The 113212-nt window shown below is 72.5% G+C and carries 97 protein-coding genes (1 of these 97 cut by a window edge); 34 read left to right on the plus strand and 63 right to left on the minus strand.

What is annotated here, in order from left to right; translation table 11 throughout:
• The 6 genes from NQU55_RS07610 to NQU55_RS07635 all read right to left on the minus strand — a co-directional run.
• Positions 1–2721 (minus strand): alpha-mannosidase (locus tag NQU55_RS07610; protein WP_256790128.1); only part of this gene is annotated, 2721 nt, incomplete at its 3' end.
• A 13-nt stretch (positions 2722–2734) separates the two neighbouring features.
• Positions 2735–4837, minus strand: coding sequence for an endo-beta-N-acetylglucosaminidase (locus tag NQU55_RS07615; protein WP_168093950.1), 2103 nt, complete (start codon positions 4835–4837; stop codon positions 2735–2737).
• 82 nt (positions 4838–4919) lie between these two features.
• Positions 4920–6233 carry a glycoside hydrolase 5 family protein gene (locus NQU55_RS07620; RefSeq protein WP_168093951.1) on the minus strand — a complete coding sequence of 438 codons (1314 nt, stop codon included), beginning with the start codon at positions 6231–6233 and terminating at the stop codon, positions 4920–4922.
• A gap of 70 nt (positions 6234–6303) precedes the next feature.
• Positions 6304–7134: a carbohydrate ABC transporter permease gene (locus tag NQU55_RS07625; RefSeq protein WP_168093952.1), complete on the minus strand. Its 831-nt coding sequence runs from the start codon at positions 7132–7134 to the stop codon at positions 6304–6306.
• Positions 7131–8075: a carbohydrate ABC transporter permease gene (locus tag NQU55_RS07630; RefSeq protein WP_206329565.1), complete on the minus strand. Its 945-nt coding sequence runs from the start codon at positions 8073–8075 to the stop codon at positions 7131–7133. Before NQU55_RS07630 ends, NQU55_RS07625 begins: the two co-directional genes overlap by 4 nt.
• On the minus strand, positions 8072–9379 hold the full coding sequence (locus tag NQU55_RS07635; protein ID WP_168093953.1) for an ABC transporter substrate-binding protein: 1308 nt from the start codon (positions 9377–9379) through the stop codon (positions 8072–8074). Before NQU55_RS07635 ends, NQU55_RS07630 begins: the two co-directional genes overlap by 4 nt.
• 217 nt (positions 9380–9596) lie before the next feature.
• Here NQU55_RS07635 and NQU55_RS07640 point away from each other — a divergent pair, with 217 nt between their 5' ends.
• From NQU55_RS07640 to NQU55_RS07665, 6 genes are read left to right on the plus strand one after another with little or no spacing between them, the layout of a single operon-like run.
• On the plus strand, positions 9597–10661 hold the full coding sequence (locus NQU55_RS07640) for a LacI family DNA-binding transcriptional regulator (RefSeq protein WP_168093954.1): 1065 nt from the start codon (positions 9597–9599) through the stop codon (positions 10659–10661).
• A gap of 56 nt (positions 10662–10717) precedes the next feature.
• Positions 10718–12310 (plus strand): ABC transporter substrate-binding protein, encoded by a 1593-nt coding sequence (locus NQU55_RS07645; protein WP_256790129.1) that lies wholly within the window; start codon positions 10718–10720, stop codon positions 12308–12310.
• A 32-nt stretch (positions 12311–12342) separates the two neighbouring features.
• Positions 12343–13308 (plus strand): ABC transporter permease, encoded by a 966-nt coding sequence (locus tag NQU55_RS07650; protein ID WP_168092500.1) that lies wholly within the window; start codon positions 12343–12345, stop codon positions 13306–13308.
• Positions 13301–14128 carry an ABC transporter permease gene (locus NQU55_RS07655; protein ID WP_168092501.1) on the plus strand — a complete coding sequence of 276 codons (828 nt, stop codon included), beginning with the start codon at positions 13301–13303 and terminating at the stop codon, positions 14126–14128. The genes NQU55_RS07650 and NQU55_RS07655 overlap by 8 nt, the downstream gene beginning before the upstream one ends.
• 41 nt (positions 14129–14169) lie before the next feature.
• Entirely contained in the window at positions 14170–15075 is a 906-nt protein-coding gene (locus NQU55_RS07660; protein WP_168092512.1) for an ABC transporter ATP-binding protein, read from the plus strand.
• Positions 15063–15755, plus strand: coding sequence for an ABC transporter ATP-binding protein (locus NQU55_RS07665; protein WP_168092502.1), 693 nt, complete (start codon positions 15063–15065; stop codon positions 15753–15755). The genes NQU55_RS07660 and NQU55_RS07665 overlap by 13 nt, the downstream gene beginning before the upstream one ends.
• 57 nt (positions 15756–15812) lie before the next feature.
• On the opposite strand, the gene NQU55_RS07670 is transcribed toward NQU55_RS07665, so the two are convergent.
• Positions 15813–16757: a DMT family transporter gene (locus NQU55_RS07670; protein ID WP_240976302.1), complete on the minus strand. Its 945-nt coding sequence runs from the start codon at positions 16755–16757 to the stop codon at positions 15813–15815.
• Positions 16758–16857: 100 nt separating this feature from the next.
• The gene (gene lysX / locus NQU55_RS07675) at positions 16858–20217 is read right to left on the minus strand and encodes a bifunctional lysylphosphatidylglycerol synthetase/lysine--tRNA ligase LysX (protein WP_168092503.1); all 3360 of its coding nucleotides are present in this window, start codon (positions 20215–20217) and stop codon (positions 16858–16860) included.
• A 154-nt stretch (positions 20218–20371) separates the two neighbouring features.
• On the opposite strand from lysX, the gene NQU55_RS07680 reads away from it, so the two are divergent.
• Positions 20372–20566, plus strand: coding sequence for a hypothetical protein (locus NQU55_RS07680; protein ID WP_058042787.1), 195 nt, complete (start codon positions 20372–20374; stop codon positions 20564–20566).
• Positions 20567–20660: 94 nt separating this feature from the next.
• Here the strand turns inward: NQU55_RS07680 and NQU55_RS07685 are convergent, their stop codons facing one another.
• The 3 genes from NQU55_RS07685 to NQU55_RS07695 form a co-directional block, all read right to left on the minus strand.
• On the minus strand, positions 20661–22067 hold the full coding sequence (locus NQU55_RS07685) for a family 2B encapsulin nanocompartment shell protein (RefSeq protein WP_168092504.1): 1407 nt from the start codon (positions 22065–22067) through the stop codon (positions 20661–20663).
• A gap of 104 nt (positions 22068–22171) precedes the next feature.
• Entirely contained in the window at positions 22172–23584 is a 1413-nt protein-coding gene (locus tag NQU55_RS07690; RefSeq protein ID WP_168092505.1) for a family 2B encapsulin nanocompartment shell protein, read from the minus strand.
• Between the two features lie 134 nt (positions 23585–23718).
• Positions 23719–24915 carry a phosphodiester glycosidase family protein gene (locus NQU55_RS07695; RefSeq protein WP_256790136.1) on the minus strand — a complete coding sequence of 399 codons (1197 nt, stop codon included), beginning with the start codon at positions 24913–24915 and terminating at the stop codon, positions 23719–23721.
• Positions 24916–25182: 267 nt separating this feature from the next.
• On the opposite strand from NQU55_RS07695, the gene NQU55_RS07700 reads away from it, so the two are divergent.
• Together NQU55_RS07700 and NQU55_RS07705 are read left to right on the plus strand one after the other, a co-directional pair.
• Positions 25183–26079, plus strand: a complete 897-nt coding sequence (locus tag NQU55_RS07700; protein WP_168092507.1) for a phosphatidylinositol-specific phospholipase C/glycerophosphodiester phosphodiesterase family protein — start codon at positions 25183–25185, stop codon at positions 26077–26079.
• A 92-nt stretch (positions 26080–26171) separates the two neighbouring features.
• Positions 26172–26597 (plus strand): hypothetical protein, encoded by a 426-nt coding sequence (locus NQU55_RS07705; protein WP_168092508.1) that lies wholly within the window; start codon positions 26172–26174, stop codon positions 26595–26597.
• Positions 26598–26643: 46 nt separating this feature from the next.
• On the opposite strand, the gene NQU55_RS07710 is transcribed toward NQU55_RS07705, so the two are convergent.
• The 3 genes from NQU55_RS07710 to NQU55_RS07720 all read right to left on the minus strand — a co-directional run bounded on the left by NQU55_RS07710 (position 26644) and on the right by NQU55_RS07720 (position 31811).
• The gene (locus tag NQU55_RS07710; RefSeq protein ID WP_168092509.1) at positions 26644–27528 is read right to left on the minus strand and encodes a YceI family protein; all 885 of its coding nucleotides are present in this window, start codon (positions 27526–27528) and stop codon (positions 26644–26646) included.
• A gap of 123 nt (positions 27529–27651) precedes the next feature.
• Positions 27652–28932 carry an SWF or SNF family helicase gene (locus tag NQU55_RS07715; RefSeq protein ID WP_168092510.1) on the minus strand — a complete coding sequence of 427 codons (1281 nt, stop codon included), beginning with the start codon at positions 28930–28932 and terminating at the stop codon, positions 27652–27654.
• Positions 28929–31811, minus strand: a complete 2883-nt coding sequence (locus NQU55_RS07720; RefSeq protein ID WP_168092511.1) for an SCO1167/SCO6262 family helicase — start codon at positions 31809–31811, stop codon at positions 28929–28931. Before NQU55_RS07720 ends, NQU55_RS07715 begins: the two co-directional genes overlap by 4 nt.
• 240 nt (positions 31812–32051) lie before the next feature.
• On the opposite strand from NQU55_RS07720, the gene NQU55_RS07725 reads away from it, so the two are divergent.
• Entirely contained in the window at positions 32052–33086 is a 1035-nt protein-coding gene (locus NQU55_RS07725) for an acyl-CoA desaturase (protein ID WP_256790139.1), read from the plus strand.
• A 67-nt stretch (positions 33087–33153) separates the two neighbouring features.
• On the plus strand, positions 33154–33336 hold the full coding sequence (locus NQU55_RS07730; protein WP_168097070.1) for a tail-anchor membrane protein: 183 nt from the start codon (positions 33154–33156) through the stop codon (positions 33334–33336).
• Positions 33337–33352: 16 nt separating this feature from the next.
• On the opposite strand, the gene NQU55_RS07735 is transcribed toward NQU55_RS07730, so the two are convergent.
• The 4 genes from NQU55_RS07735 to NQU55_RS07750 form a co-directional block, all read right to left on the minus strand.
• On the minus strand, positions 33353–34369 hold the full coding sequence (locus NQU55_RS07735) for a TolB family protein (RefSeq protein ID WP_256790140.1): 1017 nt from the start codon (positions 34367–34369) through the stop codon (positions 33353–33355).
• An 18-nt stretch (positions 34370–34387) separates the two neighbouring features.
• A complete protein-coding gene (locus NQU55_RS07740) occupies positions 34388–35674 on the minus strand; it encodes an MFS transporter (RefSeq protein ID WP_256790142.1) in 1287 nt (428 codons plus the stop codon).
• Positions 35675–35676: 2 nt separating this feature from the next.
• On the minus strand, positions 35677–36510 hold the full coding sequence (locus NQU55_RS07745; protein WP_256790189.1) for an alkaline phosphatase family protein: 834 nt from the start codon (positions 36508–36510) through the stop codon (positions 35677–35679).
• 300 nt (positions 36511–36810) lie between these two features.
• A complete protein-coding gene (locus NQU55_RS07750; RefSeq protein WP_256790190.1) occupies positions 36811–37074 on the minus strand; it encodes a hypothetical protein in 264 nt (87 codons plus the stop codon).
• Positions 37075–37198: 124 nt separating this feature from the next.
• Between NQU55_RS07750 and NQU55_RS07755 the strand changes: the two genes are divergently transcribed.
• Positions 37199–38113, plus strand: coding sequence for an oxygenase MpaB family protein (locus NQU55_RS07755; protein WP_168095837.1), 915 nt, complete (start codon positions 37199–37201; stop codon positions 38111–38113).
• Here NQU55_RS07755 and NQU55_RS07760 read toward each other — a convergent pair.
• Complete coding sequence (locus NQU55_RS07760; protein WP_168095836.1) at positions 38096–38623, minus strand: PadR family transcriptional regulator; 528 nt, start codon at positions 38621–38623, stop codon at positions 38096–38098. The two genes, NQU55_RS07755 and NQU55_RS07760, sit on opposite strands and share 18 nt — an antisense overlap.
• Positions 38624–38724: 101 nt before the next feature.
• Here NQU55_RS07760 and NQU55_RS07765 point away from each other — a divergent pair, with 101 nt between their 5' ends.
• Entirely contained in the window at positions 38725–39495 is a 771-nt protein-coding gene (locus NQU55_RS07765; RefSeq protein WP_168095835.1) for an alpha/beta fold hydrolase, read from the plus strand.
• A gap of 51 nt (positions 39496–39546) precedes the next feature.
• Here the strand turns inward: NQU55_RS07765 and NQU55_RS07770 are convergent, their stop codons facing one another.
• Positions 39547–40200, minus strand: a complete 654-nt coding sequence (locus NQU55_RS07770; RefSeq protein ID WP_168095834.1) for a class I SAM-dependent methyltransferase — start codon at positions 40198–40200, stop codon at positions 39547–39549.
• A 125-nt stretch (positions 40201–40325) separates the two neighbouring features.
• Between NQU55_RS07770 and NQU55_RS07775 the strand changes: the two genes are divergently transcribed.
• Together NQU55_RS07775 and NQU55_RS07780 are read left to right on the plus strand one after the other, a co-directional pair.
• Positions 40326–40712: a roadblock/LC7 domain-containing protein gene (locus tag NQU55_RS07775; protein ID WP_168095833.1), complete on the plus strand. Its 387-nt coding sequence runs from the start codon at positions 40326–40328 to the stop codon at positions 40710–40712.
• 158 nt (positions 40713–40870) lie between these two features.
• Positions 40871–41902, plus strand: coding sequence for a DUF6397 family protein (locus NQU55_RS07780; RefSeq protein ID WP_256790144.1), 1032 nt, complete (start codon positions 40871–40873; stop codon positions 41900–41902).
• Between the two features lie 27 nt (positions 41903–41929).
• Here NQU55_RS07780 and NQU55_RS07785 read toward each other — a convergent pair whose 3' ends face one another.
• Together NQU55_RS07785 and NQU55_RS07790 are read right to left on the minus strand one after the other, a co-directional pair.
• A complete protein-coding gene (locus NQU55_RS07785) occupies positions 41930–42793 on the minus strand; it encodes an acyl-CoA thioesterase (RefSeq protein WP_168096528.1) in 864 nt (287 codons plus the stop codon).
• A 49-nt stretch (positions 42794–42842) separates the two neighbouring features.
• Positions 42843–45356, minus strand: coding sequence for a DEAD/DEAH box helicase (locus NQU55_RS07790; RefSeq protein ID WP_256790145.1), 2514 nt, complete (start codon positions 45354–45356; stop codon positions 42843–42845).
• Positions 45357–45489: 133 nt separating this feature from the next.
• Between NQU55_RS07790 and NQU55_RS07795 the strand changes: the two genes are divergently transcribed.
• Positions 45490–46281 (plus strand): metal-dependent hydrolase, encoded by a 792-nt coding sequence (locus NQU55_RS07795; RefSeq protein WP_168093958.1) that lies wholly within the window; start codon positions 45490–45492, stop codon positions 46279–46281.
• Positions 46282–46862: 581 nt separating this feature from the next.
• Here NQU55_RS07795 and NQU55_RS07800 read toward each other — a convergent pair.
• Positions 46863–48119, minus strand: coding sequence for a multidrug effflux MFS transporter (locus tag NQU55_RS07800; RefSeq protein WP_168093959.1), 1257 nt, complete (start codon positions 48117–48119; stop codon positions 46863–46865).
• Positions 48120–48167: 48 nt separating this feature from the next.
• Here NQU55_RS07800 and NQU55_RS07805 point away from each other — a divergent pair, with 48 nt between their 5' ends.
• Positions 48168–48680, plus strand: coding sequence for a MarR family winged helix-turn-helix transcriptional regulator (locus tag NQU55_RS07805; RefSeq protein ID WP_256790147.1), 513 nt, complete (start codon positions 48168–48170; stop codon positions 48678–48680).
• Positions 48681–48762: 82 nt separating this feature from the next.
• Here NQU55_RS07805 and NQU55_RS07810 read toward each other — a convergent pair whose 3' ends face one another.
• Complete coding sequence (locus NQU55_RS07810) at positions 48763–49707, minus strand: amidohydrolase family protein (RefSeq protein ID WP_206329567.1); 945 nt, start codon at positions 49705–49707, stop codon at positions 48763–48765.
• A 4-nt stretch (positions 49708–49711) separates the two neighbouring features.
• On the minus strand, positions 49712–50938 hold the full coding sequence (locus NQU55_RS07815) for an amidohydrolase family protein (protein ID WP_168093960.1): 1227 nt from the start codon (positions 50936–50938) through the stop codon (positions 49712–49714).
• Between the two features lie 83 nt (positions 50939–51021).
• On the opposite strand from NQU55_RS07815, the gene NQU55_RS07820 reads away from it, so the two are divergent.
• Positions 51022–51948, plus strand: a complete 927-nt coding sequence (locus NQU55_RS07820; protein WP_168093961.1) for a LysR family transcriptional regulator — start codon at positions 51022–51024, stop codon at positions 51946–51948.
• A 16-nt stretch (positions 51949–51964) separates the two neighbouring features.
• Here NQU55_RS07820 and NQU55_RS07825 read toward each other — a convergent pair whose 3' ends face one another.
• Positions 51965–52939, minus strand: a complete 975-nt coding sequence (locus NQU55_RS07825) for an aldo/keto reductase (protein ID WP_168093966.1) — start codon at positions 52937–52939, stop codon at positions 51965–51967.
• A 60-nt stretch (positions 52940–52999) separates the two neighbouring features.
• Complete coding sequence (locus tag NQU55_RS07830) at positions 53000–53932, minus strand: oxidoreductase (protein ID WP_168093962.1); 933 nt, start codon at positions 53930–53932, stop codon at positions 53000–53002.
• Positions 53933–54193: 261 nt separating this feature from the next.
• Here NQU55_RS07830 and NQU55_RS07835 point away from each other — a divergent pair, with 261 nt between their 5' ends.
• Together NQU55_RS07835 and NQU55_RS07840 are read left to right on the plus strand one after the other, a co-directional pair.
• Positions 54194–55036 (plus strand): helix-turn-helix transcriptional regulator, encoded by an 843-nt coding sequence (locus NQU55_RS07835; RefSeq protein ID WP_168093963.1) that lies wholly within the window; start codon positions 54194–54196, stop codon positions 55034–55036.
• A 169-nt stretch (positions 55037–55205) separates the two neighbouring features.
• Positions 55206–56006, plus strand: coding sequence for a DUF2236 domain-containing protein (locus NQU55_RS07840; protein WP_168093964.1), 801 nt, complete (start codon positions 55206–55208; stop codon positions 56004–56006).
• A 632-nt stretch (positions 56007–56638) separates the two neighbouring features.
• Here the strand turns inward: NQU55_RS07840 and NQU55_RS07845 are convergent.
• The 6 genes from NQU55_RS07845 to NQU55_RS07870 all read right to left on the minus strand — a co-directional run bounded on the left by NQU55_RS07845 (position 56639) and on the right by NQU55_RS07870 (position 67028).
• The gene (locus tag NQU55_RS07845) at positions 56639–59176 is read right to left on the minus strand and encodes a TniQ family protein (protein ID WP_168096027.1); all 2538 of its coding nucleotides are present in this window, start codon (positions 59174–59176) and stop codon (positions 56639–56641) included.
• Entirely contained in the window at positions 59173–60318 is a 1146-nt protein-coding gene (locus tag NQU55_RS07850; protein WP_168096026.1) for an AAA family ATPase, read from the minus strand. Before NQU55_RS07850 ends, NQU55_RS07845 begins: the two co-directional genes overlap by 4 nt.
• Positions 60315–62495 carry an integrase gene (locus NQU55_RS07855; protein ID WP_256790149.1) on the minus strand — a complete coding sequence of 727 codons (2181 nt, stop codon included), beginning with the start codon at positions 62493–62495 and terminating at the stop codon, positions 60315–60317. Before NQU55_RS07855 ends, NQU55_RS07850 begins: the two co-directional genes overlap by 4 nt.
• Entirely contained in the window at positions 62492–63247 is a 756-nt protein-coding gene (locus NQU55_RS07860; protein WP_168091044.1) for a TnsA-like heteromeric transposase endonuclease subunit, read from the minus strand. Before NQU55_RS07860 ends, NQU55_RS07855 begins: the two co-directional genes overlap by 4 nt.
• A 179-nt stretch (positions 63248–63426) precedes the next feature.
• Entirely contained in the window at positions 63427–65208 is a 1782-nt protein-coding gene (locus tag NQU55_RS07865; protein WP_168091043.1) for an ABC transporter ATP-binding protein, read from the minus strand.
• Positions 65205–67028 (minus strand): ABC transporter transmembrane domain-containing protein, encoded by a 1824-nt coding sequence (locus NQU55_RS07870; protein WP_168091042.1) that lies wholly within the window; start codon positions 67026–67028, stop codon positions 65205–65207. Before NQU55_RS07870 ends, NQU55_RS07865 begins: the two co-directional genes overlap by 4 nt.
• A gap of 149 nt (positions 67029–67177) precedes the next feature.
• Between NQU55_RS07870 and NQU55_RS07875 the strand changes: the two genes are divergently transcribed.
• Positions 67178–68794 (plus strand): peptide-N4-asparagine amidase, encoded by a 1617-nt coding sequence (locus NQU55_RS07875; RefSeq protein ID WP_168091041.1) that lies wholly within the window; start codon positions 67178–67180, stop codon positions 68792–68794.
• 32 nt (positions 68795–68826) lie between these two features.
• Here the strand turns inward: NQU55_RS07875 and NQU55_RS07880 are convergent, their stop codons facing one another.
• The gene (locus tag NQU55_RS07880) at positions 68827–69267 is read right to left on the minus strand and encodes a MarR family winged helix-turn-helix transcriptional regulator (protein WP_168091040.1); all 441 of its coding nucleotides are present in this window, start codon (positions 69265–69267) and stop codon (positions 68827–68829) included.
• A gap of 110 nt (positions 69268–69377) precedes the next feature.
• On the opposite strand from NQU55_RS07880, the gene NQU55_RS07885 reads away from it, so the two are divergent.
• Both NQU55_RS07885 and NQU55_RS07890 read left to right on the plus strand, forming a co-directional pair.
• Positions 69378–71204, plus strand: coding sequence for an ABC transporter ATP-binding protein (locus tag NQU55_RS07885; RefSeq protein WP_168091039.1), 1827 nt, complete (start codon positions 69378–69380; stop codon positions 71202–71204).
• A gap of 65 nt (positions 71205–71269) precedes the next feature.
• Entirely contained in the window at positions 71270–72637 is a 1368-nt protein-coding gene (locus NQU55_RS07890; RefSeq protein WP_168091038.1) for an MFS transporter, read from the plus strand.
• Here NQU55_RS07890 and NQU55_RS07895 read toward each other — a convergent pair.
• The 5 genes from NQU55_RS07895 to NQU55_RS07915 all read right to left on the minus strand — a co-directional run bounded on the left by NQU55_RS07895 (position 72619) and on the right by NQU55_RS07915 (position 78031).
• Positions 72619–73842 carry a CaiB/BaiF CoA transferase family protein gene (locus tag NQU55_RS07895; protein ID WP_168091037.1) on the minus strand — a complete coding sequence of 408 codons (1224 nt, stop codon included), beginning with the start codon at positions 73840–73842 and terminating at the stop codon, positions 72619–72621. The two genes, NQU55_RS07890 and NQU55_RS07895, sit on opposite strands and share 19 nt — an antisense overlap.
• Positions 73843–73915: 73 nt before the next feature.
• A complete protein-coding gene (locus NQU55_RS07900) occupies positions 73916–74608 on the minus strand; it encodes a LutC/YkgG family protein (protein WP_168091036.1) in 693 nt (230 codons plus the stop codon).
• Positions 74605–76092 carry a lactate utilization protein B gene (locus NQU55_RS07905; protein WP_168091035.1) on the minus strand — a complete coding sequence of 496 codons (1488 nt, stop codon included), beginning with the start codon at positions 76090–76092 and terminating at the stop codon, positions 74605–74607. The genes NQU55_RS07900 and NQU55_RS07905 overlap by 4 nt, the downstream gene beginning before the upstream one ends.
• Positions 76089–76901, minus strand: coding sequence for a (Fe-S)-binding protein (locus NQU55_RS07910; RefSeq protein ID WP_168091034.1), 813 nt, complete (start codon positions 76899–76901; stop codon positions 76089–76091). Before NQU55_RS07910 ends, NQU55_RS07905 begins: the two co-directional genes overlap by 4 nt.
• A gap of 35 nt (positions 76902–76936) precedes the next feature.
• Positions 76937–78031, minus strand: a complete 1095-nt coding sequence (locus NQU55_RS07915; protein ID WP_168091033.1) for an NAD(P)-binding domain-containing protein — start codon at positions 78029–78031, stop codon at positions 76937–76939.
• Positions 78032–78128: 97 nt separating this feature from the next.
• Between NQU55_RS07915 and NQU55_RS07920 the strand changes: the two genes are divergently transcribed.
• A complete protein-coding gene (locus NQU55_RS07920) occupies positions 78129–78560 on the plus strand; it encodes a secondary thiamine-phosphate synthase enzyme YjbQ (protein ID WP_168091032.1) in 432 nt (143 codons plus the stop codon).
• Positions 78561–78643: 83 nt separating this feature from the next.
• On the opposite strand, the gene NQU55_RS07925 is transcribed toward NQU55_RS07920, so the two are convergent.
• From NQU55_RS07925 to NQU55_RS07950, 6 genes are all read right to left on the minus strand, one after another.
• Positions 78644–79564, minus strand: a complete 921-nt coding sequence (locus NQU55_RS07925) for a D-alanyl-D-alanine carboxypeptidase family protein (RefSeq protein WP_168091031.1) — start codon at positions 79562–79564, stop codon at positions 78644–78646.
• Positions 79565–79702: 138 nt separating this feature from the next.
• A complete protein-coding gene (locus NQU55_RS07930) occupies positions 79703–80185 on the minus strand; it encodes an Lrp/AsnC family transcriptional regulator (RefSeq protein WP_168091030.1) in 483 nt (160 codons plus the stop codon).
• Between the two features lie 69 nt (positions 80186–80254).
• On the minus strand, positions 80255–81916 hold the full coding sequence (locus NQU55_RS07935) for an ABC transporter ATP-binding protein (protein ID WP_168091029.1): 1662 nt from the start codon (positions 81914–81916) through the stop codon (positions 80255–80257).
• Between the two features lie 100 nt (positions 81917–82016).
• A complete protein-coding gene (locus tag NQU55_RS07940; protein ID WP_168091028.1) occupies positions 82017–82868 on the minus strand; it encodes an ABC transporter permease in 852 nt (283 codons plus the stop codon).
• Entirely contained in the window at positions 82865–83872 is a 1008-nt protein-coding gene (locus NQU55_RS07945; RefSeq protein ID WP_372504651.1) for an ABC transporter permease, read from the minus strand. Before NQU55_RS07945 ends, NQU55_RS07940 begins: the two co-directional genes overlap by 4 nt.
• Positions 83869–85422, minus strand: a complete 1554-nt coding sequence (locus tag NQU55_RS07950; RefSeq protein ID WP_168091027.1) for an ABC transporter substrate-binding protein — start codon at positions 85420–85422, stop codon at positions 83869–83871. Before NQU55_RS07950 ends, NQU55_RS07945 begins: the two co-directional genes overlap by 4 nt.
• A gap of 353 nt (positions 85423–85775) precedes the next feature.
• Here NQU55_RS07950 and NQU55_RS07955 point away from each other — a divergent pair, with 353 nt between their 5' ends.
• From NQU55_RS07955 to NQU55_RS07975, 5 genes are all read left to right on the plus strand, one after another.
• Complete coding sequence (locus NQU55_RS07955) at positions 85776–86768, plus strand: TauD/TfdA family dioxygenase (protein ID WP_168091026.1); 993 nt, start codon at positions 85776–85778, stop codon at positions 86766–86768.
• A gap of 70 nt (positions 86769–86838) precedes the next feature.
• Entirely contained in the window at positions 86839–87864 is a 1026-nt protein-coding gene (locus NQU55_RS07960) for an ornithine cyclodeaminase family protein (protein ID WP_168091025.1), read from the plus strand.
• The gene (locus NQU55_RS07965) at positions 87855–89312 is read left to right on the plus strand and encodes an alanine racemase (protein WP_168091024.1); all 1458 of its coding nucleotides are present in this window, start codon (positions 87855–87857) and stop codon (positions 89310–89312) included. The genes NQU55_RS07960 and NQU55_RS07965 overlap by 10 nt, the downstream gene beginning before the upstream one ends.
• An 87-nt stretch (positions 89313–89399) precedes the next feature.
• Positions 89400–90425 carry a cysteine synthase family protein gene (locus tag NQU55_RS07970; protein ID WP_168091023.1) on the plus strand — a complete coding sequence of 342 codons (1026 nt, stop codon included), beginning with the start codon at positions 89400–89402 and terminating at the stop codon, positions 90423–90425.
• A gap of 7 nt (positions 90426–90432) precedes the next feature.
• On the plus strand, positions 90433–91893 hold the full coding sequence (locus NQU55_RS07975) for an MATE family efflux transporter (RefSeq protein WP_168091022.1): 1461 nt from the start codon (positions 90433–90435) through the stop codon (positions 91891–91893).
• Here NQU55_RS07975 and NQU55_RS07980 read toward each other — a convergent pair.
• From NQU55_RS07980 to NQU55_RS08025, 10 genes are all read right to left on the minus strand, one after another.
• On the minus strand, positions 91873–93363 hold the full coding sequence (locus NQU55_RS07980) for an FUSC family protein (RefSeq protein ID WP_240976099.1): 1491 nt from the start codon (positions 93361–93363) through the stop codon (positions 91873–91875). The genes NQU55_RS07975 and NQU55_RS07980 overlap by 21 nt on opposite strands.
• 321 nt (positions 93364–93684) lie before the next feature.
• Positions 93685–94836 (minus strand): MFS transporter, encoded by a 1152-nt coding sequence (locus NQU55_RS07985; RefSeq protein WP_168091020.1) that lies wholly within the window; start codon positions 94834–94836, stop codon positions 93685–93687.
• Between the two features lie 255 nt (positions 94837–95091).
• The gene (locus NQU55_RS07990) at positions 95092–95874 is read right to left on the minus strand and encodes an MBL fold metallo-hydrolase (protein WP_168091019.1); all 783 of its coding nucleotides are present in this window, start codon (positions 95872–95874) and stop codon (positions 95092–95094) included.
• Positions 95875–95902: 28 nt separating this feature from the next.
• Positions 95903–97360 (minus strand): catalase, encoded by a 1458-nt coding sequence (locus NQU55_RS07995; protein ID WP_168091018.1) that lies wholly within the window; start codon positions 97358–97360, stop codon positions 95903–95905.
• 127 nt (positions 97361–97487) lie between these two features.
• Positions 97488–98306 (minus strand): SAM-dependent methyltransferase, encoded by an 819-nt coding sequence (locus tag NQU55_RS08000; RefSeq protein ID WP_168091017.1) that lies wholly within the window; start codon positions 98304–98306, stop codon positions 97488–97490.
• A gap of 29 nt (positions 98307–98335) precedes the next feature.
• Entirely contained in the window at positions 98336–98806 is a 471-nt protein-coding gene (locus tag NQU55_RS08005) for a MaoC family dehydratase (protein WP_168091016.1), read from the minus strand.
• A complete protein-coding gene (locus tag NQU55_RS08010) occupies positions 98806–99045 on the minus strand; it encodes a holo (protein ID WP_058042833.1) in 240 nt (79 codons plus the stop codon). The genes NQU55_RS08005 and NQU55_RS08010 overlap by 1 nt, the downstream gene beginning before the upstream one ends.
• Positions 99017–99457 carry a holo-ACP synthase gene (locus NQU55_RS08015; RefSeq protein ID WP_168091015.1) on the minus strand — a complete coding sequence of 147 codons (441 nt, stop codon included), beginning with the start codon at positions 99455–99457 and terminating at the stop codon, positions 99017–99019. Before NQU55_RS08015 ends, NQU55_RS08010 begins: the two co-directional genes overlap by 29 nt.
• Positions 99454–100287: a class-II aminoacyl-tRNA synthetase family protein gene (locus NQU55_RS08020; protein ID WP_168091014.1), complete on the minus strand. Its 834-nt coding sequence runs from the start codon at positions 100285–100287 to the stop codon at positions 99454–99456. The genes NQU55_RS08015 and NQU55_RS08020 overlap by 4 nt, the downstream gene beginning before the upstream one ends.
• A complete protein-coding gene (locus tag NQU55_RS08025) occupies positions 100284–101204 on the minus strand; it encodes a diiron oxygenase (protein ID WP_256790152.1) in 921 nt (306 codons plus the stop codon). Before NQU55_RS08025 ends, NQU55_RS08020 begins: the two co-directional genes overlap by 4 nt.
• Before the next feature lie 396 nt (positions 101205–101600).
• Here NQU55_RS08025 and NQU55_RS08030 point away from each other — a divergent pair, with 396 nt between their 5' ends.
• The 3 genes from NQU55_RS08030 to NQU55_RS08040 all read left to right on the plus strand — a co-directional run bounded on the left by NQU55_RS08030 (position 101601) and on the right by NQU55_RS08040 (position 104094).
• Complete coding sequence (locus tag NQU55_RS08030) at positions 101601–102548, plus strand: LysR family transcriptional regulator (protein WP_256790154.1); 948 nt, start codon at positions 101601–101603, stop codon at positions 102546–102548.
• 56 nt (positions 102549–102604) lie between these two features.
• Complete coding sequence (locus NQU55_RS08035; RefSeq protein WP_168095424.1) at positions 102605–102913, plus strand: DUF2180 family protein; 309 nt, start codon at positions 102605–102607, stop codon at positions 102911–102913.
• Between the two features lie 62 nt (positions 102914–102975).
• Positions 102976–104094, plus strand: a complete 1119-nt coding sequence (locus NQU55_RS08040; RefSeq protein WP_168095423.1) for a lactonase family protein — start codon at positions 102976–102978, stop codon at positions 104092–104094.
• A 203-nt stretch (positions 104095–104297) separates the two neighbouring features.
• On the opposite strand, the gene NQU55_RS08045 is transcribed toward NQU55_RS08040, so the two are convergent.
• From NQU55_RS08045 to NQU55_RS08060, 4 genes are all read right to left on the minus strand, one after another.
• Positions 104298–105236 (minus strand): sirohydrochlorin chelatase family protein, encoded by a 939-nt coding sequence (locus NQU55_RS08045; RefSeq protein ID WP_168095422.1) that lies wholly within the window; start codon positions 105234–105236, stop codon positions 104298–104300.
• Positions 105237–105342: 106 nt separating this feature from the next.
• The gene (locus tag NQU55_RS08050) at positions 105343–106389 is read right to left on the minus strand and encodes an N-acetylglucosamine kinase (protein ID WP_168095421.1); all 1047 of its coding nucleotides are present in this window, start codon (positions 106387–106389) and stop codon (positions 105343–105345) included.
• Positions 106386–107063 (minus strand): uracil-DNA glycosylase, encoded by a 678-nt coding sequence (locus NQU55_RS08055; protein WP_168095420.1) that lies wholly within the window; start codon positions 107061–107063, stop codon positions 106386–106388. Before NQU55_RS08055 ends, NQU55_RS08050 begins: the two co-directional genes overlap by 4 nt.
• 213 nt (positions 107064–107276) lie before the next feature.
• Positions 107277–108371, minus strand: coding sequence for an NADH:flavin oxidoreductase/NADH oxidase (locus NQU55_RS08060; protein ID WP_168095419.1), 1095 nt, complete (start codon positions 108369–108371; stop codon positions 107277–107279).
• A gap of 174 nt (positions 108372–108545) precedes the next feature.
• On the opposite strand from NQU55_RS08060, the gene NQU55_RS08065 reads away from it, so the two are divergent.
• On the plus strand, positions 108546–108911 hold the full coding sequence (locus NQU55_RS08065) for an ArsR/SmtB family transcription factor (RefSeq protein WP_256790155.1): 366 nt from the start codon (positions 108546–108548) through the stop codon (positions 108909–108911).
• Between the two features lie 25 nt (positions 108912–108936).
• Here NQU55_RS08065 and NQU55_RS08070 read toward each other — a convergent pair whose 3' ends face one another.
• From NQU55_RS08070 to NQU55_RS08080, 3 genes are all read right to left on the minus strand, one after another.
• Entirely contained in the window at positions 108937–110298 is a 1362-nt protein-coding gene (locus NQU55_RS08070) for an FAD-dependent oxidoreductase (protein WP_168096238.1), read from the minus strand.
• 119 nt (positions 110299–110417) lie between these two features.
• Complete coding sequence (locus tag NQU55_RS08075; RefSeq protein ID WP_168096237.1) at positions 110418–111035, minus strand: TetR/AcrR family transcriptional regulator; 618 nt, start codon at positions 111033–111035, stop codon at positions 110418–110420.
• Positions 111036–111183: 148 nt separating this feature from the next.
• Complete coding sequence (locus tag NQU55_RS08080) at positions 111184–111879, minus strand: HAD family hydrolase (RefSeq protein ID WP_168096236.1); 696 nt, start codon at positions 111877–111879, stop codon at positions 111184–111186.
• Between the two features lie 279 nt (positions 111880–112158).
• On the opposite strand from NQU55_RS08080, the gene NQU55_RS08085 reads away from it, so the two are divergent.
• A complete protein-coding gene (locus tag NQU55_RS08085) occupies positions 112159–112824 on the plus strand; it encodes a hypothetical protein (protein ID WP_256790156.1) in 666 nt (221 codons plus the stop codon).
• Between the two features lie 21 nt (positions 112825–112845).
• Here NQU55_RS08085 and NQU55_RS08090 read toward each other — a convergent pair whose 3' ends face one another.
• Positions 112846–113212, minus strand: the 3' portion of a protein-coding gene (locus tag NQU55_RS08090; RefSeq protein ID WP_168094553.1) for a phosphatase PAP2 family protein. The gene runs 323 nt beyond the window's last position; only the last 367 of its 690 coding nucleotides appear in the window; its start codon lies off the right edge, out of view; it ends in the stop codon at positions 112846–112848.

Consider the following 113212-nt stretch of genomic DNA (forward strand, 5'->3'; position numbering starts at 1 on the left):
AAGGTTGATGCGGTGACCCTCGCGGACGGCGTCGCCGATCGACGCGTTCGGCACCAGCGCGTACCGGAAGCGGTGCACCCCCTGGTCGGTGCGCGGGTCCGGGAAGCGCGGGGCCCGCAGGAGGGACAGCCGGACCGTCGTGGTCGTGCCCGTGTCCTCCGGGCGGACCGTCCGCGTCACGTCGTAGCCGTACGTCGCGTCGTTGACGACCGCCACGCCCCAGCCCGGCTCCTCCAGGTGCACGAAGCGGTGCGCGCACGCCTCGAACTTGGCGGCGTCCCAGCTGGTGTTGGTGTGCGTGGGCCGGTACAGGTGCCCGAACTGGGTCTCCGCCGCCGTACGGTCGGCGTGCACGTCGAGCGGGAAGGCCGCCTTGAGGAACTTCTCCGTCTCGTGCCAGTCGACCTCGGTTTCGAGGTCCAGCCGCCGCGCGTCCGCCGGGAGGGCGATCCGCTGCTCGACGCGCGAGGAGCCGAAGGCGCGCACCACGCGCACCGTCGTCCCGCCGTCCGCGAGCCCCACCGACTCGGCGTCCGTCAGGTCGGTCACCGTGTTCCGGTAGAAGTGGTCCACGTCCCAGGCGTCCCACATGTTCGGGAAGTCCTGGTGCAGTTGCAGCAGATTGGCCGCCGCTCCCGGCGCGATCGTCTCCCGCTCCGCCTCGCGGTCGTACACCGACACCACGAGCCCGCGCGGGTCGACCTCGGCCCGCAGCCAGGTGTTCTCCAGGACGAAGCCGCCGCCCTCGCGCTGCCGGACCTCCGTGGGCGCGGGTGCGGAGGAACCGGCCCGTACGGCGGCCTGCGCGGGAACACCGCCCCGCCCGTGCGGCGCCGCGTTGAACACGACCGTCCCGCCGCCCGCGCCGTCGCCCGCCAGCGCCGCCGCCGCACCCGCGACGATCTGTTCCAGCTCCGCCGCCACCGCCGCGTACGTCGCCGCCGCCTCCCGGTGCACCCACGCGATGGACGTGCCCGGCAGGATGTCGTGGAACTGGTGCAGCAGCACCGTCTTCCAGATCCGGTCCAGCGCCTCGTACGGATACGGGAAGCCCGTGCGCACGGCCGCCGTGGCCGCCCACAGCTCCGCCTCGTACAGCAGGTGCTCGCTGCGCCGGTTGCCCTGCTTGGTGCGGGCCTGGCTGGTCAGGGTCGCCCGGTGCAGCTCCAGGTACAGCTCGCCCACCCACACCGGCGCGTCGCCGTACTCCGCGTGCGCCTTCTCGAAGAACGCCGAGGGCTTCTCGAAGACGACCCGAGCCGAGCCCTCCAGGTCCGCCAGCCGCTTCGCCCGCGCCAGCATCTCGCGCGTGGTGCCGCCGCCCCCGTCGCCCCACCCGGTCGGCGCGAGGGAGCGGGTGGCCCCGCCCTTCTCCTGGAAGTTGCGGACGGCGTGCGCGAGCTCCCGGCCCGAGAGCTGGGCGTTGTAGGTGTCGATCGGCGGGAAGTGGGTGAAGACGCGGGTGCCGTCCAGGCCCTCCCACCAGAACGTGTGGTGCGGGAACTTGTTGGCCTGGCTCCACGAGATCTTCTGCGTCAGGAACCACTTGGCCCCCGCCAGCCTCACCAGCTGCGGCAGTGCGGCGGAGTAGCCGAAGGAGTCCGGCAGCCACACCTCCTCGGTCTCGATCCCGAACTCCTCCAGGAAGAAGCGCTTGCCGTGCACGAACTGCCGGGCCAGCGCCTCCGATCCCGGCATGTTCGTGTCCGACTCCACCCACATGCCGCCCACCGGCACGAACCGGCCGTCCGCGACGGCCTTCTTCACGCGCGCGTACACCTCCGGCCGGTGCTCCTTGATCCACGCGAACTGCTGGGCCTGCGACATGGCGTAGACGAACTCCGGCTCGTCCTCCAGCAGCGCGGTCATGTTCGACGTCGTGCGGGCGACCTTGCGCACCGTCTCGCGGAGCGGCCACAGCCACGCCGAGTCGATGTGCGCGTGGCCCACCGCGCTGATCCGGTGCGCGGAGGCGTGCGCGGGTGAGGACAGGACGGCCGCGAGCCGCTCGCGCGCCGCGGCCGCCGTACCGCCGACGTCCTGCAGGTCGACCGCGTCCAGCGCGCGCTCGACCGCCCGCAGGAGCTCCCAGCGGCGCGGCGACTCCACCGGCAGCTCGGTCATCAGCCCCTCCAGCACCTCCAGGTCCTGGACCAGCTCCCACACCGTCCCGTCGAAGACCGCGAGGTCCATGCGCGCCAGCCGGTAGCGCGGCTCGGCGTCCGCCGTCTCCCGGTCGCCCAGCTCGGTCGGCACGAAGGGGTGGTAGTCGAGGATCACGGGGTTGGACGACGCCTCGACGTGCAGCAGCACCTCCTCGCCGCCCGCCGCCCGGTCGGCGATCCGGACCCACTGGTTGCGCGGGTTCAGGCCCTTCACGGGCGAGCCGTCCGGCCGGTAGACGAGCCCCTCGCACTGGAAGCCCGGCATGTTCTCGTCGAACCCCAGGTCGAGCAGCGCCTCGACCGTACGCCCCGCCCAGTGCCGCGGCACGCTGCCCGCGACGGTGAACCAGCTCGTGCCCCACGGCGGCCCCCACGCCGCGCCGGCCTCGACCGGCACGCCCCCGGCGGCGATCCCTTCGGCCACCGGGACGGGTTCGCCGGGCGCGTTCCACACGGTGACGGACAGCGGCACCGACTCGGGGTACACGGCCGGCCGGATGCGCTCGTCCAGCACGCGCTTCAGCCGGGCTTCGGTGATGGTGCGGTCGTTGTGCATCAGGTCGGATTCCTTACCAGCGAAAGGTGACGGGAGCGGGGGCGGAGGCGGTGTACAGCTCGTCCACGGCGCGCACCTCGATGCGCGTGGCCGCCTCGCCGTCCGTACGACGCAGCGCCGGGACGTAGTAGGCATGCCCGCAGGTGCCGCCGAGGAAGCGGAAGCGCCCGCCGGGCAGGGCCTGGCGCACCTCGTACTGGCGTACGGGGGCGGTGCGGCGGCCGCTTCCGGCGGGGGCTCCCCAGGCCAGGCGCAGCTCGGCCGTGCCGTCGGTGCCCACCCGCGCCGCGGTGATCGCGGGGTGCGCCGGCCGGGCGGGCGCCGCCGGGCCGGCGGCGCGCACCGCCAGCCCGCCCAGGCGCCAGCGCACCGCACTGCCGTCCGCCGCTGGGGGCACCTCCCAGCGGTAGCTGGGGGAGAGCCGGATGCCGAGCGAGCGGATCGTCCGCCCCTTGCGGCCGCGCAACTTCGCTCCGGCCCGCACGGTGACCGTGGTCCAGCCGTGGCCGCCCGCCCGGAGCGTGCCGGCCGGCAGGAAGGCGTACGGCTCCTCGTCCACGGCGACCGCCAGTTCGACGCGGACCGCCGCCGAGCCGGGGTCCGTGCGCTGGGCCAGCTCGATCACCGTGGAGTCCGGGAACGGCAACTGCGCCGCGTACAGCTCGACCGTCGCCGCCCCGGCGAGCCTGCCGTCGACGAGCAGGCTGCTGCCGCCCCGCCAGGCGTCGGCGAAGTCGAAGCCGACCTCCGGCCGTGTGCCCTCCGTGCGGACCGTCCAGCGCCGGCCGGGCAGCCGGTCCTGCAGCCCCAGGTGGTTCCAGGCGGAGTCGCCCGTCCGCCGCCCCTTCTCGTACCAGCCCAGGCCGTGCCCGGTGTTGAAGGTCGTGGCGAACGGGAGCGCCGTGAGGGTGGACCGGTCGGCGACCGACGCGGCCGGCGGCCGCCACGGGCCCGCCTCCGGCGCGGACGGGTCGAGGCCCTGCCCGGACCAGAAGCGGTCGTCGCGCGCGTGGAAGGCGGCCGGGCCGCGCCCTCCGGCGGGCAGGCTCTTCCACGTCCACTCGGGGCGGTAGAAGCCGTACGAGGCGACGTGCGGGCCCGCCGCCGGGACGACCGCGTCCCAGTCCACCGGCGTGTCCCAGCCACGGGCCTCCACGTCGATCCCCGCCCACAGGTCGTACGGACTGCGCCCCAGCCGGCGCGCGAGGGCGGCGGAGGAGACGAGCCCGGAGCGGTCCCAGTTGAAGTTCAGGAACATCGAACCGGCCGCCTGGAAGAAGGGGGCGTTGTGCTCGTTGAGCCGGTTCTGCCAGTCGATGCCGCCCGAGACGGCCATCGCGTCGTACCAGGTGACCCGCAGGCCCTCGCCCTTGCCGTGTCCCTGCCCCTGCAGGTACGCGATGAAGTCGCGCATGTCCGCGCCGAGCCGCGCATCGCCCCCGTCCGTCTCGGCGTTGACGAACCAGCCGTCGAAGCCGTACGCCCGGGCCACCCGGATCAGCCGGTCGGCCAGCGGGAAGCCGCCGTCCGGTCCGCGCCGCACCAGGTCCCGCGTCCACCGCAGCTGTCCTCCGTAGGCCGCGGGCGGCAGGAACACCGTGCCGAGGACGGGCACGCCGTTGCGGTGGGCGGCGTCCACGACCGGCGCGTTGGGCGCCAGGATCAGCCCCTCGCCCGACGAGCCGCCCCAGAAGACCAGTTCGTCGAGGTAGGCCCAGTTGGTGAGCGCGTAGGAGTCGGCGGTCGGCGCGCCCTGCGAGGGGTTGCCCGAGGTGGTGGCGAAGGCGGCGAGCGCGCAGACGCGGGCCCGGCCGGCGCGGGCGGTGCCGTTGGGCGGGGGCGGAGCGAAACGGGCGGCGAGCGGCACGGACGCGCGGTTGAACGGCAGGTCGGGGTCGTTCTCCGGCTCCCAGGAGGCGAGGCTCCGCCAGACCACCCCCGGCTCGGGCGAACCGGCCGGCAGGCTGTCGGGGAACCAGTAGGAGGCGTACGGCTGGAGGGCGGGGGGAACGGCGGGGCCAGGCGCAGGGGCCGCCGTCACGCGCCCGCCGGACAGGGCGACGGCCGCGAGACCGCCGGCGCCGGCGGCAAGGGCTCTCCGGCGAGTGACGTTCATGGTGACTCCTCCACATCATCAAGCCCGTCCGGGGGTTGTGGTCCGGGGGTCGGGGCGGAGCCCCGTTCATGTGCCGGGACGGTCAGGGCACCTGGTCGACAGTGATCACTTCCGTGATGCCGCGCGCGGCCAAATGCGTCACATCCCCCGTCCGTTGGGCCAGCACCACCGCCGGCCGCCCCCCGCCGGAGGCGACCCGCATCCACGCCTCGAAGAACGCCCCACCCGGCGCGCACACCGCCCGCCCCGGCGCGTCCTCGGCGTCCCCCGCGTCCAGCACCAGGGCGGTCCGCCGGGGTGCGGGCGGCCCGGGCAGGGCGAGGGCCCCGGGCAGGGCGGGAGACCCGGACGGTCCAAACAGCCCGGGCGGCCCGGGCGGCCCGGACGGCCCGCCGCTCCGGTGTTCCCGGGCGAGGCGGGCGAACGCCTCCCCGGCCGGCTTGACCTCGCGGTCGTTGGTGAGCAGCCCCAGCCCGTACTCCAGCTCGGGGAAGTCGGCCAGCGCCCGGTCGACGTCGTGGGAGCACCACCACGTCACCCCCCACACGCCGGGGCAGTCCAGGACGTGACGGACGGTCGCCTCGGTGAAGGCGGCGGCGCGGCCGGGCGGAACGTGCGGGGCGGGTGCCCCCACCTCCTGCAGCCATACGGGGCGCGCCGCGTCGTCCGCCCACGCCTTCGAGAGCTCGACGAGGTAGGCGGCGTGGCGCTCGGAGACGTCACCGGGCCCGTGCCGCTGCGCGGTGCCGTTGAACACCCAGGAGTGCACGGCGGTCATGGCGCCGAGCCGTGCCGAGTGCGCCGGGGTGAAGGGGTGCGCCCCGTCGTGGAAGGCGGCGTCGTACGAGGCGTGCAGATGCGTCTTGCCCGGGGCCCCCTCCTCGCACGCGGCGAGCATCCGCCGCAGCCAGCGGCCGGCGTCGCCGGGCCGGATCCGGTCGGGGTCGGGGTGGGGCGGCCCGGAGAACTGGTTGACCTCGTTGCCGACGGTCATGCCGAGGAAGTGGGGCCGGTCGGCGAGGGCGGCGGACAGTTCGGTGAGGAGGCGGGCCTGGGCGTCGACGACGTCGGGGTCGGTGAAGAGGTTGCGGCGGTGCCAGGTCGTGGTCCAGGAGGGGATGAAGTCGAAGCTGGACAGGTGCCCCTGGAGGCCGTCGACGTTGACGTCGAGCCCGCGCTCCCCGGCCGCGTCCACCAGCTGGACGAGCTGCTCGACGGCGCGCGGGCGGATCAGGGTGCGGTTGGGCTGGAAGAGGGGCCAGAGGGGGAAGACGCGGATGTGGTCGAGGCCGAGCGCGGCCACGGAGTCCAGGTCGGCGCGGACGTCGTCCAGGTCGAAGTCGAGCCAGTGGTGGAACCAGCCGCGGGCCGGGGTGTAGTTGACGCCGAAGCGCATGGGGCGCGGGTGTCCCTTCTGTGGGTGCCCCTTCGGGCGGTAGCGGCAGCGGGGGAGGCGGGGCGGGCGGTCAGCCCTTGACGGCGCCCTCTCCGACGCCGCGGAAGAAGTACCGCTGGAGGCAGACGAACATCACGACGAGCGGGGCGACGGCGATGACGGTGCCGGCGGCGACGAGCCTCGGGTCCTGCTGGAAGGTGCCGTGCAGGTAGTTCAGGCCGACGGTCAGGGTGAAGCGGTCGGGGTCGGACAGGACGATCAGCGGCCACAGGAAGTCGTCCCACGCCCCCATGAACGAGAAGATCGCGACGACGGCGAGCGTCCCCTTCACCGAGGGCAGCGCGACGCGGACGAAGCGCTGCCAGACGTTCGCCCCGTCGATGACGGCCGCCTCCTCGGTCTCGTAGGGCAGGGCGGCGAAGGCGTTGCGCATCAGCAGCACGTTGAGCGCGCCGACCGCCCCGGGCAGGACGACGGCGACGAGCGTGTTGTTGAGCTCCAGGTCGCGCATCATCGTGAACTGGGCAATGACGACGGACTCCAGGGGCACCAGCACGGCCGCGACGAAGGCCAGCCCGGCCGCCCGGCGGCCGCGGAACCGCAGCCGGGCCAGGGCGTAGCCGGCCATGGAGGCGCCGGCGAGGTTGGTGAGCACGTTCGCGGCGGCGACCTTGAGGGAGTTCAGGGCGTAGTCCCAGACGGGGACGATGTCCGCGACCTCGGCGTAGTTGCGGCCGGTCGGATGCGCCGGCAGGAAGCGCGGCGGGGAGGTGTAGATGTCCTCGGTGGTGCTCTTGAGGGAGGTCGAGAGCTGCCAGAGGAAGGGGCCGACGGTGAGGGCGAGGACGGCGAGGAGCAGTACGTAGCGCACGGCCTTCTCCCAGGACGTGGTGCGGTTCATGCTCGCCCGCCCTTCGGCTCCGGACCGCCTGGCCGGCTTTGGAGCTCTTGCCCGTCCTGCCCGTCCCTGCGGTCGGCGCGCAGGACGAGCAGCATCAGCACCAGGGCGACGGCGAAGACGATCAGGGAGATCGCGGAGGAGTAGCCCACGCGGCCGTTGAGCCCCGTGCCGGTGCGCTGGAGGAGCATGACGAGGGTGGTGTCCTGGCCGGCCGGGCCGCCGGTGGGTCCGGCCAGCAGGTAGACCTCGGAGAAGACCTTGAAGGCGGCGACCGACGACAGGGCGCCGACCAGCACCATTGTGGAGCGCACGGCGGGCACGGTGACGGCGGTGAAGCGGCGCAGGGAGCCGGCGCCGTCGACGGCGGCCGCCTCGTGGAGCTCGCGCGGCACGTTCGCCAGCGCCGCCAGATAGATGATCATGTAGTAGCCGAGACCCTTCCAGACCGTCAGCGCCATCGCGCTGAACAGCAGCAGCCACTCGTCGCCGAGGAAGGAGACCGGGCCGGCCCCGAGGACGCGCAGGACGGCGTTGACCAGGCCGCGGTCGTCCAGCATCCACTCCCAGATCAGGGCCACCACGACGACGGAGGCCACGACCGGGGTGTAGAAGGCGGACCGGAAGAACGCGACGCCCGGGATCCGCTTCCGCACCAGGAGCGCGAGCAGCAGCGGCAGGAGCACGGTGAAGGGCACGACGAGGACGACGTAGAGGCCGCTGTTGCGCAGGGCCACCCAGAACTGCTCGTCCTCCAGCAGCTCGCGGAAGTTGCGCAGCCCCACCCAGTGGCCGGGGGCCAGCGTGCGGGCGTCCGTGAACGCCTTGTGGAGCGTGGTGAGGAAGGGATAGAGGTTGAAGGCGGCGACGGTCCCGAGGCCGGGCAGCAGGAAGAGCCAGGGGCTGGCCGCCCGGTGCGTACGCACCCGCTTCACGCCCGTCAGCCCTGCTTGAGCAGCTTGTTGCTCTGCGCGACGGCGTCGTCCAGAGCCTGCCGGGGCGATTTCTTTCCCTGGAGGGCCTTGGCGACCTCGTTCTTGAGGACGGTCTTCATCTCCTCGCTGAGGACGACCGGCGTGTAATTCACCGCGCCCTTCAGCATCTTCGCGGAGGCCACCCGCACCCTTCCCTCGTCCGTGCCGTCGTCCTTCGTCCAGTACGGGTCGTCCAGCGAACCCTTGGTGCTGGGGAAGACGGCGACCTTGTGGGCGAAGGCCTCCTGGTTCTTCCTGCCGGTCACGAAGTGCGCGAAGGCGACGGCCGCGGCCTTGTGCTTGCTCCGGCTGTTGATGCCGAGGCCCATCACGTACATGTTGGGCTTTCCGGTGTTGTTGGGCGCGTCGGTGATGCCGAGGTTCCGGTAGAGGCCGGGTGCGCTCTTCTTGAAGTTCTCGAGGTCGTGGGCGCTGCCCGGATTCATGGCGACCTTCTGCTCCAGGAACTTCTGCCCCGTCTTGTCCGGAGTGTTGGTCAGCGCCTGCGGGTCGAGGCCGCCGCGCTCGTAGAGGTTCTTGTACGCGGTGAGCAGTTCCACGCCCCTGGGCTCGTTGTAGGTGAACCGGGTGGCGTCGTCGTTCATGAGCTTCACGCCGTAGCGGCCGAAGTCCTCGACGGCCGGGGTGCCCCCGAGCGTCGCGGTCTTCCCCCCGGAGCGCTCCGCGATGGTCCGTGCCGCCGCGAACAGCTCGTCGTACGTCTTCGGGGGCTTCTCGGGGTCGAGGCCGGACTGCCGGAAGAGGGTCTTGTTGTAGAACAGCGGGCCGGTGTTGAGGTACCAGGGGAAGGAGTACGAGCCGTCCAGCCCGGGCAGCACGTTTCCCTGCCACGCCTCCGGGGTGTACTCGCCCTTGAACTTCGCGGCGGCCGCCTCCTTGTCGAGGTTCATCAGCAGACCGGCCTTGGCCAGCGGGTACGACAGGTCGGGGGAGACGTTGACGACGTCCGGCAGGGTCCCGGCGGCGGCGTCCGCGCCGAGCTTGTCCGCGTAGTTGTCGGCCGGCTGGTCCAGCCATTTGACCCGGACACCCGGGTGCGCCTTCTCGAATTCCGCCACCAGGCCGGTGAAGTAGTCCTTGAAATTGCTGCGCAGATTCCAGGTCTGAAAGGTGATGTCACCCTCGGGCTTCCCGTCCGCGCCGCCGCCCTCCCCGGATCCGGAGCCGGATCCGCCCGAGCCGCAGGCGGTCAGCGTGAGGGCGGACACGAGCAGCGGAACGGTCGCGGCGAGGGCTCCACGGCGTATCGGCATGGCCGGCGAACTCCTTCGGTCGGGAGGAGGTGACGGTGCGGAGGTGACGGTGCGGAAGGCGGCGATGGCAGCGGTCCAAAAGGTGCACCCGGAACGGGAGTTAGTCAATACTGTCGTCAACAGCTAATGCGCTTTAGTGTGTTACTGCTCAGGCGTTCAGGAACCCGATCGCCCAAGCGCTCAGACGCTCCGGACGCCGGCCGAGGGGAGGTGCACCGTGCGCCGCACACCGGCCCGCCGCCCGACGATCAAGGACATCGCACGCCGGGCGGGCGTCTCGGAGAGCGCGGTCTCCTTCGCGCTCAACGGCCGCCCGGGGGTATCGGAGGCCACTCGCGCGCGCATCCGCCGGGTCGCCGAGGAGCTGGGCTGGCAGCCGAGCACCGCCGCCCGCGCCCTGTCGGGGGAGGGCGCGGCCACCGTGGGCCTCGTCCTGGCCAGGCCCGCCCGCACGCTCGGCGTCGAGTCCTTCTTCCTGCAGCTGGTCTCCGGCGTGCAGGAGGTGCTCGCCGGCCGGGGCCTCGGGCTGCTCTTCCAGGTCGTGGAGGACCTCGACGCCGAGTGCGCGGTCTACCGCCGCTGGTGGGCCGAGCGCCGCGTGGACGGCCTGCTCGTCGTCGACCCGCGGGCCGACGACCCCCGCCCGGCCCTGCTCGACCGCCTCGGCCTGCCCGCCGTGGTCGTCGGCGCGCTCGACGGGCGGGGTGCGCCGCACGGCGCGATCTCCACTCTGTGGGCGGACGACACCGGCGCGATGGCCTCGATCGTCGGCCACCTCTACGGCCTGGGACACCGCCGCATCACCCACATCGCGGGGCTGCCGGAGCTCGCCCACACCCGGCGCCGCATGGCGTGCCTGCGAGCGGAGGCGGCCCGCCGCGGCCTGCCGGACGTGCGGTCGGTGACCACCGACTACTCCGACGCCCAGGGCGCCGAGGCCACCCGCAGGGAGCTGGCGGGCGACCGCCCTCCCACCGCGCTCGTCTACGACAACGACGTGATGGCCGTGGCGGGCCTGGCGGTGGCGGCCGGGCGCGGCGTGCCCGTACCCGCCGCCCTCTCGATCGTGGCCTGGGACGACTCGGTGCTCTGCCGCAGCACCCACCCCGCGCTCACGGCCCTGGTCCGCGACACCGCCGCCTTCGGCCGGCATGCGGCGGAGCACCTCCTCGCCCTCCTGGACGGTGGCCCGCCGGTCAGCGTCCAGGACGCCGTTCCCAGGCTGTCCCCGCGTGCGAGCACCGGACCCGCATGCAACGGTGCTCCTCGACCTGTTGTTTAATTGCGACTGATTCGCAATAGCAATATGTCGACAGATCTTGAGCAGGGGTGTGGGGCATGACGGCCCGGTCCGTACGGGGAGTGGCCGCCACGGCCATGGCAGGCGTTCTCGCGGCAGGCGCGGCGGCCTGCTCGACACCGGGCGGCAGCGGCGCCGAGGGGCACGAGGACTCCCTGGTCGTCGGTCTCGCCAACGAGCCCGAGACTCTCAGCCCCCTCCTCGGCTACGGCAAGGACGGCAACTCCAAGATCTTCGACGGCCTGCTCCGGCGCGACGCGGCGATGAAGCTCCGCCCCGCCCTCGCCGACGCCCTCCCGAAGGTCAGCGACGACGGGCGCACGTACACCTTCAAGCTCCGCCACGGCGTGAAGTTCAGCGACGGCAAGCCCTTCTCGGCCAAGGACGTCGTCTTCACCTACCGGACCATTCTCGACGAGAAGACCAACAACGCCGCCAAGGGCGAGCTCGACGCCGTCGAGAAGGTCACCGCCGAGTCCGACGACACCGTCGTCTTCGCGCTCAAGTACCCCTACGCGCCGTTCGCCGAGCGCACCGTCCTGCCGATCGTCCCCGAGCACGCGGCCAAGGGCCAGGACGTCAACACCGGCTCCTTCAACACCGCCCCCATAGGCACCGGCCCCTACGTCCTCACCGGTTGGAGCAAGGGCGAGAAGCTGACCTTCAAGGCCAACCCCGGCTACTGGGGCGGCGAGCCCGAGGTCAAGAAGCTCACCATGGCGATCATCAAGGACGACGACGTGCGCGCCACGCGGCTGCGCTCCGGCGACCTCGACGGCGCGATCCTGCCGCCCAACCTCGCCAGGGGCTTCAAGGGCGACAAGGGCAAGGTGACCATCACCGCGAAGACCACCGACTTCCGCGGCGTCACCCTCCCCACCGCGAACAAGGTCACCGGCGACCTCGCCGTGCGCCGCGCCCTCGACCTCGCCGTCGACCGCAAGGCCATGGTCGACAAGCTCCTCGAAGGCGCCGGCCGGGCCGGCCACGGCCCCGTCCCCACCGACAGCGAGTGGTTCGCCAAGGGCACCGAGCGCCCGCACGACCCGGACAAGGCCCGGAAGCTGCTCGACGACGCCGGCTGGAAGCCGGGCGACGGCGGCATCCGCGAGAAGGACGGGCAGCGCGCCTCCTTCACCCTCTGGTTCCCCGCCGGTGACAAGCTCCGCGAGGAGCACGCCCTCGCCTTCGCCTCCGACGCCAAGAAGGCGGGCATCGAGGCCAAGGTGCAGAGCGGCACCTGGGAGGTCATCGAGCCGCGGATGAAGGAGGACGCGGTCCTCGCCGGCGGCGGCAACCCCGCCGACCCCGACTTCGACCTCTACAACCTGCTGCACTCCTCCCTCGCCCTCGACGGCTTCAACAACATGGCCGCCTACGGCAACCCCGACGTCGACAAGGCGCTCGAGGAAGGCCGGCGCAGCGGCGACAAGGCCGCCCGCAAGGCCGCCTACGACAAGGTCCAGCGCGGCCTCGCCGACAACCCCGGCTACACCTTCCTCACCCACGTCGACCACCTCTACGTGATGACCGACCGCTGGAAGGACCTCTCGACCCAGGTCGAGCCGCACGACCACGGCCTCGGCGCCGGGCCCTGGTGGAACGTCGAGGACTGGCAGCCGAAGAAGTGACCCGCGCCGCCGCCGGGCTCCCGTGGGGGCCCATGGCGCGCATGGCCGGACGGCGGCTGCTGGCCGCCGTCCCCGTGCTCGCCGCCGTCACCTTCGGGGTCTTCGCGATCGCCGCGGCCTCGCCGTTCGACCCCGCCAAGGCCTACGCCGGCAGCGCCGGGCTCGGCGCCCGCCAGGACGTCCTCGACCAGCTGCGCGACAACCTCGGCGCCGACCGGCCCTTCACCGCCCGCTGGTGGGACTGGCTGACCTCCGCCCTCACCGGCGACCTCGGCACCTCCGCGGCCCTGCGCCAGCCCGTCGCCCAGGTCATCGGCGAACGCATCGGCTGGTCCGTGCTGCTGTGCGGCATCGCCTTCGCCCTGGCCGTGACCGCCGGCACCGTGCTCGGCGTCCTCGCGGCGCGCCGCCGGGGCGGCCTGTTCGACCGGGCCGTGACCTCCGTGGCGTACGCGCTCGAAGCCGCCCCGCCCTTCTGGCTCGGCCTCCTCGCCGTCTGGCTCTTCTCCCTCAAGCTCGGCGCCCTGCCCGCCGGCGGGCTCACCGACACCGGAAGCGACGTCGCCACGCCCGGCCAGGTCGCCTCCCACGTCGTCCTGCCCGCGGCGGTGCTCGCCGTCTCCCAGCTGCCCTGGTTCGTGCTCTACGTGCGCCAGGGCGTCGGCGACGCGCTGGACGAGGACCCCGTGCGGGGCGCCCGCGCCCGCGGCCTGCGCGAACGGACCGTCCTCCTCGGCCACGCCCTGCGCTCCGGGCTGCTGCCCGTCCTCACCCTCGTCGGCTCCCGCGTCCCCGAGCTCATCACGGGCGCCCTGCTGGTGGAGACCGTCTTCAGCTGGCCCGGCATCGCCTCCGCGACCGTCGAGGCCGCAACCAAGGTCGACTTCCCGCTGCTCGCCGCCCTGACCGTCCTCGCGACGGCGGCGGTCCTGGTGGGGAACCTGCTGTCCGACCTGCTGTACGGGCTGGCCGACCCGAGGGTGGGCTTCGATGGCTGACCCCCGCCCGCGTGCGCGCGTCTCCGCCGCCGTGACGGCCGCCGTCGTCCTCACCGTGCTGGTCGTCCCGCTCGCCGTGCCCCTGGACCAGCAGGCCGTCGACCTCGCCGCCAAGCTGCGGCCGCCCTCGTGGGCCCACCCCTTCGGCACCGACGAGGTGGGCCGCGACCTGCTGCTGCGCAGCGTCTACGGGCTCCGCGTCTCGCTCCTCGTCGGCGTCGCCGCGGCCCTCGCCGCGACCGTCATCGGCACGGCGGTCGGCGCGGTCGCGGGCGCCCTCGGCGGCTGGACGGACCGTGTGCTGATGCGGCTCGTCGACCTCTTCTCGTCCGTGCCGCACCTGCTGCTCGGCATCTTCGTCGTCACGATGTTCCGCCCCGGCGTCTGGCCGGTGGTCGCCTCCGTCGTCGTCACGCACTGGCTGTCGACGGCGCGGATCGTCCGCGCCGAGGTGCTGTCCCTGCGCTCGCGCCCGTACGTCGACGCGGCGGTGTCCGGCGGCGCGTCGCGGTGGCGCGTGGCCGTCCGCCACCTGCTGCCGGCCGTGCTGCCCCAGGCGGGGCTCGCGGCGGTGCTGATGATCCCGCACGCCATCTGGCACGAGTCCGCCCTGTCGTTCCTCGGCCTGGGCCTGCCCACGCACCAGGCGAGCCTCGGCAACATGGTCCAGAGCGCGCGCGGCTCCCTCCTCGCGGGCGACTGGTGGCCGACGCTCTTCCCCGGGCTGTTCATCATCGTCCCCACGCTGGCCGTGGCGGGCCTGGCGGCCGCGTGGCGGGAACGGCTCAACCCGCGCCGCCGATCGGAGCTGAGCCTGTGAGTCCCGTACTGTCCGTGGACGACCTCTCCGTACGCTTCCGGATGCGCGGCGGCCGCGAGATCGCCGCCGTCACCGGCGCCTCGTTCGAGCTGCGCCCCGGTGAGTGCCTCGCCCTCATCGGCGAGAGCGGCTGCGGCAAGTCCGTCCTGGCCTCCGCCCTGCTCGGCCTGCTGCCCCGCAACGCCCGGGCCACCGGCCGGGCCTTCCTGGGCGACCTCGACCTCCTGGCCGCCGACGAGCGCACCCTCGCCCGCACCGTACGCGGCCGCCGCATCGGCCTCGTCCCGCAGAGCCCCTCCGCCCACCTCACCCCCGTCCGCACGGTGCGCTCCCAGCTGGAGGAGACCGTCCGTGAGCTGACGGGCCTGCGCAAGGCCGGGCTGCGCGAAGCCGCCGAAGCCGCCGCCGAACGGGCCGCCTTCCCCGCCACCCACCTGGACCGCCACCCCCACCAGCTCTCCGGCGGCCTCGCCCAGCGCGCCGCCACCGCGCTCGCCCTCGTCGGCGACGCCCCGCTCCTGCTCGCCGACGAACCCACGACCGGCCTCGACCGCGACCTCGTCGACCGCACGGTGGACGAACTGCGGCGGCACGCCGACACCGGCCGCGCCCTGCTGATGATCACCCACGACCTCGCGGCGGCCCGGCGCATCGCCGACCGCGTCGCCGTCATGTACGCGGGCCGCATCGTCGAGATCGCCGGAGCCTCCGCCTTCTTCGGCGCGCCCGGCCCCCGCCACCCCTACGCCCGCGCCCTGCTCGACGCCCTGCCCGAGCGGGCCTTCACCCCCATCCCGGGCATGCCCCCCGAACTCGGCGACCTGCCCGGCGGCTGCGCCTTCGCCCCCCGCTGCGCACGGGCGACCGCACGGTGCGGGACGCTCCCGGAGCCCGTCGGCGGCGTGGCCTGCCACCACCCGGAGGAGGCGACCGCATGCTCGAACTGAGCCGTATCACCGCCGGCTACGACCGGCGCGCGCCCGTCGTCCGCGAGGTCTCGCTGACGGTCGGGTCCGGCCGCTCCGTCGGTCTGCTAGGCCCCAGCGGCTGCGGCAAGTCCACCCTGGCCCGGGTGGCCGCCCTGCTGCACCGGCCGGACTCCGGGACCGTCGTCGTCGACGGCGCCCCCGTCCGCGGCTGGCGCCACCGCGCCCCGCGCGAGCAGCGCACGGCCTTCGGCGTCGTCTTCCAGCAGCCGCGCCTCGCCGCGGACCCGCGCATGCGGCTCGCCGACCTGATCGCGGAGCCGCTGCGGGCCACGGGCCGCCGCAACGAGGCCGCGGAGGCGGTCGCCGGGCTGGCCGAACGCGTCGGCCTCTCCCGGGAACTGCTCGGCCGTCGCCCGCACGAGGTCAGCGACGGCCAGCTCCAGCGGGCCTGCCTGGCCCGGGCCCTCGTCCTGCGCCCGCGCTGGCTGATCTGCGACGAGATGACGGCGATGCTGGACGCGTCGACGGCGGCGGCACTCGTGGCGGCGGTCGAGACCTACCGCGCCGAGAGCGGGGCGGGCCTGCTGGCGGTGGGACACGACAGCGTGCTGCTGAACCGCTGGTGCGACGAGACGGTGCGGTGGGACGAGCTGGGCGCCGAGGACGCGTCCGGCCCGCTCGCAAAGGACGTCCGCTAAGAAAATCAAGCCCGTCCGGCGTCTGAGGACCGGGGTCCGGGCGGAGCCCCGTGCGGACTAGCGCCGGCTGTCCACGAGCTCACGCTCGGCCGCAGCAGGCTCCACCCGCTCCGGCTCCGGCGCCTTCGGGGGCGCCTTCCGTACGGTGGCGACGGCGACACCCGCGAGCACCAGCAGCCCGCCCCCGACCGCGTTGAGCGACGGCAGGTTCCCCAGGAACGCCGCGTCGAGGCCGAGCGCGGCGACCGGCACCGCGTACAGCACCAGCGAAGCCGTCGACGCCGTCGTGGCCCGCAGGGTCCGCGACCAGGTCCAGAAGGCCATCGCGGTGCAGCCCAGGCCCAGCCAGAGCACCGCCAGCGTGCGGTGGCCGTCGGCCGCCGCGATCTGCCCCACCGCTTGAGGGGCGAGCGGCAGCAGCGGCACCATGCCGAACAGGCTGCCGTAGAAGACGCATTCCGCGCCCGAGTACCGCTTGAGCAGCGGCTTCTGCAGGGCGAAGGACGTCGCCTGGGTCGCGGCGGCGGCGAGCACCATGAGCGCGCCCATGAGCGAACCGCTGCCGCCGCCCGCGGTGACGGCGACGGTGAGCGCGCCGGTGAGCGCCACGGCGAGACCGGCCAGGCCCCGCGTGCCGGGCCGGTCGCCCAGGAAGGCCATGCCGAGCGCGGTGGTGAAGACCGGGGACGCGGCGATCAGCATGGCCGCGGTGCCCGCGTCCACGCTCTGCTCGCCGGCGCACAGCAGCACCTGGTAGGCCGTCATGCCGGTCAGGCCGAAGGCCGCCATGCGCAGCGCGTCGCCGCGGTGCAGCCGGCCGATGCGCCCGAGGAACAGGCACGGCAGGAGGACGGCGATGGTGATGGCCATGCGCAGGAGTGCGACGGAGGCCGGGGAGTAGTCCGGCAGCGCCACCTGGATGGCGGTGAAGGCGGAGCCCCACAGCAGCGCGGTCGCCGCCATCGGTGCCCACGGGGTTCGGGTGCGCTGTGCCGAGGTCATATTCGCAAGCTAACAACGGCGGATCTATAAGGCAAATAAAGGATTCTATCCTCTCCTCAAAGGGAGTCTTTGAGGTGTCTGTGCGGGGTCCCTCCCGCGGTCAGCGCCTGCGTACCAGCGGGAACGGCAGCGTCTCCCGGATCGACAGCCCCGTCAGGAACATCACCAGCCGGTCCACCCCGATCCCGAGCCCGCCCGTCGGCGGCATCGCGTACTCCAGCGCCCGCAGGAAGTCCTCGTCCAGCTCCATCGCCTCCGGGTCGCCGCCCGCCGCCAGCAGCGACTGCGCGGTCAGCCGGCGCCGCTGCTCGATGGGGTCGATCAGCTCCGAGTACGCGGTGCCCAGCTCGGTGCCGAAGGCCACCAGGTCCCAGCGCTCGGCGAGCCGCGGATCGTCGCGGTGCGGGCGCGTGAGCGGCGAGACGTCGGTGGGGAAGTCCTTGTAGAAGACGGGCAACTGGGTGCGCTCCTCGACCAGCCGCTCGTACATCTCCAGCACGATGTCCCCGCGCCCGTCCTCCGGCCGGTGCGGCACCCCGGCCGCGTCGCAGTGCCGCCGCAGCGCCCCCACCGGAGTGTCCGCGTCGATCTGCTCGCCGAGCGCCTCGGAGACCGCGCCGTAGACGGTCTTCACCGGCCACGGCCCCGAGATGTCGTGCTCGACCGGCCTGCCCCCGGCGTCCGCCCGCAGCGCCACGGCCGACCCGTGGGCGGCGACGGCGGCGGCCTGGATCAGCTCGCGCGTCAGGTCGAGCATCACGTCGTAGTCCGCGAACGCCTGGTACGCCTCCAGCATCGTGAATTCCGGATTGTGCTTGTACGACACGCCCTCGTTGCGGAACGTGCGGCCCATTTCGAAGACCTTCTCCATGCCGCCCACGCACAGCCGCTTCAGGTAGAGCTCCGGCGCGATCCGCAGGTACAGGTCGAGGTCGTAGGCGTTGATGTGCGTGGTGAACGGCCGGGCGTTGGCGCCGCCGTGGATCTGCTGGAGCATGGGCGTCTCCACCTCCAGGAAGCCGCGGTCGAGCAGCCCCTGGCGCAGCGCCTGCACGGCCGCGCTGCGCGCCTGCACCGTCTTGCGCGCCTCCGGCGAGACGGTCAGATCCACGTAGCGCATGCGCACCCGTGCCTCGGGGTCGCTCAGGCCGTGCCGCTTGTCGGGCAGGGGGCGCAGGCACTTCGCGGTCATCCGGGCGCTGCCGACGAAGACGGTGAGCTCGCCGCGGTCGGTGGTGCCGATCTCGCCCTCCGCCTCGATGTGGTCGCCGAGGTCGACGTGCGTGGCGAAGCGCCGCAGCCCCTCCCGGCCGCAGTCCTCCCGGGTGAAGGTCAGCTGCAGGTCGCCGGACCAGTCGCGGAGGACGGCGAACGCGACGCCGCCGTGGTTGCGGACCAGCAGCACGCGGCCGGTCACCGTCGCCCGCTCGCCCGTGCGGGAGGACGGCTTGAGCCCCGCGTGGGCGGCGCGGATCGCGGCGAGGGTGTGCGTACGGCGGGCGTCGACCGGATACGGCTCCACGCCCGCCGCCCGCAGCAGCTCCAGCTTCCGCCGCCGCACCCGCACCTGCTCCGGCAGGCCCGCGAGCCCGTCCCGCCCCGCCTCCTCGGCCCCGGTCTCCAGGCCGAGCTCGGAGAGCGGCGGCAGCCCGGCGGTGGACGCCGGGCTGGTGATGCCCCGGGCCCGCCCGCGGTTCCACAGCTGGCCCAGGCTGGGCACCGCGACGAACCCCTCGGCGATGCCGGCGGCGAGCCCGATCCGCGCCAGGGCGCCCGCGTCCGCGTAGCACAGGAAGCGCGGGTGCCACTCCGGGTTGTACTTCACGTTCGAGCGGTAGAGGGCCTCCAGCTGCCACCACTTGGAGAAGAACAGCAGGAGCTTGCGCCACAGCCGCAGCACCGGCCCCGCACCGATCCGCGCGCCCTCCTCGAACGCGGAGCGGAAGACCGCGAAGTTCAGCGAGATGCGCTTCACGCCGAACCGCCCGGCCTGCGCGCACAACTGGGTGACCATGAACTCCATGACGCCGTTGGGCGCGGCCCGGTCACGGCGCATCACGTCGAGCGAGACCCCGTCCCGCCCCCACGGCACGAACGACAGCAGGGCGATCATCGTCCCCTCGCTGTCGAACGCCTCCACCAGCAGGCAGTCGCCGTCGGCAGGATCGCCGAGCCGTCCCAGCGCCATCGAGAAGCCACGCTCGGTCTCGGTGTCCCGCCAGGCGTCCGCGCGGTGGATGACCTCGCGCATCTCCTCGTCGGTGAGCGCCGAGTGGCGGCGGATGCGGACGGTGGCACCGGTGCGTTCCACGCGGTTGACGGCCTGCCGCGTCACCCGCATCTCGCGCCCGTCCAGGTCGAACGAGGCGACCTGCAGGATCGCTTCGTCCCCGAGCTGGAGCGCGCCCAGGCCCGAGCGGGCGTACGCCTTCGCGCCCGCCTCGCTGGCCCCCATCACGGCCGGCTGCCAGCCGTAGCGGCCCGCGACCTCCAGCCACGCGTCGATCGCCGGCGTCCACGCCTCCGGATCGCCCAGCGGGTCGCCGGAGGCCAGGCAGACGCCCGCCTCCACCCGGTAGGTCACCGCCGCCTTGCCGCTGGGGGAGAAGACCACCGCCTTGTCCCGGCGGGTCGCGAAGTAGCCCAGCGAGTCCCGGCCGCCGTAGCGGGCCAGCAGGGCGCGGATCCGGGGCTCCTCGTCGTCGTGGAGTGCCGCCTCCAGGCGCTGCGAGCGGAAGAGCGACATGGCGGCGTTGAGCAGCGCCAGCGCGCCGAGCAGCCCGAGCAGGAAGTACAGCCAGTGCGGCGGGTGGCCGGTGAAGTGCCGCCCGCTCACCAGCCCGCCGCACACCTTGTTGGCGACGAACAGCAGCCGGTTGCCGCCCCCGGGCTCCAGCGTGCCGGGGAACAGCGACACCAGGCCCCAGCCCACCAGGATGGCCACCGCGAGCCCCGCCGCCAGCACGAGCGAGGCCCGCAGGAACGCGCCCCGCCGTGACGCCGCGTAGAACTCCCGGCGGGCCAGGATCAGCAGCGCCATCGCGGCCACGCACAGCACGAGCGAGGGGATCGTGTCCCAGTAACCCACCACCAGCAGCAGGACGTCCGCGACCAGAAGCAGGCTCAGATAGGCGAGGACGAACCAGAGCGTGACCCGCTTGCGGGCGGCCATCGCCGCCGCGAGGAGCAGCAGGAAGACGGCGTAGGCCAGGTTCGGGGCGGTGGGGACGGTCAGCGTGTCCAGCGCCTCCGTCAGCGGCAGCGCCGCCCGCCGCAGCGGCATGATCAGGGAAGTGATCGCACAGAACAGGCCGAGGGCGCCGAAGAAGATCGCAAATCCGTTCGGCACCCGGTGCAGCAGCCGCCGCCACGCGGACTCGCGCTCCCCGCTCTCCCGGCCCTGCGGAACCGGTGCGGGCCGCTCCGCGGAAGGCCTGCTGTCGGCGGCTGTGCGGCTCATTCCGCCAGCCTAGGCACCCCGCGGACGGCCTGCCTGCCGAGCGCACCGACCCGGACGGCCACGCTCGTACCTGAATGGAGTACACCTGCTGCCCCGGGCCGGGGCGCTGTGTGGGCCAGACTGACGGACAACCGCTCCGCCGAGGAGGTTCGCCATGGCCATTTCGATCTCCGTGGTCCTGCTGTTGCTCGTCCTGGTGGTCGTGTTCATGCGCAGCGGCTCGCTGCGCATGTCGAACGCCCTGGTCTGCGTCCTGCTCGGCTTTCTCCTCGCGAGTACGAGCATCGCGCCGACCATCTCCGACGGCCTGGCCACCACGACGCGCATCGTGAGCGGCGTACGGCCCTGACGACGCCCGGGCCGGGCCCCGCTGTCAGGGGGACCCGGCCCGGGATTCCGCCGGTCGTGCTTCCGGCGCCCGCCGCTTCCGGCGCTCGTTGCTCCTAGCGGCCGATCTCGACGTCCTCCAGGACGCCCAGGGCGTCCGGCACCAGGATCGCCGCCGAGAAGTAGGCGCTCACCAGGTACGAGGAGATCGCCTGCTCGTTGATGCCCATGAACCGGACGTTGAGGCTCGGCTGGAACTCGTCCGGGATGCCGGTCTGGTGCAGGCCCACGACGCCCTGGTTGTCCTCGCCGGTCCGCATGGCGAGGATCGAGCTCGTCCCCGACTCGCTCACCGGGATCTTGTTGCAGGGCAGCAGCGGCACTCCGCGCCACGAGCGCACCGAGGAGCCCAGGACGTCGATGGACTGCGGGTACAGACCCCGGCTGGTGCACTCGCGGCCGAACGCGGCGATGGTGCGCGGGTGGGCGAGGAGGAACTGGGTCTTGCGGCGGCGCGCCAGCAGCTCGTCGAGGTCGTCGGGGGTGGGCGGGCCGCTGCGGGTGTGGATGCGCTGGCTCATGTCCGCGTTGTGCAGCAGGCCGAACTCGCGGTTGTTGACGATCTCGTGCTCCTGGCGCTCGCGCAGCGCCTCGACCGTCAGCCGCAGCTGCTGCTCGAGCTGGCTCATCGGGTCGTTGTAGAGGTCGGCGACGCGGGTGTGGACCCGGAGCACGGTCTGGGCGACGCTCAGCTCGTACTCGCGGGGGGAGAGCTCGTAGTCGACGAAGGTGCCGGTGATGGCGGGCTCGCCGATGTGGCCCGAGGTGATGGCGATGTCGGCCTCACCGCGCTTGTTCTGCGCCCGCGCCGGGCGGGAGGCGTACGCCGCGACGTGCTCGCGCAGCGCCTCCGACCGCTCGGCCAGCGCCTGGAAGGCCTGCAGGGGAAGGGCCAGGACCGTACAGCGCGTGACGGCGCGGACGGTGAACCCCCAGGTGCCGTCCGGCTCCAGAGGGACCTGCTCGCCGAAGTAGTCCCCGTCGGCCAGCACGCCGAGCACGGTCTCGTCGCCGTACTTGCCGGTGCCCGTCTTGTTGAGCTTGCCGTGGGCGACGAGGAAGATGTGGTCGGCCGGGGCGCCGGCTTCGACGAGGGTGTCGCCCGCCGCGTACTCGCGCTGGACGAAGCCGTCCGCCAGCGCCTCCAGCGTGTCGTTGTCCCCGAAGTCCCGCAGCAGCGGGAGCTCCCCGAGCTCCGGCGGGATGACCCGGACCTCCGAGCCGGTGGAGATGAACTCGACCCGGCCGTCCCCCACGGTGTACGTGAGCCGCCTGTTCACCCGGTAGGTGCCGGCGGACACCTGCACCCAGGGCAGCACGCGCAGGAGCCAGCGGGAGGAGATCCCCTGCATCTGCGGTACGGACTTGGTCGTCGTGGCGAGCTGGCGTGCCGCTGTGGTGCCGAGGCTGAGCTGTGCCTCCGTGGCCGATGCGACCTGGCCGGACTCCACTGACGTGGTCATAGCTGGTGATCACCCATCTGTATGCGGTACGGGGCGCGGATTCGCGGTGCGGTGCGTGGTGCGGGCGGTCCCCGGCGGCTGCGGCCGGGGACCGGTGGCCGGGGTCAGTGGCCGATTTCGACGTTCTCCAGAATTCCGAGGGCGTCCGGCACCAGCACGGCGGTGGAGTAGTAGGCGCTCACCAGGTAGGAGATGATGGCCTGTTCGCTGATGCCCATGAAGCGCACCGAGAGGCTCGGCTTGTATTCATCGGGAATTCCCGTCCGGTGCAGCCCGACGACACCCCGGGATTCCTCTCCGGTGCGCATCAGGAGCACGGAACTGGTGCCGTTCTCGGAAATCGGGATCTTGTTGCACGGGAAGATGGGAATTCCACGCCAGGCGGGCACGGAGTGGCCGCCGACGGCGGCGGGGTCCGGATAGACGCCCCGGCGGTTGAACTCCCGGGCGATGGCCGCGATCGTCCGCGGGTGGGCCAGCAGGAAGCTCGGGTCCTTCCAGACCGTGGCCAGCAGCTCGTCGAGGTCGTCCGGGGTGGGCGGGCCGCTGCGGGTGTGGATGCGCTGCTTGAGGTCCGCGTTGTGCAGCAGGCCGAACCGGCGGTTGTTGACCATCTCGTGCTCCTGCCGCTCGCGCAGGGCCTCGATGGTCAGCCGCAGCTGCTGCTCGACCTGGTTCATGGGCTCGTTGTAGAGGTCGGCGACGCGCGTGTGGACACGCAGCACGGTCTGGGCGACGCTCAGCTCGTACTCGCGGGGGGAGAGCTCGTAGTCGGCGAAGACGCCCGGCAGCGCCGGCTCGCCCGAGTGGCCGGAGGCCACGGCGATCGCGGACTCGCCGTGCTCGTTCTGCGGGCGGGCGGTGGTGGCGCGGAACGCCTCCACGTGGGACCGCAGCCCGGCCGCCCCCTCCATGACCTCGTGGAACGCCTGGCGCGGCATCGTCAGCACGGTGCAGGCGGTGACGGCCTTGACGGTGAAGTCCCAGTTGCTCTCCGACGCAGCGGCCAGGGCCCGGTCGCCGAAGTAGCCGCCATCGGCCAGGACGCCGAGGACGGCCGGATCGCCGTACTCGCCCTCGCGGATCTTGTTGAGCTTGCCGTGGGCGATCAGGACCACCTGGTCCGCCGGCTGCCCGGCCTCCACGACGACGTCGCCCGGGCGGAACTCCCGCTGGGTGAAGCGGCCCGCGAGCGCTTCGAGCACCTCGGGGTCGTCGAAGCCGCGCAGCAGCGGGAGCTCGCCCAGCTCCGCCGGGATGACCCGGACGTCGGCACCGGTCGAGACGAACTCCACCCGGCCGTCGCCGAGGGTGTGCGTCAGACGCCGGTTGACCCGGTACGTACCGCCCGGGACGTGTACCCAGGACAGCATCCGCAGCAGCCACCGCGAGGTGATTCCCTGCATCTGCGGAACGGACTTTGTCGTGGTCGCCAGATTCCGTGCGGCCTCGGTGCCCAGGCTCAGCCGGCCGGGACCGTTATTGCCGTCGGTGCCGGTCTCCACTGACGTCGTCATATGCGAATGCCCACCCATCCGTTATGGAAACAGGCCGCTGCGGGCCTGCTGAAGAATTCCCCTGGCCGCCCCCGAAGCTAGCAGTGGGATATAGGTGGGCGCAGTCACTCAAAAGGGTGGATTGATCGATGATGTTACGTTCGGAGGAAAACGCCGATGCCGTTTGCCACCGGCCGCTCGGCCCCGCCGGACGGATGATTGCGGACCAGCGTCCGGCCGCTGTCCGGATCGCGGGTGACCAGTGTGCTCGACCCGCCGCCGTCCAGGTTGACGGCGTCGTTCGCACCCAGATCGCGCATCAGGTCGGCGAGCTCGGCGACCGTGAGTCCCGTCCGGTAGTCGGCGGCTCCGTCCAGCGCCAGCAGGTAGAACAGCCGCCCCTCGTCGCTCAGGCCCGCGGCGGTCCGCACGGCGGAGGTCGCACCGTCGAGCCCGGAGAGCGGCCGGCCGTCGCGCAGCACGGGGAAGCCGCCGATGGCGAAGCGCAGCGCGCCGCCGTGCGCCGGCTTCAGCCGGTCGTGGACGCGCACGGCGTCACCGACCTTGAGCTTGCGCAGCTCCCGGGCTCCTGCGTCCCGCCCGACGAGCACCAGCGTGCCGGAGGCGATCGCGCCGCGGCCGGGCTTGTGCGCCGAGGCCGTCACCTTGCCGTTCCGGACGGTCAGTTCGTGGGTCTCGTCGGTGCAGGGCGCGCCCCTGCTGGTGTCCGTGCCGCAGGTGGCGCGGACCCGTGAGGCCGTGCCCCAGGAGGGGGTGTACACGCCGATGCCGCCGACCGGCAGGGCGTACTGGTTCAGGCCGCGCAGCGGCAGCGTCCTGCCCTCGGCGGTCACGGTGCCCTCCAGGGTGAGCCGGTCCAGCCGGCCCCTGTCGTCGGTGCCGAGGCCGATGACGTCCCGGGTGTTCACACCGGGAGGCATCGCCGGTCCGAAGCGCTGCCCGTTCGGCACGGCCGCGCCGAGGCGGCGGCCGTTCGCGATGGAGGGCCCGACCGGTGCGCCCGTCGCCTCGACCCCCGGGTGCTGGGTTTCCGTGATATTGAAGAAGTCGCCGTTGACCCCGGCGACCGCGTCCTCGTCGGCCGTCATCCGGGAGACCGTCGACCTCGCGGCGACGGAGCCCGGGTGGAGCAGGTCGAGCGAGACGTCGGGTCGGCTCAGATCGACCCTCAGCATGTGCCCGTACGCCGGGCCGTGGGAGCCCGGCAGGGAGAACTCGCGGTACTCCACGCCCGGTGCGACCGGTGCCAGGGAGCGGTACTGCAGTACGGGCCGGTCGCCGGCATCCGCCCGAGCGAGGCCTCCGCCGCCGATCAGCGCGGCCCATGCCACCAGAATCGTCAGTACCGAGCGCGTGCTTCTTCTGCGTCTCTTCACAGTCACCCCAGAGGTCCCGTCAACTCTGGCACGTAGCAGAACAGTTCACCATGCCCCGAAAGAACGACAGGCAACGCGCCGACGTCGACGCAGGTAACTCTCGGCACATCTCTGCCCAGAGGCCTGTCCGGCCCGGATACTCACAGGTGCCGGCAGGTGCACGCACCGCGGCACACTGGCACACACCGGCCCGGGAGTTCCTGGAGAACTGGGAGAGCCGCCATGAGTCTTCGCACGCGCCGCTCAGCCGTCGTCGGCCTAGGAGCCGCCCTCGGCGCCGCGCTCACGGGGTCCTTCGCGACCCCGGGCTCCGCCACCCCGGCCCTCGCCGGGCCGGCGGCGGGGCGCGATGCGTCCGGCGCGCCGGACGCACCGCCCCTGCGCCGGGCGCACGCGCACAACGACTACGAGCACACCCACCCCCTCGCCGATGCGCTCTCCCACGGGTTCGGCAGCGTCGAGGCGGACATATGGCTCGTCGGCGGCCGGCTGCTCGTCGCCCACGACGCCTCGGGCCTCGACCCGTCCCGCACGCTCGAAGCCCTCTACCTCGACCCGCTGGAGCGCCGGGTCAGAGCCGGTCACGGCCGCGTCTACCCGGGCCACAACCTCTCGTTGCAGCTCCTCGTCGACATCAAGACCGACGGCGCGGCGGCCTATCGGGAGCTCTCGCGGCGCCTGCGCCGCTACGGCACGCTGTTCACGTCCTGCGCCGACGGGCGGATCCGCCGCGGTGCCGTCACGGCGGTCGTCTCGGGTGACCGCGGCGCGCGGGGGCCGATGGCCGGGGAGCGGCTGCGGCACGCCTTCTACGACGGCCGGCTCGCCGATCTGGGCGGCGGTTCGCCCGCGTCGTTCATCCCTCTGGTGAGCGACAACTGGAGCGCCGGCTTCGGCTGGCAGGGCGTCGGCCCGATGCCGGCCGCGGAGCGGGCCCGGCTCCGGCGGATCGTGTCCGCCGCGCACGCCGAGGGCCGGCGCGTGCGGTTCTGGGCCACACCCGACCGGCCGGGCCCGGCGCGCGAGGCCGTGTGGCGGGAACTGCTCTCCGCCGGCGTGGACGTGCTCAACACCGACGATCTGGCCGGCCTGGAGGGGTTCCTGCGCGCGGCGGGCTGAGCGCCGCACGGAATGTCCGGGTCCGGGGTGGAACGTGTAGCGGTTCCGTCACCGCCCGCCGGTGCGTGCCCGTCCGGCGGGACGCTGGCCGCATGGCCACTCCACCTGGACCGCCGTACGGGCCGCCTGCGGGTCCTCCTCCGGGCGGCTTCGGCCCCGCCCAGCCGCCGTGGGGCACGCCGCCGCCCCCGCCTCCGCGCCGGGGCGGCGGCGGTCGGCGTGCCGCACTGCTCGTCGTCGCCCTGGTGGCGGCGGCCGGGCTCGGCCTGGGGACCTTCCTGGTCGTCGGCGGCAAGAGCACGGAGCCGGGCAGGCCGGGCGGCGGGAGCGAGCCCGGCGGCCCGGGCGCGGCGACGTCGTCGCCTTCGCTCACCGTCCCGAGCGGGTTTCCGTCGCAATGGCCGACCGCCCTGCCGTCCGGTCTGCCCAGCGGTCTGCCCACGTCCTTGCCCACGAGCCTGCCGAGCGGCCTCCCTTCGGGCCTGCTCCCGTTCGCGGGCAACGGCGGCCGGGGCTGACGGCCGGGTTCACCGCCGGGTGCGCGGCCAGGGGGCGTACGGGACGTCAGCCGGCCGGCGGCTGCTGCTCCGGAACGGCCTGGATGTCCAGCTCGATCCTGATGGTCGCGCCGATCATGGCGATGCCGCGCCGGAGCATGGAACGCCAGTCCAGGGTGAAGTCCTCGCGGTGCAGCTCGGTGGAGGCCGAGCAGGCCGTGCGGGTCTCGCCCATGATGCCGGTGCCGAGCCCCAGGTAGCGGGTGTCGAGGGCGATGTTCCGGCTGACGCCGTGCAGGTTGAGCACGCCCTGCACCGTCCAGTGCGAGCCGCCGCGATGCACGAAGTGCTCGCTGGTGAACTGCATGTACGGGTAGTTGGCGACGTCCAGGAACTCCGGCGAGCGCAGGTGCTCGTCGCGCTGTGCGACCCCGGTGTCGATGCTGGCCGTGTCGATCACGACGTCGATGCGGGAGTGCCGCAGGTCCTCCGTGATCCAGAGGGTGCCCTCGAAGCGGTTGAAGCGGCCGTGCACCTCGGCGAGGCCGATGTGCCGGGCGATGAAGCGCACCGCCGTGTGGTCCGGGTCGATGCGCCACGCGCCCGGCGCGGGCATGGGCGGTGCCGGGGCGAGCTCCATCGCGAGGGTGCCGAGCGAGGTGCGGGTCTCCTCGGTGCAGGTGACGGTGCGCAGGACGGGGCGGAAGCCTTCGGCCGTCACCGAGACGCTGTACTCACCGGGGGCGACGGTCGTCGCGAAGCGGCCGTGCGGGTCGGTCTGACCGCGCACCACTTCGCGGCCGCCCGCGTCCCGCACGGAGACCTCGGCTCTGTGCAGGGGCGACTGCATCGGCTCCACGACGATGCAGTCGAGGGCCCCCGCTCCGAGCGGAATCGGCGCGGCCTCCGGGCGGGAGGGGCGCGTGAACCGGCGGAGCAGGGCGAAAGCCATCCCAAAGGGCCTTTCGGTGATGAGAAGGTGATTGAACTGTAGATCACCATATTCTGTCGCTGATAGGCAAAATCCTCGGGGTTGCCTATGAAAGATCCCTTTTCGCTCTCCCTTGCCTTTGAATCACCGGTCGTCGGTGAGGAGCGCGGCGAGCGCGGCCGCCGGATCGTGGTCACAGGGCCCCGCGGGCAGCCAGCGGCCGCCCTCCTTGCGGTAGGGCCACCACCAGCCGTCCCTTCCGTAGCGCAGCTGTGCGGAAGTGCCGACCGCGGTCCACCGGTTGCGCTCGGCCCGCAACTGCGGTGCCTGCTCCTCCTCCCAGGCGCCGGTCAGCCGGGCGCGGGCGCGTGCGAGCCCCTCGCCCTCCGGGGTCCACTCCTCCTCCAGTACGGCGAGGGAGGCCGGACCGCCGTACTCCCAGGCGCGCACCGCCCGCGCGAGCTCGGCCCTCTCCCGCCCGCAGCCCTCCGCGAGCCGGGCGGTGACGCGGTCGTCCGCGCCGGCCGCCGCCAGGCGCACGGCGTCCTCCCACAGCGTGAGCTCCCCGGCGACGGGAGTGCCCTCATGACCGGTGGCCAGCGCCTCGGCCAGCAACTGCCGGGCCCGGGCCGCGGCGTCCGCGACCAGGAACTCCAGTGCCGCGGGATCCAGCCCGGGGGCGGGCGCCACGTCGCCGCTGAGCACCGGAGGGCGCGCCGGTCCCTCCACGGCGGGAGGCGCATCCGGCAGCGGAGCCACGAAGGAAGCCGTCGCGAACGCCTCGGCCGCAGACACCCCGGAGGGCGCTCCGGCATCCTGTCCCGGCCCGCCGCCGGATCCGCGCGCGGCGTTGCGCGCCTGCAGCTGCTCCAGCAGCTCGCGTTCCCCGCGGCCGCGCATCAGCAGCAGGACGAACGGGTCCTGGTCGAGCAGCAGTGCCATCTGGTGGCACAGAGCCGCCGTGTGCGCGCAGTGGTCCCACGCCCCGCACGTGCACTCCGGCTCCAGGTCCCCGATGCCCGGCAGCAGTTCCACCCCCGCCGCGAGCGCGTCCTCGGCCAGGTGCGGCGGTATGTCGCGGTCGAGCAGCGCGGCGATGTGTCCCGCCTGACCCGCCACCAGCTCCAGCAGGCGCTCCCAGTCGGCCGCACCGAACTCCTGCACCACCACGTCGGCGCGGTACGGAGTGCCGTCGCGGTCCCGTACGACGGCTGTGACGCGCCCCGGCCGCACCGAGACCGCGCCCACCGCGCCCGCGCGCGCGTGCCTGCGCCCGGCCTTCACCTGCTGCCCGTCCAGGGCCGTGTCCTCCAGCGCCTTGAGCCACGCCCGGCCCCACCAGGTCCGTGCGGAGCTCCGCGCGTGCTCGGGCGGCAGCGCCTCGAAGGTGCGCTCCGCCCTCTCGGTGGCGTCCTGTCCGCTCAACGTCCGTTCCCCCTCAGTGCGACGAGATCCGCCAGCTCGGCGTCGGTCAGTTCGGTGACGGCCGCCTCGGCGGTGCCGAGGACGGCGTCCGCCAGGGCCTGCTTGCGGGTGAGCATCTCGGCGATGCGGTCCTCGACCGTGCCCTCGGTGACGAACCGGTGCACCTGCACCGGCTGCGTCTGGCCGATCCGGTACGCGCGGTCGGTCGCCTGCGCCTCGACGGCCGGGTTCCACCACCGGTCGAAGTGCACGACGTGCCCGGCCCGGGTGAGGTTCAGGCCCGTACCGGCCGCCTTGAGCGACAGCAGGAAGACGGGCACCTCGCCGTCCTGGAAGCGGCGCACCATCTCCTCGCGGCGCGGCACGGGCGTGCCGCCGTGCAGGAGCTGCGTGGGGACGCCCCGGGCGCCCAGGTGCTGCTCCAGGAGGCGTGCGGTCGCCACGTACTGCGTGAACACCAGCACGCTCGCGCCCTCGGCGAGGATCGTGTCCAGCAGCTCGTCCAGGAGCTCGACCTTGCCCGAGCGGCCGGCGATCGCCGGGGACTTCTCCTTGAGGAACTGCGCCGGGTGGTTGCAGATCTGCTTCAGGCCGGTCAGGAGCTTGACGATCAGGCCGCGCCGCTCGAAGCCGTCCGCGCCCTCGATCTCGGCGAGGACCTCCCGCACCACGGCCTCGTACAGGCCCGCCTGTTCCTTGGTGAGCGTGACCGCGCGGTCCGTCTCGGTCTTCGGCGGCAGCTCCGGCGCGATGCCGGGGTCGGACTTGCGGCGGCGCAGCAGGAACGGGCGGACCAGCGTCGCGAGGCGCTCGGCCGCGGCGGGGTCCGCGCCGCCCTCGACGGCCTGGGCGTAGCGCCTGCGGAACCGGCTCAGCGGGCCGAGCAGCCCGGGCGTCGTCCAGTCGAGGATCGCCCACAGCTCGGAGAGGTTGTTCTCCACGGGCGTGCCGGACAGCGCCACGCGCGCCTTCGCGCCGATGGTGCGCAGCTGCTTCGCGGTGTCGGAGTACGGGTTCTTGACGTGCTGGGCCTCGTCGGCGACGACCAGGCCCCAGGGGGTGCCGGACAGCCGCCGGGCGTCGAGGCGCATGGTGCCGTACGTCGTCAGCACGAACTCCCCGTCGGACACCCCCTCCAGGGACCGTGCCGGGCCGTGGAAGCGGCGTACGGGGGTGCCGGGCGCGAACCGTTCGACCTCCCGCTGCCAGTTGCCCATCAGGGACGCCGGGCAGACCACCAGCGTGGGGCCGGCCGCCCCGGGCAGCGTCTGCCGGTGCAGGTGGAGCGAGATGAGGGTGATGGTCTTGCCCAGGCCCATGTCGTCGGCCAGGCAGCCGCCGAGCCCGAGGGAGGTCATCCGGTGGAGCCAGTCCAGGCCGCGCAGCTGGTAGTCGCGCAGCGTGGCGGCGAGCCCGGCGGGCTGGGGTACGGGTTCCCGGGACCGCTCGGGGTCGGCGATGCGGTCGCGGAGCGCGGCGAGCCAGCCGGTGGCCCGGACGTCGACCTGCGGGCCGTCCTCGTCGCCCTCCTCCGCGGGTGCACGGCCGGTCAGCGCCGCGCCCAGGGCTTCGACCGGTGTGAGCTTGCGGTCCCGCCGCTCGCGGGCGCGGCGCACCGCCTCGGGGTCGACCAGGACCCACTGGTCGCGCAGCCGTACGGCGGGGCGGCCCGCTTCCGCGAGCCGGTCCAGCTCGGCCTGCGTCAGCTCCAGGCCGCCGACGGCGAAGCGCCAGCCGAAGGTCAGCAGCGCGTCGGCCGAGAGCAGCGACGGCATGCCGGACCGCTCGTGGTCCGGCCCCGCGCCGTCGTCCTCCGGGGGGCCTACGAAGGCCCGCGCGGTGAAGTTGCGGACGAGTTCCTTGGGCCAGTGCACCTCGACCCCGGTGGCGTCCAGCGCCGCGGAGGCCGCCCCCAGCAGCTCGCCGACCTCTTCGTCGGCGAGGTCGACGGCGTCGGGGACCGCGGCGGAGAGCAGCGGGGTGAGCGGCGGCCAGGCGCTCGCGGCCCGGCGCAGCGCGAGGAGCGCCTTCATCCGCGCGTCCCGGCCGAGCGCGGCGGCTGTGGGCGACTCTCCGGACCACACCTCGGCGGCGTCCGCGACGAGCGCGGGGTCGGAGAGGCTGTGCAGCTGGAGCACGGCCCGGAAGCGGGGGGCCGCGTCCTCCCCGGCGAGGGCTCCCAGCACCTCGACGCGCAGCGAGAGCCGTACGCCCGCATCGTGGCCCGCGGCGACGCCGGCGGCCCACGCGCGCTGCTCGGGCAGGCGGCGCGGCTCGGGCGCGGCGAAGGCGGGGCCGCCGGCCGCGAGGGCCGCGGCGGGGGAGCGGGGCAGCCCGTCGGCGACGGCGTCCAGGAAGGACCGCAGGAGCAGTTCGGGCTCGGGCAGCAGCAGGGGGCCGGGGCCCGGGAGCGGCACGGCGTGCGCCGCGGGCGGCATCGCGGCGGCCAGGTCGCGCACCCGGTGCAGGTCGTCGGCGGTGAGCGGGCCGACCCGCCACGCGTCGTGATCGGTCTCCGACAGGCCGGGCAGCAGGCGTCCGCGCGCGGCCATCTGCAGGGCGAGCACGGCGGCGGAGCCCCAGAAGGCGGCCGCCTCGTCGGCCCGCGCGGCCCGGGCGCGGGTGAGGACCGGCAGGGCGTCGCGTACGGGCAGCACGGTGGCCCGTACGGTCGTGGTGGTGACGTCGGTGCCGTCCGGGACGGCGATGGTCAGGTCCTCGGCGGCATCGGGGGAGGCGGGCGGTTCGTCGTCGGGGAGCAGGAAGGCCACCCGGCCGGTGCGTGCGGGGTCTCCGGGGAGGAAGACCGCCGGGCACCGGGCGAGCCGGGAGATCTCGGAGGGTGTTGCGGCAGAGGGCGGTGTCACAGCGCTGCGCATTCCTCAAATTTGACTAGTCGGGGTCCGGGCGGCCGAGGGTACAGGACGCCGGCTCCGGGCGAAGGCCTCCGCGAGGTGAGCCGCGCCACACGCCGGAAGTGAGGTGCACTCAACCCCCCTATGCGCTCCGGGGGCTTACCCCCGCAGGAACCGGGTGGTGACTCCATGGCAGCGGCCGACCCCGGTCCGTACGTTCGATGAGGTCAGCCCAGCCCAGCCTGCCGACCGTCCGGAGAACCCATGCCCCAGGCCACCACGCTGCTCGCGGAACCCGCTGCAGGCAGCGACTTCGCCCCGCTCCTCCGCCAGGTCCGGGGACAGGGCCTCCTCGAACGCCGGAGAGGCTGGTACGCGCGCAGCATCGCCGCGAACCTCCTCGCGCTCGCCGCCACGGCCGCCGGGATCGTGCTCTCGGGCGACTCCTGGTGGACCCTCCTGCTGGCCGTGCCCGCCGCCCTGTTCTGGGCCCGCACCGCCTTCGTCGGACACGACAGCGGACACGCCCAGATAACCGGCACCCGGCGCACCGGGCGGCTGATCGGCCTCGTCCACGCGGACCTGCTGCTGGGCATGAGCTACGCCTGGTGGAACGACAAGCACAACCGCCACCACGCCAACCCCAACCACGTCGACAAGGACCCCGACGTCGGCGTGGGGGCACTCGTGTGGACCGAGCGGCAGGCCGCGCAGCGGCAGGGCTTCACGCGGTGGCTCACCCGCAACCAGGCCCGCCTCTTCTTCCCGATGCTCCTGCTCGAAGGCATCAACCTGAAGATCTCGAGCGTGCGTGGCCTCAAACGGCACAGCCCGGCGGAACGGCGGACGGAGGCCGTACTCCTGGCCCTCCACGCGGCCGGCTACGCCACCCTGCTGCTGTCCGCGATGTCCCCGGGCAAGGCCCTCGCCTTCGCCCTCGTCCACCACGCCCTCTTCGGCCTCCACCTCGGCATGGTCTTCGCCCCCAACCACAAGGGCATGGAGATGCCGGACCCGGACGACGGCGCACGCCGGGGCCACCTCCGCCGCCAGGTCCTCACCTCGCGCAACGTACGCGGCGGCCCCGTCACCGACTGGCTCATGGGCGGGCTGAACTACCAGATCGAGCACCACCTCTTCCCCAGCATGCCGCGCCCCCACCTGCGCCTCGCCCGGCCGCTTGTGCGCGCGCACTGCCGCGCGTCGGGGCTGCCGTACACCGAGACTGGAATCGTCGACTCGTACCGCCAGGCGCTGCACCACATGCACGCGGTGGGCGCCCCGCTGCGGACCGGGTGAGGAACCAGGCGCCGCCGCCGGGCGTTCTCACGGACAGAGCGGCAGCCGTCGCGAAGGAGGCAGGGACATGAGCAACAGGGCCAAGGTCGCCGTCGGAGGCGTTGCGGTCGGAGTCATCCTGCTGTGGCTGCTGCCCTTCTGGGCCGCCCTGCTGGTGATGGTCGGGGTGCCGGTCGGCGCGTATCTCCTGCTGGACTCCTCGCAGCGCAAGAGGCTGCGCCGGGTGTCGCGCAAGGAGCTGGGACGCTGACGGTCCCCGGGCGGGGTCAGCCGGTGAAGGCCGGCGCCAGCGCCGCGGGCATCGTGACCCGCGGGCTGTCGGATCCGTCCGCCGGGACGGACCACAGATCCGATCCGTAGTCGCCGGGCAGCGCGTAGACGAGGGTGTGCCCGTCCCGCCACACCGCCTGATCGTCGACGCTGCGCCGCTCGGCCGTCGCGGTCTCGCGCAAGGTACGAAGATCCAGGACGTACAGCCGCCAGGGCGCGTCGTCGGGCGCGCCCTCGACGCGCTTCTTGTACGCCACGCGTGTCCCGTCCGGCGAGAGGGACGGGCACTCGACATTGGGGTGCAGCGAGCGCAGTGTCCGCTCGGCGCGGTCGCCGCGCACCAGGTGCGTGCGCCCGCCCGTGGCGACGGTCGCGTAGAAGTGCGTGTCGTCGGCGAAGGTGACGCCCCAGACGTTGATGTCCGCCGCCTTGTGGAGCCGGCCGTCCAGGAAGAACCGGTAGTCCTCCAGGTTGCGGTCCAGCGTCCAGCCGTCCAGGTCAAGGACGGAGGTGCGGGTGGAGAAGTTCGTCCCCGCGTACGAGTCCCCGCTGACGAAGACGGTCCAGGCGACGGAGCGGCCGCTGGGGGATACCCGGGCCCGCGTCGGCACGCCGGCCAGGTCGTAGCGGCGCAGCTCGCGCAGCCGGGCGTCCAGGACGACGGCCCGGTAGCCGTCCCGGAGCCTGCCGTGCACCGCCTGCAGGCAGATCCCCGTCCCGCCGGCCGCATGGAAGCGCAGGCAGCGCACGCCGGACGAGGTGCGGGGCCCCGCCGGGTCGGCGGCGGGCACCGAGGCGATCTCGTCGCGGTGCGGCCCCCAGGCCATGTTCCGGAAGACGCTCCGGCCCGGCGCGTCCAGGACGACCTCGCCGCGGCCGACTCGTGGGCCGCCCGGCCGCGCCCGGTCCTTCTCGGCGCCCCGGCCGGCGGCGTGCAGCGTGGCGGCCAGTGCGACACCGCCCAGGACCAGCACGGCCGCGACGAGGATCAGGAGACGGTTCTTGAGGTTCATCAGGGCGGTCCTCGTGGTTCAGCGGGCGGGTGCCGGAGGGCCGTCCGCGGGCAGGGGTCTCGCAGGGCGCAGCAGCAGTGCGCTGACGGCCGCGGAGACGGCGAGACCGGCCGCTGCCGCCCCCAGCGCCGTGCGGTCGCCCCACGCCGTCCAGGCGGCACCGAAAGCCAGCGAGCAGACGAAGCGGGCGGCCGCCTGCCCGGTCTGGACGACGGCGAGCCCGCTGCCGCGGACGGCCTCCGGGACGGCATCGGCCGTGGCGGCCGCCAGAACGCCGTCCGTGGCCGCGTAGAAGCCGCCGTGCAGGGCGAGCGCCGGCCACAGCAGGGCGGGCGAGTCGCCGAGCGGGACGAGGAGCACCGCGTACGCCCCCAGGAGCGCGAGGTGGCCGCAGAGGAACAGCCGTCGCCGGCCGAAGCGGTCGGCGACGGCACCCAGGGGGACGGCCAGCAGGAGGAAGGCCGTGGCCGTACCCAGGGGCAGGAGCGGGAACCAGGCCTCGGACAGGTCCAGCCGGCGCTGCAGCGTGAGGTACAGGAACGAGTCGCTGACGGTGGTCAGCCCCAGCAGCGCCGCGCAGACCGTCAGCCGGCGGACCTCCGGGCGGCGCGAGACGTCTCGCAGGGGCGCCTTGCCCGCCGGTGTGCGGTGCCCGCGGGAGGCGGCGCGGCCGGGCACGAAGAGCAGGAGGACGAGTACGCCGAGGACGGCCACGCAGCCGCTCACGGTGAACACGGCGTCGTATCCGCCGGCCGCCGCCCGCAGGATGAGGAAGGCGATCAGGGGGCCGAGCAGCGCGCCCGCGGTGTCCATCGCGCGGTGCACGCCGAAGGCGCGGCCCCGCCCGGCCGGTTCGCAGGCCAGCGAGATCATGGCGTCGCGGGGTGCGGTGCGCAGGCCCTTGCCCGTACGGTCGGCGGCGAGCACCGCGCCGATCAGCGGCACGCTGTGCACGACGAGCAGCAGCGGCTTGCACAGGGCGGAGAGTCCGTAGCCGGCGGCGGCCACGGCCTTGTGGCCGCCCGGACCGTGGTCGGCGAACCTGCCGCCCATCAGCCGTACGAGCGCGCTGACGCCGTTGTGGATGCCGTCCAGGAGGCCGAAGCCCAGCGGCGACAGCCCGAGTTCGGCCACCAGGTAGAGCGGCAGGACGGCGGTCACCATCTCTGATGAGACGTCCGTGACGAGGCTGACGGTGCCCAGGGCGAGCACGGTCGCGGGGACGGCGGCCCGCCGGCCGGGGGAGGGGGCCCGGCCGGCGGTGTCGGGGACGCACGCAGCGGTGCGGCTGTCCGCGAGGTACACGGTCAGCTGGTCCAGATGCCGGTGATGTCCTTGGCGCCTGCTGCGTGCCCGGCGTGCGCGGTGCCGTACATGTCCTCGATGGTGCGCAGGACGTCGTAGTGGTTGCAGGTGGTGCCGGAGGTGGAACCCGCCTTGACGGGCTGTCCGTAGAAGACGGTCGGGATGCGGTTGCCGCTGAGCCGGTTGTCCTCGTCGAAGGTGATGAGGAGCAGGCTGTTGTGGGTCGCGGCCCAGTCCGCATAGCCCTTGAGGTTGTTCTTCAGCCAGGTGTCGCCGGTGCCGACGGAGCAGTCGTGCATGTCGCTGCAGAGGTTCGGCACGACGAAGGAGACCGTCGGCAGCTTGCCGTAGTCGGAGGGGAAGGCGCTCATGGTGTGCGCGGTGCTGGTGGGCACGTTGCTGAAACCGAACCACGGGTTGTGCTTCTGCGCGTACTTGCCGCTCTTGCAGGTGGTGGATCCTTCGGCCGGCAGGGATTCGTTGTAGCTGGCCCAGCTCCTGCCCGTGGCGACCAGTTCGGAGGCGAGGTTGGGCTCGTCGCTGAAGCCCGGGGTGACACAGCTGTCGTCGGTGACGCCCTGGGTGTCCCCGGAGAACAGCGCGTAGTAGTTGGGCTGGCTGGGGTGCGTCTCGGCGTACGACGCCGTCAGACTGGCCCCTCCGGCGGCGAGGGAGTTGATGTAGGGAGCGCTGGAGCTGCCCATGACCTGGCTGTAGGCGTGGTTCTCGAAGACGACGACCACGACGTGGTCCGGGGTGGGCACGGCCGCCGCGGCGGAGGAGTCCGGACCCCACAGGCCGACGGAGACGGCTGCGAGACCGAAGGCCGTGGCCAGGGCGCCGAGGTGACGGCGGCGGGGGCGGTGCGGGCCGGGGGCGCGGGTGGGTGCGGCGGGCACGGTGTCCTCCGTACGGGCGGGCGGGCAGGCCGGCGCCGGCGGGGAAGCTGCCGGGCGGGGCGGCGGCCGGGGGCGTGAGGGAAATGTAGGACGGCCCGCATGACATGTACACGCCTTCAAGGTGACGGCTTCGGGAACAAACGCCCAGCGGCGTGCGACGGCCTCCGCCACCCGGGCCCGGGCATGCGTGAGGGGCGCGTCACGGATGCCGTTCTGTGTGCGATGCGCGGCCGGGCCTCAGGCGGCGGGCAAGCCCAGCAGTTTGCGCGCCATGTGCTGCGGCGTCTCGTCGTGTTCACGGGCGAGGGCGACGACCGCCCGGCACGCGAGCTCGTTCACCCCGAAGCAGAGCGCCTCCGGGGAGACCCAGCGGGCCGCCTCCGCGCTTCTGTCGTGATCGTCCTCGGCGCACGCCACCACATAGGCGGCGGCCGCCTCGAAGAGATTGCGCTGCCGCGCGGCGGGCGGCGGGGGCTTCGGCGGCTGCCAGGCCCCCTCGATGCGCTTGCGGAGCTTGTCCAGCACCGATCGTCACCTGCCTCCGCGAGCGTCCGGGTCGTGGTCGTTCAAGTGTGCCCGCCACCCGTAGAGTTGAACCACCGACGAACGAAGGGGCGACCGCCGAGTGAAGCGCTATGACCGGCTCAAGGAGATCCGGGGAATGGATCCCGAGCGGGACTTCTTCGAGATCTACCGGATGATGGCGACCCTGGAGTTCCCGTGGGACATCACCCGCGCGCTGGAACTCGCCCTTTACCGGACCTACGCAGTGCCCGCCATCGGCCGCCTCCTGGCCGGCACGGGCGAGTTCTGCGACCGCACACAGAAGCGGTACGACGACACCGCCCTCCTCCTCGACGCCGTCGTGGAGCACGGATTCGACAGCGAGAGCGGCCGGACGGCGATCCGCCGGATCAACCAGATGCACCGCGGCTATGACATCAGCAACGACGACATGCGCTACGTCCTGTGCACCTTCGTCGTCATCCCGGGAAGGTGGGTCGACGCGTACGGCTGGCGCCGGTTCTCCGGACACGAGCGGCATGCCATCGCGGCGTACTACCGCACCCTCGGCAAGCACATGGGCATCCAGGACATCCCGGAGTCCTACGCGGAGTTCGAGCGCTGCCTGGACGCGTACGAGGCCGCGCACTTCGGCTGGGACGAGGGCGGCAGGCGCGTGTCCGACGCCACGCTCGACCTGATGGCCTCCTGGTACCCGCGCCCGCTCGCCCCGCTCGTGCGCGGCGCGAGCCGTGCCCTGCTCGACGACTCCCTGCTGCAGGCGTTCCGCTACGAGCAGCCGCATCCGGCCGCCCGCGCCCTGGTCCGCGGAGCCCTGCGGGCGCGTGCCAAGGCCGTACGCCTCCTCCCGCCGCGCCGCGTCCCGCACTTCGTGCGCCAGAACCCCGAGATCAAGGGCTATCCCAACGGGTATGCCGTTGCGGAGCTGGGCACCTTCCCCGCCGTCCGGCGAGGTGCGGGGCCCGGCACGTGCCCGGTGCCGCACACACCGGCCGCCTCAGACGCGGCGGAGTGAGCCGATCGTCTCGCGCAGCCAGGTCAGCTCCGCGCGGCTGGTGGCGCGGGCGATGGTGAGCACACCCCGCCGGAAGGGGTCCTCGATCTCCTCGGCATGCAGGGGCCGGTCGCCGGCGTAGAAGAAGCTCGCCGGCTGCTGGAGGAAGGCGAGCCGCCGTTCCAGGACGGCGGCCTGCCCCGCCGGTTCGCCCAGGTGGCGGAGGAACGCGAGCACCGTGAACCAGCGGTTCTCGTCCGTGATGTCGTTGTCGGCCGGCTCCGCGAGGCGGTGCCGCAGCTCCGCGCGGCCGTGCGCCGTCAGGGAGAGGACGTGCCGCGGGGCCGCTCCGGAGCCCGGCCGGGTCTCCCGGGCGAGCAGCCCCGCCGACTCCAGCCGCTTGATCGCCGGATACAGCGAGCCCTCCGCCACGGGCTTGACGTGCCCGGTGAGCGCGGCGATGCGCTTGCGCAGCTCGTAGCCGTGCAGCGAGGCGTCGTAGAGGAATCCGAGGATGGCGAGTTCAAGCATGGCGGTATTCAACCCGACAGCCGGTGTACATCGCTATGGCGGTACATCGAGATCGATGTATGGTGATGATCCAGTACGGAATCGCTGGAGGGGAGAAGGGCATGCGACAGGCGGAGTTCGGATCCACGGGGGCCTGTGTGCGATGGACCGAGGCCTCCGGAGGCGGCCCCGCGCGGGTCTACCTCCACGGTCTGGGATCGGCCTCGGCCGTCTACCACGCGCACATCGCCGCCGCCGCAGCGCTGTCCGACCGGCGCTCGCTCTTCGTCGACCTGCCGGGACACGGCATCAGCGACCGCCCCCTGGACTTCGGTTACACGCTCGAGGAGCACGCCGACGCGGTGGCGGCGGCCCTGTACTCGGCCGGGGTCAAGGGGGCCGAGGTCGTGGGCCACAGCATGGGCGGAAGCGTCGCCATCGTGCTCGCCGCGCGTCGGCCCGAGCTGGTCTCACGGCTGGTCCTCGCCGAGGCCAACCTCGACCCCGACCCGCCCCGGACGGCCGGCAGCAGCGGCATCGCCTCGTACACGGAGGAGGGATTCGTCCACGGCGGGGGGTTCACGGACACCCTGCAGCGGGTCGGTCCGCTGTGGCGCGCCACGATGCGGCTCGCCGACCCCACCGCCCTGCACCGCAGCGCGATCGGCCTGGTGCGCGGGACCCGGCCGACGATGCGTCACCTGCTGCAGGAGATGACCATTCCGCGGACGTACCTGATGGGAGAGCTCAGCGGCGAGCTGCCGGGGCGCGAGGAGCTGGAGGCCTCGGGGGTGGTCGTGGAGACCGTGCCCGGCGCCGGGCACAACATGATGTTCGACAACCCCGCCGCGTTCGTCGAGGCGGTCGCCGCACCGTCCCTCCTGCCTTACTGAACCTCCCGGCCTCCTGCTGCTCCTTGGCGCCCCTGCGGTCCTGGTGGCTTCTCAGCCGCGGGTGGCTGCATGCGGCTCCGGCAGGTCCGCCCGGCTCGCCAGCACCAGGAAACGGGTGTCCTCGTCCGTGTAGGAGTCGAGGTGCCAGCCGCCGCGTGCCAGGAGGGGGCGCAGGTTGGGCTCGGCGCGCTCGTCGTCGGGCGTCACCTGGCGGCCGTGACGGGCGGCGAGCGCGGCACGCCCCACGGGGTGGAAGAGCGCGAGCCGCCCGCCGGGCCGTACGACGCGAGCCAGCTCTTGCAGGCCCGCCACCGGATCCGCCAGGTGCGAGATGAGACCCGCGGCGAAGACGGCGTCGACCGAGCCGTCGCGCAGCGGCAGCGTGGTGACGTCGGCCAGGAGCAGCTGCCCGTCGTGGTGCCGGCCCGCCCGCACGGCGGCGTCCAGCATCGCGGGAGTGAGGTCCGCGCCGAGCACGACGCCCCGCGGGCCGACCGCGGCGCGCAGGGCCGGGAGCGCCCGCCCGGTACCGCACCCCGCGTCCAGGACCGCATCGCCGCGGCGCAGTCCGAGGTCGGCGACGGCGGCGTCGTAGGCGGGTCCGTCATCGGGGAAACGGGCGTCCCAGTCGCCCGCCCGCTCGGTGAAGAACTCCTGCACATGGGCGGGATCCCGCCACTGTTCCTTGGTCGTCTGCTGTGCCATGTCCCCATCATGTGCCAACTTGCGCACGGACACGTGCCGACGGGCCGGGACGGGTTGCCGACGGCACGCCGGTGAGCAAGGCTGGCACGGCAGTTACGGGGAACAGCGGAACGGGGAGGCGGGACATGGCAGTCGGCAAGGGGCTCGACTGGATGCTGGACGACCTGACCGAGCGCATCGAGCACATACGACACGCACTGGTGCTCTCCAACGACGGGCTGGTGACGGGGGCCGGCGCGAGCCTGAAGCAGGAGGACGCCGAGCACCTGGCCGCGGTCGCGTCGGGGCTGCACAGCCTCGCGAAGGGCACGGGCCGTCAGTTCGGGGCGGGCCGGGTGCGGCAGACGATGGTCGAGTTCGACGACGGCGTGCTCTTCGTGACGGCCGCGGGCGACGGCAGCTGTCTGTGCGTCCTCGGGGGAGCGGAGGCCGACATCGGCCAGATCGGCTACGAGATGACGCTGCTGGTCAACCGCGTCGGCGAGCATCTGGGCGTTGAGGCCAGGCAGTAGGCGGGCGCGTCGAGGAGACCACGTCGGCGAGGGGCCGGCAAAAGGCCGGCGAGGGCCGGCGAGGGTTATCCACAGGGCGGACGGCCTGTCGTACTCCACCGCTATCGTCGTCACTGTCAGTAATCGATGGTGATCGAGCGATGACGGGGGAGGGTTCCATGGCGGTGCAGGAATGCCGGGAGCGGAGTGCGACGGCCACAGTGGCCTGTGGGAGGGCGGCGCGGGAGCTGGGCCTGAGGTCCCGCGAGTTCGAACTGGCCGTGCAGCTGGGCCATGTACGGACGGTGTCCGCTCCCGGCGGGAGGCCGCGGGTCACGTGGGAGGAGATCGAACGGCACCGCTCCGGTGAGGGTTTCCCCGAGTCGTTGCGCAATCGCCTGTGGGCGGTGGGCACGGCCGAGGCCGCCCAGCTGATGGGGGTGAGCCCCGCCCGCTTCGCGCGCCTGGCCAAAGCGGGCTGCTTCGCCCCGGTGAGGTTCTACGTCAATCGCTACCGGGCGGTGGTCTGGCACTATCTGGCCGCCGACCTCGTGGAGTTCGCCGACGCCAACCCCGAGCTCCTCACGGGGCGCACGCCTCCAGGCCTCCGCCTGGAGCTGGAGGGGCGTGACGACCAGCGGGCCCGGAGCTGGCGCGCCCGGCGGCTCGACCAGCTGACCGGACGGACGGCGGAGCCCTGGGAACAGGCGGCGGCCGTCGCGGCCGTGCTCTCCCCCGACCAGCTGGCGGATGCCGTGCCCGACCCGTACGAGCGGGCGTACGTCAGCGCGCTGCGGCCGGACCTCTCCGGGATCCGCTCGGCTTCGGCGGCGGCACGGGAGGTCATCGAGAGAGTGACGCTCGCCGTCGACGCCGACGAGATCGGCCGCCACAGGGAACGGCTCGCCCTGGCCTTGGACGCGGCCCGTGAGGTCCGGCCGGCTCCGACGCCCGGGGGGTATGCGCCCGCAGCTCCCGCGCGGGAGCCGGGAGGGGGCGCGCGGGAGGACGGCCGGTCGGACCTCGCGGCGAAGCGGGTGCCGGAGCCGGAGTCGGACTCGGACTCGGATCCGAAGTCGGATCGGGATCAGGGTCGGGATCGGGAGCCGGAGCCGGAGAGGGCGGCGGGGGACCGGGAGGCCCGGCGTGGCCGGGCGGATACGTCGGCCCGTTTGCGGGCGTGGCTGCGTCGGCTGCGGCTCATCGCATGACGCCCGGCCGGACCGGGCCCCGGGCGCTCAGCCCACTTTGCGGAACAGGCCCTCCTGCATCACCGACACCAGCAGTCGGCCCTCGCGGTCGAAGATCTGGCCACGGGCCAGGCCCCGGGCGCCCGTCGCGATGGGTGACTCCTGCTGGTAGAGGAACCACTCGTCCGCGTGGAAGGGCCGGTGGAACCACATCGCGTGGTCCAGCGAGGCCATGTCGAAGCCGCGCGGCCCCCACAGCGGTTCCACGGGGATGCGCACGGCGTCGAGCAGCGTCATGTCGCTCGCGTACGTGAGGGCGCAGGTGTGCACGAGCGGGTCGTCGCCCAGCGGCCCCAGCGCGCGCATCCACACTGCGCTGCGCGGCTCGGTGTCCGCCAGCTCCTGCGGGGTCCAGCGGAGCCGGTCGACGTAGCGGATGTCGAAGGCCAGCCGGCGCTCCATGTGGCGCAGCGCGCTGGGCAGCTCGCCGAGACGCTCGCGGATCTCGTCGGCGAGCCGTGGCAGTTCCTCGGGCGCCGGCACGTCCGGCGCGGGCACCTGGTGCTCGAAGCCCGGTTCGGGTTCGTGGAAGGAGGCGGTGAGGTTGAAGATCGTACGGCCCTGCTGGACGGCCACCACGCGCCGCGTGGTGAAGGAGCGGCCGTCGCGCACCCGCTCCACCAGGTACACGATCGGCACGCCCGGCCGCCCCGGGCGCAGGAAGTACGCGTGCAGCGAATGGACCGGGCGGTCACCGTCGGTGGTCCGCCCGGCCGCGACCAGCGCCTGCCCGGCGACCTGCCCGCCGAACACGCGCTGCAGCGACTCGTCGGGACTGCGGCCCCGGAAGATGTTCAGGTCGATCTGCTCCAGGTCGAGCAGACCCACCAGACGGTCGGTCGGTGTGGTCATCGGGCCTCCTTCGCCGCCGGGGCCCGACGCGTGGGCCGTGCCTCGGAGGCTACAGCTGACCGACCTCCACGACGCGGACCACCGCGCGGCCCTCCTCGTCGGAGGCGGTGAGGTCCACCTCGGCGGTGATGCCCCAGTCGTGGTCGCCGTTGGGGTCCGCGAAGGTCTGGCGCACCCGCCACAGGCCGTCCTGCGGCTTCTCCTCGATCCGCAGCAGCTTCGGGCCGCGCGCGTCGGGACCGGTCCCCAGGTCGTCGTACTCGTCCCAGTACGCGTCCATGGCCTCGGCCCAGCGGTCCTCGTCCCAGCCGGACTCGGCGTCCATCTCGCCGAGCTCGCCCACCTTGTCGAGGGCGGCCAGCTCGACCCGGCGGAAGAGGGCGTTGCGCACGAGCACCCGGAAGGCGCGGGCGTTCGCCGTGACCGGCTTGACCTGGTCGGCGCGGTCCTGCGCCTGCTCGGCCGTCTCCTCCTCGGGGTTGGCCAGCTGCTCCCACTCGTCCAGCAGGCTGGAGTCGACCTGGCGCACCATCTCGCCCAGCCAGGCGATCAGGTCCTCGAAGTCCTCGGACTTCAGGTCGTCGGGGACGGTGTGGTCCAGCGCCTTGTACGCGCCGGCGAGGTAGCGCAGGACGATGCCCTCGGTCCGCGCCAGGTCGTAGTGGGAGGTGAACTCCGTGAAGGTCATGGCCCGCTCGTACATGTCGCGGATGACCGACTTCGGGGACAGCGGGTGGTCGCCGACCCAGGGGTGGCTCTTGCGGTAGAGGTTGTAGGCGTGGGTCAGCAGCTCTTCCAGCGGCTTGGGGTAGGTGACGTCCATGAGCCGCTCCATGCGGTCCTCGTACTCGACGCCGTCCGCCTTCATCACGGCGACCGCCTCGCCGCGCGCCTTGTTCTGCTGCGCCGCGAGGATCTGCCGCGGGTCGTCCAGCGTCGACTCCACGACCGAGACCATGTCCAGGGCGTAGGAGGGGGACTCCGGGTCCAGCAGCTCGAAGGAGGCGAGCGCGAAGGTCGACAGCGGCTGGTTGAGCGCGAAGTCAGACTGCAGGTCCACGGTCAGGCGCACGATCCGGCCCTCGGCGTCGGGCTCGTCGAGGCGCTCGACCACGCCGCCGTCCAGCAGGGAGCGGTAGATCGCGATGGCGCGGCGGATGTGCCGCAGCTGGTTCCTGCGCGGCTCGTGGTTGTCCTCCAGCAGGCGGCGCATCGCCTCGAAGGCGTTGCCCGGGCGGGCGATGACCGCCAGCAGCATCGCGTGGGTGACCCGGAAGCGGGAGGTGAGCTGCTCCGGCTCGGAGGCGATGAGCTTCTCGAAGGTGTTCTCGTTCCAGTTGACGAAGCCCTCGGGCGCCTTCTTGCGGACGACCTTGCGCCGCTTCTTGGGGTCGTCACCGGCCTTGGCCAACGCCTTCTCGTTCTCGACGACGTGGTCGGGGGCCTGGGCGACGACGAACCCGGCCGTGTCGAATCCGGCCCGCCCGGCCCGGCCCGCGATCTGGTGGAACTCCCGGGCCCGCAGCGTCCGCACCCGCTGGCCGTCGTACTTGGTCAGGGCGGTGAACAGCACCGTGCGGATCGGCACGTTGACGCCGACGCCGAGGGTGTCCGTGCCGCAGATGACCTTCAGCAGCCCCGCCTGCGCGAGCCGCTCCACCAGCCGGCGGTACTTGGGCAGCATGCCCGCGTGGTGCACGCCGATGCCGTGCCGGACGTAGCGCGAGAGGTTCCGGCCGAACTTGGTGGTGAAGCGGAAGTTGCCGATGAGCTTGGCGATCTCGTCCTTCTCCTCGCGCGAGCACATGTTGATGCTCATCAGCGCCTGTGCCCGCTCCACGGCCGCGGCCTGGGTGAAGTGCACGATGTAGACCGGGGACTGCTGCGTCTGCAGCAGCTCGGTGAGGGTGTCGGTGAGCGGCGTCGCGCGGTACTCGTAGGACAGCGGTACGGGCCGGGTCGCCGAGCGGACGACGGCCGTGGGGCGTCCCGTGCGCCGGGTCAGATCCTCCTCGAACCGGGACACATCGCCCAGAGTGGCCGACATCAGGATGAACTGTGCCTGGGGCAGCTCCAGCAGCGGGATCTGCCACGCCCAGCCCCGGTCCGGCTCCGCATAGAAGTGGAACTCGTCCATCACGACCTGGCCGATGTCGGCGTCCTTGCCGTCCCGCAGCGCGATGGAGGCGAGCACCTCGGCGGTGCAGCAGATGACGGGCGCGTCGGCGTTGACCGAGGCGTCGCCCGTGAGCATGCCGACGTTCTCCGTGCCGAAGATCTTGCACAGGTCGAAGAACTTCTCCGACACCAGCGCCTTGATGGGCGCGGTGTAGAAGGTCACCTGGTCGTTGGCGAGCGCAGTGAAGTGCGCCCCGGCCGCGACCAGGCTCTTGCCGGAACCCGTGGGCGTCGAAAGGATCACGTTCGCCCCGGAGACCACCTCGATCAGCGCCTCCTCCTGCGCGGGGTACAGCGAGATGCCCCGCTCCTCGGCCCAGGTCGAGAAGGCTTCGAAAAGGGCATCGGGGTCGGCATGGCTCGGCATCTGATCGATAAGGGTCACCCCTCCATACTGCCTGGCCCCGGACCCGATCATGGAACCGGCCGGTCGAATGGTGATCATCCGGACGCTACGCTGAGTCGCCGGCCCGGCGTCAGGAAAGCCGGGCCGGCCGGCACGAGGAGGGGAATCGACCATGATGGGACCGGCGCACTCGCTCTCGGGAGCGGCCGCCTGGCTGGGAGTGGGGGCGGCGGTGGCCGCGGCCGGCCACCCGATGCCCTGGCCGGTGCTCGTCGTCGGCGCCCTGATCTGCGCCGGAGCGGCCCTCGCCCCCGACCTCGACCACAAGTCGGCGACGATATCGCGGGCCTTCGGCCCGATATCGCGCGTGCTGTGCGGCGTCATCGACAAGCTCTCGCACTCGGTCTACAAGGCCACCCGCGGACACGGCGACCCGCGCCGCAACGGCGGCCACCGCACCCTCACCCACACCTGGCTCTGGGCCGTCCTGATCGGTGGCGGGGCCTCGGCGCTGGCCATGACGGGCGGCCGCTGGGCCGTGCTCGGCATCCTCTTCGTCCACCTGGTGCTCGCCGTCGAAGGACTCCTGTGGCGCGCGGCCCGCACCTCCAGCGACGTCCTCGTCTGGCTCCTCGGCGCCACCAGCGCCTGGATACTGGCCGGCGTCCTGAACGAGCCGGGCAACGGCGCCGACTGGCTCTTCTCCGACCCGGGCCAGGAGTACCTGTGGCTGGGCCTGCCGATCGTCCTCGGCGCCCTGGTGCACGACATCGGCGACGCGCTCACCGTCTCCGGCTGCCCGATCCTGTGGCCCATACCCATCGGCCGCAAGCGCTGGTATCCCCTCGGGCCGCCGAAGGCCATGCGCTTCCGGGCGGGCAGCTGGGTGGAGCTCAAGGTCCTCATGCCCGCGTTCCTGGTCCTCGGCGGCCTGGGCGGGCTGGGCGCCCTGGAGTTCATCTGACCCCGGGGCGCCGCCCGGCCCCACTGTAGGGGCCGCTACTTCGTCAGCACTGGCTCCTGCAGAAACGCCGAAATCCGGGCACGATGAGCATCGACGGTGTCGGTGGATGGTGAGCAATTGATGGCGCCTCCGTGGCCGAGCTGGTGACAACGAGTGAGGCATCCATCGTCTTGAGGATCCCCGGTTTCGCTAACCGGGGATCCTCGGCTATGTAGGACGGCAGTGCGGTCTCGGAACGGGAGCCGTGCTTCGCGCGATGCTGCCGTTGCGGAGGCCATGGGCGGCGGGGCCGCTGGGCTGTGGCGCGGGGCGGGACCGGCAGCACCAGACGGCATCTCGCTCCGGAGCCAGGATCCGGGCTGAACTGCCGATGCCGATCCAGAGCATCGCCCGCGTGCACTTGCCGCCACGTCGTCGAAGGGGTTGGTCGGCAGTTTTCGCTTCTCCGTACATCGGGCGGCAGCGTGGATCCATGGTTGTCCGATGTGTGGCGGGATAGGGGGCCGCTCACCATTCGGGGTCTCTCCGGCCACCGCGGAGCCGGAGGGAAGGCGACGTGGGCTCCCGCCCCGGCTGGGGGGTCAGTTGTCAGTGAGCGTTTCGCCGTGGCGGAGCCAGGGGCGGGCGAGGGTGATCAGGGTGAGTGCGGCGAGGGCGACGGCGATGAGCATGATGAGGGCCATGGGGGTGGAGCTGGTTTCGCCGAAGAGGCCGACGAGGGGGGAGGCGAGGGCGCCGAAGAGGAATTGGAGTCCGCCGAGGAGGGCGGAGGCGGCTCCGGGGGCGGTGCGGCCGAGGGCCTGGCCGAGGGTGGTGGCGGCGGGGAAGATCAGTCCGACGCCGAGGAGGGTGACGAAGAGGCTGGCCCAGGTGCCGGCGAAGGTTTCGCCGGCTGTGCCGAGGATGGCCAGCTGGCCGGTCACGCCGAGGCCGCATATGGCGACGCCCGTGGTCAGCATGGTGTTGAGGCTGATCTTCCGGGAGAGCCTGCTGAAGGCGAAGCCCGCGATCAGCATGCCGACGGCGTTGGTGGCGAAGATCAGGGAGTAGGCCGTGGACGAGACACCGTGCAGGTGCTCGAAGACGAAGCTGGACCCGCTGATGTAGGCGAACAGCGCGGCCGAGGTGAGGCCGAGGATGAGGACGTACCCCATGAACGCGCGCCGACGGCACAGGCCGCCCATGGTGCGGAATGTGTTCGCCAGCCCCTGTGACTGCCGGTTCTGCGGGGGCAGGGTCTCGGGGACCTTGGCCAGCACTGCCACGGTGAGCAGGGCGCCGGCCAGGGCGAGGGCGACGAAGATGCCGCGCCAGGTGGTCACGCTGAGGATGGCGCCGCCGATGACGGGGGCGGCCACCGGGGCGATGCCCAGGACCTGGGCGAGCAGGGCGAAGTAGCGGGGGACCTCGGGGCCGTCGAAGCGGTCGGTGAGGACGGCGCGGGCGAGGACCATGCCGGTGGCGGCCGCGACGCCCTGGAGCAGGCGCAGGATCAGGAGCGTCTGGACGTTCGGTGCGAGGGCGCAGGCCAGGGACAGGGCGGCGAAGGCGGCGGTGCCGCCGATGAGGAGTCTGCGCCGGCCCATTGCGTCGCTGAGGGGGCCGATGACCAGCTGGCCGGCGACCAGGCCGGCGAGGAAGGTGGTCATGGTCAGCTGGATCGCCGAGCTGTTTGCGTGCAGGGCGGCTCCCATGGCGGGGAAGCCGGGCACGTACATGTCGGTGGCCAGCGGTGCCACGGCGCTGAGGGCGCCGAGGACGGCGATCAGGGCGGCGATGCGGCCTGCGGGGATGGTCGTGCGGGGGGTGCTGTGTGTGGTTCGGGTCGGGGATACCATGAGAAAAACCGTAACCAATACATAACCGGTTAAGCAATTGGAGGTCCGGTGCACGCGCACTCGGGCAGGGTCCGCGGCCAGTGGGCGGCGAACAACCCTGGGCTGGACACGTCCTCGATGGAGATCGTCACGCTCATCAAGCGGTGCGCGTCGTTGCTGGACCGCGCGGTGGAGCCGCTCGTCGAGGGCGCCCCGCTGACGTTGCAGGAGCTGGATTTCCTGGTGCCGCTGCGTTACGAGGAGGAGCCGGTGATCGCGCGCCGGCTCGCCGAGGACCTGGGGCTGACCCAGGCGGCGGTGAGCAAGGCGCTGGCGAAGCTGGAGCGGCGGGGGCTGATCGAGCGTGCCCCCAATCCGGCCGACCGGCGTGCGTCGCTGGTGACGATCACCGAGGAGGGCAAGCGCCTGATGGACTCGCTCTTCCCCCGGCGCCTGACGGTGGAGGCCGAGATGTTCCATGCGCTGGGCGGCGCCCGCGCCGAGGTGCTCGAGGCACTGGAGCGTCTCGCCGAGGTGATGGGCGACCACGTCGAGAAGACGGCCGGCGACCGCCGGCGCTGAAGGGCCGCCCGCGCGCTCACCGGGCGGTGCGGGGCTGCCCGCCGGCTGTACGGGCAGCCGGCGGGCAGCGATGTTCGGATGTTCAGCTGAAGAGCGCCTCAGTGTTGGCGCGCAGGGCCTTGGCCATACCGTCCCCACCGAGGGCGGTGGTGGCCGCTTCGAGGCGTCCGGCCCAGGCGAGGACTTCCGGCAGTGGGGTGAAGGGCCAGTCGCTGCCGTAGTGGAGACGGGCCGGGTCGGCGACGTTCAGCAGGGCCGGCAGCATCTCGGGCAGGGGCATGCCCGCCAGGTCGAAGTGGAGCGTGCGCAGGGCGTTGCGCATCGGCTGCTGGTTTTCCTTGCCGGCCGTGCGCGCGCCGATGACGTCGACGCGCGAGGCGACGGCGGGCAGGACGGCACCGGCGTGCGGGACGATCACGCGGAGGCCGGGGTGACGCTCCAGTACACCGGAGAGCACCATGTCGGTCACCGTCCGGGTGGTGTCGAAGAGAAACTCCAGCATGGGCCGCGGATACGGCAGGGCCGGGGCATGCCCGGTACAGGGGGCGGCGGGGCTGGTGGGGTGCAGGAACAACACGGCGTTACGGCGGCCGAGTTCGGCATAGGCCGGCTCCAACTGCTCGTTGCCCAGGTAGAGGCCGTCGAAGTTGGTCTCGAAGACCACGCCGTCGGCGCCGAGCTCGTCGAAGGCGTACGCGATCTCCGCCAGGGCTCCGTCGATGTCGGGCAGCGGAGTCGAGGCGAAGAAGGCGAACCGGCCCGGGTGGGCGCGCGCGAGCCGCGCGGCCTCCTCGTTGACCCGCCGGGCCAGAACACGGGCCGCGGCCGCGTCGCCGAAGTGGACTCCGGGGGAGGAGATCGACAGATACGCCTTGGCGATCCCGGCCTCGTCGAGCATCCGGAGGGCGGAGGTCTCGTCCCAGCCGGGGATGCCCCAGATGCCGTCGGGGCGGGAGTGCCCGTTGTCGATCAGCGCCTGGCGGTAGAAGTCGGGCAGGAAGTGGTGATGGACGTCGATCTTCGTCACGTGGTCACGCTCCCTCGCCCTGGAAGACGACTTGGCCGCTTCGGATCACCTGGTGGACACGGCCGATGGCGGTGATGTCCTGGGCCGGGTTGCCGGAGACGATCAGCAGGTCGGCGATCTTGCCCGGCTCGACGGTGCCCAGGCGGTCGGCGATGCCGAGCAGCTCGGCATTGGTCTTCGTCGCCATGGACAGGGCTGCGGGGGCTGGGATGCCTTGGTCGTGGACCATCATCACCAGCTCGTCGCGCAGCTTCCAGCCGTGCAGCCCTGGGGAGTGCGCGTCCGAGCCGACCCCGAGCCGTACGCCCGCCTCGTAGGCGCGGTGGACCAGGTGGTTGCCGTAGCGCAGGGTGCGGGCGTCCCCGTCGGCTCTCGCCTCGAACTGGTGGGCCACCATGGTGGGTACGAGGTAGGTGCCGCGGTCGGCCATGAGGGCGAACAGCGCCTCGGCGGCGGCCTCGTCCTGCGGCTCCTCCGCGCGCAGCACCAGGTGCTCGATGTCGTCGACACCGCGCTCGACCGCCGTCCTGGCGTCCTCGACGGTCTCGGTGTGGGCAGCGACCCGCAGCCCGCGGGCGTGGGCGGCATCGGCGATGGCCTCGGTGAGGTGCCAGGGCATCTTCAGTTCGGGGCGGGCCGGGCCGAAGATCGCGTTGTTCGAAATAATGATCTTGACGAGGTCGACGCCCGCGGCGGCGAGCTCGTCGACCATGCGCTCCGCTTCTTCGGCCGTCTTCGGCATGCGGGCGCCTTCCCGTACGGCTGCCGGCTCGCTGCCCCAGACGGTGGCGTTGGGGTGCCCGCCCTCGACCTGGAAGCTCGGCCCGCTGGTCACGACGCGGGCCCCGGCCAGGGTGCCGTTCTCGATGCCGTCCCGCACGGCGATGCTGTCGTGGAGGAAGTCGCCCAGGCTGCGCTGGGTGGTGACCCCGTACCGCAAGGCCCCTTCCCGAGCGGCGGCGTAGTCGTCGGTGGCGGCCCGGCCACCGAACGGCGGCGTGCTCCGAAAGCCCAGTCCTCCCAGGTGCACATGGGCGTCGATCAGCCCCGGAAGGACCGCCTTGCCCTCCAGGTCGACCACCGTCGCGTGGCCAGGGACCGGGGCGCCGGTCCCGGCGGCGGCGATCCGGCCGCCGGAGACGACGACGGTCGCGCCGTCGATCACGGGTCCGCCGGTGCCGTCGATCAGCAGAGCGTTGGTGAGCGCGAGGCTCGGTTCGTGCTGGTTCATGCCATCGAGTCTTCTGCCGCACCAGACATAAAGGAAATCAATGATCCATATGGATATATCAGCCTGGTTGATAGTCTTGGGGTGTGGCCCGTCCTGATCTCAACCTGCTCATCGCCCTGCAGGCCCTGCTCGAGGAGCGGCACGTCAGCCGCGCGGCCGAGCGGATCGGGGTCAGCCAGCCGGCGGCCAGCGCGATGCTCGCGCGCCTGCGTAGGCACTTCGGCGATGACCTGCTCGTACGCGAGGGCAACCGCTACCGCCTCACCCCCCTCGGACAGCAACTGCAGGAACAGACCGGCAGCGTCCTGCAGCTCTCCGACCGGCTTTTCGCCACCAAATCCCACTTCGACCCCGCCACCACCGAGCGGGAGTTCACCCTCCACGTCTCCGACTACGCCATGGCCGTCCTCGGCCCCCGGCTCCTGACCGCCTTCCAGGAGCGGGCACCGCACGCCCGGCTGCGGTTCCGCCAGTTCGGCACTCCCGAAGCCATGCACGACGAAGCCGGCGCCTCCGCGGCGGACGGGCTGATCGCGCCCCGGGACAGCGGCGTGAGCGGACTGCCGAGCCTGGCGCTCTTCGCCGACGAATGGGTTGTCATCGCCGACCGGCACCACCCCCTCACCCGCGCCGCATGCGGTGCGGACGATATCGGCGGGCTGCGGTGGGTGCTGGGGCAGTTCGAGCCGCGTGACTCCCGCTTCATGCTGCACCGCCTCGCCGAAAGCGGCCTCCAGCTGAAGCCCGAAGCGGTCACCGACAGCTTCCTGGCCTTGCCCCTGTACGTGGCCGGCACCGACCGCGTCGCCGTCATCCAGCGACGCCTGACCAGGGCCGTCCCCCTCCCGCCGTCCCTGCGCGTGCTCCCCTGTCCCTTCGACGCCGGGCCGATCAACGAGGCCCTGTGGTGGCACCCCGTCCACACCCACGACACCGGCCACCGCTGGTTCCGCACCCTCGTTCACGACACCGCCCGCCAACTCGAAGCGGAAGAGCCCCTCGTCGGCTGAGGCGGGTCGGGGTCGGTCAGCCCTTGGGCATGAAGGGGGCCGCGTAGCGGTCGCCGAAGGCGCCGTTCGGCAGGATCTCCTTGATCCGGGCGAGGTCGTGGCCGGTGAGCGTGACGCCGGTGGCGCCGATGTTCTCCGCCAGGCGCTCGGGGCTGCGGGTGCCGGGGATGGGGACGATGTCGTCGCCCTGCTCGAGCAGCCAGGCAAGGGCGAGCTGGGCGGTGGTGATGCCCTTGGACGAGGCCAGCTCGGTGAGGGCGGCGACGGCTTGGACGTTGGCGTCGAAGTTCTCGCCCTGCCAGCGCGGGTCGAGGCGGCGCCAGTCGTCCGCGGTGTACTGGTCGGCCGGCTTCATCGCTCCGGTGAGGAACCCGCGTCCCAGCGGGGCATACGGCACGAACCCGATCCCGAGCTCGCGCACGACCGGCAGGACGGTGTCCTCGACGTGCCGCTCGAAGACGGAGTACTCGGTCTGCAGGACCGAGACCGGCTGCACGGCGTGGGCGCGGCGGATAGTCTCGGGGCCAGCCTCGGACAGACCCAAGTAGCGGACCTTGCCCGCCTCGATCAGTTCCTTCACCGTCCCGGCGACCTCCTCGACCGGCACGTCCGGGTCGACGCGGTGCTGGTAGAGGACGTCGATGTGATCGGTGCCGAGGTAGCGCAGGCTGTTGTCGGCGACCTTGCGGATGTTGTCGGGCCGGCTGTTGAGACCGCCGGGGTTGGCGAGGTCGTAGCCGAACTTGGTGGCCAGCACCACCTCGTCGCGGAAGCCCTTGACGGCCTCACCGAGCAGCCGCTCGTTCGATCCGGTGCCGCCACCGTAGACCTCGGCGGTGTCGAACAGGGTCACCCCCAGGTCGAACGCGCGGTGGATGGTGGTGATGTTCTGCTCGCGGTTGCTGGGGCCGTAGAACATCGTCATCCCCATCGTGCCCAGCCCCAGGGCGGAGGTGATCAGGCCCTGGCGGCCGAGGACGCGCTTGTGCATGGTCATCTGTGGTGCCTTCCGGATGTCTTCGTCGATTGACGTGGTGGTGTCGGGCAGTGGTCAGTGGGAGGGGTAGTGGACCTGGGTGAGCTGCTCGGAGACCGACCACAGCCGACGGGCGACGTCCAGGTCCTGGGCGGCCTTGTCGGGCTGGACGACGGCGGGGTGGCCCCGGTACTCGCCGAAGCCGTCCGGGCCGATGAACTGGCCGCCCTGCACCCCGGGTGCGGTGGCCGCGTAGAGCTGGTTCCAGGCGCCCTTCTCCACGGGCTGGGCCATCAGCGGATTGGCGATCTTGGAGAAGAAGAACCGCAGGAAGCCGGTCGGGCCGCTGGACTGCAGATTGGTGCTGGCGTAGCCCGGATGGGCCAGCACGCTGGTCACCGTCGATCCGGCCGCGCGCAGCCGCCGGTCGAGTTCCAGGCCGAACAGGGCGTTGGCGAGCTTGGACTGCGAGTAGTAGGCGCGCGGGGCGTAGCCGCGTTCGCCGTGCAGGTCGTCGAAGAAGACGGTGCCGCCGCGGTGCTCGACAGAGCTGACCGTCACCACGCGGGCGTCGCGGCCCTGGGCGGCGGACTTCTCCAGACGGCCCAGCAGCAGGCCGGTGAGCGCGAAGTGGCCGAGGTGGTTGGTGGCGAACTGCAGCTCGTAGCCCTGCGGCGTGAGCCGGTGCGGGGGCCACATGACGCCCGCGTTGTTCACCAGGACGTCCACCGGCAGGCCGTCGTCGAGGATCTTCTGTGCGAAGGCGGTCACCGAGTCCAGGTCGGACAGGTCCAGCAGGCGCAGCTCGACGCTCGCCCTCGGCTGCTCGGCCAGGAGCCGCTCCACGGCGGCGGTGCCGCGGTTACGGTCCCGGGCGGTCATCACGACGTGGGCGCCGTGACGGGCCAGCTCGCGGGCCGTCTGGAAACCCAGACCGCTATTGGCCCCGGTCACGACAGCCGTCCGGCCCTTCTGGTCGGGGATGCGGGCGCTGGTCCACTTGGCCATGGGATGAAGCTCCTCAGCAGTGCTCGACGGCTGCAAAGCACCGTCTACGTGCGAAAACACCGGTCCGGGAGGAGGTCTCCCAGCGGCTGTCTCCCAGCCTGCTGCAGGCACGAAGAGGTATCCACGGTGCGTTTATCGTCGGTCCGGCAGTACGTGGATAACCGGAGGCGGACGTATCAAGCTGGTCATGTCAGCGACTGCGAGCCAGCCCCCGCCCCGATCTGCTCGCAGTGCCCGCCGTACCGCCAGGGAGCACCGAAGATGACCGACCGCCGAGAGCTGGGCCGCTTCCTGCGCGCCCGCCGCGAGGCCCTGCGCCCCGCCGACGTCGGCCTCTTCCCCGGCGGACGGCGCCGCACCCCCGGCCTGCGCCGCGAGGAAGTGGCCATGCTGGCGAACATCTCCACCGACTACTACGAACGCCTCGAACAAACACGCGGAGTCAACCCCTCCGAAGCCCTGATCGGCGCCCTCGCCCGCGCCCTGCGCCTGTCCACCGACGAACGCGACCACCTCTACGCCGTCGCCGGCTACCAGCCCCCGCAACACCACTCCGCCGACGGCTACGCCGACCCCGGGCTGATGCACATCGTCGACGCCCTCACCGATACCCCCGCGCAGATCGTCGACGAGGTCGGCACGGTGATCGTGCAGAACGCCGCGGCCGTCGCCCTGCTGGGCCCGCTGGCCAACCGTCCGGGCCGGGAGGGCAACGGCGCCTGGCTCTGGTTCACCCACCCCAGCGGCCGCGGTCTGTACCCACAGGAGGACCACGCGTCACTGGGCCGCGTCATCGTCGCCGACCTGCGCGCGGCCGTCTACCGCCACGGCCCCCACCCAGCCGGCGAGCAACTCGTCAACGACCTGCTCGAGCGCAGCGAGGAGTTCTCCGCCATCTGGGAACTGGGTGAGGTCGCCACCGTCCGCTCCGCCCGCAAGACCCTCCTCCACCCGCACGTCGGCCGCCTCGACCTGCAATGCGACGTCGTCCTGAGCCCCAGCACCGGCAACCGCCTCTTCCTCTACCGGCCCCAGCCCGGCACCGACGCCGCCGAACGCCTGGAATTCCTCCGCGTCCTCGGCCACCAGACCTTCACCACCTGACACCACCCGCCCAGCCCAGCCCGCCCAGGCACCCCGGACAGGCGCCGACGAGGGCCGGAATGCGCCCAAGGCGGCGGTCCGGACTCCTTCGCACCACCGAGCGGGAGCGTCCGTCAGCCTCGGCGGCCGCCACCCGACCCGCCCTTGATCACCTGAGCAGGAGGATCCCGTGTCACAACCGCTGCCACAGGAGCCCGACCACCAGCACGAGAGCGCAGAAGATGCCGCGCACATCATGCGCGGCATCGCCCGCCGGATGACCCCGCCGGTCGGAGCAGCCTTCACCAGCCACCTGCTCTACACCCTGGGCCTGATGCGGATCGTCGGCGAGGTAGAGGGGGCAGCCGCCGTCGACCGCGCCGGCACCGGAAAGATCCACCGCAGCGGACAAGCCCGCGCCGACGACACGATCGCCTACTTCCAGCACTGGGTCCGGCACGGTGCGGCAAGCCCGCAGGCCGCCGTCTCGATCGACCGGGTCCAGCGCATGCACGTCCACTACGCCCGCAGCTACCCCTTCTCCCACGAAACGTACGTTCACGGCATCGCACTGTTCACTCTTCTGTCCGACGAGATCCTCACCCTCGCCGGCATCAACGCCTTCACCGGCAGGGAGAAAGCCGCTCAGGTCCAGCACTGGCGCGCCATCGGCGCCCGTATGAACATCCGCGACCTGCCCACCACCTGGACCGGCATGCAGCAGGCCCTCCGCGACTACGAACAATCCCCCCAGTGGTACCGCCCAACCCCCGCCGGACGACGCAGCGCCGAAGCCCTCATCCACCAGTTCAACCACCGCTGGCTCCCCCGCCCCCTGCACCGGCTCGGCCGCGCCGTCCTGCTCTCCCTCCACCACGACCACGTCCTTGCCGCCATCGGGCAGGACCCACCGCCCGCCTACCTGGTCCGCCTGACCCGCCGTGCGCTCCGCATCGCCTACGCAGCGCAGATACGGCTCGCAACCCGTTGACGAAGGTCATGCAGCATCACCCGGTGTCCGCGCAACGTCACAGTTGCCGGCTGTCCATCCTGAGGTAGCGGCAGGTCGTGCGCAGGGTAGATCCGAACTCTTGATCTATCTGGCGGACGGTGTAGTCGCCGGCGAGCAATCCCTGCAATCCTTCGTCCCGATCTCCCCGGGCGTCCCCACCCTGACCGTGGACACCTCGGACGGCTACCAGCCCGGCGTCCAGGACATCATCGCCTTTCTCCGGGCGTCCGCCGATGAAGGGGCATCACCGGCGCCGACGTCAGGGAACGCATAGCTACCCGAGTAGTGCGCCTGCCCATGGGCAGACCGGACCCGTCTCCACGGCACCGACTCGACGAAATCCGCCACCCGCAGATGCCGGAACGGCACGTCCCGCACCGCCCCGCTCTCGTATCGGATCGACGCCGTGGGCACCCTTCGGGTACGACGAGCGCTGCCCGTACTCCGTACAACCATGCGTGGACGGTACGAAGGACGGGCAGCACAGGCCAGGCGAAGCCCAGAAGTGTTCCCGAGATCACTACGGACCGTGCTCGTTGCTAAGAGAGTCCCGGATTTGCTACGACACTGCTGACGAAACGCCGTCATTGCTAGCGGAGTGACGCCCGCTGTCATGGAGAGTGACGGTCGAGGAGCGCCAGAAGACGGTTTGCTTCGGTGAAGAGGTCCTGTCCCTTGGGCGTGGTTGCCAAGGGACAGGTTCGTTCGAGCACTGTGAAACCCACGGTGCTTTCTATGCGGTTGAGCTGGGCGCGGATGGTTCCGGGGCTGACGCCCAGGAAGATCTCGGCTGCATGGATGTTTCGGTGGCCAGGTAGCTGGACGATGTTACGGAGCCGGGGCAGGCAGTCCTTGGTCGTGCTGATAGAGAACATGGCCGGGGAAAGAAGGACGTCGAGGGTGGCGAAGGGGTTCGACACCCAGCCACGGCCGATCCTGGGGATGTCCCACTGGTAGATCAGCCTGTAGACGTTCTGCCCGTGCGTGCCGAGCTCACGCGCGATCTGTGCTGGGCTGCGGCGTTTGTGCAGGTACTCGTTCTCCAGCCATTCGCGGGAGATCGACTGTTCGAGTTCCCGTGGCTTGCGGCGTGGGCGCAGGGGGATCCCGGCTTCGTGTAACGCGAGGTGGACGGTGCTGGTGCTGCATTCGGCAAGTGCCGCGATCTGCTGTTGCTCGAGTCGGCGCACTTCGTAGAGCTCTCGCAACTGCAGGGGGGCGAGAAAGCCTTGCCGGGGGATCGTGCGCCCCGGCCCGTTGGGCCGTTGCGCTGGCAGACTGAGTGGGGTGGTCCCGGTGGATTCGAGGAACAACTGCAGGTGGCCTTGTCCGAGCCCAAGTTCTTGGGCCGTCTCGGCAGGGCGGCGAGTGGCGGCGAGCGCTGAGACGGCTGCCGGGTCGACTGCCTCGGGAGGTATGCCTGGCCAGACGGACCTGCTGAGCCAGTGAGCGGGTGGCTCCCACCGTACTGGTTCGGCGATGCCGTGGGCGGCGAGGTTGGCCGCGGCCTGGTGATGGAGGAATGCCTGGAGGTCCTCCTGGAGGCGGTAGCGGAACTCGCTCTGCCAGAAGGGCGCGCATGAGGAGTTGCCGGGGTTGGCGCCGAGAAGGAGGGAAAGAAGGTGCCAGCGGATGTGCTGGATCTGCCGAACTCCTGGCCGCCGGTACCCGTGTCGGCGGCAGAGTTCTTGATAGGCGTTCATATCGAGTTCTACGGTGCCGTCGTGGAATACCGCTCTGCGGCGGCCGTAGTCGATGGGCGTGGGATGTGTGTCCAGTGCTCGGGCCAGCAATGCCAGCGTAGAAACCAGCGGGGTCGGGTCGTGCCCCCGCAGGATCTCGTCCAGTGAGGTTCTGTTGCGTGTGGCGTTGGAGTTGCCCAGGAGAGCGGCGGCCTTTGGCTGGTCGAGGGTCGACCCGGCCACCATCAGGAACGTGGCGCAGGTCCGCCGGAAACCATCGAGGAGTGCGGGGGCGTTCCCGGATGCTGGCAGCAGGCGCATTGTCCAAGCGGGCCAGAGCATGGCAGGTGTCTTGGACGCCCGGTGGTGCAGATGGTCGTCACTGAGTGCCGTCCAGGCCGGTGCTGGGGTCGCCGAGCCGTAACGGATGCGGCTGAGCAGTGCGAGCTCGGAGTCGACAGCGGCCAGGACGCGGGAGGTCACTTGGGGGCCGGCGGGTGCCCAGTCCTGAAGTCTGTTGATCCGGCCGTGATCGTCACGGCGGTCCCGGTCAGCGTCAAGCAGCCATCTGAGGAGCTCGGAGTGTGCTGGCTCGGATGCCTCGTGGACAACGCGCGCCAAGGCGGTCCCGATGGCAGCGTTGTGGGCGTCGTTGCCTTCATGCCGGATGACAAGGGTGGGCAGGACGCCGCCGCATTCGTTAAGGACTGTGCGGACGACGGCGGGAGCTGTCGGCAGGTGGCTGTGCAGGGTGCGAAGGGTGCGCCGGGCGAGTGCATAGAGTTCCTGGGCCTGCTGGCGGACCGTCGAGGCATGGGGTTCCGCGCCGAGAACGGTCCGGTTGATGCTGTGCTGGGCGGCCAGCACCAGGCCTTTGTCCGGCAGCACGCGACAGGGGGCTTCGGCCAGAGCGAAGCCGCATCGGATGGCTATGCCGGTGCCCATGCGGGCAAGGCAGATCCCGGGCTGTGACGCCAAGACGTGTCCTCGGCTGTTCACCGGTGGCTCACGGCCGCACTTGGGGCAGTGATCCAGCAGCAGTACGCCGTGGCGGACACAGGCGAAGGACCACGGCAGCCGCCAGGCGAGCTGCCAGCGTCCCTGACTTTCGTGGAGGCAGGCCGGGCAGTAGCGCGTGTGGTTGCCGTAGTGCCGCCAAGCGCGAGGCCGGCCCAGGCTGCGGTCGTCGGGGTCAATGGAAACGACAGAGCCGTCCCAGGGCTCGAGAGTCAGCGTGGCCAGCTCATCCGGAGGGATCCCTGTCGTCCGTGCGAGCACGTCCCGCTCGCGACCTGTCAGCCGACGGACCATGAGGTTCTCCCGCGGGTCGGGCAACCCGAGGAAGTGTAGGAACTCTGACGCTGTGACGCGCAGCCGCCGAGCGTACGCTTCCAGCCAGCTGTCCAGAGCCTCACCCACGACGGGCGGCACCCAGATCGGGATCCGCTCGTCCGCCCACCGCGTCATGCCGACTTCCTGCGACGCGGTGACCGCCGGGTCGGCCGCGTGGTCAGCAAGCCGGCTTCGACCGCGGCCTCGAGCTCCCTGCGGGCCGCCTCGGCGGCGGCGTCGTTCTTCACCTGGTCCATCAGCTCCCGGCCCAGACGCTCATGGCCACGACGGATCGCGCGCAGGCAGCCGCGGTTGATCAGCGACATGAGAGACGCGAAGTGTCCGGTGGAGCGCGCGAAGAGGTAGTCCGACAGGTCCTCGGCGAGCATCCCGGGGTACTTCTCGGCCAGGACGAGCTTTTGCTCGATCGTCTTGAGGAGCGTGTGCCACTGCATGCGCCCCTGGTCGTCGTCGATCTGGAAGGGCGGCAGCGTCAGGGCCGTGGTGCGGCGCCCGAACTGGGCAAGCGGGCTCTCCTTCGGAGAGAAGCCTTCATGGAGGATGCCGCGCTCCTGGACGCCGACGCCGACGTAGATCAAGGTGACGGGGAAGACGTTGGAGAGGTACTTGAGCTGGTTGGCCATGCGGACCGAGTTGGACCTCGAGCCGGCCAGGAAGTGGATGTCGTCAATGATCATGGCGACGGTCTTCATCGACAGGACCGCGTCCACGGCCCTCTCGGCCAGGGTGTCGGCATCCCCCTTGACCGGCAGCCCGTAGAACCGGCAGATTGCCGCGTTCAGACCGCGGATTTGCGTGTTGCCGCTCAGCGCGATGTAGATGACCGGCACCCGGCGATCGCCGGACGGGGTGGTCTCCCCGCGCAAGGTGACCTGCCGTTTGAACAGGTCACAGCCGTAAGCGCGCACCGCCGTGCTCTTGCCGAGCCCCGGATAGGCGTCCACCAGCGCGGCCGGTTTGGTCTTGTTGCCGTCCTGCCGGTTCGACTCGACGATCTCACGCAGGTCCGCGTGGAGCGCGACCAGCTGCGGGGTATCGATGGGGCCGATGTTGGCGTGCCAGACCTCCCGGTTGTCGTTGTGGACCGCGAGAGCCTGCGGTGACAGCTCCGCCAGCCGGGCCCGGCTCAGCTGCTCGGGCCGGGTCCGGTCCGGGCCGTAGACCTCCTGCAGCCAGCCGGGAAGCCGGGTCGGGCTGTACTGGCGGTCGCCCCCCTCGAACGGCTCGGAGCCCCCGGTGCTGTTCGCCGTGCTCAACGGCTCTCCCAGACGTCGGCGTAGTAGTCCTCTTCATCGATCGCGACCGTGTTTTCCTCGCCCGGGAAGGCGGCCTCCAGCTCGTCGTCCTCGTCATCGTCCCCGCCCGGGACCTCCTCGGTGTTGCCGACGCCCCGCAAGTCCACTTCCGCAGGGTCGTCCTTGCTGGCCCCGGGACCGCCGGCGGCTGCCAGGCGCCGCAGGGACGGGAGCGAGGCCACCACGTCCGTCTCGTCGGGTGCCTCGTCGTCGCCGGTCATCCGTAGCCGCTCCTGCGACAGCCGTACCGCCATGCGTCGCTCGGTGCGGTCCCGGGTCAGCCCCGCACCCCAGCGCTCCAGCAGTTCGATCAGCGCACGCTTGGTGTCCGGGAACCGATGTGTCTGCTTGGCGAGCCTGCGGGCGTAGCCCAGTGCCTCCCGGCTCACCGGGCCGCCCAGAGCGGCCGCGTGCTCCCAGTCCAGGACATGCCAGGCCCGCGTCTTCGGGTCCTGGAAGTACGCCTTGGTGATGTCGCCGGAGTCGATCGCAACCGGCCACTTCCCGGCGTCCACGCCCCGGTAGGGGCTTGGCTGATTGCGGTAGCCGCCCAGCCCATCCCCGTTGTAGCGCAGGCCACCGATCTCCACGCCGTAGTGGTGGATCGGGACACGGAACTCCTCCAGGAACTCCAGCGCGAGGTGGGGGCGCAGCGGAATCCTCAGCGGTCCGGCGCGGGTGACCCCGTGCTCGAACATCTCCAGCGGGCTCAGCTTCAGCCCTGGCACCTCAGGGACGCACAGCCCGCGGTGGTGGCGCCGGTGATAGACCAGGGTGATCCATTCCCGGATGATCGCCTCGAGTTCGTCGAGGAAGAAGAACGCCTCGTCCTCGACCTTCTCGCCACGGCTGTGCACATCCGAGCCCTTGTAGCCGGGCAACGCGGCCAGCAGTCCCTGGTTGAGCGTCTTGAACCAGCGCTCCACCGGCTTGTCGGTCGGGGTCTTGGGGCGGGCGGGCTGCAGCGAGATCCTCAGCTTCGCGCAGACGCTCTGGATGTGGTTCGACAGGTAGACCTTGCCGTGGTCGAAGATGATCGTTTCCGTGGCGACCGTCGGCAGCAACGGCTGGCCGTCCCGGTCGACCAGCTTCTCCGCATCAACCAGCACGGCGGACGGCACCCCGCAGTACGGCAGCGGCTCTCCGCCGTCTGTGAGGGCTTCGCGCGGGCGCACCGTCTCGTACAACACGCCTGCGACATCGACCGACTTGGTCGAGACCGGGGTCAGCCGCAGACCCACGATGCACCTGCTGTACAAGTCCATGGCGACCGTGAGTTCGCATCGCACCCACCGGCAGGTCACCGGCTCCATCGCGAAGACGTCCAGGCTGTTGGTGTCCAGGACCACGTACTCGCCGGGCCGGGTGGCGCGCAGCCTGCCATACGTGCCCTGCGGCGCATCCGCGATCGACCGCTTCCCCTTCGTACTGCCCTCGAACGCATTCGTCCCCTTGGACAGCTGCCGCAACAGCTCATAGCCCATTGTGCTCGCCGGCAGCGAAACCGTGCCCTTGCCGTACTCCTTGACCAGCCGTTCCTCGATCTCGGTCAGGATCAGCCCGCGCACCGGACGGCTCGCTTTGACGTGCGCCTTCAAGACCTCCTCGGCCATGTCCACCCAGCGGGGGTCCGCCCGCTCCACCGCACTGCGTACGGGACGGTCCGGCACGAGACCGGCCGGGCCCGACTTCTTCAGTGCCGCCGTCCACCGGCGGATCGTGCTGGCCCCGACGCCGAGCTCGGCCGCCTTGACTGCATAGCGGTGCAGCATCGGCACTCCCGGTGCGAAGTCCGCACGCGGCTCTCCCTCCAGGGCAAGCGCAGCGTCGCCGAGCCGGTACCCGGTGAGGACCTCCTGGATGTGCCGGACCTTCAGCGTCAGCTCATCGTCCTCCTCGTCGGCCAGGCCACTGAGCACAGCCGCGGCGGCCGTGTCCGCCTCCGGGGCCGGCGCCAGGATCTCGGTGGTGGGATGCGAGAGCAGTACGGAGATGTCGACCTGCCGCAACTTCGGAGGTCCGGCCAGCGCGGCCTGCCGCAGGAGAATTCGCCGGCCCTCGATCTCCGCGACGGTGAACTGCTCACCGTCGAAGCCGATCGGTAGACCCGGCCGCAGCACCGTCGTCCACTCGGTCATCCACGCCTCCGCAGCACACTCTCACCCGACAACGGGCGGGACGTCAGATCCGTGGTCAGCCGCCCCGCCCACAGCAAGGCCATCAGCGCAGGACGGGCTTCCTCAGGCTTCCGGTTGCCCGCCAGACGCCGCTCAGCGACGGCCATCTCCTCGCCGTCGACGATCTTCCGCCACGCCCGCTCGACCTCGTCGTCGGGCAAGACTCCGGGGTGCCGATATCCGGCCAGGAACCTGACGTTCTCCAGGAGCGTCGGCGCTGCACCCGACCAGATCTCGTACTCCCAGCCGTGCCGCTCGATCAGCTCTCCCGGCCAGGCCAGCGCCTGTATGACCGTGGGGTCCTGCAGACGCGAGGCTGGCTTCACGTTGACGACACGCACCGTCCCCGACCGCATCACCAGGAGGAAGTCCGGCACGTGGCTCCGTACCCTGCCGTCGATGCGCGTCACCATGCGGCACGGCTGGGCGAAGATGCGGCACACCGACGGGTCGAAGTCGGCAAGCAGCAGACGGGCCAGCTCCAGGCGGCTCTCATATACGACCTGACCGCCCGTCGTGGCGGAGGCGTAGTCACCCGAGTAGTGCTTCATGCCATGTATCGAGCGAACCCGGCGCCACGGCTCCGACTCGGAGAAGTCCCTCAACCGCAGCTGTGCGAGCGGGACGTCGCGAGTCGACCCGTCCATGTACCGGATAGACGCCGTGGGGCTCGTGTGCTTGGTACGGCCCTTGCTCGGGCGCTCTGCCGCCATGCTGGAACGGTACGAAGGACCCGTGCCGTCCAAGCCGGAAGACCGCAAACAACCGACAACTGACAGCTACTGAACGTAATCACTGCTCATGATCACGCGGAAATGCTCGATCGGTGCTCGTGATCACGCGGAATTGCTCACGGAATCGCGGAGCCTAGACCCACGCCCGCCCGCTACGGCTAGCGGTGCCAGGAGCGCCACAGCGCCGCGTAGGTACCGCCCGCCGCGACCAGCTCGTCGTGGCTGCCCAGCTCGGAGATCCGGCCGTCCTCCGCCACCGCGATCACGTCCGCGTCGTGGGCGGTGTGCAGCCGGTGCGCGATGGCCACCACGGTGCGTCCCTCCAGCACCGTCGCCAGCGAGCGCTCCAGGTGCCGGGCCGCGCGCGGGTCCAGCAGCGAGGTCGCCTCGTCCAGCACCAGCGTGTGCGGATCCGCCAGGACGAGCCGGGCCAGCGCGATCTGCTGGGCCTGGGCCGGGGTGAGGGCGAGCCCGCCCGATCCCACCTCCGTGTCCAGCCCGGCGTCGAGCGCACGCGCCCAGCCGTCGGCGTCCACCGCCGCCAGGGCCGACCACAGCTCGCCGTCCTCGGCCGCCGTCCGTGCCAGCAGCAGGTTGTCGCGCAGGGACCCGACGAAGACGTGGTGCTCCTGGTTGACCAGGGCCACGTGGCGGCGCACCCGTTCCGCCGGCATCCGCGCGAGCTCCGCGCCGCCGAGCGTCACCGCGCCCGAGCGCGGTGCGTAGATCCCGGCCAGCAGCCGGCCCAGCGTCGACTTTCCCGCGCCGGACGGCCCGACCAGCGCCACCCGGCTCCCCGGCCGGACCGCCAGGGAGACGCCGTGCAGGACGTCGTTGCCCTCCAGGTAGCCGAACCGCACCTCGTCGGCCCGCACCTCCCGGCCCTCGGGCTCCGCGCCGCTGTCCGCTCCGTCCGCGCCGATCTCGCGGACCCCCACCAGCCGGGCGAGGGAGACCTGCGCGATCTGGAGCTCGTCGTACCAGCGCAGGATCAGGCCGACCGGCTCGACGAGCATCTGCGCGAACAGCGCGCCGGTCGTCAGCTGCCCCACGGAGACCCAGCCCTGGAGCACGAAGACACCACCGATGATCAGCACGGAGCCGAAGACCAGCGAGTGGGTCACGTTGATCACGGGGAAGAGGACCGAGCGCAGCCACAGGGTGTACCGCTCCCACTGGGTCCAGGAGGCGATCCGGTGGTCGGAGAGCGCCACGCGGCGCTCGCCCAGCCGGTGCGCCTCGACGGTCCGCCCCGCGTCGACGGTCTCCGTGAGCGACGCGGCGACCGCCGCGTACCCCGCGGCCTCCGAACGGTAGGCGCCCGGCGCCCGGCGGAAGTACCAGCGGCAGCCGATGACGAGGACCGGCACCGCGACCAGCACGCACAGCGCGAGCGGCGGCGCGGTCACCGTCACCGCCCCCAGCAGCAGCGCCGCCCACACGAAGCCGATCGCCAGCTGGGGCACGGCCTCGCGCATGGCATTGGCCAGCCGGTCGATGTCGGTGGTGATCCGCGACAGCAGGTCGCCGGTGCCGGCCCGCTCCAGGACGCCCGGCGGCAGCCCCACCGACCGCACGAGGAAGTCCTCGCGCAGGTCCGCCAGGATCTCCTCGCCGAGCACCGACCCGCGCAGCCGCACCATGTGCACGAACACGGTCTGCACGGCGAGCGCGACGGCGAACAGCGAGAGCGTGCGCCCCAGATGAACCTCCCGCGCACCGGCCGCCAGGTCCTCGACCATGCCGCCCAGCAGGTAGGGACCCACCATCGAGGCGGTCACGGCGACGGCGTTCACCGCCACCAGCACGGCGAACGCCCTGCGGTGCCTGCGGAGCAGCGTGCGCACATACGCCCGGACGGTCGCGGGCGCGGCGACCGGGAGGGTGGTCGCCGATTCCGGCGCCGCGGGGTCGTGCGCCGGTGGTGCCACGCCGATCATGCCGACTCCTCGATCTGTTCGCTCTCGCCGAGCTCGGTGAGCTCCGCGTCCAGTTCGTTCGCGGGGCGCGCGACGGGGTCCGTCTCCCGTGTGACCACGGCGCGGTACGCGGGGTCGTCCCGCAGGAGTCCGCGGTGCGTTCCGGTCGCCACCGCGCGGCCCTCCTGGACGAACACCACGCGGTCCGCCCGGTCGAGCAGCAGCGGGCTGGAGGAGAACACCACCGTCGTACGGTCCTGCCGCAGCGCCCGCAGGCCGTCGGCGATCCGGGCCTCGGTGTGCGAGTCGACCGCCGACGTCGGCTCGTCGAGCACCAGTACCTGCGGGTCGGTCACCAGCGACCTGGCCAGTGCCAGCCGCTGCCGCTGTCCTCCCGACAGGGAGCGCCCGCGCTCGGTGATGCGCGTCCGCATGGGGTCCCGGGAATCCTCCGGGGAGGCCTGCGCGAGAGCGGTCAGCACGTCACCGCACTGTGCCGCCGCCAGCGCGGCCTCGGCCGGGACGGCCCCGGAGGCCGGCACGTCCAGCAGCTCGGCGAGCGTCCCGGACAGCAGCACCGGGTCCTTGTCCTGGACGAGCACCGCGGTGCGGGCCGTCTCCAGCGGCAGCCCGTCCAGCGCGACACCGCCCAGCAGCGCCGAGGGCACTCCCTCGGTCCCCGCCGCGGCGTGCCCGCCCAGCCGGTCGGCCAGCCGGCCGGCCGCGTCCGGGTCGCCGCACACCACCGCGGTCAGCCGGCCCGCCGGTGCCGACAACCCGCTCTCCGGGTCGTACAGGTCGCCTGCCGGCACCTCCGCGGGACCTTCACCCTCCCCGCCCCGTGCGGTACGCCCCAGCGACAGCACACGGGCCGCGCGCTCCGCGGACGGCCGGGAGAAGGAATAGGCCATGGCGATCTCTTCGAACACCCTGAGAGGGAAGAGGAGGAAGGTGACCAGGCCGTAGACGGTGACCAGTTCGCCGACGCCCACCCGGCCGTCCTCGACCAGCCCGACCCCGTAACCGACCACCGCGATCAGCAGCAGCCCGGGCAGCAGCACCTGGACCGCCGCGATCAGCGCCCACATCCGGGCACTGCGGACGGCAGCACGGCGCACCTCCTGGGAGGCGCGCCGGTAGCGGTCCAGGAACAGCTCCTCACCGCCGATGCCGCGCAGCACGCGCAGTCCGGCCACGGTGTCCGAGGCCAGCTCCGTGGCGTACCCCGCCTTGTCGCGCTGCTCGTCGGCCCGTCTCGTCGCGGGCGGCAGCAGGGGCAGCACGGCCAGGACCAGGGCGGGAACGGCCAGCGCGATGACCGTGCCCAGGGCCGGCTGGTAGACCACCAGGGCCGTGCACACCGACAGCGTCGTGAACAGCGCGGAGCCGAAGCGCGACAGCGCCTCCACGAACCAGCCGATTTTCTCGACGTCGCCCGTCGACACCGCGACGACCTCGCCGGCCGCGACCTGACGGGTCAGGGTGGCACCCAACTCGGCCGTCTTGCGGGCCAGGAGCTGCTGCACGCGCGCCGCGGCCGTGATCCAGTTGGTGACGGCCGTGCGGTGCAGCATCGTGTCGCCCAGCGCCACGAGGCCGCCCAGCAGCACCATCAGCCCGCCCGCCAGCGCGAGCCGGGCGCCGGAGCGGTCGACCACGGCCTGGACGGCGATGCCGAGGGCCACCGGCAGTGCGGCCACGGCGGCCATGTGCACCACGCCCCACGCCATGGCCTTCGCCTGGCCCGCCAGCTGGTGCCGCCCGAGCCAGAGCAGTAATCGCGGTCCCGACCTGGTGTCGGGCCGGCCGGGATCGGTATACGGAAGGTCGCGGATCTGCATGTCATCCCAGGGGTGCGGGCGAGTCGGCAGGAGTTGTGAAAGGTTCGCGCCACTGGAGTGCAGCATTCAACCGGTTTTCGCACTCCCGCGACGGATCAGGCCAAAGGGGCTCTGGCGCACTGGAGTACGAACCGCTTCACTCCTGCGCCATGAGACGACTGTTGCTCGCGCTGTGCGCCGCGACCACCGGTCTGGTGCTGGGCATGGGCCCCGCCGTGGCCGCGGGCCCGCCGACCGAGTTCGGCACCGACTGGCACGACCCGATCACCGCCGGCCCGCCGGTGGCCACGCCCGGCACCAAGGCCTGCACGGTCACGGTCGCGGACACCGAGTTCCGCGACTACACGCCCTACAGGAGCACCTACCTGCCGCCCAAGGGCTGCGGCGACCGCTGGAACAAGGTCGTCCTGCGGCTCGACGGGGCCGTCGCCGGACGGCAGTACGACCGCCTGGGCTATCTGCAGGTCGGCGGGGTGGAGATCCTGCGCACCTCCACCCCGGAACCCTCGCCCGAGGGCATCACCTGGCGCGTCGAGAAGGACGTCACCCGCTACGCGGCCGCCTTCCGGGACAAGCAGCCCGTCGAGATGCTCATCGGCAACCTGGTGAACGAGACCTACACGGGCGTCATCAAGGTCAAGGCGACGCTGACCTTCTACGCAGCCGAGGGACGGGCCGGGGCGGCGCGTACGCCGGACAAGGTGCTCACCCTGGACGGCGCGCACACCACGGGTACGTCCTATGAGGGGCTGTTGACCACTCCGCGCAACAGCGAGCGGATCGTGGCCGAGGTGTACGCGACCGGCTCGGGCGGTGGCTGCGAGGAGTTCTGGTACCTGACCGTGCCGGACGCGGCGCCGTACTCGTGCAAGGCCAAGGACGGCCCGTACCGCGAGGTCCAGGTCTCCGTGGACGGCAAGCTCGCCGGGATCGCCGCGCCCTTCCCCACCGTGTGGACGGGCGGCTGGTCCAACCCCTTCCTGTGGTACGTCATTCCGGGCCCGCGGGCCTTCGACGTCCGGCCGGTGGAGTACGACCTGACGCCCTTCGCGGGGCAGCTGAACGACGGGAAGGCGCACCGGGTCACCATCTCGGTCGCCGGTGTGCCGGAGGGGCAGAGTGGCTGGAGCACGCCGACGAACATCCTGGTCTGGCAGGACGCCGGGGCGACTCACGTCACCGGGGCCCTCACCACGCACGAGGCGGGTGCACCCACCAACACGGTCGCCTACGAACCGGGCAAGGAGCACTGGCTGAAGGCGGACGGCGGGCACTCCCTGACGGTCTCCGGCTACGTCGACACCTCGCATGGAAGGGTGACCACCACCGTCTCCCGCACGGTGGCCGCGGCGTCCGCTCACGGCTGGACCGACGGCGAGTCGAAGGACGCCCTCCAGGCTCGCTGGACCGACGACGAGAGCGTCAAGGTGGCCGGCCACGGACCCGCCACGACGACCCGTGCCCACCGGGTCTACAGCATGGACGGCGAGATCAGCATCGGCACGGGCGACCGGCTGCGGACCGTGATGAGGATGGGCGACCGCTCCGACAGCGTCACCCTGCGCGCCGGCAAGCGGCTCGGCTGGTCGCTGATGGACGACACCTACACCGGCGACGCGGCGTACAACCAGAACGTCCCCAGGGACCAGCGGCACGCCACCGGCATCTCGCGTGAGCGCTACCGCCTCCTCGGCCCGGGGACCTGCTACGACCGGACCCTGGCCACGGCTCAGGGGGAGCTGACGGAGGACAGGCGCTCCTGCTGACCCTTCCGGCGGGAGCGTGCCGGGCCGCGCCTTCAGCAGGCGGGGCCCGGGCCCGCCATCAGTTCGTCCAGCAGACTGCCGAGCTGGCCGCGCTGCTCCGCCGAGAGGGGCGCGAGGACGTCCTCCACGGCCGCCCGCCGGGCCTCCCTGAGCTTCCTCAGGATCCTGCGTCCCTCGTCGGTCAGCTCGATGCGGATGACCCGCCGGTTGGACGGATCCGGCACCCGGCGCACCGAGCCGCCCACCTCCAGGGCGTCGACGAGGGTGGTCACGGCCCGCGGCACGACCTCCAGGCGCTGCGCGAGATCCGCCATCCGCGGCGGATGGTCGCAGTGCGCGACGGTGCGCAGCAGCCGTGACTGGGCAGGGGTGATCCCGACCGGGTCCAGATAGCGCTTCTGGGCCCGGTGGAGCCTGCGGGTGAGCCGCAGCAACTGCTCGGCGAGCTGTCCGGAGGTGTCGGGGGCGGTCATGATCAGAGGTTACCAGGACCGAATTCATTGTGAGCTTAGGTAACAGTGAGCTAAGCTCGGTGACCGGCCATCGTGCCTGTGAATCAGCCACCTCTGAAAACCAGGAGCCCATGCGTCACGACGAAGAGAACTGGACCCCGCCGCCCGCCGATCCGGAGCAGCCCGCCCAGGTGCGGCGCATCCTCCGGCTGTTCCGCCCCTACCGAGGCACGCTCGCCCTCGTCGGCCTGCTCGTCGCCGCCTCCTCGCTCGTCTCCGTCGCCTCGCCCTTCCTGCTGCGCGAGATCCTCGACACCGCGATCCCCCAGGGGCGCACGGGGCTGCTGAGCCTCCTCGCGCTCGGGATGATCGCCGCCGCCGTCGTGAACAGCGTCTTCGGCGTCGTGCAGACCCTGCTCTCCACGACGGTGGGCCAGCGCGTCATGCACGACCTGCGCGCCGCCGTCTACGACCGGCTCCAGCGGATGCCGCTCGCTTTCTTCACCCGCACCCGCACCGGCGAGGTGCAGTCCCGCATCGCCAACGACATCGGCGGAATGCAGGCCACCGTCACCTCCACGGCCACGTCGCTCGTCTCCAACCTCACCAGCGTCGTCGCCACCGTGGTCGCGATGCTCGCCCTCGACTGGCGGCTGACCGTCGTCTCGCTGCTCCTGCTGCCGGTGTTCGTGGCCATCAGCCGCCGCGTCGGCCGCGAGCGCAAGAACATCACCTCGCAGCGGCAGAAGCAGATGGCGGTCATGGCCGCCATGGTCACCGAGTCGCTCTCCGTCAGCGGCATCCTCCTCGGCCGCACGATGGGCCGGGCCGACTCCCTGACCCGGGCCTTCGCCACGGAGTCCGAGCGGCTCGTCGGCCTCGAAGTGCGGGCGAGCATGGCCGGGCGCTGGCGGATGTCCACCATCGGCGTCGTCATGGCGGCGATGCCCGCCGTCATCTACTGGGCCGCGGGCATCGCCCTGCAGACCGGCGGTCCGGGCATCTCCATCGGCACCCTGGTGGCCTTCGTCTCCCTGCAGCAGGGCATGTTCCGGCCCGCGGTCAGCCTGCTGTCCACGGGTGTGCAGATGCAGACCTCCCTCGCGCTCTTCCAGCGGATCTTCGAATACCTCGACCTCCCGGTGGACATCGCCGAGCCGGAGAAGCCGGTACGGCTGGAGAAGGTGCGGGGCGAAGTGCGCTTCGAGAAGGTCACCTTCTCCTACGACGCCCCGGGCTCGCGCGAGCCCTCGGCCCCCACGCTCAGCGGGATCGACCTCACCGTGCCGGCCGGCAGCAGCCTCGCCGTCGTCGGGGCGACCGGCTCCGGCAAGAGCACGCTCAGCTATCTCGTCCCCCGCCTCTACGACGTCACCGGCGGCCGCGTCCTGCTCGACGGCGTCGACGTCCGCGACCTCGGCTTCGACACCCTGGCCCGGGCGGTCGGCGTGGTCTCCCAGGAGACCTATCTGTTCCACGCCTCCGTCGCGGACAACCTCCGGTTCGCCAAGCCCGACGCGACGGACGAGGAGATCAGATCGGCGGCTCGCGCCGCACAGATCCACGACCACATCGCCGCCCTCCCCGACGGGTACGACACCCTCGTCGGCGAGCGGGGCTACCGCTTCTCCGGCGGCGAGAAGCAGCGCCTGGCCATCGCCCGTACGATCCTGCGCGACCCGCCGGTGCTGATCCTGGACGAGGCGACCAGCGCCCTGGACACCCGCACCGAGCACGCCGTCCAGGAGGCCATCGACGCCCTCTCCGCCGGGCGGACGACCATCACCATCGCCCACCGCCTCTCGACCGTCCGCAACGCCGACCGGATCGTCGTCCTCGACCGCGGGCGCGTCACCGAACAGGGCACCCATGAGGAACTCCTCGCGGAGGACGGGCACTACGCCGCGCTCGTGCGCAGGGACGCCGGCCGTGCGACCGCCGATGCCGTGACCGGGTAGGCCGCGCCGGACCGAGAGTCCTCGCACGGGTGTGCGGGAGGGTTGCCCGGGGGATCCAAGGGATCATGAAGCGATCCGAGCCCCTGTCCGCCGGCGGCGATACCGGCACCGGCGCCGACACCGGCGACCTCCGAGCCACGAACGCCCCCGCGCCGCCGCCCCGTTCTTCGCTGCGGCAGCTCGCCGCGGCGTCCGTGGGCAACGCGGCGGAGTGGTACGACTGGTACGCCTATTCGTTCCTGGCGGTCTACTTCGCCGACCAGATCTTCCCCAAGGGCTCCGGCAACTCCCTCGTGCCCCTGCTCTCGACCTTCGCCGTCTTCGCGGTCGGCTTCTTCATGCGCCCGGTCGGCGGCCTGCTCATGGGCGCGGTCGCCGACCGGCGCGGCCGGCGGGCCGCCCTCACGGTCACCATCCTGCTCATGGGCGCCGGCAGCCTGCTGCTCGCGCTCACCCCGACCTACGCCGCCACCGGCGTCCTCGCCCCCGTGGTCCTCGTGGTCGCCCGGCTGATCCAGGGGCTTTCGGTCGGAGGGGAGTTCGCCGCCTCCACGACGTTCCTCGTGGAGTCCGCGGGCCCGGGCCGCAGAGGGCTGTTCTCCAGCTTCCAGTACGTGTCCACGACCATCGGCCAGCTCCTCGCCTCGGGCATCGCGGCGCTCCTCGCCCACCTCCTCACCGAGGGACAGATGGGCGACTGGGGGTGGCGCGTGCCGTTCCTCATCGGCGCGGTCATCAGCCTGGCGGGATTCTGGATCCGGCAGGGCGCCGAGGAGACGCACGACGTACCGGGGAAGGAGGCCGCGCGGCCGGCGCTCTTCGAAGCCGTGCGACGGCACCCCCGCGAGTCCCTCCTGATCTGCGGCATCACCGCCGGCGGCACCCTCGCCTACTACACGTGGACCACCTACCTGCCGACCTACGCCCAGATGAACGCCGGATTCGACAAGGGCGACGCGCTCGCCGTCGGCACGATCTCGCTGGCCTTCTTCGCGGCGCTGCAGCCCCTCGGCGGGCTGCTGTCCGACCGCATCGGCCGCAAACCGCTGCTGATCGGCTTCGCGGTGGGGTTCGCCGCCCTGGCCGTCCCCCTCCTGCACGCGGTCGGCAGCTCCTTCGCCTCCCTGCTGCTGGTGCAGTGCGCCGGCATGGTGCTGCTCACCGGCTACACCTCCATCGCGGCCGCCGTGAACGCCGAGGTGTTCCCCGCGCGCGTACGGGCCGCGGGGATCGGCTTCCCGTACTCACTGACCGTGGCGCTCTTCGGCGGCACGGCTCCCTACCTCGGCACCTGGTTCAAGGACTCGGGCCACCCGGGCGCGTTCCCCTGGTACGTCGCGGGGCTCTGCCTGGTGTCCGCGTGCGTCTACGTGATCCTTCCGGAGACGGCGAAACGGCCGCTCGACCGCTCCGTTCAGCCTGCCGGCAGCTGATCCGCCCCGGGCCCTGAGGGGCCCCCGGCAGCGGGCTCCTGTTCGGCGAACTCCGCACGGACGGCGTCCGTGTGCTCGCCCAGCGCCGGTACCGCTCCCATGGCCGCCTCCCGCCCTCGCACCTCCACCGGCGGGAGCAGCCCGCGCAGCGGACCGGCGGGGGAGCCGAACTCGCGCCACCGGTCGCGCGCCGCGAGCTGCGGATGGTCGGTGAACTCGGCCACCGTCCGCAGCCGGGCGTTCGCGATGCCGGCTCCGTCGAGCAGGGCCCCCGCACCGTCCGCGGTGTGGGCGGCGAACTGCTCCTCGATGACGGCGGTGAGCTCCTCGTCGTGAGCCCGGCGCAGGGGATTGTCCGCGAAACGGGAATCGCGGATCAGGTCGGGCCGCCGCAGCACGCGTTCGCACAGCGCCACCCACTCCCGGTCGTTCTGCACGCTCAGGAACACCTGGCCGCCGTCGCCGCAGTGGTAGTGGCCGTAGGGGGAAATGGACGGGTGCCGTGCGCCGCTGCGGGTCAGCGGGGCGCCGCCGTAGGCCTCCGCGAAGTACGGCTGCCCCATCCACTCCGCGAGCGCGTCGAAGAGGGAGACGGACAGCGCCGTGCCCTCGCCGGTGCGTTCGCGCTCGTAGAGAGCGGTGAGGATGCCCGTGTAGGCGTACATGCCGCCCGCTATGTCGGCGACGGAGATGCCGGGGCGGGCGGGGGCGCCGGGGTGGCCGGTGAGCGAGACCAGCCCGGCCTCGCACTGCACGAGCAGGTCGTACGCCTTCTTGTCGCGGTACGGGCCCTCCGCGCCGTACCCGGAGACGTCGCAGGTGATCAGCCGGGGATGCCGGGCGCGCAGCGCCTCGCAGCCCAGGCCCAGCCGCCCGGCCGCGCCGGGACCCAGGTTCTGGATGAAGACGTCGGCGCGGGCGAGGAGGCGGTCGAGCAGCGCGCGGTCGGCCCCGGTCCTCAGGTCGAGGACGACGCTCTCCTTCCCGCGGTTGACCCACACGAAATAGGCGGAGAGCCCTTTCGTCCTGCGGTCGTAGTCGCGGGCGAAGTCCCCGCGCCCCGGCCGTTCGATCTTGATGACGCGGGCGCCGAGGTCGGCGAGCTGCCGGGTGGCGAAGGGCGCGGCCACGGCCTGTTCGAGGGCGACGACCGTGACGTCGTGCAGGGGCGGCTTCAACTCGGCTCCTTCCACCGGGCAGTTCATATGACCGGGGTTGTGGACAGTCCGGCGCACCGGGCACCGGTCCCGGCATAGTGTCGCGGCCATGAACACCAGCTCACGGCTCGCGTGGATCGCCCGCCACCAGGATCACCTCCAGGGTGCGCGGCCCGTGCACGCCCTCGACCCGCTCCAGCTCGATGTCGCTCGTCGCCGACGGTCCCGAGATCCAGGTCAGGGGGCGTGCCGGGGCCAGCCGCCGGAGGGCCTGCGGCACGGAGGAGACCACTTGGTCGTCGGTCCGCACCACGCAGAGGTGATGGTCCGGCACGAGGGTGATGCGCCGGCTCCCCTGATCCGGGCCCGCATCGAGCACGACGGTCCCGGTCTCGGCGACGGCCAGCGCGCAGCCCGTCACCACACTGTCGATGGAATCCAGTTCACGGGTCGTCAGGGCGGGGGAGTCGCGGACGAGTCGGACCGGGGCGGAGGCGAGCCAGCCGTCCGGAAGGGAGGGCGGTACGACCACCTGGCTGGCGCCGCGTTCGGAGAGCAGGCGGGCGAGGAGCGCGGGCAGGCCGGCCGCTTCCGTGCGGTGGACGCGTGCGCGGTAGTCCGCCAGGTTCTCCGCCAGAAGGTCAATGGTCGCGGCATGCGTGCGCTCGCCGTGCTGCGCGGCGTAGTCACGCGTGACCGGATGATGCCCCGGCTGCTCCGACGCAGGCACGTCGGCGAGCGCCCGCCGCACCCGGCCCAGGATCCGTTCCCTGCCCGACTCCCTGCCCGACGCGCGGCTCGGCCCGCTGCTCATGACGGCTCTCCTTCCCGGCCGGGGCCGCCGCGGGTGCGGGCCCACCAGTCGCGGAAGGACTCGGCCGGCACTTCCGGCAGGTCGCGCGTGTCCGACCAGGCGCGGCCCGGCCCCGGCAGCCGCCCGGGGTGCAGCGCACGGGTCCGGGCCAGCAGCCGCTGGCCCCGGCGCAGCACGCGGGGGTGGTCGAAGGCCCAGCCCGCGGCACGCATCACGGCGCGCTCGGTGGCGTGCCGCTTCGCCGGCTTGATGACGGTGCGGGTGCCGCGCAGTGTCACCGTGCCCCCTTCCACGACCCTCTCCCGTAGATGGACGAGGATTTCGGGGATGTCGATGGCCACCGGGCAGGCCTCGAAACAGGCGCCGCACAGCGAGGACGCGTACGGGAGCGACTCCTCCAGGGGCGAGGCGAGGCCGCGGAGCTGGGGGGTGAGGACGGCCCCGATGGGTCCCGGATACGGCGATCCGTACGCGTGGCCCCCGGCCCGCTCGTACACGGGGCAGACGTTCAGGCAGGCCGAGCAGCGGATGCAGCGCAGGGCTTGGCGGCCGGTCGCGTCCGCGAGGGTGTCGGTGCGGCCGTTGTCGAGCAGCACCAGATGGAAGGCGCGGGGGCCGTCGCCGTCGGTGGTGCCCGTCCACATCGAGGTGTACGGGTTCATCCGCTCCGCCGTCGACGAGCGCGGCAGCAGCTGGAGGAAGATCTCCAGGTCGCGCCAGGTGGGCACGACCTTCTCGATCCCGACCACCGAGATCAGGGTCTCGGGGAGGGTGAGGCACATGCGGCCGTTGCCCTCGGACTCGACCACGACCAGCGTCCCGGTCTCCGCCACTGCGAAGTTGGCCCCGGAGACGGCCACCTTGGCCCGCAGGAACTTCTCCCGCAGGTGCAGTCGCGCGGCCTCGGCGAGATCGGCGGGCCGGTCTGTCAGGGCTTCGGGAGCCGGGAGCCCCCAGTCGGCCATCCGCCGGCGGAAGATGTCGCGGATCTCGGCGCGGTTGCGGTGGATGGCGGGCACCAGGATGTGCGAGGGAAGGTCGTCGCCGAGCTGCACGATCAGTTCGGCGAGGTCGGTCTCGTACGCCCGGATACCGGCCGCCGCGAGGGCTCCGTTGAGGCCGATCTCCTGTGTGGCCATCGACTTGACCTTGACCACCTCGCGTTCGCCGGTGGCCAGGACCAGGCCGGTGACGATGCGGTTGGCCTCGGCGGCGTCGGCCGCCCAGTGGACCGTGCCGCCGGCCCGGGTGACCGACTCCTCCAGCTGGAGGAGGTAGTGGTCGAGGTGGCGCAGCGTCCGGTCCTTGACCGCGGCGCCGGCGGCCCGCAGCCGGTCCCAGTCGTCCAGCTCCGCGACGGCCCGGTCGCGTTTGGCGCGGATGGTGCCGGTGGCGCGCCGGAGGTTGGCGCGCAGGCGGTGGTCACGGGTCGAGGCGTCGGCGGCGCGCGGGAAGGAGGGCATCCCCAGGTAGGTGCCGGTCACCGGGCGGCTCCCCGGCCGGCCCCGTCGCCTGCAGGGACCGCGTTGTCATCGCCCTCCTCGGCATCGCTCACCTTGCTGCCCGCCAGGATCTCGGCGATGTGCACGGGGGTGACCGGTGAACCCTCGCGGGCGAGGATCCCGCCGATGTGCATGAGGCAGGAGTTGTCGACCGTGCACAGGGCGCGGGCTCCGGTCGAGGTGACGGCGCGGGCCTTGTCGGCGCCCATCGCCGCGGAGACGGCGGGGTTCTTGACGGCGAAGGTGCCGCCGAAGCCGCAGCACTCCTCCGCGCCCGGCAGTTCGCGCAGGTCCAGGCCCTCCACATGCTCCAGGAGCCGCCGCGGCCGGTCGCCGAGGCCGAGGACCCGCAGCCCGTGACAGGTGGGGTGGTAGGTGACGGTGTGCGGATAGTAGGCGCCGACATCGGTCACCCCGAGGACGTCGACCAGGAACTCCGTCAGTTCGTACGTCCTGGCCGCAGCCTCTGTCACCGCTCCCGGGACCGCCCCGGGGCGCCCCTCGGCGGCCGCCTTCGCGGCGATCCGGGGGTAGCTGTCGCGGACCATGGCCGCGCAGGAGCCGGAGGGGGTGACGATGTAGTCGTGGTCACGGAAGGCGGCCGCGTAGCGGCGCAGCAGCGGTTCGGTGCGGTGCCGGTATCCGGTGTTGAAGAGGGGCTGGCCGCAGCAGCTCTGGCCGGCCGGGAAGTCGACCTGCACGCCGAGCCGTTCGAGGAGGGTGACGACCGCCCGGCCGGTCCGCGGGTAGAGCGTGTCGTTGACGCACGTCACGAACAGCCCCACGCGCATGCGCCCCTCCTCGCGTCGTGATCATCCGGGGAGCCTCATACTGCCGCAGGGACCCGCGGCTGTGAAGAACCGAGCAGGGCGCGGATCTCCCGTACGGCCGCGCGGCCCGCCCGGTTCGCGCCGATGGTGCTGGCGGAGGGCCCGTAGCCGACGAGGTGCACCCGGGGGTCGCGCGCCGCGCGTGTGCCCTCCATGCGGATGCCGCCGCCGGGCTCGCGCAGCTTCAGAGGGGCCAGGTGGTCGACGGCGGCCCGGAAGCCGGTCGCCCAGAGGATGACGTCGGCGTCGACGGTGCTGCCGTCGGCCCACTGCACGCCGGTGGGGGTGACGCGGTCGAACATGGGGCGCGGGGCCAGGACGCCGGCGGCTCGCGCCCGCTCCATGGCCTCCGTCATGGGCAGCCCGGTCACGGAGACGACGCTCTGCGGGGGCAGGCCCTGCCGGACCCGCTCCTCGACGCGGGCCACCGCGGCGCGCCCCCACTCCTGGTCGAACGGGGCCTCGCGGAAGACCGGGGGCCGGCGCGTCACCCAGGTCGTCCCGGCCGCCACCTCGGCGATCTCCAGCAGGTGCTGCACCGCGGAGGTGCCGCCGCCGACCACGACGACGCGCTGCCCGGCGAACTCCTGCGGTCCGGGGTAGTGGGCCGTGTGCAGCTGGCGGCCGCGGAAGGTCTCCTGGCCGGGGTAGCGGGGCCAGAAGGGGCGGTCCCAGGTGCCGGTCGCGTTGATCAGGGCCCGGGCCGACCACAGCCCCTCGGAGCTCTCGACCGCCAGCCGTCCGTCCTGCCCCTCCCGTACCGCGCGGACGTCGACCGGGCGGTGTACGCGCAGGTCGAAGGCGCCCTCGTAGTCGGCGAAGTAGCCGCCGATCACCGCGGACGAGGGCTGTGAGCCGTCGGCCTCCGTCAGCTCCATGCCGGGCAGGGCGTGCATCCCGTGCACCTTGCCGTAGGTGAGCGACGGCCAGCGGAACTGCCAGGCCCCGCCCGGGCGCGGGGAGTGGTCCAGGACGACGAAGTCCCGGTCCGGCTCGTATCCCGCGCGGCGCAGGTGGTAGGCGCTGGACAGGCCCGCCTGCCCCGCGCCGATCACCACGACCCCGGTCTCACGCACCACAAGATTGTTCATGATTCTACTAACGCGGGAGGCGGGCCGTATCTTCCCGGCCCTCTCCTCCCTGCCCTCTCCTCCCGGTCTTCCCCGGGGCGCGTACGAAAATGGAGCCATGGCAGACACCCATGGCACCTTCCGCACGCACGTCCTCGACATCGCCACCGGCTCCTCGGAGACGGTGTACGACCTCACCCACGAATGCGAGGCCTTCCTGCGCGAGGCGGCCGCCGGCCGCGACGGACTGCTCAACGTCTTCGTCCCGCACGCCACGGCCGGCGTGGCCGTACTGGAGACCGGCTCCGGCAGCGACGAGGACCTGCTGTCCGCCCTCCAGGACCTGCTGCCGGCGGACGACCGCTGGCGCCACCGCCACGGCAGCCGCGGCCACGGGCGCGACCACGTGCTGCCCGCCCTCGTCCCCCCGCACGCGACCTTGCCTGTCATCGGCGGACGGCTGGAGCTGGGTACCTGGCAGTCGGTGTGCCTGGTCGACACCAACAGGGACAACCCCGACCGCCAGGTGCGGCTGACGTTCCTCGGCTGAGCACCCGGCTGCGCCCGGACCGCGCCGGACCGCGCCGAGCATCGCCGGGCCGCGCCGGGGCGCGTGCGCCCCGCCGGGGGGCGTCAGTCCTGCTGTGCCGACTCCGGCAGCTGCCGCAGCTTCACGTTGGTCTTGGTCCGGTAGGCCCAGTCCAGCATCTTCACCGCGTCCGGGTAGCGGTTGGCGCCGTCGTTGAGGATGACGCCGACCACCGTGCGGCCGTCGCGCTCGGCGGCGAAGACCAGGCAGGCGCCGGCCGCCGTGCCGGTGCCGGTCTTGATGCCGATCGCGCCCTTGTACGAGCCGAGCAGCTTGTTGGTGTTGTCCCAGTAGTACGTGCGGTTGACGTTCGCCGCCTTCTGACGGGTCGCCGTCGTCCGGACGACCGTCTTGAAGGTGCTGTTGCCCAGCGCGTGCCGGGCCAGCTGCGCCGAGTCGCGCGGGGTCGTGTAGTTGGCCCCGGCCCTCGATATGCCGTCGAACGAGTCGTACTTGGTGTTCTTCATCCCCAGGTCGGCGGCCTTCTTGTTCATCTTGGCGATGAACGACTTCGTGCGCGCGGCCTCGGTACTGCCGCTGCCGAAGGTGTCGGCGAGCGCATAGGCGGCGTCACAGCCCGACGGCAGCATCAGGCCGTACAGCAGCTGACGTACGGTCATCTTGTCGCCCGTGCGCAGATCGGCGGTGCTGGCGCCGTTCCGGGCGACGTAGTCGCGGTACGACTGCTTGATGGTGACCTTCTTGCCGAGGTCCACGCCCTTGGTGTCCAGGACGGTCACCGCGGTCATGACCTTGGTGGTGCTGGCCATCTGCCGCTTGGTGTCGGCGTCCTTCCCCCACAGCTGGCGGTTGCGGTTGCCGTCGAGCAGGAACGCGCCCTTCGCGCTGACCGACGGGCCGCTCGCGGCCTCCGCACCCGTCGCCGGGAGGACGACGGCGAACGCCGCGGCCGATGCGACCGCGGCCGCGCCCCAGCGGCGGACCGGTCTTCCGGATCGCTCCATGTGTGCCTCTGTTTCTCGCGTGTCGAGATGAGCGAGTCGTCTCGCTTGTACTGCTGAGTGAGCCGATAATCGCACCGGTTTCTCGACGGGGAGAACCTGGGGGCGAGTCAGTTGCCGTGCCCCGGCGGGCGGTCCGGCTCACGCACCCCGCTGGGCGGCCTTGCCCACCGCGTCCACCAGAGGCAGGACCCGGTACGGCACCCGCTCGCGCAGCACCATCTCCGTGCGCGTGCGCACGACCCCCGGCGTCTGCACCAGCACCTGGATCACGTCCTCCAGGTGCCCCGCGTCCCGGGCGACCACCCGGGCCATCAGGTCGCCGCCGCCGGTGATCGAGAACGCCTCGATGATCTCCGGGACGTCCGCGAGGGCCTCCGCGACCGTGTCGAGGTGCCCCTGGGTGACCTCGATGTGCACGAACGCCAGCACGGGATGGCCCAGCGCCGCGGCGGACAGGCGCGGACCCGTGCCCGTGATCACGCCGTCGCGCTCCAGCCGGTCCAGCCTGGCCTGCAGCGTGCCGCGGGCGACGCCCAGCACGCGCGCGTACTCGCGCACGCTCGTGCGGGGCTGCTCCAGGAGCAGCCGGAGGATCTTCGCGTCCAGTGCGTCGACGGCCATGGCCGGCGCCCTCCTCGTGGTCGGCGTCCCCGGCCGGTCACTGTACCAATGGCCCTCCAGCAGGCTCTGTCATTGAGCCATTGGAGGAGCGCTGCCCGCCCGGAGCAGGTTCCCGCTCGGTCCGGTCCCGGTGACCCGGCCCCCTTCGAGGACGTGGACGGTCTCGGTGCAGGCCGCGACGAGGTGGAGCTCGTGGCTGACGACGACGAGCGTCAGCCGGCGCTCGGCCCTGAGCCGGGTGAGGAGGTCCATGACGGCAGCCGCGGTGCCGGGGTCGAGGGCGGACGTGACCTCGTCGCACAGCAGCACGTCCGGGCCGGGGGCCAGGGCGCGGGCGATGGAGACGCGCTGGCGCTGCCCGCCGGAGAGCTCGTGGGGGTAGCGGCCGGCGAAGTCGGCCGGCAGACCGACGTCGTGGAGGAGCCCGGCCACCCGGTCGGCGATCTCCGGCTTCGGCGCGGCCCGGTGGAGGCGGAGGGGACGGGCGAGCGTGGCGCCCACGGTGCGGGCCGGGTTGAGGGCCCCGAGCGGGTTCTGGGGGATCAGCTGGATGCGGCGCTGCTGCGCGCGGCTGCGCCGGCGCGCCCCGGCGGGCAAGGGCCGCCCGTCGAAGGAGAGGACGCCGGCGTCCGGTTGCTGCAGCCCGGCGAGTACGCGCAGCAAGGTGGTCTTGCCGGAACCGGAGGGGCCGATGATGCCGGTGGAGCTGCCGGGGGCCGCCGAGAAACCGGCTCCGTCCAGGGCCCGGTGCGTCCGTCCCTGCTGGGTGAACGCCACGGTGACGTCCCGGGCGGCCAGCAGGGCGGCGGGCGCGTCGCCATGGGGAGGCGACGCGCTGACGGGAGCGGCCGCCGACGGATCCGCGGGCGGCAGCGGCAGCGCCCCTGCGGACGACTCCACGGGAGCCTCCGCGAACGTCCCTGCGGACGCCTCCGCCGACGACTTCGCGCCTGCCTCCCCGGGTGCGCTCCCCGGTGTGCCGGCAGACGTCCTGAGGCCCGCCTCCGCCGCCGGTCCTCTCCCCGTCCCGCCCGGTCGCGCCGCCCGGCGCGCTGCCGCCGCCGTGCCGAGGTCGACGACGTCGTCGGCGCAGCGGTCGACGAGTCCGGGGTCGTGGCAGGCGAGGACGACCGCGATGTGCCGGGTGGTGGCGAGCCGGCACAGGAGGTCGGAGATCTCGTCGCGCAAGGCGGTGTCGAGCCCTGCGGTGGGCTCGTCCAGCAGGAGGACGTCGGGGCGGCGGGCGAGGGCGCGGGCCAGGGCCACCCTGCGCTGCTGCCCGCCGGAGAGGGCTCCCGGGCGGCGGTCGGGCAGCCCGTCGCCTACCGGCAGGCGGCACTCGGCGAGCAGGTTCCGTATGGCCTCGGGGGAGGGGTCCGCGGCGGTCTCGGCCACGAGCCGGCGGACCCGCATGCGGGGGTCGAGCGCGGAGCCGGGGTCCTGGCCGACGTAGGCGACGTGGTGGCGCCGCAGGTGCCTGAGCCGTTCCGCGGAGAGGGCGAGGACGTCGTGGCCGAGGACCTCGACCGTTCCCGACGAGACGCGGGCGCCGTCGGGCAGGTCGCCGATGACGGCGCGCAGCAGGGTGGACTTTCCGGAGCCGGAGGGGCCGGTGAGGGCGGTGATGCGGCCGCGCCGGAGGCCGAGACTGGTCTTGGCCAGCAAGGCGGGGCCGCCGGGTATGCCTATCTCCAGGTCGGTGACGCTCACCGCGGTCGGGCCGTCGGTCATGGCCGGGGAGCCTTCCTCTGCGGGACGGGCGAAGGATCGGGCGAGAGGGTGAGTGGGGGGTGAGGTGAGGGATGGGGACGGGGTGAAGGTTCCGCACATGTCACCGCGCCCCCACCCCCACTCCCGCCCGCCGCGCCGCGGGCGTGAGCGCGTCGGCGGCGAGGTTGACGCTCACGGCCAGGAGGCCGATGGCGATGCTGGGAGCGACGACGGCCCAGGGGTTGAGGAGGGCGCCGGGGGCGTTCTCACGGATCATCAGCGCCCAGTCGGCGGCCGGCGGCTGGGGTCCGAGCTGCAGGAAGCCGGCCATGGAGATCACGTAGACGGCGGCGACGAAGCGCAGGCCGAACAGGGCGAGGACGGTGGACCGCAGGTTGGGCAGGATCTCGCGCAGGGCGAGGTGCCACAGCCGTTCGCCGCTCGCGGTGGCCGCCTCGACGAAGCCCGCCGCGGCGACGGGCGCGGCCGCGCTCGCCACCACGCGCACCGCGTACGGCACGCCGAGCACGGTGGCGGCGGCCATGACGGCGAGGCGCCCGCCGCCGGGCCAGGCCAGGGCGATCAGCATCATGCCCAGCACGGGCGGCAGCAGAATGGCGACGTCGGCGCTGCGCTCGACGAGCCGCCCCAGCGCCGGGGTGAGGACGGCGAAGCAGCCCAGCACGGCGGCCAGAGCGGTGACGAGCAGGGCGACGGCGAGCGCGCTGCCGATGAGGGCGCTGCCGCCGTGCAGCATGCGGCTCAGCACGTCCCGGCCGAGCTGGTCGCCGCCCAGGAGGGCGTCCCGGCCGGGCGGGGCGTAGGGCGCGGTGACGGGGGAGGCCTCCGTCCGCGGGGCGTACAGGGGTCCGGTCAGGGCGAGCAGCGTGAGCAGGAGACCGGGTGCCACGGCGAGCAGGACGCGGGCCGGGGGGCGGCGGGAGCGGTACGGGGCGAGGGCTGCGGAGCTCATGGGCGGGCTCCCAGGGTGCGGGCTCGGACGAGGTCGGCGCCGAGCAGGACGAGGCTGATGACGGCGCCGGTGCAGGCCACGACCCCGGCGATGACCGGGGTGTCGCGGTCGGCGACGGCGCCGGACAGGACGGTGCCGAGCCCGGGGTAGTTGAAGAGGGTCTCCACGACGACCGCTCCGCCCAGCAGCATGCCGGTGGAGGTGGCGGCGCCGGTGGCGATGGCGGGCCAGGCGCCGGGCAGCGCGTGGCGGAGCAGTACGCGGCGCGGGGAGAGGCCGTCCAGCCGGGCGGCGATCACGTGCGGTGCGCCCGCCTGGTCGGCCAGCGCACCGCGGACGATCCGCGCGTTCCAGCCGGCCTGCGGGACGGTGAGGGCCAGGACGGGCATGACGAGCATGGTCCAGGAGGCGGGCGAGCCGTCGGGGGCGGTGAGCGTGACGGCGGGCAGCCAGCCGGTCCACAGGGACAGGACGAGCAGCAGGCCGACGGAGACGACGAATTCGGGCAGGGCCAGGGCGATGCCCGAGGTGAAGCCGATGATCCGGTCGGCTTTGCCGCCGGGGCGCAGCGCGGCCCGGCAGCCGAGGGCGAGTGCCGCGGCGAAGGTGAGGGCGAAGGCGGTGGCGCCGAGCAGGAGCGTGTTGGGGAAGGGGGCGGCGAGCAGTCCGGTGACGCGTTCGCCCCGTGCGGAGGTGCCCAGGTCGCCGGTGGGCAGGGCGGTCATCCAGTCCCGGAACCGCTCCCACACCGGCCGGTCCAGACCCAGCAGGTGCCGCCGGGCCGCGGTGCCGGCGGCGCTCTCGCCGCGTTCGGACGTGGCCGAGGCCGCGTCGCCGGGCAGCAGTTCGATGGCGGCGAACACGACGGCGAGCAGCACGCTCAGCATCAGGGCCCGTTTGGCGAGCACGACGCCGATGCGGGCGGCCGCCGTAGCGGCGCGGTGCAGGGCCGGGGCCGCCGGCGGTGCGGCGGCCCCGGCCCGTTCTGCCGGTGCCTGGCTCAACGCTCCAGCCAGACGCTCTCGAGCTGCACCCGCCCGTAACCGGGGAGCTTGGGCAGGTTGCGCACCTTGGGCCCGGCCAGGTCGATGCCGTCGGCCATGCCCCAGAGCAGGTAGCCGGACTTGTCGTGCTCGATCTGCTGGAGTTCGCGCAGGGCGGTGGCGCGGGCCTTCTTGTCGGCGGTGCCGATGACCTTGCGGTACGTGGCGTCGAACTGCGGGTCCGACCAGCCGGCCTCGCTCTGCCCGGCGCCGGTGACCATGGTCTTGGAGGCGAAGAACACCACGGAGTCGTTGGTGCCCCAGTAGTTGGTGTAGAGCTGTCCCTTGAGCCAGGTCTTCTCGTAGAAGGCGCCCGACTCCTGCTTGACGACCTTGATCTTGATGCCGGCCTCGCGGGCCTGGCCGGCGAAGAGCGTCGCGGACTCGGCGAGCCCGGGGACGTCCTCGGTGGTGATGAGCTCGTAGGTCTTGGAGAGGTCGAACTTCGCTTCCGCCAGCAGTTTCCCGGCCCGGTCGAGGTCGCGCTCGCGCTGGGGGATGTCCTTGGCGTAGGCGGGGTCGCCGGTGCCCAGGATGTCGTTGGCGACGGTGCCGTAGCCCGAGAGGACCTGTTTGACCATGGCCTCGCGGTCGACGACGAGCTTCATGGCCTCGCGGACCCTGACGTCGGCGAAGGGGCCGTCGGCGGCGCGCATGACGATGGGCATCGCCATGTCGTTGGGGCGGCGCACGAGCTGGATGTCCTTGCGCGAGGCGGCGCTGCGGGCCGCGACCGCGCCGACGTTGGACGCGACGTCGATCTGGCCGCCCAGCAGGGCGTTGGCCATGGCCTGGGGGCTTTCGAACATGGTCACCTCGATGGCGTCGAGGTGGACCGGCCCGCCGTGCCACTTGTCGTTGCGCAGCAGGCGGGCGTTGCCGCTGCGGAACCAGTCGAGCTTGAACGGGCCCGTGCCCGGGGCCCCGGCGATCTGCTTGTCGGGGGTGTCCTTCTTCAGAACGAACGTCGACAGGCGGGTGAGCAGGGGGAGTTCGGCGTTGGGCTGGTCGGAGACGAGGACGACGGTGTCCTTGCCGCCGGCGGTGATGTTCTCCGCCTTGATGCCCGGCAGGCGGGCGGCTCCGGCGGGGGTGTTGCGCAGTCTGCGCAGCGACCACACGACGTCGTCCGCGGTGACGGGGGAGCCGTCGTGGAAGGCGGCGCCCTTCGCGATGGTGAAGCGCCAGGTCTTCAGGTCGGCCGAAGGCGTCCAGCCGGAGGCGAGGCGGCCGACCGTGTTGTCCTTGAGGCCCGGTGCGGTGAGGGTGTCGTAGACGAGCGCGATGATGAGGTAGTCGCTTTCGTTGCCCTGGGTTCCGTGCGGGTCGCGGGTGGTGGCGGAGGCGCGGCCGAGCGCGCCTATGCGAAGCGTTCCGCCCTTGCGGGGGGTCCCTGCGGAGTCCGTCGGCGAGGAGGCCGCATCGTTCTCGCCACCGCCGCAGGCGGTCAGCAGCGCCGCCGCGCCGATGCTTCCCCCGGCCCACAGCGCCTGGCGCCTTGTCCAGTTCACGTCGTCCCCGTTCCGCTGCAGTTGTTCTTACTTAGGTTTGCCTACCCTGATATTCGCCATGATCGCAATGTTGCGTGGATGATGAAGCGAAAGGTGAAGCATCGTCAACCTCCGCTTACGGTATGCGAGTTGGGCGGAAACGGGAGGAGTGGGACTACTTCTAAATAAGGTTTGCCTAACCTAAGTTCGGTGGTACGTTTCTCGGCGTTGGCTGACGCCAACAGCCGGATTTCCGCCACACGTTGCCGCCCCCCACAGGCAGCCGTCCGCGCACCGCCATGCCCTGCGGCCGCTTTCCGGGCATGCCCGGAAACCTCTCCTCCGCCCCTGCACACGGAACGGATGACCTTGCCATGAGCACGGGAGCCCCACCCGTACGCCGGCTCGACGCCGCCTCGTCCGCCGAACTCCACCGCACCGCCGGAGAGATCCTCGCCGCCTTCGGCACGTCCGCCACGTCCCCCGAACTCCTGGCAACGATCGCCGAGTCGGCGGCGGACCTCGGCGGGGCGATCCGCGAGCACCTGCGCCCCGTCGACACCGACGACGGCCTGTTCGTGCTGCGCGGCCTGACCGTCGACGACACCCGCATCGGCCCCACGCCCGCGAGCTGGGCCGAGGCCGGGGACCGCGCGGCCGGCCACGACATCGTGATGCTGCTGCTCGCCGCCGCCATGGGCAACCCGATCGCCTGGAAGGGCCAGCAGGGCGGGCGGTTCGTGCACAACATCGTCCCCGCCGTCGGCCACGAGCAGGCCCAGACCGGCGCCAGCAGCGACGTCCTCCTCAGCCCGCACACCGAGGACGCCTTCCACCCCTGCCGCGCCCACCTGCTGATGCTCGGTTGCATGCGCAACCACGACCACATCGCCACCACCGCGGCGAGCATCCGCAAGGTGCGGCTGGAGGACGCCGACATCGCCACGCTCTCGCGCCCCGAACTGCCCATCCTCCCCGACGACGCCTACTTCGAAGCGCAGGGCTTCGCGGGGGAGCCGCCGGACGTGCCCACCCTGTGGCGCTCGGCGGACGGCCTCACCCTCCGCTTCGACCCCGCCTACACCCCGCTGGAGAAGGCCACCCCCGCCTACCGTGCCGCCTACGAGCGGCTGGAGGCCGAACTCGCCCGGGTCTCGGTCGCGGTGAGCCTGGACCCCGGCGAGGTCCTCGTCGTCGACAACGACCTCGTCGTGCACGGCCGCGTCCCCTTCAAGGCCCGCTACGACGGCACCGACCGCTGGCTCAAGCGCGCGTCGGTACGCGTCCCCGGGCGCGGCAGCCGGCCCCCGGCCGAGGCCGCCGAGCACGGCTACGGCCAGGCCGTCACCAAGGCTTACGCCGCCTGATCAGCACCTGTCCGCCGACTGATCGTCACCTGATCACCGACCGGAAACACCCGCAGACGAGGAGCGAGACATGACCCGTACCGCCGCCGACCCCTGTATATCCGGCACGCCCGCCGACGACACCACCCTGCGCCTGCTGTCCACCAGTGACCTCGCGGGCATCGACATCTCCCTCGCCGATGTCGTCGGCACGGTCGAGGGCGCCTACCGCACCCTGGCCGCGGGCCTCTCGGACAACCCGCGCAAGCTCACCGTCAAGCCCGCCGACGGCCACTCGGTCGCGTACGCCATGCTCGGCCGCGACGGCTCCCGCGACGTCGTCGCCGTCAAGACCTCGTACAAGCACGGCCTGGACAAGGGGCGCCAGGAGCAGCACTACTACACCACCCTCACCCTCTACGACGACGTCACCGGCCTGCCCGTCGCGATGATGGACTGCAGCCGCATCGGTTCCCTGCGCACCCCGGCGGTCTCCGCCCTGCTGGCCCGCGAGTGCGCCGCCCCCGGGTCCCGCAGCGCGCTGGTCATCGGCACCGGCACCCAGGGCCGGCTGGCCCTGCCGTTCCTGCTGACCACGCTGCCCGGCCTGGACCGGCTGATGCTCTTCGGTACCCACCCCGAGGGAATCGAGGCGGTACGGGCGCGGCTGCACGCCCACTTCCCCGACCGCGACGTCGAGGTCGTCTCCGACGTCCGGGCCGCGGCGGGCGACGCCGACGTCGTCGTGGCCACGGCCGGCGCGCACACCCCCGCCGCCGTCGAGGCCGAGGACCTGGCGCCGGGAACGCTGGGGATCCTGGTCGGCCACGGCCTGGCCCCCTCCACGCTGCACCGCGCCGACCGCGTCGTGGCCACCAGCGAGGCCCAGATGAACGTCACCGGCACCGACATGGCCGACGCCGACGGCAAACTCCCCGCCGTCGACACCGAGTTCCCCCCGGTCCTCGCGGGCGCGGCGGCGGGCCGCACCGCACCGACCGAGCGGATCTTCGCCTACAACAGCGGCCTGGTCGTCACCGACATCGCCCTCGGCCACCGCTTCGCCCAGCTCGCCCTCGCTCAGGGCCTGGGAACGCAGGTGCCGCTGTGGCGGTGAACGGCGCACCCCCGCCCCCTCCCACCCTGCCCGCGCACCCCGACCCCGCGACGGACGCGATCCTCGGCAGCGGCCTCCTCCACGAGCTGGCCCACGCCTTCGGCGGCCCCTTCCACTTCCTGCTCCCGCACCGCTTCGACGCCAACCTCGCCGCGTTCCGCGCGGCGCTGGCCGACGCCGCGGTGGACGGGCGCGTGTACTACGCGAAGAAGGCCAACAAGGCCGCCGCATGGATCGAACGCTGCGCCGCCGCGGGCGCCGGAGTGGACGTCGCGAGCCCCGGCGAGCTCCGCGAGGCCCTGGGCCACGGCGTCCGCGGCGAGAACATCGTGGTGACCGGCCCGGCCAAGAGCGAGGAGCTGCTGCGCGTGGCCGCCCTCCAGGGCGCCCTGATCGCGGTCGACTCCCTCGACGAACTCGACCGCCTCACCGCGGCGCCCCGGGCGGGCGGAGCCCCTCCGCCCCGGCTGCTGCTACGCGTCCTGCCCCCGGCTCAGCCCGGCAGCCGCTTCGGCCTGGACGGGGCGGAGCTCGAAGAAGCCCTCGCGCACTGCGCACGGGCCGGCGACGCCGTCCGGATGGAAGGCTTCGGCTTCCACCTCTCCGGATACGCCGTCCAGCCGCGCGCCGACCTCGCCGGACGGCTCGTCGACCTCTGCCTCAAGGCCCGCGTGATGGGGCTGCAGGCCGACCGGATCAGCATCGGCGGCGGCTTCGCCGTCGACTACGCGGCGGCCGGCGACTGGCACTCCTTCCTCGCGACGCAGCAACCCGGGCACTACCACGCGCACAGAAGGTTCACCCCCGCCGACTTCTATCCCTACCACTCGCCGGTCGCCGGGGCCGGCGCCCTCCGCGCCGTACTGGCCGCCGTCCCGGCGGGCGGCCGGGACAGCCTCGGCAGCAGGCTCCGGGAGACCGGCACCCTCCTGCTGATGGAGCCCGGCCGCGCGCTGCTGGACCGGGCCGGGTCCTCCGTCTTCCGCATCCAGGGCGTCAAGGACCGCGACGGTTACGCGATCCTCACCGTCGACGGCACGAGCCTGAGCCTGTCCGAGCAGTGGTTCAACAGCGAATTCCTCCCCGATCCCGTGCTCGTCCCCCCGGCCGGCCTGGCCGGGGGGACCCGGAGGACCGGGGGGCCCGGGGCGATCGGGGTCCACCCCGCGTGCGTGGGCGGTGCCACCTGCCTGGAGTCGGACCTGCTCACCTGGCGCAAGATCCCCTTCCCCGTCCGCCCGTCGGTCGGCGATCTGCTGGTCTACCCCAACACGGCGGGCTACCAGATGGATTCGAACGAGTCCCCCTTCCACGACCTGCCGCTGCCCCCCAAGGTCGTGATCGACACCACGGACGACACCGCGGACGGCACCCCGGGCGGCTCTGCAGACGGCACCACGCGCGGCGGCCGGCCGCGCTGGCGCCTGGACCGCCGCCCCGCCTACTGAACCCCTCCCGTCTCCGGTTGCTTCCCCGCCCCCGGTTGCTTCCCCGCCCCCCGGTTCCCCTCCCCACCTGCCACAGGAGTCCTTTCCATGAACGAGGCACTGATGCGCCCCGCCGTGGTCTCCCGCATCTCCGACCTCATCGGACGCACCCCGCTGTTCGAGCTGTGCCGCACCGACAACGGCAGCCGGCTGCTCCTCAAGCTGGAGATGTACAACCCCACCGGCACCGCCAAGATCCGCATGGCCCGTCAGATGGTCCTCGACGCCGAGGCCCGCGGCGAGCTGCGCCCCGGCGGCCGCATCATCGAGTCCACCTCCGGCAACACCGGGCTCGGCCTCGCCGTCGTCGCCGCCGAACGCGGCTACGCCTTCACCGCCGTCGTCGACCACCACGCCTGTTCCGACAAGCTGCGCACCATGAAGGCGCTCGGCACGGAACTCGTCTACGTGGTCGACGACGGCACCGAGGAGCTGGCCACCGCCGCGCGCGAGGAACTCGCCGAGGAGATGGCACGCGGCCGGGACAACACCGTCTTCACCGAGCAGCACAACAACCCCAGCAACGGCGTCGGCTACCACCCCGTCGCCCACGAGCTCCACCAGGCCCTCGGCGGCCGCATCGACGTCCTCATCGGCGCCGTCGGCACCGGCGGCTCCCTGTGCGGCACCGCGCGCGAGCTGCGCAAGCTCGTTCCCGGCGTGCGGACCGTCGGCGTCGAGCCCAAGGGGTCGATCGCCTTCGGCGGCCCCGCCCACGACTACTACCAGTCCGGCACCGGCACCCCCGAGGGCGCCGAGATCGGCGCGCTGGTCGACTTCGACCTGATCGACGAAGGCGTCAAGGTCGGCGACGTCGAGGCCTTCGCGACGGCCCGCGCCGTCGCCCGCACCGGCCTCCTCATCGGCGGGTCCGCAGGCGGCGTCGTCCACGAGGCACTGTCGCGCCTGCCGTCGCTGCCGCCGGGCACCACTATCGTCGCCCTCGTCAACGACGGCGGGGAGAAGTACATGGACACCGTATTCGACGACGCGTGGATGAACGCCAGGAACCTCACCGATCCCGCTCTGGAGCGCGAGATCGACGAGACCCTCACCAAACTCCGCAAGGGCTGACGCCCCCATGGACCCGACCACCCTCCTCCGCGACAGCCGGGCGCTGGCCGGCCTCGCCGTCCCCCTCGTCCTCACCCAGCTCGCCCAGGTGGCCCTGACCACCACCGACACGGTGATGATGGGCCTGCTGAGCACCCGCGACCTGGCGGCCGGCGGCCTGGCCCTCGTCATCTTCAACCAGCTCCGCACCATGGGCGTCGGCCTGGTCACCTCCGTGGGCAACCGGATCGCGGCCGCCGCCGCCCGTGCCGAGACCGCGGACGGGGACGCCGCGCGCAGCGACGCCGAGGTCCGCAGGATCGTCCGCGCGAGCATGGCCGTGGCCACCCTCGCCGGACTGGCCGGAGCCGTCCTCATGCTCCTGGCCGGGCAGGCCCTCACCCTGCTCGGCCAGGAGGCCGCCGTCGCCGACCGCGTACGGGCGATGCTGCCCGCCCTCGCCCCCGGCCTGCTGCCGTGCCTGTGGTTCCAGGCGGTCCGCCAGTTCACCGTCGGCATGCGCCGCCCGCAGGCCCTGCTGCAGATCACCCTCGCCTCCGTCGCCGTCAACGCCGGCCTCGACTGGGCCCTGATCCACGGCACCTGGGGCCTGCCGAAGCTGGGCCTGACCGGCATCGGCGTCGCCACCTCCGCCGTCTACCTGCTCTCCTTCCTCGCCCTGTACGCCTCCGCGCGGAGGGACCCGGCCCTCGCCCCGCTGCTCAGCCTCAACGCGTTCGCGGCCGACCGCACCACCGTGCGCGAGCTCGTGCGCCTGGGCGTCCCCATCGCCGCCACCTACGGATCCGAGGCCGGGTTCTTCTCGGTCACCGCGCTGATGGCCGGCTCCTTCGGCAGCGCCGCCCTGGCCGCCCACACCGCCGTCAACCAGCTCGTCTACATCGTCTTCCAGGTCGCCGTCGGGCTCTCCCATGCGGCCTCCATCAATGTCAGCCGCGAACTGGCCCTCGGCCGCGTCCACGCCGCCCTGCGCATCAAGAACACCGCGCTGGCCTGCGCGGCCGCCGTCATGGCCGCCGTCGCCGCCGTCTACGTCACCCTGCCCGGCCTGGTGCTGCGCCCGTTCCTGGACGGCGGGGCCGCGGGCGACGACAGGGCCGTGACGATCGCGACGCGGCTGCTGCTCGTCGTCGCCGTGCTCCAGTTCTTCGACTGCGCGCAGAACATCGGCGTCGGCCTCCTGCGCGGGCTCGACGACACCAGGAGCGGCTTCCGGATCACCCTGGTCGGCTACTGGGCCGTCGGCCTCCCCGCCGCCTGGCTCTTCGGCTACGCGGCTGGCCTCGACACCCTCGGCATCTGGCTCGGCCTCCTCACCGGCCTCGCCACCACCGCGCTGCTCCTCCTGCGCCGCTACGGCAGCGGCCTCCGCGCCCGCGCACGGGAGCAGGAGGCCGTCGTCACCGGGTATCCGGCACCGCCGGCCGGGCGCCCGCTGCGCAGGCCGTCAGGCGCCGACCAGGGGTGAGGGCCGGGTGCTGCGCAGCGGCGCCGCCAGTTCGGCCAGGGCCCTCTCCAGGTCGTGCAGGTGGGCGAGGGCCGGCTCGGCCGGCAGGTGCTCGGGCGCCGCCGCCGAGGCGACCGCCGCGTCGCGGGACTTCCCCGGTGTGGTGAGCGCTTCCACCGCGGCTTCCACGTGCCGGCAGGCGGCGGCGAGCCGTTCGTCGTGGGAGGCCTCCGGGTCCGCGGCGACGGACGCCAGCCCCCGCACTTCGCGGGCGCAGTCGTCGAGGAGCGCGAGCACGCGGCGGGCCTTGTCCTTGCGGGCGCGGAAGGGGTTCAGCGGGTGGACGAGCGGAGCGAGGGAGAGGCGGACCCGGCCGAGCAGCAGCTCCAGCTCGGTCACCCGGGGCGCGGGGTCGGCGGTCTCCGAGCCCGCAAGGCGCGCGGCGGCCTCGGCGGCGCACGCGTGCACGCAGCGCAGGGCGCGCTGGATCCAGGCGTCGGTGGTGGCGTGGGTGGTCACGGGCAGTACGAGGAGCACGGCGAGCGCCGCACCGGCGGCTCCCACACCGGTCTGCGCCAGCCGGAGCGTGAGCAGGTCCGCGTCCAGGACCCCGAGGAGCCCGTAGAGCAGACCGGCCATCACGGTCACGGCGAACATCATCCACGTGTACGAGACGGCGGCGGTGTAGAAGATGCCGAAGACGCACACCGCGACGAGGGCCGCGGTGGGCGCGGGCGCCCCGTGCAGGGGCAGGGCGACGACCATTCCGGTGGCGATGCCCATCAGCGTGCCCAGGACCCGCCGGAAGCCCCGGACGAGCGTCTCGCCGCGCGACGCGGTGTTGACGAAGATCCACCAGGCGGTGCCGACGGCCCAGTACCAGCGCTCGTCGGAGACCATCTGGCCCACGGCGAGCGCCAGGCCGCAGGCGAAGGCGGTCTGGAAGGCCTGCCGGGTCGTGACGCGCGCCAGCCCGCGCCCGGCGAGGGGCGCCGGGCCCGCGGGCGGCGGGGTGCGCCGTTCGATGCACCAGAACCCGAAGCGGACGGAGCCGGCGGCCGCCAGGGACATGACCATGGCCGTGTACAGGTGCGGCAGCTGGGCCGGGACGGCGTGCAGGAACTGCGTCGCGAAGAACATCATGAAGCCGAAGATCCCGAGCGCGTTGCCCCGCGGGCCCCAGCGGCGGGCGTAGACCCCGCAGAAGACGACGGCGAGGAAGGCCGCGTCGCGCACCAGCGGCAGCCCGTGCAGCCCGGCCGCCAGAGCGAGCACGGGGAAGCCCACGACCGGCAGCAGCGCGGTCGTGTTCACCTGGCGCCGCACGGTCGGGTCGCCGACGGTGAACAGCGCGAGCAGCGCCGCGAGCCCACCGGTGATGGAGGCGGTCAGCGGCAGGCCGGACAGCTGGACCACGGTGACCGCGAAGGTCACGCCCAGGACGGCGCGGAGCGCGACCCGCAGCCTGCCCAGGCCCGGATCCGGTGCCATGAACGCCCTCTTCAGCACTGCTCCCGCCCCTTCGGCGTCCCGGCACAGCAGCCCGGCGGAACGCCGGCCCGAATGCGACATGAAAAAGGCGCCGCGGAGATCCGCAGCGCCATCGACACCCACATCAGACCATTACATCGACTGCTGGCTCAACAGAGGCCGATTTCTCTGAGCCATTGGCTCAGCTGCGGCCTCTCGGGTCCCTCCGGGGGAGGGCCAATGGCACGTGCGGCCCTCCCTCCTGCCGTTTGCTGCTGTTTTCCACCGTTCGGCTGTTTTCCGCCGTTCGGCTCCTGCTCTTCGACTCCTGCCGTTCGGCTCCTACCGTTCGACGTGGCCCCCGCGGCCGGCGAGCGCACCGGTGATCCCCATCGGCACGGCCAGGACCACCAGAGCGATCAGCCCGGCGGTCCACGCCCCGGTCAGGTCGCGGGCGGCGCCGAAGGCGGTCGGGCCCACGGCCGCCAGCAGGTAGCCCACGCACTGCGACATCGCCGACAGCAGGCCCGCGTCGTGCGTGCTGCGGACGCACATCGACATGTAGGCGATGCCCAGGGAGAGCACGGCCCCCAGCCCGAGCCCCAGCAGGACCGCCCACAGCACCGCCGCCCCGACCGGTGCGGCGATCAGACCGGCGAAGGCGGCCATGCACAGGACGGTGCCGCCCACCGCCAGGTAGCTCTGCCGGCGGGACCGCTGCGCCCACACCGGCACCAGGAGCGAGGTGACCATGGCGGAGCCCATGCAGACCGCCAGCAGCACCCCGGCGCCGCCCTCGGTGTAGCCGTGGTCGATGTAGAACGACGGCAGCCAGGTGGTCGCCGTGTAGTACAGCAAGGACTGGAACGCGTAGAACAGGGCGACCGCCCAGGCCAGCCTGCTGCGCCAGATCGAACCGCCCGCCTGCGCCGGGACCCGAGGCTGCTCCCGTCCCCGGCGCAGCCGCGGCGCCCACACCACCAGCGCCGCGAGCGCCAGCACGCCCCACACGGACAGGCCGCCGGCCCACGACAGCGACAGCGCGTCGCGCAGCGGAACGGTCGCGGCGGCCGTGACCGCCCCGCCGCCCACCAGCATGGTGGTGTGCAGGCCGGACATCAGCCCGACCTGCTGCGGGAAGTCCCGCTTGATCAGCGCGGTGATGACCACGTTCGCGACGGCCACCGCCGTGCCGACCAGGAACGTCCCGGCGAACAGGGGGAACAGCGACGGGACCAGGCGTACCGCGGTGCCGGCCAGCAGCACCGCCAGCACCGCGACCAGGGTGCGCTCCATGCCCCAGCGGCGGGCCAGCCGGGGCGCGAGCGGAGCGAAGATGCCGAAGCAGATCAGCGGCAGCGTCGACAGCGCGCCGGCGCCGCCGTTGGACAGGCCGGTGACGTGCCGGATCTCGTCCAGCAGCGGGGAGACCGCCACGATGGCGGGCCGCATGTTGATCCCGACCAGCAGCACCGCCAGCGCGTACCAGAGCACGCGCCGGCTCCGCGGAGCGGCGTGGGCGGGAACGGAACCGGGGCCGGAACCGGGGTCGGAACCGGGCCCGGCGGCCGCGGGGGGCGCGTCCGCCGTTCCGCGGGGCGAGGAAACCCCGGTTTCCGATTCAGGGGGTGGGGTCACGAACGATCCTTCCGGGGGTACGCGCACCGGGCCGTCGCCTCCGGCCGGCGCCAGGGGCGGAGGGCGCCGGGACGAGGGCCCGGTGGGCGGGCACGGCTGCTGGGACTGGGGTCAGGCGGCGGTGGCGAGGGGCACGGGTTTGCCGTCGCCGGGGGCGATGCCGTGGATCCCCCTGGCCCGGGCGGCCCGCAGGAAGCGCCCGCGCACGTCGTGCTGCTCGGTGTAGTAGGGCGGGTTGTTGAAGAGGTCGTAGTGGATCGCGCAGGCGGTCGACGCCTGGAGGACCACCGCCGCCTCGACGGCCTGCTCCGGGGTGAGCGTGGCCGGCTGGTTGGTCGGGGTGAGGCCCTCGCGGCGCGCCATCACCCCGGCGATGGGAAGGAACGCCACGTCGAAGGGGCCGTAGTCGCGCGCGATCGACCACCACATGCCGTGCCAGATGGTGTCGCCGAAGTGGATGACGCGCAGGCCGGGGGCCTCGACGATCCAGGCGACCTGGTCGTCGCCGCGCCAGTCGTGCGACGCCACGGGAATGGTGGTGAACGGCCCGATCTTCCGCCGCTCGCCCATCTCCTGCGGCACCGCCGTCACCCCCATCCCGCCCAGGACGTCCACGATCGGCGTGTGGCAGCCCACGCTGCCGCCGTCGCTCGCGGCGACCTCGGCGAGCAGCTTGCGGTCGCAGTGGTCGGGGTGGAGGTGGGTGACGAAGGCGTGGGTCCGCACCCCCGGCGCGGCGTCGATGCTGGGCAGGGGCCGCCGCGGCTGGCCCTGGAACCCCGCCAGGTCCTCGGTGTTCCGGATGGCGTCGATGACGATCCGGACGTCCCCGGCCGCCACTTCGACGCCGGCCCAGGCGAGACGCCGGAGGGTGACGGTCTCGGCCGAACTCATGGTCTGCTCCTCGCGACGCTGCTGGTGGTTACTTCCCCTGGACACCCAGGCCCCTGGCGACCTGCTGACCCAGGTCCTTGTGGACGCTGCGCCAGTAGTCGACGACGCGCTCCTTCGTCTCCGCCGTGACCTCCGGCGCCGAGGCGTGCGCGACGATGTTGGTCACCAGGTGCGCGCGGTCCGTGTCGGTCATGACCTTCTCCCACAGGGCCCGCGCCTGGACGAAGTCGTCGTCCTCGGCGTGGAGCCGGTGGGCGCTGCGGACGATCTCGCCGGTGACCTCGTAGTGCTCGCCGACGAGCAGCATCGGGTCGGCGACCGGGCCGCCGAAGCTGTTGGGCGCGTACACGGGGTCGCCCGGGTTGCCGTACCGCATGGACCCGTCGCGGTTGTAGGAGTGCACCGCGTTCTTCGGCCGGTTGACCGGCAGTTGCAGGTAGTTCGCGCCGATCCGGTAGCGGTGGGTGTCGGGGTAGCTGAACAGCCGTCCCTGCAGCATCTTGTCCGGGGAGGGCGCCACGCCCGGCACCAGGTTCGACGGCTCGAAGGCGGCCTGCTCGACCTCGGCGAAGTAGTTCTCCGGGTTGCGGTTGAGGGTCAGGGTGCCGATGTCGATCGGCGGGTAGTCCTCGTGCGGCCAGATCTTGGTCAGGTCGAACGGGTTGAACCGGTAGTCCGCCGCGTCCTCGAAGGGCATGACCTGCACCTGGAGGGTCCAGGTCGGGTGGTCGCCCTTCCTGATCGCCTGGTGGAGGTCCCGGATGTGGAAGTCCGGGTCGTCGGCGCCCGCGGCGGCCGCCTCGTCGTTGGTGAAGTTCCTGATGCCCTGGTCCGTCTTGAAGTGGTACTTCACCCAGAACTTCTCGCGGACGGCGTTGTACCACAGGAACGTGTGGCTGCCGTAGCCGTTCATGTGCCGCCAGGAGAACGGGGTGCCGCGGTCGGACATCAGGATCGTGACCTGGTGCGCCGACTCCGGCGAGAGCGTCCAGAAGTCCCACTGCATGTTGTTGTCGTGCAGGTGGTTGTCGGCGCGCCGCTTCTGCGAGTGGATGAAGTCCGGGAACTTCTGCGGGTCGCGGATGAAGAAGATCGGCGTGTTGTTCCCGACGATGTCGTAGTTGCCCTCTTCGGTGTACAGCTTCACCGCGAAACCGCGCGGGTCGCGGGCCGTGTCCGCGAAGCCGAGCTCGCCGGCCACCGTCGAGAAGCGCAGGAAGAGGTCCGTGCGCTTGCCGCGGCGGAAGACGTCGGCCTTGGTGTACTGGCTGACGTCCTCGGTGATCTCCAGGACTCCGTACGCGCCGCCGCCCTTGGCGTGCACGACCCGCTCGGGCACGCGCTCGCGGTCGAAGTGCGCGAGCTTCTGGATCAGGTAGTGGTCCTGCAGCAGCAGCGGGCCGTCGGCCCCCACGGACTGGGAGAACTCGTCGCTCGGTACCGGGATACCGCTGTCCGTGGTCGTCACGGGACGACTGTCGGTCATGGCACGTTCCCTTCGGTTGGCGGTTGGCGGTTGGCGGTTGGCGGTTGGTCTGTGCGGCGGACGTCGGCACAACGCCCCTGAGCGGCACAGCCCGTGGGGGCTGTGCCGCTCGGCGCCGGGGCCGTGACTAGGCGAGTTCTGCGCGCAGCAGCCAGTTGCGCGGCACTCCCTTGACCTCGCGGGGCTGCACGGCGTAGGGCCAGCGGCCCTCGCCCGCACCGGGCTCGCCGGGCTCCTTGAGCTCCCGTACGGTCCAGCCGGTGCCGGCCATGAACTCCTCGGGCTCGTCGGTCCCGAAGAGCCAGGGAATGCCGTCCTCGTTGAGGGAGGACAGGAAGATCTGGGTGGCGGGGCTGCGCAGCAGCGTCCTGCTCAGGATGTCCACCGCCACCCAGCTGCCGGGGGCGGAGTTGGCCGCGAAGGTGCGCATCAGCGTGGCGGACTGCTCCTCGGTCAGGAAGAACAGCAGGGCCTCGGGGATCCACAGCGTGGGCAGGGAGGGGTCGAAGCCGGCGGCCCGCAGCGAGGCGGACCAGTCGCCCGCCAGGTCCGCCCCGACGCGCTGGAGCTTGACGGTGGGCGCCGGGGAGCCGAGCTGGGCGAGGCGCTTCTCCTTCTCGTCGATCAGCGCCTGGTGGTCGACCTCGAACACGGTGACGTCGTCCGGGAGGCTCAGCCGGTACGCACGCGTGTCCATGCCGGCCGCGATCAGCACGACCTGCCGGATGCCGCTCTTCACGGAATCCTTGATGGCGTCGTCGAGGTAGCGGGTGCGGACGGCCACGAACTCGACGAGGCCGCCGCCGCCGTAGTGGTCGAGCAGCTCGAAACCGCGCGGCGCGGCGAGCGCCCGGGCCAGCGGGTCGTTGAACAGCGCGTCGCTCCGCTCGCTCTCCAGGGCGCGGGCGGCCGCAGTCCACTGCGACGTGTAGGACACGGTCTCCATGACAGGCTCCGTTCTCGGAATGGTCTGGTTCAGGAGTTCTTGGGCCGGCACCGGAACCGGGCGTTCAGGATCAGCGTCAGGACTTCGGTCCCGTCCGCGTTCACCAGGCGCCCGCGGTTGCGGACGATGCGGAAGTCGGGCGCGGAGAGGGAGGGGAGGGAGCCGAGGATCTCGCACGTGCCGTTCAGCACGTCACCCGGCCGGACCGGGTGCAGGAAGCGCACTTCGTCCACTCCGGGCGAGCCCTCGACCGTGCCCGCGGCCGCGGCGTCGGGCAGCAGCGTCGTCACGTACAGGCGCATCCAGATCGCCGCGGTGTTCCACCCGCTGGCGATCAGGCCGCCGAAGGCGGAGGCGCGCCCCGCCTCCTCGTCGACGTGGTACGGCTGCGGGTCGTAGGTGCGGCCGAAGGCGGTGATCTCCTCGGCCGTCACCTTGTGCGTCCCGAGGTCGTGACGCGTCCCGGTCTCGTAGTCCTCGGCGTGGAGGAAGCGACCCATCAGAAGTACTTCCGCTCGATGGCCTCCAGCGTGCGGAAGTCGGCGAGGTCGATGGCCTCGTGGTCGATCTCCTTCCCGCTGGCCTCCTCGACCGTCAGGACGAACTCGACGAAGGAGAGGGAGTCGACGAGGCGGGAGCCGATGAGGTCCTCGTCCGGGGCGATGGAGGTGCGCTCGGGGTGCTTGGCCAGCAGCCAGTTGCGCACGGCGTCAACGTTGGACGAGGTCTTGCTGGGCATGGAATTCCTCCTCGAGTGGGGGGCGTCCCGTCGCGCCGGCAGCGACGGCGACGGCGAACTGTTCTTCGTGGGAGATGCTGATGTCGATCGCCTCGATGCCGGCGTCGGCGGCCCATCGGCCCGCCGGTCCGGTGAGGCGGACGCAGGGCCATTCGCCGGGGCCCTTCAGCACCTCGATGGACTGCCAGGGAAGCGGCCGGCCGGTGACGTGGAGGAGTTTGAAGACCGCCTCCTTGGCCGCGAGCCGGCCGGCCACTCCGTGGACGTCCCATCCGGAGGCGAACCGGCTCTGCTCCGCTTCCGCGGGGGTGAGCATCCGGTGCAGCAGCCGGCCGCCGTCGGCGTCGGCCATGGTCCGTACGCGGGACAGGGGGACGAGGTCCACCCCGACCCGGATCGCGGTTCCGCTCACGAGGCCGCGGCGTTGACGACCGCGCGGGCGCGCTGCAGATCGCCGTCGAACCGGTCGCTCAGCACCGCGAGCCACCGCTCCAGGCCGAAGGCGACGCAGCCCGTGAAGGCGTGCTCGCCCGTGCCGTCGACCGTGATGCGGCACCGCTCTCCGAAGAAGTTGCGGTGGGTGTTGACCGAGGCGATGGCCAGGCCGTCGGCCTGGAACTCGTGCTTGACGGGGCTGAGCCGCTGCAGGAGGGCACGGCCGCTGTCGCGCTCGAAGAACGGGTCCGTGGCCGCCTCCTTGTTCAGCTCCAGGCCGAGGTTCTTCGCGAACTCCTCGATCCGGTCGGTGAAGCGGGCGATGACCTGCTGGGTGTGCTCGAAGGAGCCGAGGGCCACGATCTCCCGCATCTGGAAGCTGAGCAGGCGCCGCAGCCCCTCGTACTTCTCCTCGTTGCGGAAGCACCGGTTGATCAGGGTGATGGTGGTCTCGGGTGCCACCGACCGGCCCTCGAAGTACAGGTAGGCGCCGTAGCAGCTGGAGTGCGGCAGGCCCAGGAACGAGGGGCGGACGTCGCCGCTGGCGAAGGAGCCCTCCACCGGCGCCGGCGGGGCGCCGGTCACGTCCAGCGGACCGCCGACGAACTGCAGGTGCGGGAAGTTCTCGTAGACGTCGAACTTCTCCAGGTCACTGAGCGGGTAGACGGGCGGCGGCATGATCTCCCGCGCGCCGGCCTCGTCGGCCCAGCGGGTGATGGTGCGGTCCAGATCGCGCAGCAGGTCGGTCTGGTCGGGGCCGAGGATGGTGAGGGCACCGCCCTGGGCCGTCGAGATCGTCGCGGTCACGCCTCCCCCTGTCCCACCGACGCCCGGGAGACGCTCAGGTCCCGGTCCTGCAGAATTCCGGTCTTGACCAGGTAGTTCAGGGGCTTGCGGAACACCTGCTGCTGGAACTCCGCGCTGCGCGGAGAGGCCAGCAGGCGCCGTCGGACGGCGAACGGCTCCGGAATTCCGGCGTCCCGGTAGACCTGCGGGTTGAAGAGCGATTCGAAGCTGTAGTTCAGGTAGCGCTTGAGGTATTCCCGCACCTGGCGGAGCTCCTCCTCCGGGGCCTTGGCCTTCAGGTCCTTGAAGAGCAGGGAGACCAGTTCGCGGCCGAAGGCGATGTGCCGGGACTCGTCCTGGTGGTGAATGCGGTTGACCGCGCGGATGGTGTCGTGCAGCCGCTCGTCGGCCGCCATCGTGCTGTTGAAGTGGTCGACCAGTTCCTCGAAGAGGAGGATGCGGACGAACACCAGGAAGCTGGCGGCCTCGTCGGACCATTCGTTCCCCTGACCGGCCGGCTCCAGCTGCCGGTAGATCTTCTTGCCGTAGCGCAGACAGAACTCGGCGAAGAACCACATGTGCTCGTTCTCTTCGCCGATGAAATGGTGGAAGAACTCCGACGGAATCTCGAAGCCCCGGGTGTGGATGCGCCTGGTCACCTCGACGATGAGCTCGCGGATTCCGTCCACATTGAGGCTGTAGAAATTGATGCTCTCGTACCGGGACAGGCGGTGAAGCTGTTCCTGGTCGAGTTCGGAGGCGACATCGGTGCCGTAGGTGGTCGTGAGTTCCGGACTCATCCACCACCGGTTCTCCGGCAGGGAATCCGGCCAGTCGAACATCCGGTAGGGGTTGTAGTAGTCCTCGACCGATTTGCGGTTCAGGCGTTCCAGGATCTCCTGGAACCGGTCGTCCTTGCTGATCAGCTCGCTGATCATCCTACCTCCTGCTGTCCGGGGGGCGGTTGATCAATGTAGGGCGACAGTTCCACGCGTTCCGCGAACGGTCCAATAAAGCCGCTCTATAGATCAAATAGATGATCGCTAAGAGGGCAGGCGGGACGTCTTTCCGGGGCCCTTCGAGTGGCGTGGGTCACAGGGCGGGGGTGGGATGGGTGTGAGCTGAGGCCGGTGAAGTGCCCGGTATGTGCTGATAGGTGAGCCGCGTCGGCCCCGGCCGGGCCCCGTTGATTCCCCGTTGACGCCCCGACCGCCAACGGCCTGTATCTGCTGCAGCGTTGTTGACCTCGCTTGGATCACGGTTGCTACACTCGTGAAGCACCCGGAAAACAACTTTCGTATGGCAATGCCCAGTTCAGGCGGGAGGTCGTGTGCGTGCGGGGTGACGAGGAGCCTTTACTGAGCCTCTCCGGTCTGCTGCGCCGCCTGGAGTATTTCGTCGCGGTGGCCGACGAGCTCCATCTGGGGAGGGCGGCCCGGCGCTGCGGGGTGAGCCAGCCCACCCTCTCGCACCAGATGAAGGTGCTGGAGAAGGAGCTGGGCGCCGAACTGCTCAGCCGCGGCAGCCGGCGGATCGCACTGACCGCGTCGGGCAAGGCACTTCAGGAGGAGGCGCCGCGGCTCCTGCAGTGCACGTACTCGATCAAGGCGCGGATCCAGCAGGCGGCCGCGGAGAGCCGGCGTCCGATACGGGTCGTCTTCAGCCGCTCGGGACACGCCCTGCGCCAGCGGGAGATGGTCGCGGAGTTCCGCGAGCGCAACGCGGTCCCGGTCTCCGTCGAATCCGGCTGGTCGGAGCGGAACATCAATCTGGTGCGCGCCGGGCAGGCCGACTTCGCGTTCGTCAGGCCGCCCATCGAAGCGGACGACCTGCGGATGTCGGTGGTGGGGGACGCGGAACTGGTCAAGCTCCTCCCGGGAGGCGGCGCCGCCGACCGCATCGCGGAGGAAGAGCCCGCCGGGGAGCTTCCGCTCATCATGTGGCCCCGCTCGCTCGCCCCCGGGCTCTACGACAAGGTCCTGGACTTCGTCAGCCATGAGCGGTCCCCGCAGGTCGCCTGGGAGGAACCCGACTACATCAACGTCGCCGCGGCCGTGGCCTCGGGCGCCGGCATGTCGTACATGGACCGCGGCATCGCCGAATGGATGAGCCTCAGCGCCGACCTGCGCGTGCGTCCGCTGGGGCTGCCCGAGCCCCGCACGGACATCGCCGTGGTCTGGCGCTACGACCAGGACCAGGAGCTGGCCTCGCGGTTCGTCGCCGCGTGCTGCCGGATCGGGTACGCCGACAGCGGTGCGGACCGCGGCTGCCTGGTGCGCTGAGGAACCGTCGCCTTCCTCCGCGGGGCGCAGCCGTCCGAACCCGAAGGAGAATTCCTGTGAACTGCTACGACTGCCACGCCGCCGAGGGCGCCGACACCCCTGCGGTCGCCGTCTGCCACGGCTGCAACTCCGGCCTCTGCCCCGACCACCTGCGCATGACCCGCCCGCTGCTGCACCGCACGAACGGCTTGGGCGTCTCCCACGGCTCCACCCCGGCCCGGCAGATCCTCTGCGTCACCTGCCACGCCGCCCGGACCGGCCTGCCCGCCCCGTCGGCGGCGCGGTGCGAGCCTCCCGTGCCGGCCGCGCCGGGGCCGGGGACCGCGGGTGCCCGCGGCGCCGCGGAGTGTCCCGCAGAGGCCTGACCCGGTGCGGGCCGGTACCGCCGTGTAGCGTCGGGATCACAGTTCGGGGCGGGGAGGACGGCATGGCGGACGGCGGCGGACACCTCGGGCGGGCCCGGGAGGCCGCGGAGGGCGCGCACACCCGGGAGACCGGGCAGCCCGGCGGGCGGGGGCACCTCGCGTACATCGGGTCGTTCACGGAGGCCGGCGGCCGGGGGATCACTGTCGCGCGGACCGATCCCGGCACGGGCGCGCTGACGCTCCTGGGCTCCACGGACGCCGTGCCGAACCCCTCCTTCCTCGCCCTCTCGCCGGGGGCCGACGTGCTGTACGCGGTGAGCGAGACCGACGAGGGCGCCGCCGCGGCGTTCTCCCTGGCCGATCCCGTACGGCCCGAGCCGCTCGGACCGCCGGTGTCCGTACGCGGTGACGGCCCCACGCACCTGGCCGTCACCGGCAGCCACCTGTTCACCGCCAACTACGGATCGGGCAGCGTCAGCGCCCTCCCGGTCCGCAGGGGCGGCGGGCCGGGCGCCCCTGCCGCGGTCATGGCCCACCGGGGCGGCGGCCCGGACCCCGACCGGCAGAAGGGCCCGCACGCCCACGCCGTCGTTCCCGACCCCTCGGGCGGCAGGCTCCTGGCCGTCGACCTCGGCACGGACTCCGTGTGGACCTACCTCCTCGACCCGGTGACCGGCCTGCCGCGCCTCCGGGGGGAGACGCGCCTGCGGCCCGGCACGGGGCCCCGCCACCTCGCCTTCTCCCCGGTGACCGACCGCGTCTACGTGCTGAACGAGCTGGTCCCGAGCGTCACGGTCTGCCGCTGGGACCGGGCGGAAGGGGTGCTCGAACCGCTCGGCGAGACGCGGGTCCTGCCTCCGGGCGAGGGCGTGCGGACCTACCCTTCCGCGCCGGTGGTCTCCACCGACGGGCGGTTCCTGTGGACGGCCAACCGCGGCCACGACAGCATCTCGGTCCTGGCCCTCGACGCGTCCGGGGACATCGCCGGGCCCCCCGAGGCCGTCGGCTGCGGAGGCGTCTGGCCGCGGGACCTGACGCTGCACCCCTCCGGCCGCCACCTCTACGCGGCCAACGAGCGGTCCGGTGACGTCACCTGGTTCGCCGTGGACCCGGAGACCGGGACGCCGCGGCTCGCGGGCTCGGTCGCCGTGCCGGCGGCGTCCTGCGTGATCTTCGCCTGAGGAGGCTGCGGGGCCCTCGCCCCGGGGCGGGCGCGGGCGCCTGGCGGCGGCGAGCGGCCCGGACGGGCCCGGAACGGCCGAAGAGGGGCCCCGCGTCGCGGGGCCCCTCTTCCGGGAAAACAGAGAACAAAGGTGGAGCGTGCGGGCCGGAGGTCAGACGGTCACGGCACGGTCTGATCGCCCGGCCCCGCCGGTCGTACGCGTCAGTGCGCAGGGACGCCCTGGGGCTGCAGGGATATGCCCAGGACCTCCGCGTACTTGGCCAGGACGAGCTTGCCGATCGCCGGGTAGGCGCCGAGCGGCGCGGCGGCGGCGCAGTCGGCCTCCTTGGCGGCGGCGTCCGCGAGGCCCTCGGCGATCTCCGGGCCGATCAGGCCCGGGGCGAGCGCCAGGTTCCGCGAGCCGGAGCCGCGCAGCTGGTCGGCGGCCCGGGCGATGTCGCCCTCGATGTCCAGCGCGGCCGCGAGGACCGGCACGGCGAGGCGGGCGGAGAGCAGCATGCCGCTGATCCCGGCGGCCTGCACGGCCTCCTCGCCGCCGACCGTCGCCAGGATGATCCCGTCCGCTGCCGTTGCAACTGTGAACAGTCGGGCGCGGTCGGCGCGGGCCAGACCGGCCTCCGACAGGCGCACGTGCAGGGCCTCGGCGAGGAGCGGGTGCGGGCCGAGCGCGTCGGTGAGCTCGGCGGCGCTGCCGCTGCTCATCACGGACTGGCGGACCCGGCGCAGGAGGGAGTTGTCCGGACCGGCCAGGAGTGGCACCACGATGGCCGGGGGCCACTGGTCCCAGGCTCCGGCGGCGCCGTCCTCGGCACCGGCTTCGCGGGCTTCGCTCGCGCGAGCGGCGCGCTGAGCGGCGGCGTAGGCGAGGACGGCCTCCAGGGAGGGGTAGCCCTCGGCGGTCCCGTCGGCGTCCACGTAGCCGATGCGCGCGTCGAGGCCCGGAAGCTCGGAGCGCGCGATGCTGAGGATCTCCTCGGCGAGGGAGCGCGTCTCCGTGTCGGGGAGCCCCGGAACGGCGAGAACCAGCGGCGGCGCGCCGACGGGGGCGGCCGCCGGCTCCGGCCGCCGGTGCCGTCCGGGCTGACGGGGTCGCGGCATTCGTACAGGCAGGCCAGGCGCGGGCCCTGTGGGGGAGCTCATGGCGCCGCATGTTAGTCGTTCAAGGCGCTGGGCCGTTCGGGTGGGGGCGTCTCCGTGACGTCTGTCCGGATTTATTCGCCCATAAATACGCTCATCGCAGAAGCATTCAGCAAACGACCCGGAGCATCGGAGGGTCGGCCGGCAGTAGCAGCTCGCCCGCCAGCAGGGCCTCCGCCACGCACAACGCGCCGTCCAGCGGCTCGCCCGCCGCCGTGACGCGTCGCGCATGAGGGAGTTGCATTTGCAACTCATCGAATAGGGGTGCGAGGAGGGGAGCGCCCATGCGGAGGAGGCCGCCGGTCAGCGCCACCTCGTACGTCCCACCGGCCCCGGCCGGCCCGTCCGTCCGCGGCGGCGGCCCCGCGGGAGGACCTTCCCGGCCGGGCCGGGCAGGCGGGCACACGGCCGCGGCCGCCTCGGCGATGTGCCGGGCCGCCGTGCGCAGAATGCCGGCCGCGACCGGGTCGGCCGCTGCGCACCGGCCCACCTCGGGGGCGAAGGAGGCCAGGACGGCGGGCCGGTCCGCGCGGGGGTAGAGGAGGGCCGGGAGCTCCGGCGCCGGGCCGAAGACCGCGCGCAGGCGCTCCAGCAGGGCGGGCGAACCGCCGGCCCGCCCGTCGTGGGCGCGCATCGCCGCCTCCAGGCCGGCGCGGCCGATCCATGCCCCGCCGCCGCAGTCGCCGAGCAGGTGGCCCCAGCCGTCGGCGCGCCGCCAGCCGCCCTCTGCGGTCAGGTCCGTGCCCACCGCGACCAGTCCGGTGCCCGCGGCGACGACGGCCCCCGGCCGCTGGCCCAGGGCGCCGGCGTAGGCGGTGATCGCGTCCGTGGCCAGGGCGAGCACGCGCACCCCCAGGGCCTCCCGGAGCGCGGAAGGCAGGACGGCGTGCAGATCGCCGCCGAGAGCGGCCATGCCGGCGGCGCCGACGCAAGCGGCCTCGCAGCGCCGCGCCCCCGCCGCGGCCAGCAGCTCCTCGGCCGCAGGCACCACCTGGGCGAGCAGGCCGCGAGCGTCGATCCCCTTCTCGCCCACCGCGGCCGGGACCGCGGAGGACCAGGTCAGGGCGGGGCCGCCACCGGGGGCCCGGCGCAGGGCGACCCGGATCCCCGAGCCGCCCGAGTCGACGCCGAGGACCCAGCCGCCCGCGGGGCTCACGGCAGCTGCCAGTCCACAGGGGCGGCGCCCTGCCGCGCCAGCAGGTCGTTGGCCCGGCTGAACGGCCGCGAGCCGAAGAAGCCGCGGTCGGCCGACATGGGGGAGGGGTGCGCCGACTCCACGGACGGCACCTGTCCCAGGATCGGCCGCAGGTTGCGGGCGTCGCGGCCCCACAGGATCGCCACCATCGGGCGGCCCCGCTCGACCAGCGCCCGGATCGCCTGCTCCGTGACCTCCTCCCAGCCCTTGCCGCGGTGCGCGGCGGGCTTGCGCGGGGCGGTGGTCAGCGCCCTGTTGAGCAGCAGCACGCCCTGCCGGGTCCACGGTGTGAGGTCGCCGTTGGACGGGCGGGGAAGTCCCAGGTCGGTGTGGAGCTCGCGGTATATGTTCTCCAGGCTGCCGGGCAGCGGCCGTACCTCCGGTGCGACGGAGAAGCTCAGCCCCACGGCGTGACCCGGCGTCGGGTACGGGTCCTGACCGACGATCAGCACCCGGACGTCGTCGAACGGCTGCTGGAAGGCGCGCAGCACGTTGGCGCCCGACGGCAGGTACGTACGGCCCGCGGCGATCTCGGAGCGCAGGAAGTCGCCCATCGCGGCGATCCGGCCCGCCACCGGCTCCAGGGCCTTCGCCCAGCCCGGTTCGACGATCTCGTGCAAAGGTCGTGCAGCCACAGCTGCCGCCCCTCCCTGTAAACAAACTGCTGGCAGTTGCGCAAGTACGGGATCGTACGCGAAGGAGGGGCCGCACCCGCAGTCCGGGCCCCGGATCCGGACCGTGCGGACGGCCGCGTGGAGCGGGGCGCGGATCCGTACGTACCCGTACGTATCCGCGCCCGGAAGATTCAGCCGTACGTGTGTCCCGGGCGGAGCGTGCGGCTTCGTGTGTCAGACGGCCCAGGCGTACTGGTCGGGGAAGCGCTTGGCCGCGCCGAGTCCGGCCGCCGCGCGGTGGGGCCAGTGCGGGTCGCGCAGGAGCTCGCGGCCGAGCAGGACGGCGTCGGCGTCGCCGTCGGCGAGGATCTTCTCGGCCTGCCGGGGGTCGGTGATGAGGCCGACGGCGGCGGTCGGCAGGCCGGACTCCCGGCGGACCCGCCGGGCGAACGCCACCTGGTAGCCCGGGCCCGTGGGGATGCGGATGCCGGAGGTGATGCCGCCCGTGGAGACGTCCACCAGGTCCACGCCGCGCGCCCGCAGCTCGTGCGCGAGACGCACGGTGTCGCCCGCGGTCCAGCCGTCGCGCCCGTCCTCGGGGTTCTCCGTCACCCAGTCCGTGGCCGAGACCCGGAAGAACAGCGGCAGTTCCTGCGGCCACGCCGCGCGCACCGCTTCCACGACCTCCAGCGCGAACCGCGTCCGGTTCTCGAACGACCCGCCGTACCGGTCGGTGCGGCGGTTGCTGAGCGGGGAGAGGAACTGGTGGATGAGGTAGCCGTGGGCCCCGTGCAGCTCGACGACCCGGAATCCGGCGGCCAGGGCGCGCCGCGCGGCGTCCGCGAACTGCCCCACGATCTCCTGGATCTGCTCCACCGTCAGCTCGGCGGGCACGTGGTGGTCCTCGTTGTACGGCACGGCGCTCGGGGCGACCGTCTGCCAGGCCTCCTCCGGGCCCACCGGACCGTTGCCGCGCCACGGGCGCTCGGTGGCGGCCTTGCGGCCGGCGTGGCCGAGCTGGATGCCGGGCACGGTGCCGCGCTCCGTGAGGAAGGAGGTGATGCGGCGGAGGGCCTCGGTCTGGGTGTCGTTCCAGAGTCCCAGGTCGGCCGGGCTGATCCGGCCCTCCGGGCTGACCGCGGTCGCCTCCACGAGGATCAGCCCCGCTCCGCCGGTCGCGCGGGCGGTGTAGTGCGCGAAGTGCCAGTCGTTCGCGACGCCCGCGCCCGGTCCGGAGACCTCGGCGCTGTACTGGTCCATCGGGGCCATCCAGACCCGGTTGGGGATGGTGAGCGAACGCAGGGTGTACGGGGTGAACAGGGCGGTCACGGCAGGCTCCTATGCGCTTCACGGCGACGCACGGCGACGTCTTCCCGGCGCGGCGGTTCCGCGGCGGGCAACGGTTCATACGATAGTCGTCGTAGTACGAGGGATGTCAAACTACGATGCTCCTCGTACAATGGAGGCGTCGCGGAGCAGCCCGACGTACCTGGAGGAGCAGCCGTGCCAGCACAGAACCGGCCGTCGTCGAGCGGCCGCTCCCTGGAGCACCCCGACCGCGCGGAGATCCGCCTGGAAGGCGTGCTGCACGCGCTCGCGGACCCCATGCGCCTGCAGATCGTGTGCGACCTCGCCGCGGTCGAGGGCGAGTTGAACTGTTCGGTCTTCGACCTGCCCGTGAGCAAGTCGACGACGACGCACCACTTCCGGGTGCTGCGCGAGAGCGGCGTGGTCCGGCAGATCTACCGGGGCACGGCGAAGATGAACGCCCTGCGCCGCGACGATCTCGAAGCGCTCTTCCCGGGCCTGCTCGGCACCGTCCTCGCGGCGGCCGCGCACCAGGCGTCCCGCCTGGGCGCCCCGGCCTGACCGCGCCGGGACCGGGGCCCGGGGATCAGCTGCGGGAGCGGGCCGCCGACAGCAGCCCCTCCCAGTCCGGGATCTTCACCGGACCGCGGCCCAGGCCCTGGCCGAGAGCGGCCTCGGCGGCCTCGATCGCCAGCCAGCCCGGCCACTCCACCGGCTCCCGCCCCGCCGCCCGCAGGACGGCGTGCGCGTCCTCCACCGGCCCGGGCCGGCGTGCCGCGAGCGCCCCGGCGTCGGCCAGCAGGGACGTCACCGTCTCCTTCGCGCACGAGCGGTTCGTGCCGATCACGCCCGTCGGGCCGCGCTTGATCCACCCCGCCACGTACTCGCCCGGCGACGGGACGCCCTCCCGCAGCACCCTGCCCGCCGCATGGGGCACGACGCCCAGGTCCGCGTCGAACGGCAGCCCCGCGATCGGCACCCCGCGGTAGCCCACCGAGCGCAGCACCAGCTGCGCCTCGACCTCCTCGAACTCGCCCGTGCCGACGACGCCGCCGCGCCCGTCCGGCGCCGTCCGCTCGAAGCGCACGGCGCGCACCGCCCCGTCGTCGCCACCGAGCAGTGCGGCCGGTCGGAGGAAGAACCGCAGGTGGATGCGGCGCGGGCGGCCGCCGGGCGGACGCCCGGCCCAGCCGCGCAGCACCTCGACGTTGCGCCGCCCCACCGCGGGCAGCCCGGCGGGATCGTCCCACGCGGGGTCGAGCGCCGCCTCCTGCGCCCGGACGAGCGTCTCGGCACCGGACAGGTCGCCCAGCTCGCGCAGCTCCTTCGTGGTGAACTTCGCCTGCGACGGGCCGCGCCGGCCGACCATGTGAATGTCCGTCACCCGGCTGGCCGCGAGGGCGGACAGCGCGGCGTGCGGCACGTCGGTCCCGTGCAGTTCGCCCGCGCCGCGCGCCAGCACGCGGGCCACGTCGACGGCCACGTTGCCCACGCCGATGACGACCGCGGAGCGCGCGCCCAGCACGAACCCGTCCGGCGCCGCGTCCGGGTGGGCGCTGTACCAGGAGACGAACTCGGTGGCCGAGAAGCTGCCGGCCAGGTCCTCGCCGGGGACGCCGAGCCGCCGGTCGGCCGCGGCCCCGACGCAGTAGACGACCGCGTGGTAGAGCTCCAGCAGCCGCCGCGGCGGGAGGCCGCGCGGGTCGTCCCCCACCGGGACGTTGCCGAAGAACGTGATGGCCGGGTGCTCCATGGCCGCCCGCAGGTTGCCCTGCAGGGACTTGATCTTCTCGTGGTCCGGGGCGACGCCGTAGCGCACCAGCCCGTACGGGCAGGGCAGCCGGTCCAGGACGTCCACCGTCACGCCGGGGACGGCCCCCTGCTGCACCAGGGCCTGAGCGGTGTAGACCCCGCTCGGCCCCGACCCGACCACGGCGATGCGAAGCACGGTGGGCCCCTTTCCGCAGACGTCCGCAGATGTCCCGCAGGTCCCTCCAGGATCGCACCGGGAGCCGCGGTACGGGAGGGGCGGCGCGTGCGCGTGGCCGGTTCCGTCGGCCGGACGGGTCAGGCGCCCGCCCGCGGGGGCCCCGGGCAGGGCGGGACGCCCAGCTCCCAGTCGAGGCCGTAGCGCTGGAAGAGCTCCGCCCGCAGCCTCTCGAACGGCATGGGCGCGCCCGGCAGCAGGACCGCCACGACGGCGCCCATCAGCAGGGCGCGCAGCAGCGGGTAGTCCGCGTCGGGGTCGGGCGAGCCGTAGGCCGCCACCGTCTCGTGCAGCAGGCGCGCGAGGCGCTGCTGCTCGGGGCACTGGATGAAGCCCTCCGCCTGGAGGATCCCGGCCATGTGGGTGCGCATCAGCAGGGGGCGGTCCCGCGCGAGCCCCAGGATCGCGTCGATCGCCCGTGCGAGGCGCTCGCGGCCGTCCCGGGCGCACGGGGCGCGTTCCAGGCCCGCCTCGAGCTCCAGGTGCATCACCCGGTGCACCGCCGACTGCAGCAACTGGCGCTTGCCGGGGAAGTAGTACGACACCAGGCCGCGCGCCGTGCCGGCCCGGTCGGCGATGTCGGCGAGCGTCGTCGCCTCGTACCCGCGTTCACCGACGAGCTCGACCGTCGCCTGGAGCAGCCGCTCACGGGAACGGCGGCGCATCTCCTCGTTGGCCGACGCGCTGCGCGGGGACATTCCACAACTCCTGCGTTGACTGGCTCCGGGCCAATATACTCAGGGGGTATCCGGTGCCCTGCCCGCCCCCGGCGTGGTGCGGCACCGGCGTGTCGGCTGGCCTGGGCGGCGCGGGGGACCGCCCAGACCAGCGTGGCAACCGGGCCTGTCAGCCGAGCAGGCCGAGCACCGGGCGCAGAGCGGCGGGCCGCTCCCCGACCGGCAGGTGGTCCACCAGGTGCACCGCACAGCCGAGTGCCGCGGCACCCCCGTCGGCCCGGCGGTCGTCACCCACCATCAGCACCTCTTCGGGAGCCAGCCCCAGCGCCTGACAGGCCACCAGGAAGAGCCGCGGATCGGGTTTCTGCACCCCGTGTTCGAAGGACAGCGCGTAGGCGTCCACGCCGGCGTCCAGGCCGTGCGTGCGGAACACCGGCCGCAGGTCCCAGCCGATGTTGCTCACCACGGCCGTCCGTATCCCCCGCCGCCTCAGCTCGTCCAGGACCTCGGGCGCATCGGCGTACGGGCGCCAGGCCGCCGGTTCCATGTGCCGCTCGTACAGCGCGTCGTAGAGCTCCGGCCGGGGCAGCGGCACCTCGCGCGCCAGCCCCGTGTACGCGGCGCGGTGCTGCTCCGCGCTGCGGTCCCGCTCGGCCCACAGCCCGGCCAGGTGCGCGGGTACGGAGAGCGGGCTCCTGCCCCCGGGAAGGGCGCCCGCCTCCTCCAGCCGCTCGGCGGTGCGGGCCGCCTCGGCCCGGCTCATGTGCACGCCGGTGCGCTCCAGGGCCGCGGCCAGCCACGACGTGGTGGGCTCTATGCGGAAGAGCGTGCCGGAGAAGTCGAAGAGCACCCCCTTGACCGTCATGATCCCGCCCCTGCCGTCGTCGCCTGCCGTGCCGTGGCGACTTCTCGTTGGTGTGCCCTACGAAGTTCCGTCATCTGCCCAGTCTTTCGCGTATGGGGTTGGAAAATCGGAGCGTTGGAGAGCCGAGAGCCGGCGAGACAGCCGTCCCCAGTGTCCGAGGAGGTCCGTTCGGTGCGCGTGAGAGGTCCACACCCGGAAGAGAGTTCCAGCGCCGCGGGGCCCGGCCCGGCGGCGGGGCGGGCCGGGCCCGCCGCAGCGGGGGCCGCCGCCGTGCTGGGGATGCACCGCACGGCCGGCAACGCCGCGGTGGCCCGCATGCGGGAGCGGGAGACGGAACCGGCCGAACCTGCTGCGACGCGCGGCCGGACGGGGAGCCTGCCGTACCCGGCGTGGGACAGGCAACGGCACGTGTGGGAGGGCCCGGACTACGGCGCGCATGACGGGCGTACGGGCGGCACGTCGGTCATGGTGGTGGTCGGTCCCAGCGTCGTGGCGCCCGGGAACACCTATCTCGGGGGGCCGCCGCAGACGGGCGAGTGCAGCATCGTGGAGGAGCTCAACCGGCGGGACGGCGGGGGCTGGGTGAAGGGCCACCTGTGGAACGACAACCTGGGAGGGCCCGGCATCTCCCGGAACATGACGCCCATGACGAACACGACGAACAGCCGGTTCAACCGGGCCTTCGAAGAGCCCGTCAAGAGGATGCTGCTCAGCTGCGCGCACCATGCGCGGAGCAGCCGGAGTGCGCCGTACTGGTACGGGGTGCGCATCCGGGTGAGCACTTACGGGCGCATGTCCGAGGACCGCACCGCCCTCGAACATCACGTCCCCGAAGGGGTCGATCACTCCGCGCGCTATGTGACGATCGACAAGCTGACCGGTGCGATAGCCGCGGCAGCGGGGCCGCATGCGGTGCCACCCGATTTCGCCCCCGAGCAGCTGTAGCCCTGGCCCTGGCCGTAGCCGTCAAGCCCGTCGTCGCGACACCGTGCCGAACAGTCCCACCGACGCGGCCACGAGCGCCCCGCCGAGCAGCCAGCCGCCCAGGACGTCCGACGCCCAGTGGACGCCCAGGTACAGCCGGGTGAGGCCCACTCCGAGCACCGACACCGCACCCGCCGCCGCGGCGGCGCGCAGGCCCCGTGCCCGTGCGCCGTACCTCCACAGCAGCCATACCAGCAGGCCGCACGCCACCGTCGCCGACAGGGCGTGCCCCGAGGGGAACGCCGCGTAGTGCGCCGTGGCCACCGGATCCGGCCAGCTCGGACGGTCCTTGCCCACCGCCGCCTTGATGCCCTGCTGCAGAGCGGTGCCCAGCGCCGACGTCCCCGCG

This window comes from Streptomyces telluris (genome assembly GCF_024519335.1).
GTDB classification, from domain to species: Bacteria; Actinomycetota; Actinomycetes; order Streptomycetales; family Streptomycetaceae; genus Streptomyces; species Streptomyces telluris.

What these genes read in the sequence shown, in the direction of transcription:
- NQU55_RS07615 (WP_168093950.1), bottom strand. Translation starts at nt 4,837, where the DNA reads ATGAACGTCACTCGCCGGAGAGCCCTTGCCGCCGGCGCCGGCGGTCTC.
- NQU55_RS07620 (WP_168093951.1), bottom strand. Translation starts at nt 6,233, where the DNA reads ATGCGCTTCGGCGTCAACTACACCCCGGCCCGCGGCTGGTTCCACCAC.
- NQU55_RS07625 (WP_168093952.1), bottom strand. Translation starts at nt 7,134, where the DNA reads ATGAACCGCACCACGTCCTGGGAGAAGGCCGTGCGCTACGTACTGCTC.
- NQU55_RS07635 (WP_168093953.1), bottom strand. Translation starts at nt 9,379, where the DNA reads ATGCCGATACGCCGTGGAGCCCTCGCCGCGACCGTTCCGCTGCTCGTG.
- NQU55_RS07645 (WP_256790129.1), top strand. Translation starts at nt 10,718, where the DNA reads ATGACGGCCCGGTCCGTACGGGGAGTGGCCGCCACGGCCATGGCAGGC.
- NQU55_RS07650 (WP_168092500.1), top strand. Translation starts at nt 12,343, where the DNA reads ATGGCGCGCATGGCCGGACGGCGGCTGCTGGCCGCCGTCCCCGTGCTC.
- NQU55_RS07655 (WP_168092501.1), top strand. Translation starts at nt 13,301, where the DNA reads ATGGCTGACCCCCGCCCGCGTGCGCGCGTCTCCGCCGCCGTGACGGCC.
- NQU55_RS07660 (WP_168092512.1), top strand. Translation starts at nt 14,170, where the DNA reads ATGCGCGGCGGCCGCGAGATCGCCGCCGTCACCGGCGCCTCGTTCGAG.
- NQU55_RS07665 (WP_168092502.1), top strand. Translation starts at nt 15,063, where the DNA reads ATGCTCGAACTGAGCCGTATCACCGCCGGCTACGACCGGCGCGCGCCC.
- NQU55_RS07670 (WP_240976302.1), bottom strand. Translation starts at nt 16,757, where the DNA reads ATGACCTCGGCACAGCGCACCCGAACCCCGTGGGCACCGATGGCGGCG.
- lysX (WP_168092503.1), bottom strand. Translation starts at nt 20,217, where the DNA reads ATGAGCCGCACAGCCGCCGACAGCAGGCCTTCCGCGGAGCGGCCCGCA.
- NQU55_RS07680 (WP_058042787.1), top strand. Translation starts at nt 20,372, where the DNA reads ATGGCCATTTCGATCTCCGTGGTCCTGCTGTTGCTCGTCCTGGTGGTC.
- NQU55_RS07685 (WP_168092504.1), bottom strand. Translation starts at nt 22,067, where the DNA reads ATGACCACGTCAGTGGAGTCCGGCCAGGTCGCATCGGCCACGGAGGCA.
- NQU55_RS07690 (WP_168092505.1), bottom strand. Translation starts at nt 23,584, where the DNA reads ATGACGACGTCAGTGGAGACCGGCACCGACGGCAATAACGGTCCCGGC.
- NQU55_RS07700 (WP_168092507.1), top strand. Translation starts at nt 25,183, where the DNA reads ATGAGTCTTCGCACGCGCCGCTCAGCCGTCGTCGGCCTAGGAGCCGCC.
- NQU55_RS07705 (WP_168092508.1), top strand. Translation starts at nt 26,172, where the DNA reads ATGGCCACTCCACCTGGACCGCCGTACGGGCCGCCTGCGGGTCCTCCT.
- NQU55_RS07710 (WP_168092509.1), bottom strand. Translation starts at nt 27,528, where the DNA reads ATGGCTTTCGCCCTGCTCCGCCGGTTCACGCGCCCCTCCCGCCCGGAG.
- NQU55_RS07720 (WP_168092511.1), bottom strand. Translation starts at nt 31,811, where the DNA reads ATGCGCAGCGCTGTGACACCGCCCTCTGCCGCAACACCCTCCGAGATC.
- NQU55_RS07725 (WP_256790139.1), top strand. Translation starts at nt 32,052, where the DNA reads ATGCCCCAGGCCACCACGCTGCTCGCGGAACCCGCTGCAGGCAGCGAC.
- NQU55_RS07730 (WP_168097070.1), top strand. Translation starts at nt 33,154, where the DNA reads ATGAGCAACAGGGCCAAGGTCGCCGTCGGAGGCGTTGCGGTCGGAGTC.
- NQU55_RS07735 (WP_256790140.1), bottom strand. Translation starts at nt 34,369, where the DNA reads ATGAACCTCAAGAACCGTCTCCTGATCCTCGTCGCGGCCGTGCTGGTC.
- NQU55_RS07760 (WP_168095836.1), bottom strand. Translation starts at nt 38,623, where the DNA reads ATGCTTGAACTCGCCATCCTCGGATTCCTCTACGACGCCTCGCTGCAC.
- NQU55_RS07765 (WP_168095835.1), top strand. Translation starts at nt 38,725, where the DNA reads ATGCGACAGGCGGAGTTCGGATCCACGGGGGCCTGTGTGCGATGGACC.
- NQU55_RS07770 (WP_168095834.1), bottom strand. Translation starts at nt 40,200, where the DNA reads ATGGCACAGCAGACGACCAAGGAACAGTGGCGGGATCCCGCCCATGTG.
- NQU55_RS07775 (WP_168095833.1), top strand. Translation starts at nt 40,326, where the DNA reads ATGGCAGTCGGCAAGGGGCTCGACTGGATGCTGGACGACCTGACCGAG.
- NQU55_RS07780 (WP_256790144.1), top strand. Translation starts at nt 40,871, where the DNA reads ATGGCGGTGCAGGAATGCCGGGAGCGGAGTGCGACGGCCACAGTGGCC.
- NQU55_RS07785 (WP_168096528.1), bottom strand. Translation starts at nt 42,793, where the DNA reads ATGACCACACCGACCGACCGTCTGGTGGGTCTGCTCGACCTGGAGCAG.
- NQU55_RS07795 (WP_168093958.1), top strand. Translation starts at nt 45,490, where the DNA reads ATGATGGGACCGGCGCACTCGCTCTCGGGAGCGGCCGCCTGGCTGGGA.
- NQU55_RS07800 (WP_168093959.1), bottom strand. Translation starts at nt 48,119, where the DNA reads ATGGTATCCCCGACCCGAACCACACACAGCACCCCCCGCACGACCATC.
- NQU55_RS07815 (WP_168093960.1), bottom strand. Translation starts at nt 50,938, where the DNA reads ATGAACCAGCACGAACCGAGCCTCGCGCTCACCAACGCTCTGCTGATC.
- NQU55_RS07825 (WP_168093966.1), bottom strand. Translation starts at nt 52,939, where the DNA reads ATGCACAAGCGCGTCCTCGGCCGCCAGGGCCTGATCACCTCCGCCCTG.
- NQU55_RS07830 (WP_168093962.1), bottom strand. Translation starts at nt 53,932, where the DNA reads ATGGCCAAGTGGACCAGCGCCCGCATCCCCGACCAGAAGGGCCGGACG.
- NQU55_RS07835 (WP_168093963.1), top strand. Translation starts at nt 54,194, where the DNA reads ATGACCGACCGCCGAGAGCTGGGCCGCTTCCTGCGCGCCCGCCGCGAG.
- NQU55_RS07845 (WP_168096027.1), bottom strand. Translation starts at nt 59,176, where the DNA reads ATGACGCGGTGGGCGGACGAGCGGATCCCGATCTGGGTGCCGCCCGTC.
- NQU55_RS07855 (WP_256790149.1), bottom strand. Translation starts at nt 62,495, where the DNA reads ATGACCGAGTGGACGACGGTGCTGCGGCCGGGTCTACCGATCGGCTTC.
- NQU55_RS07860 (WP_168091044.1), bottom strand. Translation starts at nt 63,247, where the DNA reads ATGGCGGCAGAGCGCCCGAGCAAGGGCCGTACCAAGCACACGAGCCCC.
- NQU55_RS07865 (WP_168091043.1), bottom strand. Translation starts at nt 65,208, where the DNA reads ATGATCGGCGTGGCACCACCGGCGCACGACCCCGCGGCGCCGGAATCG.
- NQU55_RS07870 (WP_168091042.1), bottom strand. Translation starts at nt 67,028, where the DNA reads ATGCAGATCCGCGACCTTCCGTATACCGATCCCGGCCGGCCCGACACC.
- NQU55_RS07875 (WP_168091041.1), top strand. Translation starts at nt 67,178, where the DNA reads ATGAGACGACTGTTGCTCGCGCTGTGCGCCGCGACCACCGGTCTGGTG.
- NQU55_RS07880 (WP_168091040.1), bottom strand. Translation starts at nt 69,267, where the DNA reads ATGACCGCCCCCGACACCTCCGGACAGCTCGCCGAGCAGTTGCTGCGG.
- NQU55_RS07885 (WP_168091039.1), top strand. Translation starts at nt 69,378, where the DNA reads ATGCGTCACGACGAAGAGAACTGGACCCCGCCGCCCGCCGATCCGGAG.
- NQU55_RS07890 (WP_168091038.1), top strand. Translation starts at nt 71,270, where the DNA reads ATGAAGCGATCCGAGCCCCTGTCCGCCGGCGGCGATACCGGCACCGGC.
- NQU55_RS07895 (WP_168091037.1), bottom strand. Translation starts at nt 73,842, where the DNA reads ATGAACTGCCCGGTGGAAGGAGCCGAGTTGAAGCCGCCCCTGCACGAC.
- NQU55_RS07900 (WP_168091036.1), bottom strand. Translation starts at nt 74,608, where the DNA reads ATGAGCAGCGGGCCGAGCCGCGCGTCGGGCAGGGAGTCGGGCAGGGAA.
- NQU55_RS07910 (WP_168091034.1), bottom strand. Translation starts at nt 76,901, where the DNA reads ATGCGCGTGGGGCTGTTCGTGACGTGCGTCAACGACACGCTCTACCCG.
- NQU55_RS07915 (WP_168091033.1), bottom strand. Translation starts at nt 78,031, where the DNA reads ATGAACAATCTTGTGGTGCGTGAGACCGGGGTCGTGGTGATCGGCGCG.
- NQU55_RS07920 (WP_168091032.1), top strand. Translation starts at nt 78,129, where the DNA reads ATGGCAGACACCCATGGCACCTTCCGCACGCACGTCCTCGACATCGCC.
- NQU55_RS07925 (WP_168091031.1), bottom strand. Translation starts at nt 79,564, where the DNA reads ATGGAGCGATCCGGAAGACCGGTCCGCCGCTGGGGCGCGGCCGCGGTC.
- NQU55_RS07930 (WP_168091030.1), bottom strand. Translation starts at nt 80,185, where the DNA reads ATGGCCGTCGACGCACTGGACGCGAAGATCCTCCGGCTGCTCCTGGAG.
- NQU55_RS07935 (WP_168091029.1), bottom strand. Translation starts at nt 81,916, where the DNA reads ATGACCGACGGCCCGACCGCGGTGAGCGTCACCGACCTGGAGATAGGC.
- NQU55_RS07940 (WP_168091028.1), bottom strand. Translation starts at nt 82,868, where the DNA reads ATGAGCTCCGCAGCCCTCGCCCCGTACCGCTCCCGCCGCCCCCCGGCC.
- NQU55_RS07955 (WP_168091026.1), top strand. Translation starts at nt 85,776, where the DNA reads ATGAGCACGGGAGCCCCACCCGTACGCCGGCTCGACGCCGCCTCGTCC.
- NQU55_RS07960 (WP_168091025.1), top strand. Translation starts at nt 86,839, where the DNA reads ATGACCCGTACCGCCGCCGACCCCTGTATATCCGGCACGCCCGCCGAC.
- NQU55_RS07970 (WP_168091023.1), top strand. Translation starts at nt 89,400, where the DNA reads ATGAACGAGGCACTGATGCGCCCCGCCGTGGTCTCCCGCATCTCCGAC.
- NQU55_RS07975 (WP_168091022.1), top strand. Translation starts at nt 90,433, where the DNA reads ATGGACCCGACCACCCTCCTCCGCGACAGCCGGGCGCTGGCCGGCCTC.
- NQU55_RS07980 (WP_240976099.1), bottom strand. Translation starts at nt 93,363, where the DNA reads ATGGCACCGGATCCGGGCCTGGGCAGGCTGCGGGTCGCGCTCCGCGCC.
- NQU55_RS07990 (WP_168091019.1), bottom strand. Translation starts at nt 95,874, where the DNA reads ATGAGTTCGGCCGAGACCGTCACCCTCCGGCGTCTCGCCTGGGCCGGC.
- NQU55_RS07995 (WP_168091018.1), bottom strand. Translation starts at nt 97,360, where the DNA reads ATGACCGACAGTCGTCCCGTGACGACCACGGACAGCGGTATCCCGGTA.
- NQU55_RS08000 (WP_168091017.1), bottom strand. Translation starts at nt 98,306, where the DNA reads ATGGAGACCGTGTCCTACACGTCGCAGTGGACTGCGGCCGCCCGCGCC.
- NQU55_RS08005 (WP_168091016.1), bottom strand. Translation starts at nt 98,806, where the DNA reads ATGGGTCGCTTCCTCCACGCCGAGGACTACGAGACCGGGACGCGTCAC.
- NQU55_RS08010 (WP_058042833.1), bottom strand. Translation starts at nt 99,045, where the DNA reads ATGCCCAGCAAGACCTCGTCCAACGTTGACGCCGTGCGCAACTGGCTG.
- NQU55_RS08025 (WP_256790152.1), bottom strand. Translation starts at nt 101,204, where the DNA reads ATGATCAGCGAGCTGATCAGCAAGGACGACCGGTTCCAGGAGATCCTG.
- NQU55_RS08040 (WP_168095423.1), top strand. Translation starts at nt 102,976, where the DNA reads ATGGCGGACGGCGGCGGACACCTCGGGCGGGCCCGGGAGGCCGCGGAG.
- NQU55_RS08045 (WP_168095422.1), bottom strand. Translation starts at nt 105,236, where the DNA reads ATGAGCTCCCCCACAGGGCCCGCGCCTGGCCTGCCTGTACGAATGCCG.
- NQU55_RS08075 (WP_168096237.1), bottom strand. Translation starts at nt 111,035, where the DNA reads ATGTCCCCGCGCAGCGCGTCGGCCAACGAGGAGATGCGCCGCCGTTCC.
- NQU55_RS08080 (WP_168096236.1), bottom strand. Translation starts at nt 111,879, where the DNA reads ATGACGGTCAAGGGGGTGCTCTTCGACTTCTCCGGCACGCTCTTCCGC.
- NQU55_RS08085 (WP_256790156.1), top strand. Translation starts at nt 112,159, where the DNA reads ATGCACCGCACGGCCGGCAACGCCGCGGTGGCCCGCATGCGGGAGCGG.